Source organism: Porphyromonas sp. COT-108 OH1349 (assembly GCF_000768755.1).
GTDB classification, from domain to species: domain Bacteria; phylum Bacteroidota; class Bacteroidia; order Bacteroidales; family Porphyromonadaceae; genus Porphyromonas_A; species Porphyromonas_A canoris.
On sequence record NZ_JRAH01000003.1, the window covers coordinates 1 to 115,343 of the forward strand.

Consider the following 115,343-nt stretch of genomic DNA (forward strand, 5'->3'; position numbering starts at 1 on the left):
GGTACACACTCGCTGCACAGACCGTTACGGTGTATGGAAAGGTAAGCTACTTGAACTGCTATGGTCAGAAGATAACCTCCCTGGATGTGAGCAAGAACACGGCTTTGACAGGATTGGTCTGCTACTCTAACAGTCTCACCTCGCTGGATGTGAGCAAGAACACGGCTCTGACATCTCTGGACTGTGAGAAGAATAAAAACCTAAGCTCCGTAAAGATCAGTAACAGTATAAACAACTATTTGGACTGCAACGACTGCAAGCTGAGCGCGGAGACACTGAACGAGATATTCACCACGCTTCCCGATGTAAAAGAGCAGACAGAAGGGAAGAAAGAGCTATATATCAAAGGTAATCCGGGAGCGGCGGCGTGCAACAAGAAGATAGCCGAAGACAAAGGCTGGAGATTGGATGTCGGAGATACTCCTCCTCCGTCTGTTCCTAACCAAATGACGATGACGACAACGCTAGCCGTGGGCAAGAAGATAAAGCTTTGGATCTATGCCGAACCGGAAGACCAAGCGGATGTCTGGATAGACCTGAACAACAACAAGGTCAAAGATGCAGGCGAGAGCGTAACCGTATTTAACTCCGAAGAGTACACACTCGGTGCACAGACCATTACGGTGTATGGAAAGGTAGGCAGGTTCGACTGCGAAAAGAACTCCCTCACCTCGCTGGATGTGAGCAAGAACACGGCTTTGACAGAGTTGGTCTGCCTCTCTAACTCCCTCACCTCTCTGGATGTGAGCAAGAACACCGCTTTGACAGAGTTGAACTGCTCCTATAACTCCCTCACCTCGCTGGATGTGAGCAAGAACAAGGCTTTGACAGAGTTGATGTGCGTCTCTAACTCCCTCACCTCGCTGGATGTGAGCAAGAATACCGAGTTGGAACGGTTGGACTGCGACTCTAACAAGCTCACCTCGCTGGATGTGAGCAAGAACACCGCTTTGAGACTATTCTCCTGCGAAAAGAACCCGAATCTTAGCTCCTTGAAGATCTCAAGCAGCATAAATAATACGTTGTGGGTCAACGGCTGTAAGCTGAGCGCGGAGACACTGAACGAGATATTCCGCACACTTCCCGATGTAAAAGGGCAGACAGAAGGCGAGAAAGAGCTATATATCAAAGACAATCCGGGTACGGCAGCGTGCAACAAGAAGATAGCCAAGGACAAAGGCTGGAAATTGGATGTCGAAGATACTCCTCCTCCGCCTGNCGGCTGTAAGCTGAGTGCGGAGACGCTGAACGAGATATTCCGCACACTTCCCGATGTAAAAGGGCAGACAGAAGGCGAGAAAGAGCTATATATCAAAGACAATCCGGGTACGGCAGCGTGCAATAAGAAGATAGCCAAGGACAAAGGCTGGAAATTGGATGTCGAAGATACTCCTCCTCCGCCTGCCGGCAACAGCATGACGATGACGACAACGAAAGCCGTCGGCGAGAAGATAATGCTTAAGATCTATGCCAAACCGGCAGACCGTCCGAATATCTGGATAGACCTGAACAACAACAAGGTCAAAGATGCAGGCGAGAGCGTAACCGAATTTGGCATCAATAAAGGGTACACACTCGGTGCACAGACCGTTACGGTGTATGGAAAGGTAGGCGGGTTCGACTGCGAAAAGAACTCTCTCACCTCGCTGGATGTGAGCAAGAACACGGCTTTGGTACGGATGTTCTGCACCGAAAACTCTCTCACCTCGCTGGATGTGAGCAAGAACACGGCTTTGGTACTGTTGGGCTGCGCCTCTAACTCCCTCACCTCGCTGGATGTGAGCAAGAATATAGCTTTGAAAGTGTTGTCCTGCGGCTCTAACTCCCTCACCTCGCTGGATGTGAGCAAGAACACTGCTTTGACACAATTCTTTTGCTCGAAGAACCCGAATCTAAGCTCCTTGAAGATCTCGAGCAGCATAAATGATAGGTTGTGGGTCAACGGCTGTAAGCTGAGCGCGGAGACGCTGAACGAGATATTCCGCACACTTCCCGATGTAAAAGGGCAGACAGAAGGCGAGAAAGAGCTATATATCAAAGGTAATCCGGGTACGGCGGCGTGCAACAAGAAGATAGCCAAGGACAAAGGCTGGAAATTGGATGTCGGAGATACTCCTCCTCCTCCTCCTCCTGCCGGCAACAGCATGACGATGACGACAACGAAAGCCGTCGGCGAGAAGATAAAGATTTTGATCAATGCCGAGCCGGCAGACCGTCCGAATGTCTGGATAGACCTGAACAACAACAAGGTCAAAGATGCAGGCGAGAGCGTGACCAGCTTTAACTTCAATAAAGAGTACAAGCTCGGCTCTCAGACCATTACGGTGTATGGAAAGGTAACCGCGTTGGGCTGCTACTATGGCAGTCTCACCTCGCTGGATGTGAGCAAGAACACCGCTTTGACATCGTTGGGCTGCTACTCTAACAGTCTCACCTCGCTGGATGTGAGCAAGAACACGGCTTTGAAAACGTTGTCCTGCGAGTCTAACAAGCTCACCTCGCTGGATGTGAGCAAGAACACTGCCTTGACTTATTTGGACTGCGAAAAGAACTCCCTCACCTCGCTGGATGTGAGCAAGAACACCGCTTTGGAACATTTGTCCTGCAGCCATAACTCCCTCACCTCGCTGGATGTGAGCAAGAACACCGCTTTGAGAACGTTGTCCTGCTCCCATAACAAGTTCACCTCGCTGGATGTGAGCAAGAACACCAAGTTGGAACAGTTGGAGTGCTACTCTAACAGGCTCACCTCGCTGGATGTGAGCAAGAACACCGCTTTGAGACGATTCTCCTGTGAGGGTAACCGGAGTCTAAGCTCCTTGAAGATCTCAAGCAGCATAAATGATAAGTTGTGGGTCCGCTACTGTAAGCTGAGTGCGGAGACACTGAATACCATATTCCGCACGCTTCCCGATGTAAAAGGGCAGACCGAAGGCGAGAAGAAGATCTGGATAGTAGACAATCCGGGTACGGATGCGTGCAACAAGAAGATAGCCGAAGACAAAGGGTGGACGGTTAATATTGATTATGATTGAGGGGAATTTCCCTCACCCCGAAGTGGCGGGGCGTAAAATATTGTAGACAAATTCGGGCAGTGCCGGTGCGATAAGTGCCGGCACTGCTTTTTTTGTGCCGAGACGGAAAACCGGAATCGGGAAAAGAGAAAAGGTCGGTTTCGGAGAGCATGAAAATTTCGTACGTACAAAAAAAAATTTATGTGCGCACGAAAAAAAATTTACGTGCGCACGAAAAAAAATTTCCGTAGGTAAGAAAAAATATTTTCGTAGGTAAGAAAAAATATTTCCGTAGGTAAGAAAAAATATTTCCGTAGGTAAGAAAAAATATTTCCGTAGGTAAGAAAATAAATTTTTGTGGCCAAGAAAATAAATTTGTGTGGCCAAGAAAATAAATTTTCGTGGGCATAGAAAAAAATTTTCGTGGGCATAGAAAAAAATTTTCATGGGCATAGAAAAAAAATTTCATGGGTATAGAAAAAAAATTTCATGGGCATAGAAAAAAATTTTCATGCGGACGAAAAAATATCTGCGTGCGCAGAAAAAGTATTTTCTTTAGCATAAGAGTTGTGGCGATCCGGGCATAAANATTTTCATGCGGACGAAAAAATATCTGCGTGCGCAGAAAAAGTATTTTCTTTAGCATAAGAGTTGTGGCGATCCGGGCATAAAAATATATTTTCATAGGCAGGAAAATATATTTTTATACGAATGGGAGGTATTTTTTATGCTTGCGGACATATTTTTGTCTGCGTGCGGAAATGAATTTTCATGATGACGGGAGATGAAGGATCTCCTCTCTCTCCGAAACTTTTTCCCGTTTTTGGAAAAACTTTTTGGCTTGTTTTTTTGAGTTTTTTGGCTGAGAAGAGGTGCTTTTTGGGGGAGAAAAGTTGGTTCGTGTCGGTATTTATGACTAAAGTTTTGGTTCTGTTTTTGAATCTTTGTACCTTTAGGACATCACGATATGCGGGAGAAGCCACACCTGAACATATAACCTGCCGCGGGTGGCGATCCTTGAGACTTTATGCGTTGTAAGTACCGAATGAGAAACTAATAAAAACAAAAATCAGATGGAACGTATCTCTATTAAATTTTTACTATCGTTTTTTCTGCTGTCTGCCCTTCTGTTGGCAGGCTGTCAAAACGAACGCGAATCACTATTGCCGGGACAGAAAGAGCGGCAGCTGACCTTTACGGCATCCATGCCTCAGGACGGCATTTCAACACGAGTGGCATTGGAAAATGATGCTGTCAAGAACATCCTTTCGGCCCGCTGGGAGTCGGGAGATAAAGTAACGTTCGTCTTCGAGCAAGGAGCACGGCTTACGGAACCGGTGGAGGTGGTCGTAGGCAGCATCGGTCAGGAAGGCAAAAGTGCGAAGCTGGACATCGAAGTGCCCGAGATCATAGACACGGCGGAAGAGTACACCATTCACGCATTCTGCGGAGTGCCGGGAGAGGGAGTGAGTATTCGTAACAAAGAGATTCTTTTGGACATTCTGCCCTTGCGAGGCGATCGTCTGTCGGATATTGCCGTTCCCGTCCTTTCCAAGCTCAAAGTGGAGCCCGAAGATATGGCGGCTTCGGGCGAAATGCTTCTTCCGTTCGCACATCTCGGAAGTGTGGAGTATGTCGATCTCAAGAACAGCTCGGATGCGGAGCTGAAAGTGCTCAACTGTCATCTCTACGGCACCGATCCGGGAGCGGACGAGTGGCGCTATCTGCCCGGCAACGGGAAGCACTATCTCTACAAACCGATGACTGACGAGGTGGTGTCAGCAGACGGAGACAAGCCAAACCCTTTGGAAGCAGCGGGATCCGGCATCGGCATTGCACCGGGAGCGACTCACACGTTTGCCGTTTGGCATCGCCCTACGGGAAAGAACATTCCGGAGTTCGGCATATCCATGCAGACGGAGCATGGCACCAAACTCTCGGCCAACAAAAAGAGAGCCAAAGCGTTCTCGATGACTGCCGGCAAGGCTTATCGTGTGCAGGCGGAGTGGAAAGAGAACAGCCTGAGAATCCTGGGCGATGGCGTGGAAGAGGATCTGCCTTCGATCTCTTTGACCACGGAGAGGGCAGTTGGCGGGAAGATTTGGCTTTTGGTAGATGCAGATGACGCAGACCGTCCGGATGTCTGGATAGACCTGAACAACAACAATACCAAAGATGCAGGAGAGAGTGTAACCACGTTTGACGAAAAACAAGTATACACGCTCGGCTCTCAGACCATTACCGTGTACGGAAAGATAACTGTTTTTAACTGCTCCGCGGCAGGAATCAAAACGTTAGATCTTAGTAAAAGTCCGGCTTTGAAAGAATTGCTCTGTTTCGAGAATCCTCTCGCTTCGTTGGATGTGAGTAAGAACACGGAACTGGAAAAGCTGGAATGCTGCGATATAGATGAACTTACTGCTTTGGATGTCAGCAAAAACACAAAGCTGACTTATTTGGACTGCTCTGGCTCTTCGATCAGCTCTTTGGACGTGAGTGAAAATATACGGCTGACCAAGCTGGTCTGCCACTCTAATCCTCTCAATTCGTTGGATGTGAGTAAAAACACGGCTTTGTCCGAACTTTTATGTAACAAGATCGGGCTGAAATCTTTAGATGTGAGCAGTAACGCAGACTTGCAAGAGTTGTATTGCAACGGCAACAGCCTCACTTCGTTGGATGTGAGTAAGAACCCAGCATTGATTGTCTTGTCTTGCAGCGAAAATTTCCTCCCTTCTTTAGATGTGAGTGGTAATAAGAAGATGACTTATTTGGATTGCAGGGACAACAAAGAGTTGAGCTCTCTGAAGATTCCCAACAGTATAAATAATGCACTGTTCAGCCTCAATTGTAAGCTGGACGCAGAGACACTGGACGAAATATTCAAAACTCTTCCCGATGTAACAGGGCAAAGCATTGGCGATAAGAAGGTCTTTGTTGCAGGAAATCCCGGAGCGGACGCCTGTCATCCCGAAATAGCCACCCAAAAAGGATGGAAAGTGGATGTCGTGGGGCTTCCTCTTATCAATAGCATGGTGCTGACGACAGAGAAAGCGGTCGGAGAAAAGATCAATCTTAGCATAGATGCAGATGACGCGGACCGCCCGGAAGTCTGGATAGACCTGAACAACAACAAGAAAAAAGATGCGGGTGAGAGCGTAACCCAATTTGGCAAACACCAAGAGTACACGCTTGGAGCCAAGACCATTACCATATATGGAAAGGTAACCACGCTGCGGTGCGAGAAAAATGGCCTCACGGCACTGGATGCGAGCAAGAACATTGCTTTGAAAGACTTGAACTGTAGGGAGAATAAACTCTTGATATTGGATGTAAGTAAGAACCCGGCTCTCGTCCGGCTCTCTTGCAATAATAATCTTCTCAATGCACTGGATGTGAGCGAGAACGTTGCTTTGAAGTATCTGTATTGCGGTAACAATAAGATCTCCCGTTTAGACTTGAGCAACAATAAGAATCTGACCTATCTGGAGAGCCGTGATAACAAAGAGTTGACACATCTGGAAGTTCCCGGCACCCTAAACTATGGCTTGGTTCTTTCCAATTGTAAGCTGAGTGAAAGCGTATTGGACGAGATCTTCCGGACACTTCCCGATGTGAGAGGACTCACCGGCAACCAGCAGATCCTTATTGCAGGCAATCCCGGAGCGGCTGCTTGTCATCCCGATATTGCAACATATAAGGGATGGAAAGTGGATGTCGCGGGGCTTCCTTCTCCTTGGGAGATGGTTCTGACGACAGAGAAACCGGTCGGCTCCAAGATCACACTTCTGTTGGATGCGGATGCGCCGGATCGTCCGGATGTCTGGATAGACCTGAATGATAACGATGTTAAAGACGCAGGCGAGGCAGTAACCGTATTTGGAAGATTCCAAGAGTACACCCTCCGTTTCTCTGACTTCACCATATATGGAAAGGTAACCGCCCTCAACTGCAGTAATCAAGAAATCATCGACTTGGATGTGAGCGACAACCCGGCTTTGAGATATTTGGGCTGCTATAATAATAAGCTCACGGACTTGGATGTGAGCGACAACACGGGACTGAAGGAGTTGTACTGCCAGGGCAACCGGATAGAAACATTGGATGTGAGCCACAACACGGCTTTGGAAGGGTTGGGCTGCTATAATAATAAGCTCACCTCCTTGAATGTGAGCTACAATACGGCACTGAAGGGGTTGTACTGCCACGGCAACCGGATAGAAACATTGGATGTGAGCAAGAACACGGCTTTGGAAAGGTTGCAGTGCCACGACAATCTCCTCACCTCCTTGGATGTGAGCTACAACCCGGCTTTGGAAATATTGAAGTGCAACAATAATAAGCTCACCTCCTTGAATGTGAGAGACAATACGGCACTGAAGGAGTTGTACTGCTACGGCAACCGGATAGAAACATTGGATGTGAGCAAGAACACGGATTTGACGGATCTCCACTGCGACAGGAATAAGCTTACAACCTTGGATGTGAGCAAGAATATCATGTTGCTAGCGCTGATGTGCTACGAAAATCAGCTCACCTCTTTGGATGTGAGCAAAAACACGGATTTGATAGTGCTTTACTGCGACAGGAACAACCTCACCTCCCTGGATTTGAGCAATAACATCTTGTTGACGGAGTTGAACTGCTTCAAGAATCAGCTCGTCGCGCTGGATGTGAGCAAGAACACGGCTTTGGAACATCTGGACTGCTACGTAAACAACCTCACCTCCCTGGATTTGAGCAACAACAAGAATCTGACCGTCTTCGGCTGCGACAACAACAAGGATCTGAGCTCTTTGAAGATCTCCGGCAGCATAAACGATATGTTGTATTGCCGCAACTGTAAGCTGAGTGCCGAGACACTGAACGAGATATTCCGAACGCTTCCCGATGTAACCGGGGTGGTGGGAGGCGAGAAGACCATCTACATCCACGGCAATCCGGGCACGGATGAGTGCGACAAGAAGATAGCCACGGACAAGGGCTGGACGGTATCTCTTGACCCCGTTCCATAATCTCTGCTCCTGAGGAAACAGACAGACGCAGGCAGCGCCGGTACGATGATAAGTGCCGGCGCTGCTTTTTTATGTCGAAACGGAAGAGGAACAGCAGGGTAGAAGAGCAAGCGGAGCGGGATACTTTCCCGGGGGCTGTAAGTGCTTCATAATAAGTGTTTTCGGAGGCGGAAAGAATTCTTTGCGGAAAGCGTCAAAATTTCTTGGCCAAGAAAAATTTTTTTCTTGGCCAAGAAAATAATTTTTTGTGGCCAAGAAAAAATATTTTTGTGGCCAAGGAAAAAAAATTGCGTGGCCAAGGAAAAAAAATTGCGTGGCCAAGGGGAAAAATTTTCGTGGCCAAGGGGAAAAATTTTTGTGGCCAAGGGGAAAAATTTTTGTGGCCAAGGGGGAAATTTTTTGTGGCTAAGAGGAAAATTTTTTGTGGCCAAGGGGAAAAATTTTTGTGGCTAAGAGGAAAATTTTTTGTGGCCAAGGGGGAAATTTTTTGTGGCTAAGAGGAAAAATTTTTGTGAGTAAGGGGGGAATTTTTTGTGGCCAAGGGGGAAATATTACGTGGCCAAGGAAAAAAAATTGCGTGGCCAAGGGGGGAATTTTTTGTGGCCAAGGGGGAAATTTTTTGTGGCCAAGGGGAAAAATTTTTGTGGCCAAGGGGAAAAATTTTTGTGGCCAAGGGGAAAAATTTTTGTGGATAACCCTTAGGAGAGATGAAAATAAGGAGAGAAAAAGCTGAGGATGGAGGAGGAGAAGATGGACTTTAATCCGGCTTAATTCCCAATGGATAGCTGCTCCAAGATTTCCCGGTATCTATCGGAAGATATACGGGGAGTGGAGGGGATTGTCGGGGCGTCGATCCATCTTTTTTCTATCTCGAAGTAGTCCGGTGCTTCGGTTCGGATGCCTTCAGCTTGCCATACAGACCATTCTTCTCCCCAAAGTTGCTGACATTGCACCGGAGAAACGGAGTGTCTTCGTAGCCCTTTCTTCTCTCCCAATTGTCGGTGTTTTCCCCGAACAGCTCGATCACAAGCTCATGCCGTTTGTCAAGACCCTGCAAGAGCTTTGTGCCGGGATTCTCTCCCCACCTTTGCAGCACCCAACAGCTCTGCGGAAAGGCTTGCATCATCTCCTTTTGGATGGCGGACGAAGCAAGGGCAACATCTACTCCGGAGCTATTCCCTCCCTCATGGAATGGATCTCCTCCAAAGTGTCTGAGATCATTACCATACAGCCGCTTCATCTCCTGGTAATAGATCTGCGCCACTCTTTTGAAGTTCGGATCCGTGGGAAGTAAAAAGTCGGGGCGTTGAAATCCTCCTGCCCCTCTGCCTTGAGGGATGATGCCGGCAGAGAGTTTATCCTTGAGCGTCGTAGGCACCATGCCATAGAAGCCTTGCATGACCGGCTCGATACCCAACTCTCTCATCCGTTCGAGAATCTTCTGTTGCAACTCCTTCTGCTGCTCTATCAGAGTATCGCTTACGGGACCTCCCCAGCCCTCCAAGTTGCCCATCAGCCACCAGACACCAAACACAGGATGCGCAATGAAGTCTTTAATCTCCTCCTTATAGAGAATAAAGTTTATTTTTGCGGAGAAGATAAAAACGAAAGACTTATGAACAAGAAATATCTCGTTGGTTCGCTTTTTCTAAGCTTTCCCTTGGCGATGTGGGGACAGAGCAAAGATCGTCCCAATGTGCTGATCATATATGCCGATGACCTTGGCTACGGAGACCTGGGCTGTTATGGAGCTAAAGGCGTGGAGACGCCCAATATCGACAAGCTGGCAGAGGAAGGAGTCCGGTTCACCAACGCCTATGCCATGGCTGCGACGAGTACGCCGAGCCGATATGGTATGCTCACGGGAGAGTATGCGTGGCGGAAGCCCGGGACGGATGTTGCGGCGGGTGATGCAGGAATGATCATCAAGCCGGAGCAGTTTACCCTCTCCGATCTTTTCAAGCAGGCGGGCTATGCCACGGCAGCCATCGGGAAGTGGCACCTTGGTCTTGGGCCGGAGACAGGCAAGCAGGACTGGAACAAGCCTCTTACGATGGGACTGAAAGACTTGGGATTCGACTACCACTACATCATGGCTGCCACTGCAGACCGCACTCCTTGCGTCTTCATCGAACAAGACACCGTCGCCAACTACGATCCGTCTGCTCCCATCGAAGTGAGCTATCTGCGACCATTCCTGGGAGAATCTCTGGGACGGACACATCCGGAGCTCCTTCAACTGCGCTCTTCTCACGGGCACGACATGGCGATCGTGAACGGCATTGGCCGCATCGGTTACAGTCGGGGAGGAGGTCGTGCGTTGTGGAAAGATGAGAACATCGCGGACAGCATCACTGCGAAAGCCGTGCAGTTCATCCGCGAACACAAGGACCAACCCTTCTTCATGTACTATGCCACGAACGATGTCCACGTCCCCCGCTTTCCGCATCCTCGCTTCCGGGGAAAGAGCAGCATGGGACTGAGGGGAGACGCCATCGTACAGTTCGACTGGGCTGTGGGCGAACTCCTTCGCACCCTTGACGAGCTCGGCATCAGAGACAATACCATCATCCTCATCTCCAGCGACAACGGGGCTGTCGTTGATGACGGCTACGAGGACAGAGCCGAAGAGCTTCTTGGAGAACACCGCCCGTCGGGAGGTCTGCGCGGATTCAAGTACAGTGCATTCGAGGGCGGCACTCGCGTCCCGGCGATTCTCTCTTGGCGCAGAGGGCAGCAGGGCAAAGGCACCTCCGACCGTGTCGTGAGTCAGGCGGACTGGCTGGCGAGCTTTGCCCACCTCCTCGACATCACGCTCTCGTCCGGTGCCGCTTCCGATAGTCGCCCGGCGCTCTCCGCATGGCTTGGTCGGCACGATGCTCCGCACCGCTCTCATGTGATCGGGCAGGCTGCCAACAAGACCCTATCCGTCCGCACACCGGAGTGGAAATACATAGAGCCGTCCAACGGAGCACCCATGATCACGTGGGGACCGAAGATCGAGACCGGTTACCTCCCCCGTCCGCAGCTCTATCACCTCCCATCCGATCCGGAAGAACGACACAACGTTGCCGACAAGCACCCCGACATCGTCCGTCGGATGCAAGCAATCCTTCAGAAAGAACGCAATCCCTAAAGCCTCCGGCTGTTTGGAAAAAAGGGGAAGAGGCTCACCGATCATGGCGAGTCTCTTCCCCTTTTTTTGTTTAGAAGTAAATGAAAAATTAACTTCCGGAATTAGACATATTGCTTATTGATGGGGCAATTTTACCCCTAAATATCAAGCAGAGGATCGTATTGAAAATTCGGACATCGGAGTAGAAATGTACTACTTCTCCAAAGGTTCTGATGCTGTTATTTGATCTGTCCAAAAAGGTTTGTTGAGATAATGGATATTAGAAGACTGCCAAACCCATCCGAAAAGGACTATCTGCGTCTCGACAGATACAAGCAGAGGTACGTATATCTTAGACAAAGAGAGCCGTGATCTTATTTTTGTGCATAAAAAGGGAGTATATCGCATGAGTCGTGAATTGTCAAAATGATACTTCCGACACCTAAAAGCCGAACTCAAAAGTACTTGGGACAAAATTATCTTCCTTGCATGGAACAAACGAACTAACCTTCCGTTTTGCAATTAGCTATTTAAGCGCAAGATCTGCACCTAAAGATAATCATCTACCTTGCTTGATACGGATAGTAATGGGAATTACAGCTGAAAAATGAGCTATGCCCGATAGCCCATACACATATCGTCTTTGTTCTTTGGAGGGGCTTGCCTCCGTAGTAGTATTGCTGGGCTGCGAGCCGTGGCGAGCAAGGAAGAGCAATTCCTCTCCAGTCATCTGCCATACGGGCTTGCCCAAAAGTTCTTCTAAAATCATACTTCATTGCAGTTGAGTTGTGAATACTTTTGCCCTTGCGCATCGGGATATCAGTCAGCTCTGACACTGCAAAAGTATGGGCTAATTTACTGTTTGTAAAAGGGTAAGTGATTCTCGGTAAATGCAAGGAAAAAGTGGAAAGTCAAAATCTCTCATAGCCTCACCCACAACACTCATTTTCACACGAAAAGAGGCTCGCAGAGTATCACTACCCCGAGCCTCTCGCTCTATATCGCCCCCCCCTAGCCCTACTTTGGTTTTTTCAGTGTTAAATAGGGAAATCCCCTCGCTCCTCTGCTCGGTTATTCATATCCTTGTAAAATAAGTTTTGTTATTCAAATAAAGTATATGGCAAACAAAAACCTCAAAGAGGCTAAAGCTGCTAAGAATGATGAATTCTATACGCAGTATCACGATATAGAGGCTGAAATGAATGCCTACATAGAATATAGTGCGGAAGTATTCCGAGGCAGGACGGTATTGCTCCCCTGTGATGATCCCGAATGGAGCAACTTCACACGTTTCTTCGTGGCTAAGTTTGACGAATTGGGACTAAAGAAACTGATTAGTACGAGCTTAGCACAAGAGAGCAAGAACTATAAATCTGATTGGCAACCCTCCCTATTCGAGACAGAAGATCCTCGATACAATGCGGAGAAGTCGGCTATTTGTGGGAAAATTTTCACCCTCACTCATGACACTAATTATAACGGTAAGATTGATATAGATGACTTGGAATGGGAGTATCTCGAGGGTACAGGGGATTTCCGTAGTACAGAAGTAACAGCTCTGCGAGATGAAGCCGACATCATTGTGACGAATCCACCATTTTCGTTCTTTCGTGAGTTCTTAGCTTGGATTATGGAGGGAGGTAAACAGTTTGCTGTCATTGGTAATATGAATGCGATTACCTACAAGGAAGTATTCCCTCTAATTAAAGAGAATAAAATCTGGCTGGGGGCGACAGGGAATGGGAAAGATATGGTATTTGGAGTTCCTAAAGGTGCTAAAGTTGATGAAAAGGATAAGCAAAAGGCAGCTCGCTTAGGATATATTGGAGACTATACAAGATTAGGTAATTCTTGTTGGTATTCCAACCTTGAGCATGGTCGTCGTCACCAACCTTTGGCTCTTATGACAATGGAGGATAATCTGCGATACAACAAGAAAATGAAGAATAAGGAGGCTTACGATCGATACGACAACTATGATGCTATTGAGGTGCCTTTTACCGATACAATCCCTTCGGATTATGAAGGCGTTATGGGTGTTCCAATATCTTTTCTTGATAAGTACTGCCCGGAGCAATTTGAAATCTTAGGTATAGACCGATATATAGAGGACAATCCTATTCCAGGTAAACGATGTAGTATCAATAATAAAGAAGTCTATGCGCGAATACTCATTAAGTTCTTGCTCTAATAAAAATACGTTTGTATACTCTCTGAGCTTGAATAAGAGGCTGTGTTATACCGCTATTGCTATACCAAAGTCCGTTAGAAAGCCCTTTACCTTCGCTTTCACTACACCCTAAGATTTCAACTAAGTAGCATAAATGCAAATACAATAAATGAAAACAGAACTACATACCGAATGGACTGTAGCCGACATTTGCAAAGGCTTTGTTTACAATGAACTTGAGGGCAAAGGTCTTTTCGGCTTAGACGGCAAGCTTACGATACAGCCAGAGTATCAACGGCACTACATCTACAACGATGGCAAAAAAGATGTTGCAGTCATTAAGTCTATTCTAAGTAGCTACCCCTTGGGTTTGATTTACTTCAATCTTACGCCCGAGGGTCAGTATGAGGTGTTAGACGGACAGCAACGGATTACCTCTATCGGGCGTTTTGTTACGGGGAAGTTTGCTATTCAGGATTCCAATGGTAATGTTCAATACCTCTCTGGCTTACCTGCGGAGCAGCAACAGCTCATATTAAACTCAAAGCTTTTGGTGTATGTCTGTCAGGGTGAAGAACGAGAGGTTAAAGAATGGTTCAGAACCATCAATATCACAGGTGTACCGCTCAACGAACAGGAGCTACTCAATGCTATCTACTCAGGGGCATTTGTCAACGCAGCGAAACGAGTTTTTAGCAACTCGCAGAATGCTGAGGTACACAAGTGGAGCCACTATACAAGGGCAATGTCAAGCGACAAGATTATCTCAGGATAGCCCTCGAATGGGTGAGCACAAGCCTGCATAAAACTATCGATGCTTATATGAGTATGCACCGGCACGATGTAGAGATTACAGAGTTGGAGCATTACTTCCGCTCAGTAATCGATTGGGTTGCTACTACCTTCACGATGACAGACAAAGAGATGTGTGAGATAGAGTGGGGACGCCTCTACGAAACATACCACACGAAGCCCTATAGTATAGACCATATCACTGCACGCGTCATCGCACTCCGCCAAGACGAATCTATTAGATGTCCTCGCAATATCTATGAATATGTACTGGGCAGAGAGCAGCATACCCATCTCTTGGATGTACGCATCTTTGACGAAAAGGACAAGAAAGTGGCCTATAAGCGACAGACGGAACGAGCTGAGAAAGAGGAAAAAATAGAATTGTCCTCTGTGTGCCATTGGGGGGAATGCCAACAAAACACGTATTTACAAACTCACAGAGATGGATGCCGACCATGTGAGAGCATGGAGCAAAGGCGGCAGCACAACTCTTGCCAATTGCGAAATGCTCTGCAGGACGCACAACAGATCCAAAGGAAATAAATAAACAGTTTCTCATCTCGTACATATCTGGTAGATTATATAAACCTATCAACAATAAAAAATGTACAAGATGAAAACAACATTTGCAAGAGTGGCACAACTATGGAGTCAGGCGAAGCAGCCCATCGTGAAGTATTCTACTATGTGCGCCTATCGCCTTACCCTTCGTTCGCATTTGTTGCCCCGATTTGGGGCTATGACTCAGATTGCAGAGGCCGATGTCCAAGATTTTATTATTGATAAGATAAATAAAGGCCTCTCCAAGAAAACCGTTCGAGATATCATTGCCGTACTTAGGGCTATTATTAAGTATGGAGCAAGACAGAAACTATTTGAGTCGGAGAATTGGCAACTAAGCTACCCAACAATAGAGAAAGGTAGTAAGTTGCCTGTGATGTCAGTTAAGCATCAACGCAGGCTTATGACTTATCTCATTGAGCAGCCAGACTCCAAGAATATAGGGATACTGCTCTCGATTTGTACGGGTATGCGTATCGGGGAGGTGTGCGCATTAGAGTGGTCTTGTGTAGATTTGTCTCATCGAATCCTCCGTATACGGCAAACAGTGGCACGCGTATACGATTGCGAAAAAGGGGCTACCGAGCAAGTTTTTACACTCCGAAAACAAAGCATTCGTTTCGAGAGATCCCTATGAGCAGACATCTGTTTGAGGCTTTGTGTATCGTGAAGAAATCATCCGTTTCGCCCTTTGTTGTTGGTTCGTCTATCAAAGCAATAGACCCTCGCACCTATCGAGATTATTTTGCCCGAGTACTCAAGCACCTACAGATTCCACCGATTGTTTTTCATGGGCTCAGACATACATTTGCAACACGCTGCATAGAAAGTCTGTGCGACTATAAAACTGTCAGTACTATTCTCGGACACTCCAATGTATCAACGACACTTAATCTGTATGTACACCCCAACCTGCAACAAAAGAAATATTGCATTGAGAAGATGAGTCGGTTCCTTGAGCTGAAATAACAAATGATCTCAGCATAAGGAATGACAACTTACCAGTATTTCTTGTAAGTTGCTTTTACAGGTGCATATCGCATAACACTAAACAAAATCTCTACCCAAGATTTACAGTCTTGGGTGGAGATTTTTTACCTCTAAGTTTTTGGATGTGAAAAAGGGTGTAAACCGCATACTCTTGCTGATTTACACCCTTATTGCGGAGAGAGAGGTTTGTGAGCAAACACCTCTCAAATCGTTGTATATCAATTATCTACCAAGACATTATAGCATTTTTGTAGCAGTTATTTGACTGCTGGTTGACTAGCGCTCTGACAACCTAATGACCTTTTTTGAGCATCATTTTTCTGGGTGCGAAGTTATAGAAAAACGTACACACTTCCAAATCGTTGTTCCTTAAACAGTTAGATTTTTTATTGCTACATTGCCCAGTGCACGGTGCAAGTCCCTCTATATAAGGGGACTTGCACCGTGCACTGGAGTTCTTGGCAAAACCTCATATTTCTGATTTTAATCCTGATAAAACTATAACTTTATCCTTGGTGAAGGTCTTTTATGTATTCTGTTTACATCAAACCCAAGGAGAAAGGATTAGAACAGAGTTGCAGATAACCACTTTACAATCCAATCAACACACAAGATAATACGGTATTTTGGATATGCCCCGGTGCATACGCTACTAATATCAATTTGCATCTGATGCAAGACGATTTGCATTGGGTGCAAGAACTTGTATGTAGCGAGTTGTTCTTGCCAAGATGCCAGAATAACTTTAAGGATATGAAAAAGTTAGTAGATTTTCTTCGAGAAGCAAGACTAGAAAAGAACTACAAACAGGACTATGTAGCTGGAAAGTTGGGTGTTACAGGTAGTACTATTTCTCGTTGGGAGAGTGGTGAAACAGAGTTAACACTACAGCAAGTATCAGACTATGCTCAAGTTTTGAACATTAAGATCAAAGACCTGTTTGCATTCCTTGCAAATGAAGGGAACAAAGCCCCCATTGCAGAAGTTCATCTCATAGTTTTCACGAATGAATCCTATGAAGCTATTATGCGAGCTATAAGCGAACTGAGAACGGATGTCTCTATTACAAGTAAAGTAAACATTTGAACAAATGGATCTGATTGCCATAGAAAGTCAAGCCTTTCAGGACTTGGTAGATAAACTCAATAGAATTGAGCAGTATGTTGAAAGAACAAGTCATTTATTACAAGATATTGATGATGAGTTGGAGATGTCAACCGAGGATCTTGTCGAAACATTAATGATTTCCGAGTCGACCTTATATCGGTGGCGCAAGAAGCAACTCATACGCTACCGATATACTGAGAGCGGAGATGTTAGATATTTTTTTAAGTCTATTCTTATTGCTGTAAAGAGTAATCGATTACGTGTCTCGGGGATGCGTAATGAAGACCTGATAGGGCGTCTAAATCGCTTCAAAGACAATCTTATTAGAAACTCATGCTTAAACCGTAAGAATGACGATTGATAAAAACGAGATTCTCGCCCTAACACAGGGAGGTCTAAATGTGTTTGCTCATTATCTGGGCTTCGAGATAAATCTGCATCGTAACTTTCGTAGCCCTTTTTATGAGGATAAGCGAGCCTCCTGTCATATTTACTATGACAAAAAGAGTTACTCCTACAAGTTTTACGACCATGGAGATCCAACTTATTCGGGGGATTGTTTCTGGTTTGTTGCAACTTTACTGGGATTGAACCTTAAAAGCGATTTCCCAGAAGTGATTGATACCATCATACAAGGACTAGGGTTGCATTCCCTGTACAATGGTAAGCTTAGTAATACTTTTTCTGCTTATGGAAAGATGACACCAGAACCTCAAAACGGTAAAAAAGTTTCCCTTTTGAACACACGCCCTTATGACTTTGAGATACAAGTTTTCGATGATACCTTGCTAAACTTTTGGGCACATTATGGTATCTATGAAGATACGCTTCAACGTTTTCGGGTCAGAAGCCTCAAGCGTTATGAAAGTGTCTCGTCCGAAGGGAAAAGATTTGAACTTCATAGTTTTCCGACAGAGCCGATATTTGCCTATATCGGGAATGGCTATGTGAAAATCTATCGACCTCATAGTCCAAAAATTAGATTTTTGTATGGAGGACGAATGCCAAACATTTATTGTTTTGGTATGGAACAACTCCCATGAAAAGGAGATATGCTCTTTATCACGGGAGGGGAGAAGGATGTACTTGCATTGTCTGCCCATGGATTTCATGCCATCTGTTTTAACAGTGAGACGGCTCAAATTCCCGAAAATGTGATAGAGGGTTTGAGCCTGAGATTTCGTCATATCATACTGTTATATGATGACGATGAGACGGGGAATCGTGAAGCAGACCGTCAAGTAGAACAACTATCCAAATATAAAGTACTTCAACTCCGTCTTCCGCTTAGTGGAACAAAAACAGAGAAAGATATATCTGACTACTTTGCTTTGGGGAACGGACGTGATGAGTTTCGAGGGCTACTATCCAAAATGTTTTTGGATGTATATAGCCAAACAATAATGATGCTACGTTCCTGTGAAATAGATTATGAGAACCCTCCAGACGTTTCTAAATCTGTAGTTTCTGTTAATGGAGTACCTCTTGGATCTCAAGACAATCTTTTTTGTATTACAGGAGGAGAGGGCACTGGTAAAAGTAATTATATCTCAGCAATTCTATCGGGAACACTTGGGGTAGAACGTTTAGAAACTGAAAAAAACTCGGGGCTGGAGGTTACTCCCAATCCTAAGAGATTAGCTGTGTTACATTATGACACAGAGCAATCAGAAGCTCAACTGCATAAGAATTTAGGCAAGACCCTACGTCGAGCCTCTTTAGCTACTGTCCCCGAATTTTATCATTCATTGTATCTAGCCTCGCTCTCTCGTAAAGACCGTCTTAAATTAATCCGTGAGAGTATGGATCCATTTCATCATAAACATGCAGGGATTTATCTTGTCGTAATTGATGGAATTGCCGATCTGATACGCTCAGCCAATGATGAAAGCGAAAGTATTGCTATTATCGATGAACTCTACGGTTTAGCGGGGATTTATAACACCTGCATCATCTGTGTACTTCACTTTGTACCTAATGGGATTAAGCTTCGTGGACATATCGGTTCAGAATTGCAACGTAAAGCAGCCGGAATTCTGTCTATCGAGAGGAACGAAAATCCCGAATATTCAGTAGTAAAGGCGTTAAGAGTACGAGATAGAAGCCCATTGGATGTGCCAATGATGCTTTTGGGCTGGAGTAAAGAGTTGAATATGCACGTTTATCGAGGAGAGAAATCCAGGGAAGATAAGGATAAACGCAAGACCGAAGAGTTGGTAGCGGTTATCCGAGAAGCCTTCGGGCTAAACACTAGGCTCTCGTATCAAGAACTCTGTGAGGTGTTGATGCGGGAAATGGAGATCAAAGACCGCACGGCTAAGAAGTACATCGCCTATATGCGTGAGCAGGGTGTCTTGACACAGGACACTAACGGCAACTATCAAAAGGGGGAGAGATGTCGTACATAGAAGAGAATAAGTCAGAAAATCAGCAAGCGAATAGGGTTAAACTCCTTTTTGAGCATATGCTCTCTATGGAGGAGAAGATCGATGAACTACTCGTACTCAAAGACCAGCTGCTTGATACTACAGTTCGTCCACCACTCAATTCTGAATATCTCGACATCATTGAGGTGGCGAAGCTTTTGCGTGTGGAACAAAAGACCATCTACAACCGGGTTTGGGAGGGAAAAATTCCGTATCTCAAAGCCAACGGTCGATTGCTCTCTAAGCGAGATGAGATTGATGAGATGCTTGTAAAGGAGAAGTAGGGTAATGTCGATTGAGGTATAGAAAAGAGTTGGATTCTATTGTTGTTACAATATCGCTTTTGATGTATTGAATGCAAGGAATTCAACTTGAAACTACTTTTTTCGTTCAATCTGCACGATTTCCATATTTTGATTGCATAAACAATTCATATTTACTACCTTTGCATAGTAACAAAAGTGTAGTAAAATATGATCGCATCATTTACAGTTCGAAACTACCTCTCCTTCCGGCAGCCTGTAACATTTAGTTTTGAGCCTACGAGCGACAGTTTTATGTCGGATGAATATCTGATTGAAATTAAGGAGGGGGTACGCCTACTCAAAATCGGGATTATATATGGGGCAAATGCTTCTGGTAAAACAAATTTAATCTCAGCATTGGATACCTTGAGGGCCATAATGTGCCTACCCATAGAGGATAAAACTAAGGATGTTGGGGTTGTTCCCTTCTTGCTGGACGAGGAATCCCGACAGGGGAAAACAGAGTTTGAGTTATCCTTTTATATAAATAAGGAGAAATACCTGTTACAACTGACGGCTGATAGTAAGCGAATCTACCAAGAGAAGTTATTTTTCTATCCATCAAGTCGGGCTGCTGTTTTATACGAAAGGAATTACAATCCAGAGTTGGATTTAGTAGAAATCAATTGGGGTAGCTATCTAAAACTCAGCAAAAAAAGCTATATGGCAATTGAGGGTAACACCATCGCCAATATGTCTGTTATAGCAGCTTGGAGTAAGAGTAATGTAGAAACTTCACGTCTGAATGATGTATATCTTTTCTTCTCTGAACAAATGTTTTTACCTGTAACAGCTACATTATCATTAGCCGCATATGTAAGAGAAACTCTTAGGAATGATGTCAAAGGGACTGTGAAAGATTTTGCTAAGAAGTTTCTTCAGACCTCAGATTTTAATATCTCTGATATTGATATAGAAGATGAGGAAGTGCAACTTAATGAAGAGGTACGCACGCTTTTGTCCTCACTACCTGTTCCGGAGAATGCTAAGTTTGACTGGCTAAAAGATGGAATCATTCGCAAAGAGCAATTTGTCTTTACACATCAAACTTCCCAAGGTAAATATCGACTACCAGAAACTATGGAGTCTGCAGGAACCTTTCAGATATTAATGCTTTCAGTTCTTCTATATAAGGTACTCCACCAAGCTAGCATTATCATCATTGATGAGATAGAGGCTAGTTTGCATTATGAACTCTTGTCTTATTTTGTTAGGACATTCATTGCTAGCTGTGAGATGCCATCTCAGTTACTCTTTACTACTCATGATCTCAATCTTCTCAATGAGGAATTCGTTCGAAGAGATACGATTTGGTTTGCAGAAAAGGGTGCTGATGGGGGAAGTATGCTTACTCGCTTATCGGCATACGGTTTGCACAAGACGGCATCACCTTACAATGCTTATAGACAAAACAAGTTAGCATCATTGCCTTTTCTAGGTTCTCATTATATCGACATAAATGGTGACTAAGCTATGGAAAAGAAAAGTGTTGCAATTATAGGAGAGGGAGAAACAGAATGGTTCTACTTGGAGTCGCTTCGTATAGCAAAGCGTTACCCATTTCAAATGAAGCCAACTTTCCCTAAGCATTCAGATTGGCGATATATCTTTCAGCAGGCTCAATCCTGTTTGTCTGAAGGCTATGACATTGTGATCTGCCTTGTTGATATGGACGTCATATACAACAAACCAGCAGAAAAGCCTCTGTATGATAACAAGAAGGCTGATCTTCAGAAGGCTGGGATAATCGTTATTGAGACCAATCCTTGTACAGAGTTCTGGTTCCTACTTCATTTTTTACCTTCTCTATCGACTAAAGCCTATCAAACATACGAGGAGTTGGAGAAAGAGTTGAGGAAATATCTTGCTGGTTATGAAAAAACCAAGAAGTTTTTCAAAAAGAATCCACTATATCCTTACCTGATAAAGTATGGAGATTTGTCCCGAGCTACCAAATATGCAACACAGCTACTGAAAATAGCTCAACAGACTCCCGAGGATTTACACTCGTACACTCAGATTCATGAATTGCTAAGGTTATTAGAAAAATTGGGGTAAAGAAATAGCTTCAATAATGGAAATTTAGAAGCAAAAAAGCGTCAAGTAAACATATTTTACTTGACGCTTTTTCTATCTCCACTTGGGTTTAGGGATTACTACACTACTCATGATGCCTCGGGCTTCAGATTCGCTCTTAGGAGCGTGCTCAGAGGACTGCGGCGTTGTCATGTGTTGGAGCAAAGTGTGAGTGGGTTCTTGCGTTGCCCCTTGAGAGGGTCGCGTTTTGTACTCCTCCTTGTCCTTGCCCCTTCTTCTCTCCATCTTTAATTTCTTCCTCCTCAGGCTCGGGCGGAACAAGCTCTAAGGCAATTTTTCTCTCTAGTTCTGCCGCCTGCCCCTTAAGCGAGCGTAACTCGTCCTCTTTTTCCCACGATCCATTGGCAATCGTAGTGTACACCCCAATATCTGCCGTCGCCTTGGCAAGTTCTTTCTCATGTATTTCAATGACCTTAGGGATGCGCTCAAGGGCATTGACAAAGTTGGCACAAGCGAATTTGGGATCGCTAGCGAGCTTACCATTGTTATAGGTGTAGTAGATACCCTCCTGCTCTTTGACAAAAAATTGATTGGACGACATCTGAAAGAGGTCTTTCATGGAGCTTTCTGTTTTTACCGTGATAGAGAAACCGTAAGTCTCTCCGATTTTGTGGTGTTCACCATTGGTGCGGGCTTTCTCTTCAATTTCCTGCAATCGCGCCGCCATAACCTTAATATCTGCACTTTCATCTATCCCTTTAAGCATAAGCTTATTGATAGCCTTCCCCTCCGTATCCCGCTCTACCCGGCTTTCAAAGAGAGTAAGGTCTGCCTTAGCCTCTTGGATACGCCGACTGTGATATTCTACCGAGTGCTGTATTTTGGCGAGTTTTCCACCAGCTGCATCACGCTCTTTGAGGAAGGTTTTACGTTCCGACTCCAAGGCTGTAATCTTTTTATCAAGTTTTGCCTTTTCCAGCAGGTCTGTATTGCCGGAAAGTACAGCCACATATTCCGAGAAGTTCATACCGCTATCCTCGTCCATACTTTCTTCCTCGATTGTACGAGAGCCGAGCGTATTTGTCTTGAACTGTGGTGTACTGAAAAAAGTTGACAGTAGAGGAGGAGAAAAAACAAGAAACTATGTCCAAACATTTCAGTATTCTGGAACGCCTCCATATTTTGGAAGAGTACCTCGGTTCAGATCTCAGCAAGTACGCCATTGAAAAGAAATACGGTTTGAACAGGGGGAGTATTTACTATTGGCTTCGTAAATTTGGGTTATCAGACAAACCCAAAGCAGAAGTTATGAAAACCCCGACATCTGACAATCCGCTCAGTATGAGTGAACAAGAAGAGTTGAAGCGTCTTCGAAAGGAGAACCGTCAGCTCAAAGCAAGACTCAAACACGAGGAACTCGGTCATAAAGCCTACAAGTTACTCGTTGAATTCGCGGAAGAAACCTACGGCATCGAGATCAGAAAAAACTCCGAAGCCAAGTAGTTCAGCGTTTGTCAGAGGACAATCGACCTCATCATCCGGTCTCCCCCCCCTCTGCGAACTGCTTGGCTTCAGCCGTCAGGCCTACTATAAACGCAACTTCAACACGCCAAGTCTCTACGAAACAGACGTTCTGGAGACAAGTCTGGTCTTCTATTGTCGGTATCTGCGCAGGAGAGAACACCTCCCCAAGGCCGGCTTCAGGGAGTTGTACCTGTTGTGCAAACAACACTTCGGGGAAAAGTTCGTCATCAGCCGAGACCGCTTCTGCGACTTGCTCCGTGCCAACAACTTAATGTTACGTAAACGACGTTATCGCCCCCGTACCACCAACTCCAACCATCACTTCCATAAGTACGATGATTTATTCAACACAGAACCCAAATACGAGCCCAAGAAACCGGGCGATCTCCTCGTGGCAGACATCACCTACATCACCTATCGTGGAGGCTTCGCCTACCTATCCCTCCTTACAGACGCATACAGCCGTTGTATCGTGGGGGCACTGCCTGCACCCTACACTTGAAGTGGAGGGCTGTCTCACGGCGCTCGAACAAACCTTTGACTTCTACAAAAGGCATAAAGTAGACATCCTCCACACGATCCACCATCGCGATCGAGGCGTACAGTATGCCTCCACCCGGTACACGCAACTTCTTACCGAGCGGGGATGTCGCATCAGCATGACCCGTACGGGAGATCCGCTTCATAACGCTTTGGCTGAAAGGATAAACAACACACTGAAGAACTCATGGTACATCTCCTCCGAGGATCAAACATTCGAGGAAGCAGCACAAGCCATCCGGATGTACAACGAAGTCCGCCCCCATCAAGCCATCGGTGGACGCACGCCAATGCAACTGCTACAAAAAGGTGCTCAAAATCTCCTTGTGGCCTGCCAAGAAGACTCTTGGCGCATTTCTCCCAAGTTCTACGCAAGGATGAATTCCGAACAAAGAGCTAAATTTGCATCGTGTCAACGTTTATCCCCCTTACCTAAGGACAGTGTAAACCCACCTCATAAAATCTATTGTGTAAACCAAGTGTAAAACTATCCTCCTCTACTGTCAACTTTTTTCAGTACACCACAAGCTGATTGATGAAGAGCTGTTTGTTGTGTAACAGATTGAATTTGTAGCTGTCGAGTGAACGCTCGACGGCATAGATAATGACATCAACCTTATTGTCGGCAAACTCTTTGGCCACAAGGTTCCCCTTACGGATAGCCCGTCCGTTGTGCTGCTCAAGGTCTGAAGGACGATCGGGTAGGTCAAGGGCATTACTGCCCTCTTCCCCCCCTCAGAACCGTACGTGAGAGTTTCCCCTCATACGGCTCAAGCTTTTCTAAATCTCTATTCTTATATAGAGACCGGCTCATACTACTTCTTTCTGTTGTCATTGGATTTTCGGGTTAATTTGAAACATTCGTCATGAACCAATATATTGCACTTTCGTCCTTTTTGAACGGTTGGCAGTACATTCCATGCCTTGTGCGTATCTATCGGCTCTCCACATATTGGACATATTCTCCCTTGCTTTTCCCATAGGTGAAGCAAAGATTTACGTCCTTTTAGTGTTACAAGCATTTTCGACTTCATTCTCTTGTTGAAGTATAAACGACAATCCGTGTCAAATGGATTCATATCTCCTTTAATCTGCGTATATGGCAGGAAAGGGAATGCAGAGGAGAGCGTCAGCAATGTTAGCTGGTCATCTTTCCCATTTGACTTCCTGAACTTGGCAGCAAATGTCCAACTATTACCTCGGATGTTATACCAATAACGGTCTTTAATCCATCGCTTCCCTTTCTTGGAATGGCGACGTTTAGCCCATTGCCATAGGGAGAGGAATATCTGATGGTCAATTCTGTGAAAAGAATCACGCGTTGCACCATGCTGATAATAAGCCCCCCAACCTCGGATTTTAGCGTTCAACATTCTGATTAAGGACTCCTGCTTACAACCCTTATTGCCTTTTATCACCTTACGGATATTCTCCATAAAGCGTTTTTCGGCTTTCTTGGTCGGCTTGGTCAATATTTCATTGCCGTATTTGCGGATATTAAAACCAAGAAAATCGAACCCGTCACGAATGTTGGTTATCACCGTCTTTTCTTCAGACAGGGTAAGCCCTCTTTCCGCCATGAATTCGGCTACCAAAGGCTTGATTTCGTTTTCAAGCGTTTCTCTGTTCTCACAAGTGATAATAAAGTCATCGGCATAACGTACCAGATTCACCATTGGAGAATAATGTTCCCCTTTTATGGTTCTTCTTTTATATCTCTCTGCGAGAGCTTTCTGCAACCCATCCAATGTCATATTGGCAAGCGTTGGAGAGATGATACCACCTTGTGGAGTACCCTCCTCTGTCGGGAACATCTGTTTATTAAAGATATAGCCACATTTCAACCATTTTTGGAGCATTGCCTTGTTCATAGGGATGTTGGTAAGCAGCCACTTGTGGCTGATATGGTCAAAGCACCCTTTTATATCCCCCTCCAAAATCCATTTGGGAGAATAGCCTTTTCGAAGGATATTATGACATTGCGTTACTGCATCCATACAACGACGTTCCTTACGGAATCCGTATGAACGAGTATCGGCTGTCGTCTCAGCTACTGGTTCCAATGCCATGAGGTAGAGTGCTTGCATGGCTCTGTCTTTTAATGTAGGTATTCCCAATGGGCGCAGTTTGCCATTACTCTTTTTGATGTGAACTCTTCTCAAGGGCTTCGGCTGATAGCCTCTGCGTCTGAGGTCGTTTATTGCTTGCATTTTTGTTTCGGGTTTCTCCCATGTTTCCATGCCAACCCCATGGGTATTACCCCCTCCGTTAGAAGTAACCCTCTTTACGGCTAAGGCTTTTGCGTAAAAAGAGTGGGTCAGCGTCCACTGTAGGGATTTCACCTTGTCGTGTTTGCCGTCCTTTTGAGCCTTTACAATACGTGCTTGTAGCTTTCTAACAGACAGCTCTGCCTTAGTCCAGTCAATGCTGTCCCAAAGCGTTTGCTGATTGTCAGCAGGTGCAAACGATGTTTTGTTCTCGTTCATTTGCTTTCCTTCTTTTGAAAGTTCTAAAAGTTAATTGTAAAGAATCACCATTTGACAACACTCGACTTGCTTGCCTGACGAATGTCGTCACAGAAGTCTGCCCACTTTCGTGTCGGATGATGTTGTCCACACCAGCTCGTGATGTCGACTCAATCCGTATCCGTTCCATTACAGAACGGCATTCGCTTTTTCTGTTATCTTATACCTGCATACCATTCAGCGTTCATTACTGTCTGCTTACCTATCAAACTGTATGACAGGAGATATATAGGCTTACCATGTTCCACATAGATAACTAACGGATAGGTTAGGTTCTGTCTCATCCTCCGGCGGTGCTTGTGTCCGTGTAATCCTACCATGGAGAGGACTAGCCGACCGCTTCCCTTTTGGGGAGAGTGTATCAGTATCTTACACTCTTTCGTGACATTACGAAGTTTACTAACAGTTCGCTTACGCTAACCATACTATCCAGCCTCGCCACTCTACGGTATGATACTAACCGTACTTGACTTTCCCTCACGGTACTGTCTCGTCTTGCGAAAGTGTACTTTGTCCCGACCGCTTACAGCATTAAGGTGCATCGGTCGGTAGGCTACCGCTGACGGAACAGCGGGTTAAAGCTGATACTCGTAAGTATCATTCTAACAATTATCTATGCGACTTCATGTCGCACCCAAGGCGTATCGAGATGATGAATCGCTACCGCTCGCTGTTGGGCATTAACTCCCGTTCCAAGCATTTCGGTGGACCCGAACAGGATGCGTATACTTCCCTTATTCATACCCTCAATTACTGCTTTTTTAGCCTTCTCATTTTTGCATTCTTGAATGAAACGGATCTCTGATGAGGGTATGCCATAGTCTTTAGTGAGCTTACGCTTGATTTCGGAATAGACATTCCACTCTCCGGGCTTGTAAGTCCCGAGGTCAGAGAAGACAAATTGCGTCCCTTTTTGTGCATTATACTTTTGGTAGTAGTCGTTAAGCATTTTGGCGCAGTGAGAAGCCTTATTGTAGATGTGGTCTTCGTAGGCAGAATCAATCATGCGTAGGTCAAGACTCATCTTCCTCGCATAATCAGTCATTAAGAATTAAGGGAAATAGGGGGAAACGCAAGGAATGTAACTATTTGAAATAATATCATTTAGCATTTTCTTACTATTTTGAGGGTAAGCAAGAACGAGCATCAAACGGCAGGAGTTCCGTTACCAAATCGTAACCCATCAGGGAAAAAGCAAAAAGGGGTTACGAATTGAATGTAAACAACTGTGTCATAGGTTTTTATTCTTCATCTTTCATTTTTCTGCATCGCTCAGGAATACTTGTTCGTATGTACCTTTGCAAGCAAAGGAAATTTTGAAAAAACGACAGAAAAAATGAAAGAAAACAAGCTGAAAGTATCGTTCTTCGTTCAGGCGAAACGAACCGACAAGAAAGGACTTGTGCCTGTCATCGGGCGTATCTCCGTAGGCAGAACCCATTCGGGCTTCTCCACCAAGTGCAAGACTCCGCTCACTCATTGGGACAGTCGTAAGCAAAGGCTTATCGGCAAGAGTAGCATGGCTGTGTCCGTCAATCAAAAACTTGGTGAATGCACCGCACTTATTCACACACGCTTTCACGAACTCAGTGAAAGGAAAGAAACTTTCACAGCCACAGACGTGAGGGATGCCTATCAAGGACAAATCCACCGCCAAACCCTGCTCTTGGAGAGTTTCGGGGAGTATCTCACACAGACAAAGGAGCGCATAGGCATTGATAGAGCTTTAAAGACATTCAAACTCCGTACCTACCAGCTATCCCTGCTTCGTGAGTATGTGCAGAAGAAGCACAAAGTAAGCGACATTCCACTCTCACAGCTGGACAAAGCATTTATCGAGGGCTTCGAGTATTATCTCACCATTGACCGAAAGCTGAAACGCAGCAGCGTATCGAGTGCCTTATCCACCTTGCAGACCATCGTCCGCATGGCGATGGCGGTAAAGAAAGGTGTGCTGGACTTCTATCCTTTTTGGGGATACAGTTACGAGCGACCAAAGGGTGAACCAAGAAGCATTACGCAGGAAGAACTTGAGCGCATCATCGAGTTGAAGATTGAATGGGAGAACTATCGTATTGTCCGTGATTTGTTCGTCTTCTCCTGCTTTTCAGGGCTTGCCATCTCCGATGTCCGCAATCTGAGAGAGGAAAACATTGTCTTGGAAGAAGGCGAACTCTGCATCAAGGGCAGCCGAATGAAGACCAAAACTCCGTATCGTGTACAGGTACTTCCTCCTGCTTGGGCGATAATGGAGCGGTACAGAGGAAAGCGTGCAGGCTTTGTCTTTGACGTACCGACTACCGACATTATCCTCAATGGCATGCACCACATACAGAGAAACATCGGCATGGAAAGTCCGCTGACCTTCCATATGGCTCGGCACACCTTTGCGTCGCTTATCACACTCTCGGCAGGTGTACCTATCGAAACGGTGAGCCGTATGCTCGGACACACAAATTTGAGAACAACACAAATTTATGCAGTTGTTTCCTCCGAAAGAATCCATCGGGACATGCAGGAAGTGCAACAACGCATACAAGATACATTCACCTTAAAACTTTGACATCATGACACGTAGTACATTCAAGACACTCTTTTATATTAATCGCTCCAAAGAGAAAAAGAACGGCAAATGCCCGATTATGGGACGCATCACCATAGACGGTGAGCAGGTGCAATACAGCACGGGCAAGGAAATCGCTTCCGAACTTTGGGACAGTCGTAAGGGACGATGCAAGGGTATAGGCGAAGAGACAAAGGAAATCAACCGCTATTTACAAAGCAAAGAGGAACAAGCCAAAGCGAAGTATCAAGAATTAGTCTGGCAACGTGGCTATATTACCGCTGAGTTGCTGAAGCGTGAACTCATGGAAGAAGACAAGCCCAAAGGTTTTCTTATGGAGGAAGCACGACTTTTCATAGAGGAAAAGCGTCCTTGCGTAGGAATAACGGTAGCCAAGCCGACCTTTGCCAACTACATCTATGCCACACAACTCATTGAGGCTTATTTGCGTGAACGCTTGGGGCTGGAGGATATTCGCTACTCATCGCTTGACTATGGTTTCATCGAAGGGATGGACTTCTACCTTAAATCAGAGCGCAACCTTTCTCTTGCCACTATTCAGGTAGCGGTCATCTTCCTTAGAAAACTCATCGGCATAGGTCAGCAGAAGAAGTATATCCGCATCGATCCGTTTGCAGACTACAAAGCAGAACTTCCACACCGCACAAGGCGTTATCTCACTACGGAGGAACTGCAACGGGTATTGCAAACACCTATCATTGACAGACAATTCGAGCGAGCAAGACAACTCTTCCTTTTCTGTTCCTTCACTGGTTTGGCTCGTGTAGACATGCAACGGCTCAAACCAAAACACATCATCCATAATGCAGACGGCACAGAGGAAATCCGCATCAAAAGGCAGAAAACAGACGTGGAAGCCATCATTCCGCTTCTGCCCATTGCCAAACAAATACTTTCGCTCTATATCAAGGACAAGAAAGCAGACGAATTGATATTTCCCAATCTTACAATAAGGAAGGCATCCTTTGCGTGTGTGAACATCGGGCAGATATGCCGGATAGAGAAAGGCTTGACCTTTCACATGGCTCGCCACACATTCTCAACCACGATTTGCCTTTCCAACGGCATCTCAATGGAAACGCTCAGCAAGATGCTCGGACACAGCAATATAGGTACGACACAAATCTACGGAAAGATAACCGACCACAAGATACAAGAGGATATGACCGCACTCACCGATAGAGAGCATTCAGCCTTTGAAGGCTATTGTGAGTCAATCGCAAGGCAGAGTGCAGTGCAGCAACAAGCATAAAAAGGAAGTAATTACCAAACATTTATTATTCACGATTGAAAACCAAACGATTATGAAAGAGAACAACAAACAGGTACTTTCCTACTTTCGGTTGAAATTAAGAAGTTATATGAGTGAGCATCACCCCGAAAGATTGCACGACACAGAGTTTATCACCACACGAGCAGACATGGCTCTAACTGCTTACTGCGATGCAGTGGCACAAGGTTTTTCGCACCTCGAAGCAGAGAGCATAGCAAGTGAGGTATTGTATCAAGGTTTGCACTTTTCCAAGTACGACACGCTTGTTTCTGTCTTGGAGAACGAGTTTGAGAGGGAACTGCCTGCACCACTCCCTGAGAAGCTTGCACCCATATTGTTGTCGAACAAGGATGTTCAAGCCACATTCGACAAGTTCGGTTTGACAAACACATTTGCCGCAAGCGGACAATACGACCGTCTTTACACCGAACTCACAGGCACGATTGTGCTGCTCATCGAGAGCAACAACCTGCCAACGGTCAGACTGACGGAGGAAGCAAGCCCGAAGACGTTGTAAGCAAAGGCGCACGCAAAGCCCCTGGAGCCGTTTCTTATCGTGCAAAGGTACAATGGCAGCCTGTCTGCCCTGACAAGGTCGAGTCCTGCGGATGGAGAGAAGAATCTCCACCGCAGGACTTTTCTTTTTCAAGGTGATATTGCCATTTTCAATATTCGTGCGGTCGTATTCATCTCTCCCAACCTTGCAGGGCTGGGCTGCCGTAGAGAGTATAGGCACGACAAGAATACGGCATACTCAGGCTCTTTGGACGCAAGGCGTAACAACCAACAACAGATAGGACTGACGATAATACGGACAATCTGTTGTTTGTACAATTTGTTGTCATGACTATCTGTTGTCAAAACTATATATCGTCAAAATAATCTATCGATAAAACTATATATCGACACTTCGATATCTCGATTTGTCGAACTATCGAATTATCGATAAAACAACAAAATAATAAAAGGAACGAGCCGGCACCTCATCTCATTACCGCAATAACACAGACGGATTTCCTTTGGTCTTTTCTCTTGTTTTCTCTCTATTTCCCTGCTTATCCTCATTTCTTGCAGCGGTGGTTCCGAGGGTTTACTTTTGCACTTGATAAGTACGGCAATGGACTGCATAACAGTTTGTTTTCCGAGTAACAATAAAGTAATCAAAATAAAATTAAGGCAATGAAACTCATTATCATCGACCGCAAAGCGTGGGAGCGACACCGCTCCGAATTTGCAGACTTTATCCACAGTATCGAACAACTCATCGGCAATCCGCCCGAAACGGACGAATGGCTTGACAACGAAGCCGTGTGCAAGCGTTTGGGCATCAGCAAGCGTACCCTGCAATCATACAGAGATACGGGAAAAATCCCTTTCTCAATGATTGGACATAAGTGCTATTACAAGGAGAGCGACATCACGGAATTACTGAACGCAAACAATGAATGAATTATGTCGGAGAATGAAATCATTACGCAGGAAGACCCTCAGATGCAGATGTTTGCACAACTGATGGAGGGCATCTTAAAGAAACTGGAGCGTTATTGCGCTACCGCCCGTCCGATGCTGGGCGGAGAGGTTTACCTCACTGGCGAGGAGGTTTGTAGCCAATTACGGCTCAGCACACGCACGCTCCAAGAGTACAGAAACTTAGGAACGCTTCCTTTCTACAAAATCGGAGGGAAGATACTATACAAGCAGAGCGACATACAGACAATGCTTGAAAGGCATTATAATCCAATACCGCAAACAGGTAAGTTATGAGTTAAGTTAAGACATCAGTCGCGACTTAAGTCAAATGGTCAGTTATGACTTTGGTCAAGAAATTAGTTTCGACCTAAGTCAAAATTAACTTTAGTCAAAAATATGTCAGCTCATAAAGTCAGTAAGTCAAGAAATTAGTCTAAACTTATCTCTTGACTTACTTCTTGAACTTTGAACTCTCGTCTATTAAAAGCACCCCAGAAAGGTTACTTTATGGAACATAACAAACTATCTCTTTCTTTATACTGGCAAGGTGTGTCTTTGTACCACAAACCGCCGTTTGTCCCACAAAGACCCTTGCCCCGAAGGGGGGATTAAATCACTCCAAAGTCGTGATTAGAAAGCAATGAAAAAGCAGAAACAAAAGAAGCCAGACGGCAGATGTGCCACCTGCCCAAGATGGGACAGATGGCACATCAGGATACCTAATTCTGAAGACCAGCAGAAGCTTATCAGACTCTACCGCAAGTCGGGAGCAAAAACGAAAAGTGATTTTGTTCGAGCAAGACTTTTAGGTGAAGCCTTTAAGGTCATCACAGAAGACCCATCAAGGGAGTCTTACTTAGAGAAACTCTCAAAAATTGTAGCCTTGACACATAAGATAGGCGTGCTATACAATGAAGCCGTGAAAATCCTCAATGCGTATCATTCTGTCGCCACTGCTCAACGAATGCTGGATAAACTCGAAACCTATTCCCAAACTCTCATCAGATTGCAACAACAAGTCGTGCAATTGACAGAATTGTTTGAGAGAAGACAGAACTGAAGGCTGATAAATCATAATTTAGTGATGCCTGACCGTTCATTAAAAGCGGCAGGAGTTCGTCACGCTGCTTAGATAATTGTTGTATTTCTTCTTGTAGTTTGACCATCTGTGCAAAGATGGGAGATATTCGTTTCTCGAATTTGTCTACAATGTCTTTGTTATCAGGAATGGCGATTGTACTTTGCTGTAGATGGTCTTGCGTAATATGCCCCATCGTTGTTTTTCTCGCTTCTGCCATTTTCTTGAAGACATCCACGTAATTCAAAAGTTGAAAGTAGTAAAATGACTTTGGGAAGTCATTAGCAGATGTAACCTTAAAGATGTGCTGATTAAGTCCGCCAAGACCACAAGCCCAAAGCATAACTTCCAATGATGCTGACCATGAAAACAGCACATCGCCATTGTATACCTTTACCGATTCGGGTATATTAGGCGAGACTTCTTCTGTATCAGAAGATATGCCATCGTGCATTTCCCGTATTTTGATAACAGGCAATGGTACTTCGCCATCTTTCGGTCTGAACTTCTGGCAAGCTAAGCCATTGGTAAATGTTGCAATCTCAAAGAGATTTCCACAATGCCATTCCTCTGGTATTTCACGCTTCAACTTCTCATTCCACACCATCTTTTCACCGCTACTTTTGTACGGCTTGCCCTCAGTGTTGGGAAAGTCGAACTGCACAAACCAATAATCGTAAAGCTGCTTTGCTATCGCTTCTAAATTATGATTTAATCTTTCTATGTTCTCCGAAGTTTTCGTTATTATGGTATGTCTCCAAAATAATAATTAGATGAAAGAGAAAATAATAGAGAACATTCTTGCCGAGATGTCTAATATTTTGGATACAAGGCAACAAACAAGATTGCGAGAAGTATTGAAAACCACCTTTGAACAAGTGGTAATGATGCCAGCTGAAAGTGAAGAGCAACAACGAGAGCAAGCTAATGGAGAACTACTGCAAGCCTTTATTTCTGCTAAGAAAATAGAGGGTTGTTCAGATAAAACGTTGTGCTATTACCAATCGTCCATAGAAGCCTTGTTGAGAAGTGAACAAAAACGAATAGGTGAACTCGAAACAAACGACATTCGCTCCTATCTTGCTCGCTATCAAGAAGAACGCGGCTCAAGCAGAGTTACGATAGACAACCTGAGACGCATATTTTCCAGCTTCTTTGCGTGGATGGAGGATGAAGACTATATTGCTAAAAGCCCTGTACGCCGTATTCACAAAGTGCGTACTGAAAGCCTTGTCAAAGAAGTAATAAGCGATGAACACATGGAGGTGTTGCGTGATACCTGCCATGAAATCAGAGACTTGGCCATGATAGATTTGTTGGCGTCCACAGGTATGCGTGTAGGCGAATTGGTAAAGATGAACCGTGAAGATATAGACTTTCACGAACGGCAATGCGTTGTATTTGGCAAAGGCAACAAGGAACGGGAAGTTTATTTTAATGCACGAACAAAAATACATCTCAAACGGTATCTTGAAAGTCGAACGGACAAGAATCCTGCTCTGTTTGTATCTTTGTCCTTGCCCCACAATAGGCTGACAATAGGAGGAGTAGAAACACGTTTGCGGCAACTTGGTAAGCGATCAGGACTGAACAAGGTGCATCCGCACAAGTTTCGTCGTACCTTAGCAACTATGGCTATTGACAAAGGTATGCCCATTGAACAGGTACAACGGCTATTGGGGCATGTAAAGATTGATACCACATTGCATTACGCTATGGTAAATCAAGCAAATGTAAAAATGGCACACCGCAAGTATATAGGCTGATAATAGCCATTTTATCTTTGATTTCTTCGTCATTTTGCTTTGTGAACTGTATCTTTGCAGTAAAATAGGAGCAAAAATGAAGTTATCGGATATAGCAACATTCGTAGAAGATAAGATTAGTAGTAACAGCATTTCATTAGCAGATTATGTTACTACAGACTCTCTTTTGCCTAATAAAGAAGGAAAAACCTTTGCAACAAACCTTCCCCCCGTAGTATGTTCGCTAACACATTATCGAGAAGGTGATGTATTGGTGGCTAACATACGTCCCTATCTGAAGAAAGTATGGCTTGCGAATAAAGAAGGAGGAGCTTCGACTGATGTTCTTGTCTTCAGAGTGAAAGAAAGTAACAAGAGTTCTTTCTTATATGCCGTCTTGCTACAAGATAGATTTTTTGAATATGCGATGAAAGGTGTAAAAGGGAGCAAAATGCCACGTGGTGATAAAGAGCAGATAATGAGATATGAATTACCGACATTCTCTCCTCAAGAGCAAGAGAATATCGGTAATATCATTATTAGAATTACGAAAAAAATGCAGCTTAATCGTTCGCTAAATCATAATTTACCGACACTTGACCGTTCATCAGGAGTGGCAACAGATCGTTGCGCAGCTTAGTAAAGTTTTCTATCTTTTGCTCATTAGCTATATATTGTTGAATTATAGGTTTAACGGTCTTGTTGAAAAGAGATAAAGTCTCTCTTGAAGGATAAACTAATTCCATTTTACATAGGTCTATTGGGCTAAGATTTGCTTGTGCTGCTCCGTTTGCAAGATTTACACAATAATGATTTCCTTCATCCGATGCAAGAAATTGATAAAAGTATTCTGAGAATAGTCCATCGCAGCAAAAAACACCAACACGTTGATTAAGTAGGAGATCCTCACTTGTTACTCGGCAAACCCTTCCACAATTCCCAGTTAGGGATATTAGCCTATCCCCTTTTTGAAGAATACACCATTTCTTTATGTCCTTAGGTAGGGTCTCGATACACTCACAAGTACTGATGTTCAAATATCCATCTTGAACATTCTTTATTGTAATAATCTTGAACATTCCCTCAGAAGAGTATGATCCAGACTTAAAAGCGTACCCAGATTTTATTTCAAGCTCTCTATTCAGAGGAGCCACTTCCCAACCATCGGGTATATCTCGCTTGAACTTCTCATTCCACACCATCTTGCTACCACTACTTTTGTAGGGCTGGCCATTCTCATCTGGAAAGTCGAACTGCACAAACCAATAGTCGTAGAGTTGCTTTGCCATCGCCTCTAAATTATGATTTAGCGAACGATTGATTTCGATTTTGCAGTCAATATCAAATAAGAATTTTCCTATTTTCTTTTGCTCCGCCAAAGAAGGTATCCATACGGTGCAATCTTTTATTTTATCAGGTGAGGTATGTCTAATTTTGGTTTGTTGGGCGGCTGCACTTAGTTGTCGTTTCACCATATCAGAAGATATGAGATAATAGGCAAACCTTTTATCAAGGAGTTCTTCTTTGCAGGTAATTTTGGCTATATCCTGACTTTGAATATATTTCCCGCTTTCAGGAATCCATGCGGTAGAACCAAGCAAACCTATAGCTTGTTCGGTTAGTGGAGTTATCAAATCTCCCTTTTCAAGTAGAAATTCCTCCTTGAACTCTCCTGTATAAAAAAGATTGCCCTTAGAGGTGTTCTCCTTAAAACAGTTGTTGTGGTAGTCAAAGTTACCACATGTCAGGCGAATGTATTTGCCAGATGCTGTGTAGAAATCACCGCAAAGACTCGCCCCTCTCGACACCTCTATCAATTCTCCGAGTTTATATTTCTTCATTGTCGTTTAGATTAAAAGGGAAGCCCGTCATCAGAAATCGCCATAGGCATATTATTAACTGGTGGATAATTGGATTTATAGAAATTAAGGAGAAATAAACCAACAGTGGTTGTTGCATTGACGACAAAGTAAGCATACACTGCATCTTCAATCATTAAATCTCCATCTGTTTTTCCATGAAATTCCGTCTTATCGCTACGTAAATCCTCTATTGCTTTCCCTGCATTTATTAGAGAACTAGCTAAAGTCTTTATCTCTTTTGGGAAGTTTCCATTACTTTGCAATCCGAATGCCTTGCATATATTCCCAATGAGTTTTGTCAGGGTCTCTTTTTCGCTCCATGTTACATTTATTCTTGAATCCTTTAGAATTTCCTTAATAATGCTTTCAAGGGCAGAATTTGCTAATCCGATAGCGAGGCTTGGATCTATCTCTACATTTCTAAATGCTTTTTCAAATGTTAGGCTTGCTGTTTCATAACTAGACTTTAATTCATTTTTGAAAGTTGGTATGCTTGGGATATAATCAGGAGTTTCTATCCCCAAATCAATTGCAATCTTCAGTAATGTTTCGCCATCGATATTATGGAGTGTTTTTGCTGCATCTATTTTCTTTTTTGCCTCATCTCTATAATAAAACTGGAAGTTCTCCCAGAAATTATTCCAACCCCGTTCTTCTTGATGCCATTTGCTTAAATACGTTTCAACATTTTCATAACTTCTGAATTGCTCAAATAAACAGGTACTTATCTTTTGAACTATATCCATTTGATATTTTGGAGAGATACTTTGGTTCATAGCAATTTCTTTAATTCATCAATACTTGGTAAGGCTCTACGCAGTTTCTCAGGCATTTCTGCTGATGTCTTATAGGTTGCCACTCCCATAGGCTTGTCATATTGGCGCACCATGTATTCAGCGTAGTTCTTGTTAGCACTTCGACAAAGCACAATGCCAATAGTAGGATTTTCGTGTGGTTTGCGTATCTTGTCATCGGCAATGGCAAGATAGGCATTGAGCTGTCCAAGATAGGAGGTTTTGAACTCTCCTGTTTTCAATTCGATTACAACCAAAGCATTGAGTTCTCGATTAAAGAATACGAGGTCGGGGAAATGCTCCACGCCATATATCTCCATACGATATTGATTGCCTACAAACGCAAAGTCGTACCCAAAGGTCATAATAAACTTCTTGATATTGTGGATGATTTGCTGTTCCACCACACGCTCGTCTATATCCGCTACATCACGTTCTCCTATTTCCTCAATATTGATGAAGTTTAGCAGATACTCATCCTTAAACGCCATAACCGCCTTACGTGCCAAATCTCCTTTACTGATAGTGGCTGTAAAGTTGTTAGGTATGTCGGACTGATGGTGGTAGTCGTCGTTAGCCATCGCCTTCTTCAGAGTTTCCACAGACATGTGTTCCTCGGCACAGCGATGGATATAGTACGAACGTTCATCAAACGACTTAACTTTGGCAAGAATACGTGAGTGATGGGTGAATGGAACCTTGAAAAAATCATCTATTGGAAAACCTGCCGAATTTGTGAATTGCAATTCACGAATTGGCAACTGGAAATCTTCGGTATTATCTAAATCGTGAATCGCAATTAACGATTTATCCTTTTCTTTTTCGGCTTCCACTGATGTAGCATCCAATTCTTTCCATTCTTCATAGAAGATACGCATCAGTTTAAGACTATCTGCTGAATATCCTCGCAGTCCTGGCAGTAATTGGCGCAATCGGGTACTTATAGCCTCCAATGCACCGGTCCCCCAAACTCCTTGTCGTGTGTTAGCCGAAACATATTTGCCCACACTGAAATAGGTTGCTAACTGAATGCGATTAACACCTTTGGCTGCTTCATACTGTCCTTGCAGAATAGCGTTCTTTATGGTTTCAGCCGCAATTTCGTATGCTTGTGATATATGATGTTGCTCCATAAGCTAATTTACTCGTTAAATTTCAAGCTATCAAGCTGGCGCATGATTTCTGTTTCAAGTCTGTGGCTTTCGGCAAACTGCTCGGTAAGCGTCTGACGGAAAGAAGCCATACGAGCTTTGAATTCTTCTTCGGTAATATCCACATAGTCAATCTTGATGTCAAAATACTGACCTGCGGAGAAACTATATCCTTTTTCTCTAATCTCGTCAAATGAAGGTGTAACAGAGAAATCCTCCACAGCTTCTTTGTTACGGAAAGTTTCTACAATTTTCTCTATTTCCTCGGCACGTAATCTTGTTTTCTGTATGCCATTGTCCTTGATGGTCTCTCCCAGTTTGCTTGCATCTATCAATACGGGCTTATCCACACCTGATTTGTCGATGAAGACAACACTTACATTTGTACCAGTATTGGCAAAAATATTGCTTGGCATACTCACGACACCACGCAAAATAGATTTTTCTCCATCTACCAAATGCTTGCGAATCTTGTGAGCAATACCACTCTTGGCAGTGACGAAACCTGTAGGAACGACAATAGCCGCCTTGCCATCATCTTCCAGGCTGAAAAGCAAGTGCTGGAAGAAACAGAGATAAATCTCCATGCCTGCCTTGTTTTTATTTGGAATATTAGGAATCCCTGCAAAGAAACGGCCCTTGTAGATGTCGTTCTTCAAGTCGCTGTGATAGTCGGAGAAATCCAGCTTGAAAGGAGGATTGCTGACAATATAGTTAAACTTGCGCAAAGAGCCATCCTCTTTCTTGTGAAACGGATGCTTTAATGTGTTGCCCTGTATGACATGTGTGAGCGAGTGGCTCATGCTGTTAAGTATCAGGTTCAGCATCATCATCGTAGAAGACTTGTCGCTGATGTCCTGTGTGTAAACCGTACAGTTCTGCTCGCCAATAGCATGAGCCAAGGCAATAACCAGTGTACCCGTACCTGCCGAGGGGTCATAGCAGGTAACGCTCTTCACATCTTCAGATGGGTCAACAAGCAGTTTTGCCATGATGGCGGCAATGGCATGGGGCGTGTAGTATTCTGCATAGTTGCCTCCGCCATTGGCATTGTAATCCTTGATGAGATACTCGAATATGGTGGAGAAGAAATCATATCCTGCCTCAAAAGCATTTTCAAAGGAGAAACTTGCCACATCACCTATCAGCGAACGGCAGAAAGCATTTTTCTTGATGGTTCCACCAGATACCACGTCTGAGATGGGCTTCATGATGGATATTCTTGTTTCATCCTCATTGAGAATATAGAATATCTCCTTATTCTCATTTGCAATACTTTCCAAGGTAGAATCAAACAGTTCCGCGAACTTGTCCTCATTCTGTCTTTTGGCGAGGAATGGTATCAAATGCTCTTTCTTCAGAATGATAGTATCCAACATGCTGTCGCACATTTCCTCGTATTCATCTTCGGTCATAGCATCCAAAGCCGCAAAGAAATCATCAGCCGTTGCCAAATCAGGCTTTTCTTTCTTTGCCTCGTAAATAAACTTGTCGTTGAGGAACTTATAAAGGAACGTTTCTACGATGACTACATACTCGTTGCCACTTCCTGCCAAGCCGTTATTGGTTGTAGTACTCTTCAATCCGTCAATAAGAGCATACGTTTGCTGTTTTATTTCTTCTATATTGCCCATGTTTTTATCTTGTTACTTGGTATTCTCTGTTGATGACCTCACTTACATATTTCCGCACTTCACGATCGGTGTTGATTTGCCCTTCTTTGAAATGGCGTGTAACGTATGTAAGTATGTTTCTCTTGAAGTAAGCGGGTACTTCAAGTATTGCCTGATTATGGAAATACACATCATCCACATCCTCCTTGATGGCAAGGAGGATAACGGTCATTTTCTCTTTTTCTTCTGTCCAAGCATAATTACGAGGCGATGTCTTATGCTCAATCTCTTCCTTGTCTTTTTCTTTCAGGCGTTTCTCTACTCGCACGAACTTTGTATCACCATTATATTTAATGGCTTCCAAAGCATCACGCTCGTTCAATCGCTTGATGCGCTTCAGAATATCATTGACATTCTGAACTTTATCGTGCATATTGAACTCTTCTTGTGATTCCATTTCCTTCCTGCGGAAAAGTCGGAGAAACTCTTCCAAAATGGAGCGGTATTCAGGGTCTTCGGTATCCATACATGCTTGCAACTGCCTACGTGCATGCTCTACCGACTGCCTGTATTGCTCCTGTATCTCCAACTCTCCCTCTCCCCGTTTCTCAAAGGAGAACTCGATGTTCTCTAAAGCCACGTTAAGAAGTTGGCGAGTATTGGATTTCTCGTCAGCATTATCAATAAAGCCCAGCAAGTCGAAACGATTTCGGGCAGCTTTTATTAAGTTATGGATGTCACTAATTTCAACGACTGCCTCTGCCTCAGAACCTTGTGCGGTAAGCATATTCTGCAAGCTGCGCATATCTTCAAGTGAACGCACAATGCTGCGGACCACTTCTCGGTCGTCCTCCATGTTGAGTTGTCGGGAGAATATCTCAGGATTCCCTAACTCATAGGGGGCAAGCACTTTTCTTGCCGCATCAACTCTTGATTTGGCTTCCTCCATAGTTACAAGAAGCCGATCGGTATGCTTGAGGTTGTCTTTCCCTACTTCATGCTCAAGCTCCTCTTGGTATTCTCGGTTGGTCTTGCTGTATTCCTCCTCTATGTTGGCAAAGTCCACCACATAGCCATACTTCATTTCTTTGTAAGGTCGATTGACACGGGTCAGCGTCTGGAGCAGGTTGTGCTCCTTAACCATACGGTGCAGGTAGAGCTTCTTTAGACGAGGTGCATCAAAACCCGTTTGAAGCATTTGAAACACGATAAGCAAATCTATCTTACCGTCTTTGAAAAGTTCTATCCACTTTGCTCTTGTTTCCTTGTCAAAGCTGTCATAGGTTATCAGTGCCGCACGATAGCAGCCTTTTCTGCAAGGGGTCTTCTTGGCCTCCATCTCTCCTGCGCTAATACTGCGATATACCGTTGCTCCATCCTCGTCCCTTTCATTGTCAAGTTCGGTTTCATCAGCATACTTTTCAAGGAAAAGCCTGTACATCATTTGCGCTTGCTCCTTGCTGTTGCATACCACCATACCACCCAAAGTGTTGTCTTCGTTTTTGACACGAAACTGCTGCAAATCATTTATCACATAGTCAAGGAGTGGCTGAACGTATGTTCTGTGTGCATACACATCGCTTTCTTTCACGCTATGTGACTTTACGCGGATGCTGTTCAAAGCCTCTTGCAACCTGATTTTATAATTGGAGCCTATATCTTCACGTATCAGGCGACGCGTATAGCCGTCCGCAATGGAGGCATTGTAGAAATAAGTGTGTATGTAATCTCCAAAAATGTCCTTCGTGTTGTATTCCTTGCTGATGATGGGTGTACCCGTCAAAGCTATTTTCACAGCATTGCTGTCGCTGGATATAAGATTTTTCAGAAAACATCCATCAGGACTGTAATTGCGGTGCGCCTCATCAATGAAGTAAATGCGCTGCACAGGGACATTATAGGCGTTCTTTGGCAAAGCCTTTGAGTCGTTGGAAAACTTTTGTATATTCACGACGGTTATCTCTGGCTTGCCCTCTCTGTTCTGTGTGGTCAGTCCACTGCTGATAATCTTTGCGAAATCATCTTTTGTTTGCACCGAATTGACTTTGAGCCCCCTATATGAAAACTCTCTTTGGGCTTGTATCATCAAGTCCAAACGGTCAACAATGAAAAAGAATTGGGGAACAATCCTTTTCGAGGAATAATAGTCCGTCAGATACTTTACGTTGTAAAAAGACAAGGCAGTCTTGCCACTTCCTTGCGTGTGCCAAATAATACCCTTTGTCTTTCCAACTTCCAAATGGCGTTCAATGGCTTTGGTCGCAAACAGTTGCGGATAGCGCATAATATGCTTTTGGAGTCCATTTGTATAATCCACATAGGCTATGCCGTATTTCAGTAGAAAGTGGAAGCGATTGAAAGAGAACAGACTGTCGCACATACGCTTGGTTGGGGTATTGGCAAGGCAATTTGTTTTGTACTCACTGCTGTTCTTGTATTGAGGCACATTGCTATCACGCAACAGGATTTCCTCCTCTTGCAGGGTCACTTGCCGAATATGCCGTTCTATGGGGAAACTATCCTGTCCTTCCTCACGGAAACAGTTGTATTTGGTGTTTTTCTTACCGATTGTGGCATAAAAAGCACCGATAGTTGGAGTTACCTCGTTGTTGTCGTATTCCATATCGTTGCTGAATACCATAATTTGGGTAAGGTTAAGAAAACGCCTGTATTTGGGATTTACGAAGCGTTGTTTCATACGGTCGGTTTCCGCCAGTATTCCTTTGTGATTGTTTTCTTTCTTTACTTCGATAAAAGCCAAAGGTAACCCATTAACAAAAAGCGTAATGTCTGGGCGATAGTTGTCATTATCCTTATCGCCACATGTCATTTCAGTAGTTACTTGGAAAGTATTGTTCTTGTAGAAATTTGCAGGTGAGGACAAATCTATGATTCTCTCGCCTGTATTAAGCAGGATTTCATTATAGAATTGTCGTCCCAAATCGTCATTCATTAGTGAAGACTGTATCTTTGCAAGTAGCTTTCCTGCCGCTTCGTTTTCTACATTTGGATTGAGCTTATTATAGGCTTCCGTGAAATAGCCTGTCAGAATATTCGTGAGAGGGTCAAACTCCGTCTTAGGAGCAATGACATACTTTGTTTTCAGGCCTTTAAGAGAAACATACTTGAATCCCATACCCATAAGGTGCATAAGAGTTGGAAATTTTACTCTGCTGTCTTCGCAGAAAGCTGACTTTGATATTTTTTCTTCCATACCTGCTTACTTATTATCGACAATTAAGTCCTTGATATTCACGGATAGATATTCTGCTATTTTATTCAGCAAGTCCAAGGAGGGCTGTTTGCGATTGCTACAATACGCATTGATTGTGCTGAAACTTTTACCCAAATCCTTTGCCAATTGCGTTTGGGAAACTTCTTTTTCCACAAGCACGAGTTTTATTCTGTTCAGTTTCATCTTCCGAGCCTTTGATTAACAATTATCAAGTGCAAAGATAACAATTCTATTTCACTAAACCGCTCGTTTTGTGCTATATTTATGGCTGTATGCTATCTTTTTAACCGTTTGTAGTTATTGGAAAGTAAAAAATATGGAGCAAAAAGTTTTTTTCTTCAATTCTTATAGCTTTTCATAGGAAAATGATTATCTCTGCATCAGAAGATTAAGTGTTCTTTGAAGCATTGCAGAATAAAGAGAGGGAAAGAAACTCGCTCGTTTCCAACTCGTAACCCATTTACCCTTTATTCATTCTTATTTTGTTGATTATCTGAAAGATACAAATTTATTGAATCTTTTCCTCGCATAGTCAGTTGCGATAAGCATTTTCGCCTTTTCCTCTCGTTCGCTCAGCGGTTCGCGTCCTAAGACCGTGGCATTGCCCGTCTTGGCAAACTCCATCAATCGTTTGATGAAGTCCTCCTGTTCAGGCGTTGGCGGAATGTTATGTAGTATCTCGTTTTTCTCTGGTCGGTCGATACCGATATCCTTAGCTGTACGAAAATCGCAAATCTCCGCATAAAATCGGATTGATGAGAGTTAATGATTTGGTATTGAGTAGATAAAATATATCTACTCGGCTAAGGGGAACGGATAAGAAACGAGCGAGGTACTTCCTGCTTCCTGATTTTGCAACTTTACAAATATCCCTTAATTCTTACTCACAAAGGCACTGATTATCCGATGAAAAATGACTGAAATCAAAGAAAATCGTTGCTTCAGTCAAATATTCATCTCAATCTTTCGTTATTAGCCTTTTGATTATTGTACCTTCGTACATATGAGCTTAGAACTAAGAACAAACACAGAGGAATTATTTCTTAAAATAGCACGACTTATAGAAGAAAGTCGGGTGCGTATTGTCACGTCAATAAACCTCCCAGAAGTATATGCAAAGTATCGCATTAGACAATATAGGCGAAGGAAGGGCTCAATGTGAGAGGCAAGCATTACAGTCCCTCTCAGTCAGACTAACTGAGCATTTTGGTATAGGGTGGAGCTATTCAAACTTGCGGCAAATCCGACATTTCACTTAGCCTATAGCAATTTGACAGCCAGTGGCTGTCAAATTGAAGGCGACACTCCTAATTTCGCCCTATCTTGGTCGCATTATTTGACAACATACAAATCAAATTGACAGAAAACACTTTAGAAATATGATTACAATTGACAAAATAGATTTCACAAAACTTAAACCATATGATGGAAGAACAACCAAATGCTTTGAGTAGTTATGCTATCAATTAGCAAAACAAGAATATGGTCATCTTGGGACGTTTACACCAATTGACGGCAGTGGTGGTGATGGTGGGGTTGAATTTTATTTAAAACTTGATACAGGTGAAAAATGGGGTTGGCAGTGCAAATTTTTTGGTGATACAGGACGCCTTAATATAGGTTCAAGAGATGTAGCAATTGTAAACTCTCTTGAGACCGCTATTAGAAATCATAGCGATTTGACGAGGTGGTTTCTCTGCACTAAAACAGATTTAACCACGGATAGTTTGTCAAAAAAAGGTAATTTTAGTCGTGGGGAAAGAAGTTGGTTTGAAAATGAACTAACTAAGAAAATTCCAAAAGGAAAAAAATTACTCTTGAGCATTGGGGAGAAACCTCGTTTATTTCATTTCTCAATGATTCTAAGCATATTGGGATTCGGAGTTTCTTTTTTGGAGAACTGGAATTTGAACAAGAATGGTTTGAGAAAAGATTTAGGGAGAATTTCGAGAAAGTAAAAGACAAATACGATCCAGAATTACATACCATTGACAAATACGTTCAGTCTAAGATTGATTTCCTATTATTTGATTCAAACTACATTAAGCTAACTGGAGAACTAAAAGATGTACTACTTGAAAAATCAAATGAAATTGAAGAAAAATTGTCTAAATTTTGTAATGAAAGAATGCTTACGACTTTAGAGCATACTCAAAGGGAGAGTTTTTTCTTAGTTTGTCAAGAGTTAAAAAAACACATCTCTTACACTTTTGAAAAAATTGATCTCATTGAGTCTTGTTTAAAAAAAATAAGCCAGAACTTCTATCAAACTTTGATTTAGAAGAGCTCAACAAGAATTTTTACGACTATTATAACAAGATAGATTATAGTGTTTTTACCGAAAAAACAGGGGCATATAAGAATGCCTCAACTATTTCATATCTTATTTCGGAGTTTGCGGAGACTTATAATCGTTTTTTGGGGAATTATTTTCATGAAAAACAAAGAGTAATTCACTTTATTGCTGATGCAGCAAAAGGAAAAACTCACATTTCCTGCGATATAGCCTACAGAAAAATAATAAACTCAAAACCTGCAATTTTTCTTACAGGAGATAAATTTACTGATGAAACAAGTATCACAGATGCATTAAGGAAAATCCTTGATGTTCCACAAGAATTTTCCTTTGAAGAATTCCTTCAAGCACTTGATATTTATGCATCAATCACAAACACTCACATACCATTAGTCATAGATGGGTTAAATGAAACTATTTCAAACCGTTTGTTTTCCCCAATATGGAAGAATCATTTGCCGGCATTTATTTCAAAGGTATTGCAGACAAAAAAACTAGTAGTAATAACTACTTGTAGAAAATCATATGCTGAAAGGGTTTGGGAAAAAATCAGTACAAATGAATTTCACTATTTATATGGATTTGACGACTACGAGACAATACACGATGCCGTAGAAAAGTATTTTTCTAAATATCAATTGAAGGCCGATTTGTTTTTCGCGTCACTTGAAAAATTCAGAGATCCAATATTCCTGAAAATATTTTGTGAAATAAAAAATCCAGATTGGAAAACATCAAATGAAGTCGCAGTCAATATTGAAGAGGAGTCAACATATGATGTATTCACAGAATATTTAAGCCAAATCAATAAAAGAGTTACGAGCAATAGTCCGATTTTAAGAACAAATGAACAATTTATTTCAAATGCTCTTGATAAACTTTCAACTTATTTGTGGAGTAACGACGTAAGAGAAATCCCTATAAATGAATTCTGTGAGCTGATTGACAACAATATCAATTACGAGAAGGATAAATCTAAGGCAGACATTCTTATTAACGAGGGCTTAGTTTTAACTCGTGACATGAGGGATAATAGTGAATATGTAAGTTTTACTTATGATATTCTAGCTGGATTTATGATAGCTGAAAGTTTAATCAATAATCATCCGAATTCGTTCTTCACAAGTAAAAGGTTTATTCAAAAAATCATATGTAAGAGAAAGCAACACCCACTCTTTGAGGATGTAATATCAGCCCTTTGTTTGCTTTTGCCACAGATAAAGCAAACAACATTTCATGAATTAATAGGCAGAGATAAGCTATTACGTTTTGCCCACTCTAAGTATTTTAAATATCTCCCCCAATTTGTTACAAATATATTTTCTGAGCGAATTAAGTTTTCTAATTATGCGTCAGGAAAATCTATTTCATCGCTTTTTGTTTTGCCTGCAAATTTGGTAAAAGAAAAAGATAAACACTTGGTTTCTAAACTATTTTTTGCTACAGACAAAAACAAAAAAGTATTCTATGACCTTTCATTTAAAACGCTTGGAGATGTAAAACACCCATTGAATGCTGTATTCATGTCGAAATTGTTGGTCGATTTAAAAATGAATGAACGAGATATTTCTTGGACTGAATACATTAGGAAGAAAAGCTATGAGCTTGAAAAATTTGTTTTAGAATTTGAAACACAATGTCGTTCATTAAGTAGTGAGTCTAAACTTGTTTCGGAGAAGCAGCATACAGTGTCAAGATTTATAGTTTGGTTTCTCACAAGCACGAATAGAAATTTAAGAGATAAAACAACAAGAGCTCTTTACTATTATGGAAAAAAATTTCCAAAGGAGTTTTGTTTGTTGGTTTATGATTCGCTAAAGTTTAATGATCCATATGTTTGGGAACGAACATTATCGTCAATGTATGGAGTTGTTATGGCGGAGCATAACTCAACAACATCAGACTATTTTAGGAATGAAATTCTCCCTAAAACTTCAAAAACAATTTATGACCTGATTTTCAAAGAAAACGCACCTCATTCAACAACACATATTTTAGCAAGGGATTATGCAAGACGAATTATTGAAATCGGTTTAATCCATAATTCAAGTTTGCTTTCTGAGCAAGAAATAATAAACATAAGACCACCTTATTCATTTGGCGGTCTTAGAAAATTAGGTGAATTTGACTACGGAGGCGAAGAATATAGTTATGATGGACCAATCCGTATGGATTTTAGCAACTATACAATAGGAAGAATAGTAAAAGATGGTACTTCATATTCTAATCCTCCAGAGAAAATAAAGGTTAGAAGACAAATCTATTGGAGAATTTATGATTTAGGTTGGAGTCCGGATTTATTTAGAGAAGCAGAAAAGGAACTTGGAAATGATATTTATAGCAACAGGGGAAGAACAGAACAAGCGACTGTTGAACGCTATGGGAAAAAGTATTCTTGGATAGCGTATTTTGAAAATGCGGGACTAAGGGATGACCAAGGTTTACTAGACAAGGAGTGGGATAAATTTAGATTGTCTGATGCAGATATTGACCCGAGTTTCCCTGATGCACCCAAAAACGAATTGTTTCTCACTCATAATTTATTAGGCGAGAAAACAACAACATTAGAGGAATGGTATAAAAATGGGGGAATGCCATTTGTTGAAGAGTATTTAACCGTAAATAATTTGAAAGGGAATAATAGCGATTGGATTTGTTTAGATTCGTACATTGGACAAGAGGATAGGTCTCTAGAAAGAAATCGTTTTACCTTTATTCGTGGTCTTATAATTAAAGAGAATGATTATGATGAGGTCGTCAAATTGTTACAGGGGCAAAATATGGGTGGCAGGTGGTTACCTGAGAAAAAAGAAAACTATTATACCTATGCAGGTGAATTATATGTCTTTGATGATGCTACTTATGACAACCATGCCATTTTAGAATTTCAAACCAACAAGAAAAAAGTGAAAATAAAGAAAGGAGATCCAGGATACTACCCGAATGTTTTTTTGATTTGGAAGATAACAAATTTAGGACTAGAGAAGAGTTTCCAGGGGAAATAGAACGGGAAATTTGTGAAACCAAGAAGTTTAGTGCTTTAATGCCTGTTATGGAATACAATTGGGAGGACTATCATAGTTCTACCAATAATGCTGGACATATTACAATTCTTGCGAAAGAAATAGTAAATCAATTGAACTTGGTAAACCAACCTCAAACGTTTGACTTACTTGACAGCGACGGAAACATTGCCAGTTTAAGTCTTAAATACCACAGAGATTATAATAACAGCCATAACTTTGTTTACATAAGAAAAGACCTGCTTGATAAGTATCTAATAGAGACCAAAAGTAAGTATATATGGATAATTTGGGGCGAGCGCGAAGTTCGGTTCAAAACAGTAGAAAGGCAAAAAGATTTTTTCAAAGCAAATCCTTTCGAAGAGTATCAGGTTTTTCAAAAGGTAATAGAATATGGAAAATAGCCAACGTGTAAGTGTTAGTACATTTTCAATCCGCATAAATCTAAACATACATAAGGACTTATGGGAGACATTAACAACAATAGCTCACAGATACAATGAATTTATATGCTAGTTGACAACATACAGGTTTTGTTGATTGGAATCTTCTGTCTGTCGAAGAGCAAGCAACAATTGAACAAACCACCCTACTAGTTGGCTTGCTTTACGCAATGTGTAAGGTTTGCATTGTTGAGCGACGAAAAGATCAGCTTAACAAAGTAAACTACGATCCAATCCGAGCAGCTCAAGAGAAAGCGTATAAAACACTTCCAGCCCTAGCTTAGGCAATTTAGAACCGTCAAAAACAGCCTTCGATAAATAGTAGGATAAATCATAGTGTATCTATCTATATGACATTTAATTACGTATCAAAATTCATCGTCAGCTGTATCGCCTGCACCTGTAACTTGATGATTGCCTCGGAGTAAATTTCGAGTTGGCGAATCATTCTCTGGGCAGCGGCGACCGTGTGGTAGCTGTTGAGTGTCTTGACGGCTTCGTTGTAACTCACTCCGATGACCCTCAATTTAGTAATGATGCTGTCTAACTGTCTTAGATACGGCTCTGCGGACTCGTCTTGTGTGATGACCTTAAAGGATTCATTTAGTAGCCGTGCTCTGAGGTAGTGACTCTTGGTCTTCGCTCCCGATTTTTGGTATAGCTCGATGAGCTTTTTCTGGTCTTCGAGGTTGGGTATTCTGATGTGCCATCTGTCCCATCGTGGGCAGGTGGCATATCTGCCGTCTGGCTTGTCTGTATTCTTTCTTTTCATTGGTTTCGTTGTTCTTTAATCACGACTTTGGAGTGATTGATACCCCTATTGGGGCAAGGGTCTTTGTGCGACAAATGGTAATTTGTGGGACAAAGACACACCTTGCCGGTATCAAGAGATGATGCTGATGAAGCATCCACCCTCTTCGGGGTGTCTACTTCGATGAAGATAGTTCTCCATTTTCTATCCCTCTGCAAAGTTAGAGGCTTGTTGTAACAGTCTCATCATAAGGGATATTCTGAGAATATCCTGCTGTTTCCCGATGCTTCCCGAGGGGTTGAAGGCGACTGATTTACCAACTTATTTTGCAGTGGATTTAGGTCAGAACCGACTGACCGACCTAACTCAGAATAGACCAACCGACCTCCGTTTGTAAGTCGGTTCAAAAGTAGGAAAGTCACGATGTAGAGCAGTTATTGAATCCGTCAGTTAATCAAGATTTCAGTCGCTTAGTTTAGACAGAGTCATCTATTCACTAACGAATCAACCTCAGAGCATCGGTCGGTCACTAAATCCAAGAATCAGTTATTTCCGTAAACAGTTATCTGACATGAAAACGCTCCCTATGCAAGCTCCCATTTATTTGGGCTTCGCCTCACAAAAAGGCGGTGTTGGCAAGAGCTCTCTTGCCGAAATCCTTGCCTCCATACTTTACTATGAGAAGCATCTCCCTCTCGTAGTGGTTGATTGTGACGGTACGCAGGAATCGTTCTATAAACTTCGAGAGCGAGAACGCAATCTCATCCAAGCTTCCAAGGAGCTGAGCGAACAGCTCAAAGTCCATTTTACCAAGTTTGGACATCCGGCTTATCCCATTTTACGCTCCACCCCTGATGTGGCATTGAAAGATGTCCAAAAGTATCTGGAAAGCTCGGAACGAAAGGAACGGTTGGTCATCTTTGACTTTCCGGGGCATGCCGGTACAGAAGCCCTTTTACAGCTCTCCATAGAGATGGATTATATCATCTCCCCCATAGAAGCCGATCCTCAGTCCCTGGTATCCGGTTTTGCCTATGCTCAAACTGTTCGGGACTTGGGTCTCAGTTTTGAAGACGCACGCATTCGAGACCTCCTGCTTCTTTGGAATAAAATCAATCGCAGTGCCAGTCCTGTGGTTGTTGACCACTATACGAAATATGCCCAAGAGGAGGAGATCAACCTTTTTGATACCCGTATCTACCATTCGGTGAAGTTTTCTCGAGAATTAGGTCAGGGAGGCGTCAAAGGCGTTTTCCGCAGTTCTTATTTACCACCCGTACCTGCCCTTCGTCCATCCACAGGGGTAGATGAATGGGTAGAAGAAGTTCTCCAACGTTTTCACCTTATCCATGAATAAATCATGCCTTCCATCCAAGAAAAACGACAAAAGATATTGAGTGCCAAACTCCAAGAGATGGGCGATATCGGGGTTACGAAGCGTAGTGCAGAGGAGTCCCCCTTTTTCGACCAACCCGTTGAGTTAGAGCCACAAGAGGCTCCGATACCGACAGAGGAGACATCCGAGGATGCTATACCTACGATTAGTGAGACAGAGAACGAACTCCATGTCGCTTATACCATGGACACCGTTGATGAGGATGAGGTCTTGAGAGAGGAACTGATGTTCACTCCCGATCCGACTCCGGAGGTTTCTCCATCGGCAATTCTTGCCCGTGACCTTGTGCGCATGGGATGCTGGAGCAAACATGACGATACCCTCGATGAAGAGGATGAAGCAGAAGTTCAGGCAACCCTCAGTAAAGTGCAAGGCACTGACTTGATCGAGAAGTACAAAGAAAACCTCAAGGCACAAGAATCGAAGCATACCAAGTTCTTGGAAGCCATGCGTCGTGCAGAGGAAGCTCAAATACAAAGCGATATGGTAAAAACTGAACACCTCCCAAGACAAGAACTTCAAGGAGGCAACGAAAGAACCTTAGACTATTACCTCTAAAACACAAGCGGAGTAATGGATGGGGTAGCACATGAAGGTTACACGCAAGTAGTACCATGAAAACGAGCTACAGAGGTGCTCCCCATCCTGACCTCCCCACACAACAGAGAACAACCTATTCATAATCAATAACAATAAATCCAACAACATGAACAGAAAGAAAATCGCATTGATGTTGCTCCTTATCGCCACTGCGACCGCAGGAGCTTATGCACAGGGCAACGGTATGGCCGGTATCAACGAAGCCACCAAAATGGTCACGAGCTATTTCGATCCCGGTACCAAATTGATTTATGCCGTTGGAGCCGTGGTCGGCTTGATTGGGGGAATCAAGGTATACAATAAGTTCAGCTCGGGAGACCCTGATACAAGCAAGACAGCAGCCTCTTGGTTTGGGGCATGTATCTTCCTTATCGTGGCTGCCACCATCCTTAGAAGTTTCTTCCTCTAATGGCATCTTGGGAAATCAATAAAGGTGTAGGACACACAGTGGAGTTCAAGGGCTTGAAAGCTCAGTACCTCTTTCTCTTTGCGGGAGGGCTTCTAGGGACTTTCATCATGGTGATCGTATTGTACCTCTTGGGCATTAGTCAGCTCGTTTGCCTTGGCATAGGCGTATTGGGTGCCACGCTGGTGGTGTGGCAAACATTCGCTATGAACCGCAAGTATGGTGAACATGGGCTGATGAAGCTCGGAGCAGTACGCTCCCTCCCTCGTTACCTTTTGAACCGGCGTATCGTTTACCACCTCTTTCGTAACCTCAAATCACAAACGACAAGATGAGAAACAGCAGTAAGATGAGCACTCTGGAGGCGAAGTTCCCCCTGCTCGCTATTGAACAGGGATGTATCATCAGCAAGGAAGCCGACATAGCGGTGGCTTTTCGGGTGGAATTGCCCGAACTCTTCACGGTGACTTCGGCCGAATACGAAGCGATGCACTCGGCTTGGCATAAGGCGGTTAAGGTGCTGCCTAACTTCAGCATCGTGCATAAGCAGGATTGGTTTATTGTGGAGGAGTACCAAGGAAAACTCTCGGAGGGAGGATTGAGTTTTCTCGCTCGCTCTTCGGAGCGACACTTTAATGAGCGTCCTTATCTGCACCACTCGGTCTATCTCTTCCTTACCAAAAGCAATAAGAAGCGTATGGCACAGCAGAGCAATTTCTCTACTCTCTGCCGTGGGCATCTTGTCCCCAAAGAGATTGAGGACAAAGAAGCCGTCATCAAGTTTATGGAAGCCGTCGATCAGTTCGAGCGCATCATCAACGACACGATGCTCATTCGTTTAGAGCGTATGACGGAAGAGGAGCTTGTGGGGACAAAGGAGAAAAGCGGTTTACTTGACCGTTATTTCTCTCTTTCCGATGAGCATCATGCTTCGCTGGAGGACATCCGATTGGGTGCCGACCTTGTACGTGTAGGCGACAATAGGCTTTGCTTGCACACTCTCAGCGACACGGACGACCTGCCAACGACTGTCAGCACGGATAGCCGTTACGAGCGACTATCCACCGACCGCAGTGACTGCCGCCTCTCCTTTGCTTCGCCCATAGGGCTGATGCTTCCATGTAATCACATCTACAACCAATACCTCTTCATTGAGGATAGCGATGCCAACCTGCACGCTTCGAGAAGCAGGCAAGAAATATGCACTCCTTGGCTCGCTACAGCCGTAGCAACCAGATCAACGAGGAGTGGCTACAAGAGTACCTTAATGTCGCCCATTCTCAGGGTCTCTGCTCCATCCGTGCCCACTTCAATGTACTGGCATGGAGTAGTGACAGCGAGGAACTGCGACAAATCAAGAACGATGTGGAAAGTGCCTTGGCTCTTATGGAGTGCAAGCCCCGACACAACACTATTGATGTGGCTACGCTCTACTGGGCAGGCATCCCCGGCAATGCTGCCGACTTCCCCTCGGAAGAGAGTTTCTATACTTTCATCGAGCCTGCGCTCTGCTTTTTCACAGCCGAGACAAACTACAAGGACTCACTTTCTCCCTTTGGTATCAAGATGGCAGACCGCCTGTCGGGTAAGCCCATACACCTGGACATCTCTGACCTCCCGATGAAAAAGGGCATCATCACCAACCGCAATAAGTTCATTCTTGGTCCGTCGGGCAGTGGCAAAAGTTTCTTTACAAATCACATGGTGCGCCAGTACTACGAGCAGGGGGCACACGTCCTGCTTGTCGATACGGGTAACTCCTATCAAGGTTTGTGCGAACTCATCCATGGCAAGACGAAGGGCGAGGATGGAGTCTACTTCACCTATACGGATGAGAATCCCATCTCTTTCAACCCCTTCTATACGGATGATTATCTCTTTGATGTAGAGAAACGAGAGAGTATCTGCACCCTGCTTTTGACTCTTTGGAAGAGTGCGGAGGAACAGATTACCAAGACCGAGGCGGGGGAGCTTGGTTCGGCTGTCAATGCCTATATCGAACTCATTCGTTCGGATAGAAGCATTACTCCCTGCTTCAATACCTTCTACGAGTATCTGCGTGATGTGTACCGAGAGGATATGGGTAAGCGAGAGATTGAGGTTACCCTCTCCGACTTCAACATCAACAACCTCTTAACGACCCTCAAGCAGTACTACCGAGGCGGTCGCTACGACTTTTTGCTGAACTCGGATAAGAACATCGACCTCCTAAGTAAACGCTTCATCGTCTTTGAGATTGATGCGGTGAAGGATAATAAAGACCTCTTCCCTGTGGTGACCATCATCATCATGGAAGCTTTCATCAACAAGATGCGTCGTCTCAAGGGCATCCGCAAGATGATTCTCATCGAGGAGGTATGGAAAGCGATTGCTTCGGCCAATATGGCGGACTATATCAAGTATTTGTATAAGACCGTCCGAAAGTTCTTTGGTGAGGCAATTGTCGTCACGCAGGAGGTGGACGACATCATTCAGTCGCCCATCGTCAAGGAGAGTATCATCAACAATTCCGATTGCAAGATCCTGCTCGACCAGCGTAAGTATATGACCAAGTTCGACGGCATACAGGCGATGTTGGGCTTATCGGAGAAGGAGAAGAACCAAATCCTCTCCATCAATCAGAACAACGACCCGAATCGCCTCTATAAGGAAGTATGGATAGGCTTGGGCGGTATGCAGTCTGCGGTTTATGCTACGGAGGTGTCGCTGGAGGAATACCTCACCTACACGACCGAAGAGACTGAAAAGCTCGAAGTGATGCGCCTCTCGGAAGAGTTAGGCGGAGACATCGAAACAGCTATCCGTCGCTTGGCTATGGAGAAACGACAGAAGTAAAACCCTTAAACAACAGAACCCATGAAAAAGTACATCCTTATGGCTCTCCTTGGATTGAGCCTCTTTACTACACAAGCCCACGCTCAGTGGGTCGTAAGTGACCCTATGAACTTTGCGGGGAATATTGCCAATACGGTCAAAGAGATTGCCACAGCCTCCAAGACCGTCAAGAACACCTTGAACGGTTTCAAGGAGGTGGAGAAACTCTATAATGACACCAAGAAATATTACGATGCTCTCAAGAAGGTGAATAACCTCATCGGCGATGCCTACAAAGTGAAGGAGACCATCTTGATGGTGGGTGACATTTCAGAGATTTATGTCTCCTCCTATAAAAAGATGCTCAGTGATACGAATTTCCGTCCTACTGAGCTGGCTGCCATGGCTTCGGGCTACAGTAAACTTCTGGAACTGAGCGGAGAGAGTCTGAAGGAGTTGAAATCCGTAGCTAAGAGCAATGTCTTCTCCATGAACGACAGCGAGCGGATGCAAATGATAGACCGCATCTATAACACCGTTCGAGAGTATCGCTCTTTGGTATCGTACTACACCCGAAAGAATATCTCTGTGAGCTACGTGAGGGCACGACAAAAGGGAGAGCTCGAGCAGGTACGCTCCCTATATGGAAGTTCAGACATACGTTACTGGTAAGCCATGGATTTTTCAAGTTTACACGAACTGCTTCGTTCCACCTATCAGGAGATGATGCCCTTGGCCTCGGAGATGACAGGTATTGCCAAGGGGATAGCCGGCTTGGGAGCCCTGTTTTACATTGCCATACGTGTTTGGTCGTCACTGGCCAGAGCAGAGCCGATAGATGTCTATCCTTTGCTTCGCCCCTTTGTTTTGGGCTTCTGTATCATGTTTTTCCCTACGGTGGTACTTGGTACGATGAATGCTGTTCTCTCTCCCGTGGTGAAAGGCACAGAACAGATGGTACACAAGCAGGAGGGAACACTTGACAAACTGACTGCAGAACGTAACAAACTGCAGGAGGAGGCCTACCTGCGTAATCCCGAAACCGCTTATCTCGTCTCGAATGAGAAGTTTGACCAAAAGATAGAAGAGATGGGGATTATCGGCCCCGAAGATGCCGTAACTATTGCAGGAATGTATGCCGAACGTGCCGCCTACCAAACCAAGCGATGGTTCATGAAAAAGGTGCAAGACCTTTTGGAGCTTATCTTTCATGCTGCCGGTCTTGTCATCGATACGCTCCGAACCTTCATTTTGATTGTCCTCTCCATCCTCGGTCCTGTGGTCTTTGGCATTGCCGTATGGGATGGTCTTTCGGGGTCACTGACCGCATGGTTTTCACGCTACATCTCAGTCTATCTCTGGTTACCTGTCAGCTCCATCTTGACAGCCCTTCTGACAAAGATTCAAATCTTGATGATTCAGAAAGACATCGCCCTGTTAAGTGACCTCAACTACATTCCCGAAGTGGGCAGTTGGTACTATATGGTCTTTTTCCTTATCGGTATCATCGGCTACTTCTCTGTTCCGACCGTTTCGGGATGGATTATCGAAGCAGGAGGAGGTATCGGTTCTTATGGACGTAATGTGAATCAGACGGCTCAACGAGGAGCTCAGGGAGCTTATCTCGGAGGAAAAGCCGCTGCTGCAGGCGCAGGAGCCTCTATCGGTAACATCGGAGGTCGTATCAAAGGAGCTCTACTGAGAGGGAAAGGAAACTAATAAGGAAGAACAAACAGCATTTTTATGGAATTCAAATCACTCACCAATATCGAAACCTCATTCAAGCAGATACGGCTTTATGCGCTGCTTTTTGTACTGCTCTGCATTGCCGTCTGTAGCTATGCGCTCTATGCCTCCTACTCTTTTGCCTCTCAGCAGAGGGAGAAGATCTATGTTTTGGACGAAGGGAAATCACTCATTTTGGCACTCAGTCAGGATGCCGCAATGAATCGCCCTGTCGAGGCACGTGAGCATGTCAGACGATTTCATGAGCTCTTCTTTACGATTGCACCCGACAAGGCAGCCATCGAAGGGAATATGGAGCGAGCCTTTCTGCTCTGTGACAAATCCGCATTCAACTATTACAAAGACTTGGCAGAAAAAGGCTACTACAATCGAGCCATCTCTGGAAATGTCAACCAACGGATAGAGATCGACTCTATCCACTGCAATTTTAACAGCTACCCCTATGAGGTAACAACCTATGCTCGCCAGTTCATCCTGCGTCAGAGTAACGTTACGGAGCGTAGTCTCATTACGACCTGCACGCTTCAGAACTCCGTCCGCTCGGATAATAACCCACAGGGCTTCTTAATGGAGCATTTTCTTGTGCGTGAAAACCGAGATCTACAAACCTATAAACGCTAAGCCTATGTCCACTCGCTTTTCATTCTGCCGCCACTACTTACGTCTGCACTACCGGTTGAGGGAGCAGTGCGATAGGCTCAGTCCAAAGGCTCGCAAACGTTTGGTCTATGGCATTAGTGCCGCCTACCTATTTTGTTCGCTGGCGATGATAGTACAGTTCTTCCTCCCTCATCGGGAAGAGGCACTGCCCATCCACACGAATCAATACATCGATGCTCCGATACCTACAAACTCTGTAGATAGCATCGGAAGTCGTCTGACTAAAATCTCTCAACAAATGATTGAACATTATGGATAAAAAACAGAAAGAACAACTGAAAAAAGGCTTGGTCTTCGGTGGGCTTGGACTCCTTTGTGCCCTCTCGATGTGGTTCATCTTTGCTCCTTCGGACAAGGATAAGACCAAAGAACAGGAGGGACTTAACAAAGATATTCCCCAAGCCACGGTCGAGCAACTTACAGATAACAAACTCAAAGCCTATGAACTGGGCGATCAGTCTGCCCAAGAAGAGCAAACTCAAGCTGAGATAGGAAAACTATCCGACTATTTCGCCGAAGCAGCTACTTTGTCCGAGGATGAAGTTCAGCGACAGACATCTTCCACGAAGATCGAGGGCTCGCTCCAACGTTACGAGGAGAACAACCGACTGGTAAGTTCCTTTTACGATCACGATCCATACCAAGAGGAACGTGAAGCCTTGCATGCGGAGATTGAAGCCCTCAAAGAGGAGTTGGCTCAGCGAGATGAGGGGGAAAAAGACGAGGAGGAGAAACAGCTTGCTCTTATGGAGAAGAGCTATCAGATGGCATCGAAGTATCTTCCCAAGGGAACGGCTCCCCTCGGCAATGCCAATGCCAGAGCGACAGAGCGACCTGTTGCTGAAGGTCATATGACAACGACTTCTCCGGAACCCGTGATGACGGTCTTGACTGAGCGTAAGCCAATTGTCTCCTCTCTCAGTCAGCCGATGACGGACTCTGCCTTTATACAGGAATATGGCATGAAGGAGCGCCACATTGACTTTCATTCTCTCTCGAATCAGAGTCCTTCCCCACAGTGTAACACCCTGCGAGTGGTAGTCGATCGCACGACCACACTCCAAGAGGGCGAGTATGTAGCCCTCCGACTACTCGAAACGGCTCGCATCAAGGACTTGCGTATCCCTCGTGGGGGCAAGCTCATCGCCCAAGCCAAGATTGAGGGTAACCGTATGCAACTGCTCATCAAGAGCATAGAAGTAGGCGGACAGATTATCCCCGTCAAGCTCTCTGCCTACGACACAGACGGACAGGAGGGTATCCATATTCCAGGCTCTGAGAACGTGTCTGCCCTCAAGGAGATGGGAGCGAATATCGGTGGCTCGATGGGGACGTCCTTCACCTTTGCCAGTTCAGCCAAAGACCAAATCATCTCCGAGGCTGCTCGTGGTGTAATGCAGGGAGCAAGCCAGCTTTTGCAAAAGAAGCTTCGCACCATCAAGGTCACCCTCAAAGGAGGGTATCGCCTATTCTTAGTACAAACCAAGTGACGACTTTGCATAATAGCTGCATTACCGCGTTACCTGCGAGTTTAGGGTTCAGTCACTTACCTCAGTAAGCTCCCTTCGCCCTCGCTCTTGGTGCCTTGTACTGCACCCATTCTGCAAGCCCGTAATCAATAAATTAAACCAATAAGACAATGAAAAGAATGTTTCTATCTGCCCTTATGCTTGTGGCAGGCATCACAACAACCTTTGCCCAAAATAATGAGGGGTATCGCCCTCTCAACTCGGGTGACCTTTATCGAGGAATGACCAAAGCGATCCCCTCGGGGCGTGTCGTTTTGCCTTATGGGCTTGAGGTTACTTTCGAGAAGACCTCACACCTAATCTTTCCTGCACCGATTCGCTATGTAGACCTTGGGAGTAACAACCTCATTGCTGGCAAGGCGGAAGATGCCGAGAACGTCTTGCGTGTCAAGGCTGCCGTGCGTGACTTTGAGACCGAGACCAATATGAGCGTCATCTGTGAGGACGGCTCCTACTATGCTTTCAACGTGAAGTATGCCGACGAACCCGAAAAGCTCAGCATCGAGATGAAGGACTTTCTGTCCAGCACAGAGGGGAGACTACCCAGCAATCGTGCCGACATCTACTTTAAGGAACTCGGCAACGAATCGCCTATTCTGGTCAAGCTGATGATGGAGACCATTCATCAGAACAACAAGCGAACGATCAAGCATATCGGCGTACAGCAGTTTGGCATCAAGTTTCTGCTTCGTGGCTTGTATGCCCACAATGGGCTTCTGTATTTGCATACCCGTATCGACAACGAAACGAATATGCCGTACTCGGTGGACTTCATCACCTTTAAGGTCGTGGATAAGAAGGTCGCTGGGCGTACCGCCATCCAAGAGCGAGTATTGCAGCCCTTGCGTGCCTACCATCAGGTGATGCAGGTGCGTGCCGAGGATAGCGAGCGTACAGTCTTTGCCCTTGAGCAGTTGGCTCTTTCTGAGGACAAACAGCTCGAAGTAACGCTCTACGAACGAAACGGCGGTCGTACGCTTTCCTTCTACCTCGAGCAGGAGGACCTGCTACTTGCCCGAAAGATTGATAAGCTCAAACTCAAATGGTAAGCCCTATGAAGAAGCACCTATTCTTATCAGCCTGTGTAGCGGTGGCAATGGCTTTTGCTTTGCCCTCGCACGCACAGCGACTTATCCCGAAGCAAAAGGGGATTGAGGTGGTGGCATCCGTGCCAGTGATTAAGGGCGAGAAGCTCTTTGCTGAGAAAAAAATTGGCATGGGGGTTTCGCTCACGAAATACCTCAAGCGAGAGAACTATGCCTTTCTCTCGGCAGAGTACGAAGACCAGAGCCTGCCATATCGCACCTACCAAGTGCCGATGCGTGATATGCTCCTGCAAGTAGGCTATATGCAACCTATCCTCTCGGATAGAGGCAAGAACATCTTTGGCTACCTCGGTATCTCTGCCCTCGGAGGTTATGAGGAACTCAATGAAGAAAAGTCTTTGCTACCCGATGGGGCAACCCTGCTTGACCGCTCTCGCTTCGTCTATGGCGGTGCGGTGCATAGTAGCATTGAGTGCTTCCTCTCAGATAGGTTGCTCCTCGTCCTCAAAGCTCAGGGGCGGCTACTTCTCGGTTCAGATGTGCATCGTTTTCGTCCTGCACTCTCGGCAGGCATTAAGTTCAACCTTTAAGCAACAAGAGAACAATGAAAAAGAAAATCTTTAATACACTGTGGGTCGTGGGGGTACTCACTTTTGCTGGGGTTTGTTTACCTGCTTGTAATCGGGAGTTGGATGTGCAGCAGTCTTACGACTTCGCTTTGCAAACGATGCCTGTTCAAAAGGACATCAAGAAAGGCGAAACAGCCGAAATCCGTTGCTCCCTTAGACGAGGGGGCAACTTTGCCGACACCCGATACACCCTCCGTTACTTTCAACCCGAGGGCAAGGGTATCCTAAGAATGGACGATGGCTTAGTCTTCAAGCCCAACGACCGCTATCCCTTGACGAGGGAGGAGTTCCGTTTGTACTACACCTCTCAGTCGGCAGACCGCCAAACGATAGATGTGTATATCGAGGATAACTTCGGCAAAGTACAACAACTGACCTTTGCCTTCAACAATAAGAAGGCAGAGGAGGAGAAAAAGAAAGATGGCTAACTGGATACTTGCACTCTGTCTACTGTGCTTGGGGGCTTTGCCCTCTATGGCACGGAGGCGAGTGCGTTGGGTAGACTTACCGCCTTTTGAGCGAGCTGTGCTTTTCGTCAAACACTTTGAGGGCTGGCACGGCAAGAAGCATCATCCCTATGTCGGCTATGGTCACGAGCTTAAAAAGGGCGAGAAGTTTACGGCAGAGATGACGGAGCGACAAGCCGACTCCCTTTTGCGTGCCGACCTTTGGGAATGCTTTGAGGTGTTTAGGGACTATGGCAAAGACGCTTTGCTCTTGACGCTGCTCTCTTACAATATCGGTGTGGGGCGCCTGCTCGGCTACGGCAAACAAGGCAAAAGCCAGCTGCTTCGCAAGATTGAGCAAGGGGATAGGAATTTCTACAAGGAATACCTATCCTTTTGCCACTACAAAGGCAAGGTCTTGCGAGGGTTACTCAAACGTAGAAAAGTGGAGTTTGCTCTGTTTTATATCCCATAATAGTTTGCCCCAATTATAAGAAATTTGGATGTTCTCGAAAAAAAGAGTGTACCGCATCTTTCATCCTATTGTAATATGCTTCCTCCCCTCCAGAAAGAGGACATGATGGATGATACGAGTTCACTATAATGAGGCGATATTTTTCCGAAAAATAGATCCACTCATCATTCCCTTCACCAAAAGCCTTTATGTCTGGATACAGCTCTCTCAAGAGTTCCGTTCCATAAAGACGAGTGCAATCTAAGTAAATAGTAGCTCGCTTGTATATTTCTAATTGCTTCAAAAGCAACGGACGAAAATTTTGAATGTATTGGGCTAATGTTTGATTAGCAATTGAACTTTTCCCAGGAACTTTTTTGAGATTTATCCTTACCCAAGGCTCAGTTTCAAAACATTCTTGAGCGTCCTCTGTAGATGGGAATTCTGGCATTAGACCATTGTTGTTCATATTTAGTAATCCATATATCCAACGACGAAGATTACGATAAAACGCATACCGGACGGATGCAGTTGGCTCCTCAGTCCCGTTTTTGCGCCCCTGATCCTCTCTAATATCCCAAGCTACACTATCATTAAGGTCTTTGGTGAGAACTACTAAACCTCGTTTTCGATTGCAATAGCGTTCCCACTCGACTTCCTCGTTGCCAGGGTATCTTCCCCAGTAGCCGTTTTTATAGTAAAACTCTCCCAGATAATGTAAACCATCTGGAGACACTTCTTCGTCATTAGCCAAAAGCTTTTGATAGTCTTCGAAGATAAGTTCTTCTTGTGTATGTATAGTTTCCATTTGTTCTGAAAATAAAACATTTACAAATATACAATTTTTAGGGTCGAATCAGGAGTTTCTCAGCGACTTTCTTTTGCTTCTTTTCTTTTGGTCGCCTGCTCGTTTCAAAGACAAAGAAAAGAAGCCCCGAAGTGATTTGTTTAATCGCTTCGGGGCTTTTTGATTTATTCGTGTTCCGTTATTGGGAGTCCTTGTATCGGCTCTGTAAGGTTGCCACAAATAAGTGGCAAAAGTTTCGGGCTTCTTCTTCGGTGAGAAAGTAGTTCCCACACGCATACAAACTAATACCAGGGGCATCTTCTCGGGTAGGGTCTTCCCACTCATAGGTATCTGCACTGCGTGGAATGCCCGTGTCTACAAAGTAGTATAAACCTTTACTCCCTGCCCGATGTGAACATCTGTCTTGCATTAGGGTATTACGAAAAAGATAGATGCGTAATACGCGGCTTCCTCCTCAGTTGAGAAATAGTTGCCACTCTCGTTTCTCAGTTCATCAATGGTCTTAAAAGGAAGTCCTTCTTTTCCTCTATCCCACGTTCTTACTACTTACATATCTCGGTCTATATACCAATAGCCTTCGTCGGCTTTGGCTCTCCATCGTGGAGCGATGTCAAATGTCAAACTGCTCATATTGTATTCTTATTTAGGCTATTGCTTTCATTCTATCTCTAAACACTTGTTGGTTGGCATTAACCAAGTCAATGATGCGGTCGTGGTACTCTGTGTTCTTGTTCTGCAAGCCACGACACTGAATGACCTTTATCGTTTCAAGCGATACCTCAATGGTTTCTATTCGCTTGCCCTCAATGCTTGCCGATAGGATAAGGCTCTGCTCTTTGAGGTAGTACTCGTTGGTAAACACACAATGGTGTAAGGCTTTGCCTTCTTCCATATACTCCGCTACACTCTCTAAGACACGCACCTCAATCGTGCCGTCTGTAAAGGCGATGCCAAAGAATGGTGCTTTGAGGGCTTGAAAACGCTCCTCATTCTCTATGGCTTTTTGTCGTCTTTGGGCTTCGGCTTCCTTATCTCGCTGTGCCTGCAACTGCCTTAGTCTTGGGATAGAGGGGGCAATGAGCAATAAAGCGATAGGCTTCATTCTCGTTGCGAATAGTAGGCAAAGGTATTGGGTCGCTGTTGGTGCTTGCCTTGGCTTTCACTCGCTTCGGCTCTTGCAACTTGCGAAGCTCTTCAGCTTGGTACTGCTGTATCGCCTGCTTGCGTGCTTCGGCTTTCTCTTCTTCGGTGAGGACTATGGTGTGATTGACTACCACATTGCAGGCGACACGGCTACCCACTTCTAAATCGTCCTCATCATAGTAGTGTACCGCCATAGAGTAGATTTCATCGTCCTCCTCAAAGCCGTTGCAACCGCTCTGCTGTACCTGCTGTAAGATGTAGGTGATGGCAGTCCTCAATGTTCTTGTGGGGCTTTGCCAAGTTAGGAGCAAACAGAGGGTCTGTGGCTGCTCTCCCATTGAGATACTCGGCTATGGTGCGTGTGAATTGTGCTGTTCCGTTCATTGTTTTATCGCTTGACTAAGGCTGATTGATACGCAGGAGCGAGGGTGTTTGAATGCCCTTGCCCTCTAATTTCAAGAGCTAATTTTCAGGTTAATCAATCATAAGGTATAGCATTATCCGAATGCAAGGTATACGTCTTGTGAGCAAAACGTATACGTTTTGGGACAGTAGGGTTTGGGCTTCCCTCGGAAAGGGTATTTGGCGAAGCCACAAAACGAACCGCCTTGCCTTATTCTAAGCCTTACGAAGGCTTCCTCGTAAGTGCCTGCCTGCACATTAAAGTGTGTGCGTTCGGGGCAGGTAACCTTGCGGTCTTGATAGAATGCGTAATTTGCCATAGTCTTCTTAGTATTTAGGGATTTCTACTATTTGGTTGATGCGTCCCGAGAGGTACTTGCGTAGGCTGGTGCGGTCGGGTGCATAGTACTCAGCCCATTGTCCGTATTGATTGACCAAGTACTTTTTCAGCACATCCAAGAAGTCAAAGCGATAACCCATCACGGGTACGGCGGTGCGGAAATAGGTGTTGCTGTTCACGGCTTCGCATAGCCAATCCTTATCCTCACGGCTCATCCCTTCGCCACGATTGAGTTTCACACGCAAGAGGTAGGCTTTACTTGCACTCAGAGTCTCCAAGGGTTGTACCTCCCACTGCACGAACTTGGTCGCCACGGCACACTCGCATTCCTCAAGTCCTGAATTTATGCGGTAATGAGAGGAGGAGCTATATCCTTTTCTGTTCATCGGAGATGTTGTTTTTACGTTCTGCTTATCCATAGTGACATTTTTTTTGCGTCCAAAGATCGGAGTATGCTGATTCCTTTTTTCGAGCGAAACAGAGGTAGGGGGCGAGGAGCGACACAAAGTTTGGGCGGAAAATACTACCTGGAGCGAAGCCAAGCGAAACGCAAGTGTGGAGATTTTCCAGCCCAACCGTAGGCTTGACCTTGGGGCAGCCCAAGCCCCACACTACCTTTGCAAGGAAAAAGAAACAGCATCCATCTGCTACGCAATAAGTGGAACGGAGGATGAAGAAGCAGAAGTGCAACGCTAAAGAGTTGGAAACAAAAAAGGTGGCAAGCTCCGAAGAGCCCGCCACCCGTTAAGATGATTATCTCAGATTAGAAGATGTAAATCAGTATTGCCGCCAAGATGGCTAACCAGAAGAGATAGCCGAGAATGGTGAAAGTGATTTGCAGAATGGTCCTTACCACGAACCGCAGTACCAGGAAACCCACGAAGATGCCAATGACGGTTACGACTTGAGGAGTAACGAGCTTGGCGATGAAATAGACAGCTGCGACCACGACAGAGAGAAGGAGCGTCAGCTCGATGAACCGTCGCCAGTCGATGCTACGGACAGGCTTGGCTGTCTGTGGTTTATCGTTAGTAGACTTTGCCCGAATGAAGATGGGGCTGTGTACATCGTGATTCATAACTGAAGTATTCATATCTGGGAGCATTTTAGAGTTTCAAGAGCGAGCCCAAGATACTCCGACCTCCAAAGACAAGGGCTTGCGCCTTGGCGTGTGGGACGGAGTGTATATCTTGGCTCTTGATGCTCCAATGCTCCCGATAGGATTAAGTTACTTCGATGCTTCAGCCTTCTCCATCGTAGGCAAGTTGTTATTCTCAATAAGCTCGACAATCGTGCCTGTGAGTTCGGTGTAGAGAGCCTCGTACTCAGTGCTTCCGTCGAAGTCGTCTGTGAGGTCATACTTCGCGAAGACTGCTTGAATGAATTGATTGCCAAGTAGAATGGGAGCAAGTTTTTCTGGTAGTGGTTCGGGCAATTCTTCGCTGAACTCATTCTCTAAAATAGACACAAGGGTATTGTGCTTAGAGAAGTGTAATCCTTGGTAAAGGACTTCGCTCGACATCGCCTCAGCTTCGAGGTGGGAGAAGCCCTGCGATATGGCATCGCAGTAAGCGGTGAGTGTTGCATCGACACGAGCTGAAATAAAGGCTGTGTCTGTCATTAACTCGGAGTGATAATCATTGAGGTAAGTTTCCAACTTCAAACGGAAGTAAGAAAGCTCTTTCTTAGTCTGATTCATAATATCATTCTGATTTTAGATGAAACAAGTCTTTGTTAGATGCCCATGGCGGTATTGAATTTATCAAGTTTTTCGGCGAGTTGCTCCATATCATGCTCTATTTTTTTGTTAGTGATACGGGCATAGATTTGCGTGGTCTTTATGTTGGTATGCCCTAGCATCTTCGATACGCTTTCGATAGGTACACCTTTAGAGAGCGACATCGTTGCAAAGGTGTGGCGAGCTAAGTGGAAGGTCAGATTCTTCTTGATTCCACAGATGTCGGCAATCTCTTTGAGGTAGGCATTGGTCTTCTGGTTAGAGAGCATCGGGAAGAGTTTCCCCTCTCGATAAGTTTGGTCGCCATATTTGGCGATGATACTTTTAGGTATGTCCAGGAGGAGAACATTGGTCGAAACACTAGTCTTCTGACGCTGCGTCATAATCCACCGCTTGTCGCCTATAGTGACGATGTGGTCGGGTGTGAGGTTGGCCACATCAATATAAGCCAGCCCTGTGAAGCAGGAGAAGATAAAAATATCCCGAACGAGTTCGAGACGTTGTAGTCCGAGTTGCTTGTTCGCTATTTTGAGAATCTCCTCATCGGTCAAGAAACCTCGATTGACAGGTTCCAAGTGGAAGCGATGATTGAGGAAGGGATCATGATGAATAACACCCATCTTACCCCCAAGGATAACAATCGTCTTGAATGTTTTCATAGTCTTTGTCGCCGTGTTGGGATTTTGCCCAACAATGGTACGCAGATAGATGTCAAACTCACGAATGACCGTAAAGGTCAATTCTGATAGTTTGAGGTCGGAGCGTTTGTAGTTCTGCTGTAAGAACTCAGCAAAGCGACGCTTACATACATTATACTTCTGGAGTGTGGCAGGAGCGATAGATAGTCCGACTTGCTGTGCGATGTCTGCGTTGTGCTTATCGAAAAGTTGCATTATCGTGTCAATGTCAACTTTCTTCCCTAAGAATTCGGTTTTGATACGCTCCAAGCATAAGTCGTCGCTATCCTCCAGTTTGCGATAAATGTTTTGCAAGCCATTGCGGATATTGTCCAGCTCCAAGTTAATACTGAGGGCTTCGGTAGTACGTCCCTTTATTTTCTCGTTTACACAGTCCCACTGTGTTTTCACGACAGCGATGCCCGTAGATCCAAGGGATAGACGCTCGTTGTTGAGGTAAATTCTCAACATCACAGGAGTCTTGCCATCCTTGTTGACATAGTTGCTTCTAAGATAGAAGGCTGTTCTAAAAATAGACTTCATACACATCTGTTTTTAAGAGTTGTAGCCAAGGCGAGAAAAATTGTAGCCACGGTGACCATAAATTGTAGCCAAAACGTGAAAACTAAACCTCTGTAACCACGCTACAAAGTTCTACATAATACTTTGAATAACAGCAATGTATGAGTACTCTAAACGAACTCCCTACGTACTCTTGGCTACAATTTTCAATCGGCTCGAAAAAGTGTAGCCAGATTGTAGCCATTTGAGAGTATTTTGGGAGTATTTGCGACCTCTGTACGTACTCTGAGAAGATGTGTAGGTATAAAAGAAAAGTATCGTAACTCATTGAAGTTACGATACTTACTGATTTTGTTGGTGTTTTCTGAACTCTTGTTCAGAGTACCTCAAGCGGAGAGAGAGGTCGGTGAACCTTCCCCCTTATGTGCTTAAAAGTCAATGCTTTTGTTTTTCCAAACTTATAATCGGTAACGAAATAGGCACAAATTAAATAGCCTTATTTGTCCACCTTTGACCTATGCTCTTCTGCATATATCGTGGGTTCAAAGATACATATAAATTTCATATTTGCAAATTATTTAGTCCTCAATACTTTAGCGTTAGTGCAAGGTGCAAGCTTATCTATATAGATACTTGCACCTTGCACTAAAAAATGCAGAAAAATTTGTTTGTTTGAAATATTGTTCGTAGTTTTGCGAACAACAAATAAAGGAGATAGAATTGTGAAGATTAAGAATGACATTGAAGAACAGGAATTAATTGCCCGCTTTGCAAAAGCAATGGGACATCCTACCCGGATTGCGATACTACTGTTTTTGGCATCGCAAGAAAGTTGTTTCTTTGGGGATATTCACGATGAACTTCCGATAGCTAAAGCGACCGTATCACAGCACTTAAAAGAACTCAAAGATGCGGGCTTAATTCAGGGAGAAATCGAAACCCCGAAAGTGAGGTATTGTATCAATAAGGAGAACTGGGAAATAGCCCGAAAGTTATTTGCAGACCTTTTTAATGTATATGTAAAAGATGTATGCTGTTAATCAGCATATATTTTTTCCGACAGACGTTCGTTGTTTGGCGAACTACATTCATTTGGTATGTTCAGATAAATAAAGTGATATGAAAATTAGAAAAGTAAAATTAGAAGACGCCCGTAGGATTTGTGAAATATATAACTATTACATTGAGAATACGGCTGTAACATTTGAAACTGCTCCTGTTTCAGTAGAAGAAATGAAAGGACGTATCAGTGAGATTATTGATTCCGGATTTTCCTATTATGTCGGAGAAATCAATGGTAATATAGTAGGATACTATTACATCCACAAATGGAATGGCAGGTGTGCTTATTCATCTACAAAAGAGGTTACAATTTATTTAGATAAAGACCATACCGGAAAAGGATTTGGAACAGTGTTATACAACCATCTATTCCAAAACTTAGATAAAAAAAATATCCATGTGTTAATTGCTGGAATTTGTATTCCAAATGAAGGCAGTGTAAAGTTGCACGAGAAATTTGGATTCAAGCAAGCTTCACACATGAAAGAAATAGGATGGAAATTTAATCAATGGCAGGATGTCGGTCATTGGTTGCTTAACATAAATAATTGAAGCTATGAAAATACTTATTCTATGTACTGGTAACAGTTGTCGTAGCCAAATGGCACATGGGTTCTTGCATTCTTTTGACCCATCACTAAAAGTATATTCCGCAGGGACAAAAGCGAGTGGAAAATTAAATCCTCAAGCAGTGGAAGTTATGAAAGATGCCGGAATAGATATTTCACACCATACATCCGACAATGTAGATAAATACTTGAATGAAGAATGGGACTATGTTATTACGGTTTGCGGTGGTGCAAATGAAAGTTGTCCTACCTTTTCCGGTAATGTAAAGAATCGTTTGCACATAGGATTTGAAGACCCATCAGAAGCAACGGGTTCGCCTGAATTTATCCACTCTGAATTTATTCGGGTAAGGGACGAAATTAAAGAAGCATTTTATAAACTATATATCGAAAAAATAAAAAGCAATGAGTAAAAAGAAAATGAGTTTTTTAGATAAGAATCTCACTCTTTGGATATTTTTGGCTATGGCTATTGGCGTTGGGCTGGGTTACTTTTTCCCATCATTCAGCAGTACAATAGATTCATTATCCAGTGGAACTACAAACATCCCTTTAGCTATCGGTTTAATCTTAATGATGTACCCACCATTGGCAAAGGTCGATTACAAACAATTACCGAAGGTTTTCAAAAACGTAAAAATATTATCAGTCTCGTTAATCCTGAACTGGATTATCGGGCCAGTATTAATGTTTTTACTTGCCATCTTCTTCTTACACGATTACCCGGAATATATGGTAGGAGTAATTCTTATCGGATTAGCACGATGTATAGCGATGGTTCTTGTATGGAACGACTTAGCAGAAGGAAATACGGAATACGGTGCAGGATTAGTAGCCTTAAACAGTATCTTTCAAGTGTTCTTTTATAGCTTTTACGCTTGGTTGTTTGTTACAAAACTTCCTCCCCTATTCGGGTTTGAAGGGGCTATCGTTGATATTTCTATCGGTACGATTGCCGAAACGGTTGCTATCTACTTAGGTATTCCTTTCTTGATGGGAATATTAAGCCGATTTATATTGGTAAAATTAAAAGGAGAACAATGGTATAAAGAAAAGTTCATCCCTAAAATATCCCCTATAACTTTAATAGCACTGCTGTTTACTATCATCCTTATGTTCAGCCTGAAAGGTGAACTGATTGTGCAAATACCACTGGATGTAGTTCGCATAGCTATACCGTTACTTATCTACTTTGTGGTGATGTTCTTGCTTAGCTTCTTCGCAGGTAAGCTTATGGGGGCTTCTTATGATAAAAATGCTTCGATTGCCTTTACTGCAACCGGAAACAATTTTGAACTGGCTATCGCAGTGGCAATCGGTGTATTCGGATTACATAGCGGGCAAGCCTTCGCCGGAGTAGTCGGACCTTTGGTCGAAGTCCCGGTATTAATCCTGTTGGTAAACTTAGCATTTTGGCTTCGGAAGAAATATTATAAATAAACATAGTACAAACCAATAAAAAGAAAATGTATGAAGAAATGTATTTTAATCGGACTTTTTGCTGTATTGCTGGTTGCTTGTGGTGGTAATACACAAAAGAAAAACGGACAAGCTGCTGAATCTGAAACGGCAGCTAAAGAACAAGTTGCAGATGCTTCTGTGGTGAACGTGTATTATTTTCACGGAAAGCAACGCTGTAAAACCTGTGTGGCAGTTGAGAAAGTAACAAAAGAAACTATCGAAAAGGCTTTTGCTGATAACAAGAAAGTCCGTTTTGTAGAAATAAACACGGAAGATAAAGCAAATGCTAAACTGGTAGAGAAGTATGAGATTACTTGGAATGCCCTTATCATTGAAAAAGGCGATAATTATATCGACCTGACAAAAGAAGGTTTCGCCAATGCTGTCAATACTCCTGACGTGCTTACAGAACTGATTAAGAAAGAAGTAAACGCAAGGCTATAATACCTATGATGGAGTTTTTACAAAATCTTGTCGATGGGTCTAATTTCCCACTACTGACGGCATTCTTGCTCGGCTTAATGACTGCAATAAGTCCTTGTCCGTTGGCTACCAACATTACGGCTACGGCTTATTTAAGCAAGGATATTGCCGACAAAAGGCGGGTACTACTTAACGGGGTTTTCTATACTCTTGGCAGGATGTTTTCTTATACGGCTCTTGGAACTATCTTCTATTTCGGAGCAAGTCAGTTTCAGATAGCAAGGTTTCTTCAAAATATCGGTGGATTTTGGCTGGGGATAGCATTAGTTATAGTAGGAATCTTAATGCTCGATGTAATAAAATTCAAGTTTAATGGAATGAATAAACTTACATCAGGATTGGAAAATAAGCCAAATAAACGGAATTACTGGAATGCCTTTTTGATGGGAGTTGTGTTTGCTTTGGCTTTTTGTCCATATAGCGGAGTTCTTTACTTCGGGGTGCTTATACCTATGACGATAGCCAGCCCGTCAGGATTATTACTTCCTCCGGTATTTGCTATTGCCACCGGGTTACCTGTAATAATCATCGCCTGGTTATTGGCATATAGTATCGGGAATGTCGGAAAGTTCTACAATAATATGAAAACCTTTCAGGTATGGTTTAAGCGGATAGTAGCTGCCATCTTTATCATCGTAGGAGTTTATTATATCATTACAAATATTTAAAGAGAACGAAAATGGAAATTATAGTATTAGGCACTGGATGTGCAAATTGCAAAACCACGTATAACAGGGTTGCCAAAGTAATTGCCGACACGAACAGTAAAGCAACTTTGAAGAAAGAAGAAGATATACTGGAGATAGTGAAGTATAACATTATGTCGTTACCCGCTATCGTTGTGGATGGTGAAGTGAAAATAAAGGGCTATGTACCATCCGAAGAAGAGATAAAGAAATTAGTAACAGAATAAATAAAAATGATATGGTTGATTTAAAGTTAGATACCCGGAAAGCCGTAAAGATATACGACCCGGCATTGTGTTGTCCTACCGGACTATGTGGGGTAAATATAGACCCTGAATTAATGCGGATAGCAGTTGTTATCGAAAGCCTGAAAAAGAAAGGCGTTATCATCGAACGCTTTAATTTGCGTGACCATCCACAGGTTTATGTTGATAACAAGAAAATCAACGAATACCTGATGAAAGAATCGGCAGAAGTGCTTCCTATCACAACACTGGACGGTGAAGTCGTTCTGACAAAGCAATACCCCTCAAATAAGCAGATTGCAGAATGGTTAAATGTCCCCGAAGAGGACTTGACCGTTAAGAAATAACAGTAACAATAATCAGGTTTACAACAATTTATTCTATCTGTAAAAATAGGTAGAACAGGATGTTTACATCCCAGATTGTAACCATAAAACAGATATAGATATGAAAAAGTATAATCCGGCAAACGAAAAACTTACCCAGTATATATTCTTCACGGGTAAAGGTGGCGTTGGGAAAACATCCATCGCCTGTGCTACGGCAGTGAATCTCGCTGATAACAGTAATAAGGTACTTTTGATAAGTACCGACCCTGCATCCAATTTACAGGATGTATTTGATATGCCGTTAGACAATAAGGGAACAGCTATTAAAGAAGTTCCAAACCTTACAGTAGTCAATCTTGACCCGGAACAGGCAGCAGCCGAATACCGGGAATCAGTTATCGCCCCTTATCGCGGGAAATTACCCGAAAGCGTTATTACCAATATGGAAGAACAGCTTTCAGGTTCGTGTACCGTTGAAATTGCAGCTTTTAATGAGTTCTCCGACTTTATTACCAACGAAGAAAAGCGCAGGGGATTCGACTATATCATCTTTGATACTGCACCTACCGGACATACCCTGCGAATGCTTCAACTGCCATCGGCATGGAACACTTTTATTGCCGAAAATACAACCGGAGCATCTTGTTTAGGACAGCTTTCGGGACTGGAAGACCGTAAAGAAGTATATAAGAATGCTGTTGCTACCCTGACAGATAAAACCCAAACTACACTTTTCCTTGTCAGCAGACCGGAAGAAAGTCCTTTGAAAGAGGTCGAACGTTCATCTAATGAGCTGCTGGATTTAGGCATTGAAACACAGTATCTAATTATAAATGGAGTTTTAGAAAACTACGATGCAAACGACAGTATTTCCAAACAGATTTACGAACGCCAGCAAAATGCACTCAATAACCGTTCGTCAGCCTTGTTAAAACTGAATACATACATAGTTCCGCTTCGTTCTTATAATATGACAGGTATTGATAATATCCGTAATATGCTGAATGCAGATGTAACCATAAAGAACGATGTGGCGCATATTGAAAAAGATGATTTCAATACGATTGACAGCGTTATTGAAGACCTCTACCAATCGGGTAAGCGTGTAATTTTTACGATGGGTAAAGGTGGTGTCGGCAAAACTACTATTGCTGGGAATATTGCTCGTGGGTTGGCTAAAAAAGGCGTAAAAGTGCATTTGACTACAACTGACCCAGCCAATCACCTGTCCTTCATCGAAACGAAATTAGATGGTATTACAGTAAGTCATATAGACGAAAAAGCGGTGCTTGCCGCTTATCAGAAAAACGTATTGGATAAAGCAAGGGAAACAATGGGTGATGCCGATTTAAGCTATATCGAAGAAGACCTGCGTTCGCCCTGTACACAGGAAATCGCTGTTTTTAATTCCTTTGCCGAAATTGTTGCCAAAGCGGATAATGAAGTGGTAGTGATAGATACTGCCCCTACCGGACACACGTTGCTATTATTGGATTCAACTCAAAGTTATCATAAAGAAGTGGAACGGACACAGGGAAATATTACTCCTGCGGTTCAAAACCTGCTGCCTCGTTTACGGAATGAGAAGGAAACAGAGGTGGTTATTGTAACTCTGCCCGAAACAACGCCTGTATTTGAAGCACAAAGGCTGCAACAGGATTTACAACGTGCCGGAATTAAAAACAAATGGTGGGTAGTTAATTCCAGTCTGCTGCTTACTTCAACGAATAGTCCTTTCCTTAAAGCCAAAGCACTAAGCGAAGTACAATGGATTAATAAAGTAAAGGAAATTTCAGAGGGAAACTTTGCAGTTATAGAATGGAAAGAAAAGGTGTAATGCTACAAAACAGGAAGGAATAGGAATTTTCTTATTCTCTATGTAAGTTATCCTTTTTGAGATAAGAACCTGAAACTGTTTTTTAGCGGATTCAGGTTCTTACTGTTTTATCACAGATAAAAATATATGAAAATGAGAAAATAAATATATCATCAGGAATCAAAACGATAACTACGATGGGAGAAATAACAATAAAAGACTATTTCAGCAATCTATTACAGGAAGTGGATTCGGAAATTCAAACAATAGAATTAAACGAATCCGACTTTCTCCATGTGTGTAAAAAAGTAATTAATTACTTACAGGATATAATTTCTGATTTAAAGTCGTTCGTATTGAATTATAAATTTCAGGATAATTCAGAAGAAATATTGTTTTTCAAACACTTGAAACCTCAAATTAGCAGTAAATTAATCTATTACAATAGCATTTACAATATTGAGTTAAAACGTCCTACCGGAAGCGATGATGTTCAAACGCAATATTATGTATCAGAATTAGATTCTCTCACTACTTTTTTCAATCAAAATCTCACTTTTTATCAATACTACCGAACAAATGCCTGTTATCTTGACGATAAATACTTTCTTCGTGGAAAGCCGGATATACATTTGATTATAGATAATTCTTTTTTCGATTCAGACCCACAGTTCTCCACCAGTTATGATTTCAAGGTCGCAAAAATTTTAGCCAACGAGTTAATTAAAATTTACCTCACGAACAGGATAAAAGAACTAACAAATGAAGGTCTTCGGAAAAGGAATCAGGGTTCTTGTTGTCAAATGACTTGGACAGGCTCAAAACGTGGGCTTGTTGAACTGATTTACGCCTTTGATACTTGCGGTGCATTTGATAAGGGAAATACTGATATAAAAACAATAGCTGTGAATTTTGAAAAGATGTTCAATATAGATTTGGGGGACTTCTATCACATATACATGGAGATAAAGGGGCGTAAAATTAACAGAACAAGGTATTTAGATATTCTACAAAAGAATCTTCTTCGGCGGATGGAAGAAGAGGATTAATTACTGTCAATCCGATACGAGGTACTGGCAAGTTACCAAAGGCGAAGCTATCAATGTTTCGCCTTTTTTATTGAATAAAAATTTCACCACAGGTGGGTAAAGCTGTGGTTTTTATTTGATTTTATCCCTTCATCTTTGCAGCAAATCAATTAGTTACAATTATGGATGTCATAACGATAGAATCAAAAGCATTTAAGGAATTGGAAGCAAAGATTAACGCCATTGCAGATTATATCCTTAACAAACAGGAATCGGAAGATATAAACGAAGATGAAATATGGGTGGATAGTTACGAAGTCTGCACATTCTTAAAAATCAGCGACAAAACATTACAAAGGCTTCGGGTATCAGGCACAATCGCCTATTCCAATATTCGGGGTCGATATTTCTACAAAATCGGAGAAATAAAACGGATGTTGGAAGAACGACTGATTAAGAGCAATTCAGAATGTTTAAACGATTTAGTAACAAACCATAAGCTATATGTTAAGGAAAGAAGAAATCTTAGAAAGAACAAGTAACGGACTGAACGTTTTTAGATATTACATTGCTTGTCAATGGCGTGTAGGACGTAATTTCTTCAACCCATTATATAAAGACAATAAGGCTTCATGTAATATTTATTTTGACCGAAAAGCCGGAGTATATAAGCTGAAAGACTTTGGGAATGACGAGTATAGTGGGGATTGTTTCTATCTTGTAGGAAAACTGAAAGGTTTGAACTGTAACAATGCTAATGATTTTGTCGAGATATTGAAAACCATTAATCAGGATTTATCACTTGGATTATCAGAGAATACAGATACCTCTGTACCATATTGTCCGAAGGAATCTATACTTGTCATTCCTGAAAAGAAAGCTAAACCATATAGCTTTCAAGAACAGAAATTCACCCGGAATGAATTGGAATATTGGGAAACGTTCGGCATCACTTCTGAAATATTGGCACAGTACAAGGTCTGTTGCATTCGGGAGTTCAAAAGTGAAAATTCAGAGGGAAAACCATACTCCATAACTTCATCATTGGGAGAACCTATATTTGGTTATAAGAGCAAACGATATATCAAACTATACCGTCCATTTTCCAAAATGCGATTCTTATATGGTGGTGATATGGGGGAAAATTATAGCTTCGGATTGGAACAGTTACCAGCCAAAGGTGATACAGTATTTATCACTGGTGGTGAAAAAGATGTCCTTTCCCTCGCAGTGAAGGGATTTCATGCAATATGCTTTAACAGCGAAACCGTAAATATTCCAGCAACTATCATTCACAAACTGTCTTTCCGGTTCAAACATATCATCCTGCTTTATGATATGGATAAAACCGGGCTTGAGAGTTCTTCCAAACATGAAAAACAGTTAGCAGAATATGGTGTAAAACGTCTTCTATTACCGCTTTCAGGAACAAAAGAAGAGAAAGATATATCCGATTATTTCAGGCTTGGAAATAGCCGTGAATCGTTCCTGAAACTCTTCCTTGATTTTTTAGATACTCTATACAGCGATACTATGACTATGCTGAAATCGTGCGAAATAGATTTTAATAACCCTCCGGCAAAAGCACAGGAAATCATATCTGCCGGGGATGTACCACTGGGAACACAGGGAAATATCCTTTGCATCACAGGGGGTGAAGGTACAGGGAAAAGCAACTATGTTGCTGCGTTGGTTGCCGGGTCAATCAGACCAGAAAATATTTGTATTGATACATTGGGAATCAATGTACACGAAAACAGCCAAAATAAAGCTGTCCTATTGTATGATACAGAACAGTCCGAAGTACAACTGTTTAAGAATGTTTCTAACCTATTAAAGCGGGCAAAACAACCGGAAAAGCCGGAAGAGTTGAAAGCCTTCTGTCTGACCGGGATGTCCCGTAAAGAACGTTTACAGGCTATTGTTCAAAGTATGGATAAGTTTCATTATCAATATGGCGGTATCCAGTTAGTTGTCATAGATGGTATTGCAGATTTGGTACATTCCGCCAATGATGAAGCCGAAAGTTTGCGCGTTGTCGATGAACTCTACCGATTGGCTGGAATATATCAAACCTGTATTGTTTGTGTATTGCACTATGTTCCGAACGGATTAAAGCTTCGTGGACACTTGGGGTCGGAACTGCAACGAAAATCGGCAGCCATTCTCTCCATCGAGCTGGATAATGAACCGACTGTATCAGTAGTGAAAGCCTTGAAGGTACGGGAAGGCAGTCCGTTGGATGTTCCATTAATGCTTTTTTCTTGGGATAAGGAAACCGGGATGCACCTATATCGTGGTGAAAAGCCCCGTGAAGAAAAAGAGAAGCGGAAAGAAAAAGAACTGGTAAGCGTAGCCCGTGAAGTGTTCGACCAGCAAACATTTATCACTTATATAGACCTGTGCGAACAGATACAGCAGATTATGGATGTAAAGGAACGCACAGCGAAAAGTTATATACGCTTTATGCGGGAGAAGGAAATTATTATTAAAGACCCTTCAAATCAGAGTTATTTTATTAAAGGTCATTTTTAATCGGTTATTGTTATGAATATAGATAGGGAAACATTCATCGCTTGGATGGAACGTATAATGGACAGGTTCGATATGACCGAAAAGAAAATCGACCGATTGGCAACCCAGCGTAATTGTTTGGATGGTGAACAGCTTTTGGATAATCAGGATTTGATGTTTCTTTTAAAAGTTAGCCTTCGCACACTCCAACGTTATCGAAAAAAAGGTATCCTTCCGTATATAAAACTGGATGATGGTCGATGCTATTATAAAGCTACCGATGTACATAAATTGATTCGGGAGAAACTGTAAAAAATAATAGCTTATATCACCGACTTTCAGTATCTTTGCAGAAGAAAATTTGAGATAAAAAGCTGAAAGTTAATCTTTCAGAATTTATATATAACATAACGTTCGCAGAACGTCTCGATACGAAAACTGGCAATTTTCAAAAGAATAGGGACTACTGTGCAATGTCTATGCTATCGTTGTATAGCGTGGGCTTGCCTGTCTTCTATTCTTAGGTATGCCAGTACCTCGTATCGGAGCAGTGTGAGTTCCACGCTTCTTTTTGATGGGCTGGCGAACAGTTTTATAACTGTTTAATACCTATTGACATGGGAATCTTAAAAGCGCAAGTAGCTATATCTCTTGATGGGTTTATCGCCCGTAAAGATGGTGAAATAGACTGGATTACAAAAGAAGTAAAAGAATCTATCAGCAAAGTATATAGTTCCGCAGAAACGCTGATTTCCGGCACAAATACCTATAATTTTATTTTTGAACGGTGGGGTGGTTGGCCATACAAAAGTAAAAAGACTTTTGTTGTCGCAAATACCCCAATAAATACGATTCAGGAAGAATATTTATCTTTCATAACCGACAATCCTTTCGATGTTATTCAAGGATTGAAAAAAGAAAGGGAATCCGATTTGGTAGTTATTGGGGGCGGTAAACTTATCACATCTTTAATCAATACCGAACTGCTGGATGAATTGACAATTTACACTATTCCTATCATGCTGGGAGAAGGAATACCTTTTATTGGAAGGACTATTGGTTCAGAATGGGTAATTTTAGGGAATCAATTAATTAGCAACAATGTAATGAGTATTATATATCGGCACAAAAAGTAAGGCTGTTTCATTTTTCATACTCAATTTGCACATGAGAAAGTTCTGCCGGAATTGATTCAATCAGATTTTCAACACTTTCTTGAGGCATATTCTTTCCTATGATTATTTTAGTAATCGCTTCAGGTGGTAATTTTATAGTTCTATCTTGTATAGTTAAGGGGTCGGGTCTAAATATATGTGTCCTATATTCTTCTTCAAAACTCCATTTAGAAAGTTTTGCGAAAATTTGATAGTTATGTTGTTCTTCAAATGAATGCCATGGACGAGGTAATATAATAGGCAGTTCGTCATAATATGATACAGCACCACCGCCACCTAAATATGGGAACATTATCAATGGATTAAAGCCTATCACAAAACCATTATGGTTATTTGCATACTTCTCCCACATAGCTTTATTTGTTGGATTGGCGGTTAAGCTCAAAACTCCAAATCGTTCATCATACTCTTTGAAATCTTGCTCAACTCTCTCTTTTACATACTTTTTATCATTCATAGGAGTTTTCTTACTCCATTCTCTTGCATAAGCCCGATGTTGCTGTCTTGTTCGCTCTGGATATTTTTCTTTTGAATCCATTAAAAAATAGCTATAAATATCTTCATCTGTAAGTAAATCATAGCGAATTAAGTTCTTACAGTCTAATGGGTCTTCAAAAGAAGTGGGAGCAGCAAAAAAAACTTCTTGCTTAGTTATTATTGTTTTATGAAAAGGATTGTCCCAAACACGGTATTTATAGACTGTTTCGGGAAGTTCCATTTCTTCAAATGTTTTCTCTGATACTATTATCTTTTTTGTTTCCATAAAATTATTTTATGAAAAGCACCCGATGTCCCCACCGGGTGCTAACCACAAAAATCCTCAATTATGATAGCATAAAATCTATTCATAATGGAATTTTCTGTGGTAAAGATACGGAATTTCAGATTATTTCCTTGATTTCCCTTTCTTTTCAGGGAAAACGAATACCACATTGAACTGGTCGTCAAAAGCCAGTGAAGCATCAAAGGGCTTTCCGGCTTTACTCTTAAAACCTTTTATCACTCCTGTTTTCTTCGCTGTTACCAGTTCCGTAACCTGCTTATCCGTTAATTGCTTATCGCTTTTGTTTCGGAAGATAACCAGCCCACAATCAGTATTATCACACTTTGCTACTTTCGGATACAGCAGGATCCGACCTGTCCCGCATTTCGGGCAGGTTAAATCCTGCTGCGTTGATAAGGTGAGCTGCACCCCTAAAAGTTCGCTGGTTATCTGTGAAGCATGAACTTCTGTACTTTTATGGAAGGTGTCGGGATTCATTTCCCCGCTTTCAATCTTGGATAATGCGTTTTCCCACATACCAGTCATTTCCACATCAGCGATTTTCTTGTCCCGGACTATATCGTAAACCGCCAGTCCTTTTTCGGTCGGTACAAGGGCTTTCTTCTCCCTGACAATATACTGGCGGGTAAAGAGAGTTTCAATAATCGCTGCCCGTGTTGCTGGCGTACCGATACCGGAATCCTTCATACTGGCTTTCAGTTCGGCATCTTCCAGTTCCTTTCCTGCATTTTCCATAGCCGATAGCAACGAACTTTCCGTATGTAACGGTTTGGGCTTGGTCTGCTTTTCCAGCAACTCAATATCGGAGAGAGGTAAATTCTCTTCTTCTTTTAGTGCTGGCAAAACGGTATTTTCTTCGCCTTCTTCTTGGGTGTTGAAAACAGCCCGCCATCCGGCAGACTTTATTACTGTTCCTTTCACTGCAAAAATACTCTCGCCACTGGTGAGAGAAATTGAAGTAACTTCCTTGACGCACTTTTCCGAAAAAGCTTCCAGCATCCTTCCTGCAACCAGTTCATATATTGCCTGTTCATCCGCCTGTAAACTGCCGGGCTTATTTTCGGTAATAATCAGGGCATGGTGGTCGGTAACTTTCTTATCGTCCACCGAACGCCGATTCAGATTGCTACCATTCATTGATTTTGCGTAGCCGACAAATCGGTCGTAAGTTTCCAGCAGGGAAATACGTTCCGGTATTTCTTCGAAAACGTCTTGTGATATATAACGGCTTCCGGTACGGGGGTATGAAATCAGCTTGCCTTCATACAGTTTTTGTGCAATGGACAGCGTTTTATTTGCTGAAAAATTAAGTTTCGTATTGGCTTCCTTTTGCAATGTGGTAAGGTCGTACAAGAGTGGTGGTTCTTGTATCACTTCCTTACATTCTACCGATTTAACCTGCACCTGACCGCTATCCTTTATTATTTGCAGCTTGTCGATGGCAGGTTGCTGATTATCGAATTTTTCTTCTGAAAGGGCTGAAAAATCGATATTGTCTTTCCCTGTTTGTAATTTCAGTTGCCAATACTTCTGTGGAACGAAGTTCTTATTCTCAAGGTAACGGGAACATATCATCGCCAACGTGGGTGTCTGTACCCGTCCCAAAGAATATGTCCCTCTTCCGGCAGCTATACTTAATGCTTGGGAAGCATTAATGCCGATAAGCCAGTCTGCTTCGCTTCTTGCCTTTGCCGACCGGAAAAGGTTGTCGTACATTGTTCCGTCCTTGAGATTCTGTAATCCGTCCCGGATGGCTTTATCCGTCAGGCTGCTAATCCATAAGCGAACGAAAGGTTTCCGGCACTCAAGATATTGGTAGATATACCTAAATATCAGTTCACCTTCTCTTCCGGCATCAGTCGCAACGATAATCTTATCGCATTGGTCGAATACTTCTTTAATAATCTTGAGTTGCTTAACCGTCCCAGTATCGGGCTTATATCCTTTGTCGGTTTTTACCTGACGGGGAATAAGCTGGAACAACTGCGGTAGTATGGGTAAATTTTCCCGCCTGAAGTTTTCGATTCCGTAGGCATCAGGCATGGCAAGTCCTACCAAATGACCGAACGCCCAGGTAACGATATATCCGTTACCTGAAATGTTCCCGTCATTCTTTTGTGTTGCTCCCAGTATGGTGGCTATATCCCTTGCCACACTGGGTTTTTCTGCTATTACTGCTATCATTATATAATTGGATTTTTGTGGTTAATAATTATTTCATTTTGCGACCTTGCGACTTTTTAGGTTTGTCGGGCTTCTGTTCTTCTTTCTTTTCTTCCCGCTTTTTCTTCTGTTCCCCAGTAGGTGTAGCTTGTCCGGGCTTCAAAGGTTCTTTCGTATGCTTGGTCGCTTCGTTCGTTTTGCCTTCGGAATTGACGGCTACCTGTGTTTTGTATTCGTTAGTAGGGGTTATTTCTTTGGCTTTCTCTTTCGCTTTATCAGGATTGAATTTGTAAAAATCCAGCTTTCCTTTTTCATGGTTTACCTTTACATAGGCGTTATATTCCTGACCTTCTTTATCTTTCAACCCTTTTACATAGATGGTTTTATCCGCCCGCAAATCAGCCTGCTGTTTGTCGGATAATTCCACTCCTGCAAGGGATTTGGGAATACGCACCCCTTCGGGCTGGTCGTTCCTCTGCTGTTGTCCCTGTTGCTGGGTCTGCTTTTGCTCTTTCTCGGGAAAGATAAATTCAAGGCTGCGTTTTTCCGCATTGACCTGAACGAAGGCAGAAAACGGTTTATTCTTGGCGGAAATCATATTTTCAAGGAATACCGCTTTACCTTCCATCAGGGCAGCTTTCTGTTTTTCATCCAGCTTAACACCTTTTATTTCATCAGGGAGTTTGAGGGACGAAGCCTTCATGGATACCAGTTCATTGGTCTGTTTGTCGATACTGATAAAAGAAGGTACAAGTTCGCCTGTCCGATAGTTCTTTACATCAACAATTCTACCCATGTTTCCGGTTTCCTGGAGATTCTTTTTGTCTTCATCGGTAAACTGGTGTCCAAAGAACGGACGGTCAAGTTCCGGTTCTTTGCGGATACCATGAATTGCCAAAACCACATTTCCTTCACTGTCCGGACGGAACGAAAGACGGGCATCCGTTTTCATTACCATTGAGCCGAAGTTGGCTTCAATCGGAAAAGTGGAAGGCGACTTATACCCCCGCAGCATAGGTTCTAAAGCCTTTGACTTTTCAAGCTGCTCTTTGGTGATACCCAGATTTTTCAGGTCGTCCCAGTTGATTTTGTTAGGGTCGATGAAATACTTATTCGTATCGGGCTTCTGTTCCTGTGTTGTGGATTCTTTCGGATTTTCCACTTTCAGGTCTTTAGGCTCGATACGGATTTTATCAAGCATTTCATCGGCAGCAGGTGTTGGGTTCTTGATATTCTCCTGAATGATTTTGACTGTCCGTTCGGTGTCTTCGGGGGCTACTTTGAAGAAACTGAAACGGGTCGGGTCTTTTAGCTGGCTGAAAAAGTTCTTCAAAAAATTTTCAAGAGCGTTACCCTGCTTATCCACTTTCAGGAAATCGTTGTTATGTTCCTGCTTTGGCGGAACAGTTTGCAGTTCCCCGTTTTCATCAATACCTTTTACGGCATTAATCGTTTTCTTTTCCTTGTCAAAGACAAGAAGAATGTCCATCATCTGTTCATCAGAGCCGGACTTGTTGTTTGAATTTACATCCATAACTTTAATTTTTAATGGTTAATAAAAAACTTATCGAATTAAAAGTACGGATGAAATAGAGTATATATTAGGATGTGGCGTTAGGTGTCGTAGGTTGGCTTTATTTGTCGTAAATATCAGTCCCTAAATAGAATAAGAATAGTATCTTTGTCATTATAAAATAAACCAGTATGGATGAACTGAATATTAAGATAGAATCTGAATTGTTCTCAATAAATGGGGTTGAGATACGAAATAGCATTACAGAAAATAAACTTATAAAAACAATCGGTACTCCTGATAGAGAAGTCAATTATAGGCAAGGCTATTTACTATATAATGGTACTTATATTTATGATAGATATGGAATGACCATAGAATTTTTTCATGGGAAGGGTTCTTATATGGGGTTAATATTAACTCCAAAGCCATCGTTTGTTCATCCTGAAAGCACACCTTATAGTATTTTTAAAGGTTCTCTTATTATTAATGGAGTAGAAATACCTCGTGTGGAAAAGAATAAAGAAAGTCTATCAAAAGATTATATAAAGAAACTTTATCAAACATTCAAGGTGTTAGATGGTGGAAATCTACAATCAACGAGAGCGGATTGGCATTATTGTGTTGTAAATAATGTAAGGATTGGATTTCAGTTTGACTATCAAAAAACAAATGGACTCGAAGCAATATTCATATCATTTGAAACTCGCAAAAAGAAAACTACAAAAAATAAATTATGAGTTATACACCTGAATATTTTTGGAAAAACTTTCGGCTTGGAACGGAGTTACAGGTTTCCGGGTCATTTATTTATAATGCACTCTATTTTTTTGACCAAATGGAGTGTTTCAATAATGAAGAAGAGATATTTGAGTTTTTATACAATCTATCTGTTGGTGTAGAAAGGTTAGAGAAAATAGCTATCATACTATTAGAACATGATACTTCAACAAATCAAGAAGATTTTGAAAAAACTCTTATAACCCATAGTCATTCTGACTTGATTGATAGAATCAAGAAAAAGAAGAACTTGAATTTGAGTAAATGCCATAATAAGCTGATTCAGTTGTTATCCAATTTTTACAAATCAATGCGATATGGCAGGTTTAATCTTTCTTCTGTTTATCAACCAAATCAAGATGCTTTAAAATTCATAGAATTTGTTCAGAGTGAACTAAATATTGAGATAAAAACCGATATGATATTGGCAACGGCTAATGATGATAGAATTAAAAAAATTATTGGAAAAACAGTTGGTCGCATTGTTAGTCAATTATATTCGATAGTGAAAGATGAAGCCCAAAGGTTAGGAATGTACACATATGAACTCCGATATGGGTCTAAACCTTATAAAATATTTATGTGTGAAGAATTTACATTTCAAAAAGAAAATTCATTAAAAAAGGAAATTATAGTTAGTCTTATAAATGCGGATGAAGATGATGAATTTATCAAGTTCGTAAAACAAATAGAACCTCTTCCTTTCGATGATGTACCACACGAGTATGTGAAATATTTAATTAATCCTCAAAGTAATCTTTCTTTAACAGAAGAATTAGAAAGTATATATGAAGATAATTTCGATAAAGAAAGAATGTCTATGGTGGAAATTATTGGCAATAGTAATGTTTCTTTTGGGGAAGAAGACGATAACGAGGATTTATTTTAACATATTAAGCATTAATAATTCAATCATATAAATGGCAAATCTCACATTCAGCGAAAAACAATTAATCGAATCCGTTTTTGGTATGAGTTCGGGATATCTTCTTGATTTCTCAAATAGAGAGTTTGAGGAATTTATGAAGGACGTAGTACAATACAATATATATACGAAATATCCGGGGTTATCAAAGGCGAAAATGTTTCGGGAATTTCTCAAAGACGAAACAGAGCCTTATGTTGGGAAGTCTATCGTTATGCTCTTAAACCATATGAAAGACAATGGTATGATTACCGAAGATATAAAAGACAAAGCAGATAGATTGTATGAATTTGGAACGAAGTTATTAGGAAAGAATCAGGCTCAATCTAAATCGAAGCAACAAAATCCTGTCCCTGAAAATAAATTAGATATTGATTTTGATAGCTTAAATGCTACACTGCTGGCAATAGAAAGCATATCCAGTCCTCAAGCTAAAGGTTATGCTTTTGAAAAATACCTTAACAGCTTATTCAAAGCTTTTAATTTAGACCCACACGCTTCGTATCGTACCGAGTACGACCAAATAGATGGCAGTTTTGTTCTTGAGGGAAATACAGTATTGATTGAAGCAAAATACCGAACAAATGCAATACCCAAAGATGATTTAATCCTATTCTCACGAAAAATTGAAACTAAATCTCACTTTCCGAAAGGTCTTTTCATTACTTATTCACCTGTGGATTCCAAAGCAATAGATTTCTTTACAGATAGAAGTGCGAGAATTATAGTTCTAACCGTAGAAGAGTTATTTATTATGTGTGAAAACAAATATTCTTTACCGGAACTATTAAAGGCAAAATTCAGAACACTTGACGAAAAGGGAATAATATACAGGCATATAATGACAATCATGTAATTTTAAGCACCTGTAAAAAACAGGTGCTATCCCTTGTTAGCTGGCTGTAATCCTGAAAACCCAAACAGACTGCCACTTTATTAGAACGGGCGGTAGCTATCAGATTATCTAACCCCCTAAAGTAAATCGTGGGCAATTCGTCAATTATAACCGAACTTTTAAGCTGTCCCTTCTTGTTAATCAACTTCACTATACGGCTGTTGTACAGTCCCAAAGCGGCGGAATAAATATTCTGCCTATCGGGATTGTTACCCACACAAAGTATCTTTGGTTCGTCTGGGTTGTTTATATCCAGTGTAAAATCATCACCTGTCATTACCCAGTATAATGCCGGGCTTATCATTCTCGATAGCGGTATCTTAGCCGATGCGATTTGCCCCTGTAACTGGTCTTGGGCTTGAGATTCCCACGCATCCATGAAGGGGCTTAAATAATTCTCAAGTTCCGGGTAGGAAGTCAGGATAACAAATGTGTCTGCATACTTCCGATTCAGGAACTCGATGGCGTGCGGGAACGTGCAATACTTTCCATCCTTATATATCTTGAGAAACCAAATAATCGCAGCCAGTAGGATAATCGGAGATTCCACAAAGAAGTCGCCTTGCTTCTGAATCCAGCTTCGGTTCAGGTTCAGCATAATGGTGTATGCCGATTCATAAGCATCCGATATATCTGTCATAAAAGCCGGATTGATAGGGTTACATCGGTGGCTTCGGCGTGGGTCGTCAAAATTTATCACATAGAATGTGGGCTTTACCTTATAAGCATCCGAATGGTTCATCAGATGATTGTAAGCGATTTCCGATAAATCCGGGAACTTATAATCATAACAGTAAAGTGCAAAACCCTTCTCTATCTGCTGTTTAATGTAATTATTCACCACTGCATAGGATTTACCACTACCGGGAGTTCCCAGTACAATGGTAGCCCGGAACGGGTTCACCACGTTTATCCATCCTTTGTGCTGCTTTTTCTTATACCAAAAACGAGATGGAAGATTCACCGAATATTCATTCTCCATCAGGCGGGTTTCCTGCATGAAGCTTTCGTTCTCCAAATTGAAAACATCGTCCATCATATTATTTTTGAGTAGCCGGGACATCCAGACCCCAGCAACCAGTAAACATAAATATCCGCCAGCCATTGACAGGATATAAAAGGTAGCGTTCGCCGAAAGTGGTAATGGCAAATACAGCATCCACCAGTTCAGGAAAAACAGGATAAAACCAATAGCAAGGAAAACGTAAATCTTTGTCCATGTTACCTTTTCTTCCTTCACTCCTTTTGTTCCCAAACAACTCAAAGCAAGGAATATCACTGCAAATACTTTCGTTATCAGGATATGACTGAACAGCCCTGCGGTTCGCTGGAAGTTTAATAATATCTTATCGAGTACACCGATATTGATACCCCAGTTTACTATCGACTGGTAACAAAACCAGTAGATGTTGATTACCACAAATAAAATACTGATTGCCCGCATAAAGTCCATGACTTTGGCAAGTCCTCTTAAATCATCTTCATTTTGCATAATTGATTCTTTTTTAGATTGTTATTACATCTGCCGTCCGTAACGGCGTTTTTTCTTTTTCTTAGGAGTTGGCGGGGCTTTATCATTCCCAGCCGATGAATCGCTGCCACCGGGCAGGATACTGAAAAGGCTTCCGATTGTAGATTCTCTGCTTTCGGATTGCCGTTCTGACGGCACGAAAGGTTCTGCCGAAGGTGTGAACGGTTCTTTTGGAACAGCCTGTTTTGTGTGTCCCTCGTTTACATGGGATTCTCTAAACAGGTCATTAAATACATTGGCTGAAAATTCTTTTCCTAAACGAGAGCCGTTCAGGACGGCTTTGTTTTCGTGGTCGATAAATGTTGCACCATAGATACGCCCTTCCGGGTTCTGTCGGAATACGACTTCAATACCTTTTTCTTTCAGTTTTTTTTCAAATTGTTCCTTTGAGCCGGAAGCTTTCAATGCTTCGCTTACCCGACCTTTGATATTGGCTTTCAGTTTACCGTCTTTCCATTTGATTGCTGATTGTCCTATCCTGCGTTCCAATGCTTCATAACCGACCGACTTACCCAGCCGGGAAGACTTGATAGGATTACCCAGCTTTTCGCCTTTATCATCGGTTGCGGAATAAACTATACCGTTATACGCCTTGCCACGGATTTCACCTTTAACTTCTTCCGCACGTACATTATAAATTGATAACAGAGTATTCAGTTCCCCGATACTTTGGAACTGGTAAGTGTTTACTACGCCTTTAACCGTATTGGAAAGCTGGTGCTTTACATCACCCGCAGCATAATCGACCTTTCGGAACTGGTGGTGTTCCTGCTGTTGTTTCTTTTCGGCAGGATGCAGACCATATTTTGCTTCCAGTTCCCGTGTAATATCCTTGCTCCGGCGATGTTCAAACTTATCATTCAGTTTTTTGCCGTTCTCGTCCACCCGCAGGGATACGATATGCAGGTGGTGACGGTCGATGTCTTCATGCTTGTAAACCATGTAGGGCTGATTCCCATAGCCCAGCTTCTCCATATATTCCTGTGCAATCTCCGATAGCTGTTCATCCGAAAGTTTATCGTCCGGGTGCGGATTCAGGGATATATGGATTATGGGCTTTTCGGTTTTGATGTCTTGGGGCAGGTGCATTTCAAAACTTTCCATGCAACGCTGGATGTTGAAATTACCATCTTCACTTTCAAACATCCGGTTGCTGAAAAGTACCTTGCCTTGTTCTTCATCAACCTTATTCTGATTGTATGCCAGCGCACCGAAAAGCGAACTTCCCACATTTATTTTTGCAACCATCGCTGTTCAAATTCCTGTGTGAGTTCGATAATTTTCCGGCTTAATACCACCAGTTCTTCGGTCGCCTTTTCCAATTTATAGAGAAAAGAAAGGGCTTTCTTTTCGGTAAAATTGGTATTCAGAGCCTTCACAATCTGATTATAGTTCACGCCTATTGCCCGGAATTGAGCGTAAAAAGTTGTCAGGCGTGTGTAATAATCGACTGCTGCCTTATCAATTTTTATCACTTTGAATGAACCGCCAAAGATTCTTTCTGTGATAAAATGCGCTTTCGTCCGCATACCGGACTGTTCAAAAAGAGCCAAAAAACGGGCATGGTCAGTTGCATTGAAGCTGACCGAATACCGGAAAACTGCCGGGTCTGCCTTTGGCTTTCGTCCTTTGCCACCGGATTGTGGCACATTCGTTTTTTCTTTTCCCATACCATTATTTTTTTAAGGGTTTACGACTTCGGAGTACAACCCATCCCGGCTTGTCCGGGCAAGGGGTTCTAAGCTGCTGAAAGAATTTCAAGCTGCGCAGAACACACCTTGCTATTTGCACGGCGCAAATAAAATCCGTCATGGGACGGATTAGCAGTTAGCCATAAGATAAATGAACTCCGGGAAGCTATTGAACGGATGCCTTTTTATCGGTTCAAATAAGATTCCGGTGCAAAGTAACAGGGATTAATTATGCTGTGCCATAGCACATTATAGGACAAGCGAAGCCATCTAAAGCCATACGAAGCCACTTTCAAAAACGGACGGTTTTTCTCCATTTATTTGCGGTCAGAATCAGTATTGAAATAGATAAGTAAAGCGGTAAATACCGATAGAAATATTGGAATGAACCGGGCAATATGGAAAGACTGGTTTACTGATTTCAAGAAAGCAAGAAATACTGAAATCAATATTTCAAGCAATCAATAAAACAATATGTCTGCAAGTCGATAAAGACAGATTGAATTACAGATAACAATATGGAAATCAATACTGCACAGAATGAAGCAGTCAATCAATAATGAAGTAAAACAATAAAGAATTAAAGACATGAAGAAAGAAACATTATTCGTAGCCTTCTCCACCCAAAAGGGCGGGGTCGGTAAAACCACTTTCACGGTATTGGTGGCAAGCTATCTCTATTACCTGAAAGGCTACAATGTAGCGGTTGTCGATTGCGACTACCCGCAGCACAGTATCAGTGCCATGCGTAAACGGGACGGTGAACAGGTAAACAATGATACCAATTACAAGGTGCTTGCCTTTAATCAGTTCAAAGCATTGGGAAAGAAAGCCTATCCGGTCTTGTGCAGCACTCCCGAAGCTGCCATCAGTACAGCCGAAGAGTTCCTGAAAACAGAGCCGATGGAAATGGATGTGGTCTTTTTCGACCTGCCGGGAACGGTGAACAGCGAAGGTATTATCAGTTCGCTGGCTTCTATGGACTACATCTTTACACCGATTACCGCCGACCGGGTGGTACTGGAAAGCAGTCTTTCATTCGCTATGACGGTAAACAACCTGCTGGTACAGAATGAAGCTTACCGGATACAAGGTTTGCACCTATTTTGGAATCAGGTCGATGGCAGGGAGAAAACCGACTTGTATAGAATTTATGAAAATACTATCGGCGAACTGAAATTACCCCTTATGAAAACCTTTATCCCGGATACCAAACGCTACAAAAAGGAACTGTCCGGTGATAAAACTTCTGTCTTCCGTTCCACTCTGTTCCCTGCGGATAAGCGAATGATAAAAGGCAGCAACCTTGAAGAGTTGGTGGCTGAAATAGGATACATTATAAAACTATACTAATATGGCAAAACAGGAAAAAGTACAGGTGGATGAAGATTTTATGAAAGAAATCATTTCACAGGGTTTACCCATGAAACAGGAAATTTCACCTAAAACAGTAAGTAAAGAACCGGATACGCCGGAAGTAAGACAGGAAACTGTGGTAGAACCTGTCCGGCAACCGGAAGCAAAAACCATCCGGGAAACTACCCGCCGGAAGAAAAGTACCCCTGCCGATTACCGGGAAACCTATTTTCAGAAAATGGAACTTCCCGACCGCCAGCCGATATATGTAAGTCGTTCCACCCATGAAAAGCTTATGAAAATAGTAATGGTTATCGGTGAACGAAAAGCGACTGTAAGCAGCTATGTGGAAACAATTATCCTGAATCACTTCGACCAGTATCAGGACGAAATCAACGAACTGTATAAGAAAACTTTTGAAAGCCCGATATGATACTAAAATTAATGATAGCTGGGGTTGTCCTTTATTACCTCGTCCTGTTTTTTCGGTTCAGGAAGGAAGCAAACAGTTCCTCTTCCGAAAGCCCCGGCAACCGTAAAAACGAAAAGGCTGTCGTAGGTAAAACAACTTTCCGGTTAAGACAAGTAACGCCATACGAAGACACTGAAAGCCAGTTTTCTAAAGGGGTTGATAATGCTTCTATATTTGCCCCGGATGACACGGAAGACACCCCGCAGCCGATGGATGTTGAATTTGAAATGAAGTATGAAGATGAACTGGAAGCAGAAGAAATCGCACTTATCACTGGCGGTGAAGGTCAGTCGGCACGGGGTATCTCCTTTGAAGAAATGGCACAAGCGGTACAGGTCGTCAGGGAGCAGGAAGCCCCGGAAGAAGAGGAACGGAAAGCCCTGCAAACCTTGTCGGTTATGCAACAAACCAGCCTGTACGACACAATGATGGAACAGATAAACGGGGGCATGGTACGGGTGGCGGAAATGCTGGGTAAATACGATGCTGTATTTATCGCCCCGCCAAACGAAGCCAGCCCCGAAGATTTACAGGCGTTCGATATGAACGACTATATGTAGAACCTTTAAAACGAATCAGGTATGAAAGAAAAAGATTACGGTTAGCTGGGCTTAACCATTCAAAAAAGGTCAGAAGACCAACCACAAAAATTCTCAATTATTAATCCCGCCGGAATAGCGGACTATCCACCCGCTTTCCGGCATCATAAAATCAAGTTTATAATGAAAAAGAAAATATTTCTTTCCGCAGCCATCGTCTTGGCTGCAACTTCCGCATTTGCACAGGGCAACGGCGTAGGTGGTATTACAGAAGCTACAAACATGGTTACCAGCTATTTTGACCCGGCGACAAAGTTGGTGTATGCCATCGGTGCTGTCGTTGGTTTGATTGGGGGTGTAAAGGTGTATAACAAGTTCAGTTCAGGCGACCCGGATACAAGTAAAACCGCAGCTTCGTGGTTCGGGGCTTGTATCTTCCTGATTGTGGCTGCTACCATCCTTCGTTCATTCTTCCTGTAATCATAGGTGTTATGATTAGCTATTCAATTAACAGGGGGATTGGAAAACCTGCGGAGTTCAAAGGGCTTCGCAGCCAATACCTTTTCATTTTTGCAGGCGGGCTACTTGCCGTCTTCGTATTGTTCATCATTCTTTACATGATAGGTATAAACCAGTGGGTCTGCATCGGGTTCGGGGTCGTAGCGGCTTCGGCTCTTGTGTACTTCACTTTTATGCTGAATGACAAATACGGCACACACGGTCTTATGAAAGTAACCGCCCGCAGAAGCCATCCCCGGTACATTATCAACCGGAAAGCCATCCCCCGATTATTCACCTATAAAAGACAGAAGAACGCATGAGGAATATATTAAAAGCAGCCACATTGGAAAGCAAATTTCCCCTGCTGGCAGCCGAACACGATTGTATCATCAGTAAGGATGCCGATGTTACGGTGGCGTTCCGGGTAGAACTGCCCGAACTGTTCACTGTTACCGGGGTCGAATACGAAGCGATACATTCCGCTTGGCATAAGGCAATCAAGGTATTACCCGATTATAGTATTGTACATAAACAGGACTGGTTTATCAAAGAAAACTATACCCCTGAAATCCAAAAGGATGGGTTAAGTTTCTTGTCCCGTAGTTTTGAACGGCATTTCAATGAAAGACCTTTCCTGAATCATACCTGTTACCTGTTCCTGACAAAAACCACAAAGGAAAGAAGCCGTACCCAAAGTAATTTTAATACGCTTTGCCGTGGCTTCATCATTCCAAAGGAAATTCAGGATAAGGAAACAGTAACGAAGTTTTTGGAATCGGTCGGTCAGTTTGAACGGATAATGAACGATTCGGGATTTATCACCCTTACCCGTCTGACTTCGGATGATATTACCGGAACGCCGGAAAAAGCTGGGATTATTGAAAAATACTTTTCCCTGTCGCAAAGTGATACGACTACACTACTGGATATGCAACTGAACCCCGAAGATATGCGTATCGGCGATAATATTTTATGCTTGCATACGCTTTCGGATGTGGAAGACCTGCCGGGTGCGGTTACTACTGATTCCCGTTACGAAAAGCTGTCCACCGACCGTAGCGACTGCCGTTTGTCGTTCGCTTCGCCTGTGGGTGTATTGCTTTCCTGTAACCATATCTATAACCAGTATATCTTTATAGACGACCATGCGGAGAACCTAAAACGCTTTGAGAAGCAAGCCCGTAATATGCACTCGCTGTCCAAATACAGCCGTTCCAATCAGGTGAACAAAGAGTGGATAGAGGAATACCTGAACGAAGCGCACAGTCAGGGTTTGACCTCTGTTCGCTGCCATTGCAATGTAATGGCATGGGCGGATGATAAGGAAGAATTAAAGCATATCAAAAATGATGTGGGAAGCCAGCTTGCCTTGATGGAGTGCAAGCCTCGCCACAATACAACGGATACCCCGACCCTTTACTGGGCGGGTATCCCCGGCAATGAAGCCGACTTTCCGGCGGAAGAATCCTTCTTTACATTTATTGAACAGGCTTTGTGCTTCTTCACGGAAGAAACGAACTACCAATCATCACCCAGCCCGTTCGGGATTAAGATGGTGGACAGGCTTACCGGAAAACCGCTTCATATTGATATTTCCGATTTGCCCATGAAAAAAGGAATTATTACGAATCGTAATAAATTCATTCTTGGGCCGAGCGGAAGTGGAAAATCCTTTTTTACCAACCACATGGTACGCCAGTATTACGAACAGGGAACACACGTCCTGTTAGTGGATACCGGAAATTCCTATCAGGGATTATGCGAATTAATCCACCGGAAAACTGGCGGGAAAGACGGCGTGTATTTTACATATACCGAAGATAACCCGATTTCATTTAATCCATTCTATACCGAAGATAATGTCTTCGATATTGAGAAGCGGGAATCCATCAAAACGCTTATCCTGACCTTGTGGAAACAGGAGCATGAAAAACCCACCGGGGCGGAAAGCGTTGCCTTGTCCAATGCTGTAAGCGATTTTATTAACCGGATTACACAGGATAAGTCCATCGTACCCAGTTTTAATTCCTTTTACGAATTTATCAAAAATGAATACCGGAATAATCTGAACGAACAGAATGTCAGGGAAAAGGATTTCGATATTGATAATTTCCTATTCGTGTTGCAACCTTTCTATAAAGGTGGCGAATACGATTACCTGTTGAACTCGGATAAGGAACTGGACTTGTTGAACAAACGCTTCATCGTTTTTGAGGTAGATGCCATCAAAGATAACCCCGTACTTTTCCCTGTGGTTACAATCATTTTGATGGAAGTTTTCATTAACAAAATGAGGCGGTTAAAGGGTATCCGTAAGATGCTGCTTTTGGAAGAAGCGTGGAAGGCTATCGCCAAAGATAGCATGGCACATTACCTGAAATACCTGTTCAAAACGGTGCGTAAATACTTCGGCGAAGCGGTGGTGGTAACGCAGGAAGTGGACGATATTGTCCATTCTCCCATTGTGAAAGAATCCATCATAACGAACTCCGACTGTAAAATCCTGCTCGACCAGCGCAAATACATGAACAAGTTCGATAGCATACAAGCGATGCTGGGTTTGACCGACAAAGAAAAAGCGCAAATACTTTCCATCAACATGGCGAACCATCCGGGACGGAAGTACAAAGAAGTATGGATAGGACTGGGTGGCGTACAGTCGGCTGTATATGCCACAGAAGTGAGTTTGGAAGAGTATTACGCATTTACAACGGAAGAAACTGAAAAACTCGAACTGTTCCAACTTGCCGATAGGCTGGATGGCGACCTTGAGTTAGCTATTAAACAGCTTGCCGAAAGCAAGCGTAATCCTAATTAAAATCAAATCAATATGAAACAAATAAAAATCATCTTCCCGGTGCTTCTCTGTGCTATTCTACTGGCTTTGTCTTCCTGCAAAGAAACAAACGCCGACCGACTGAAAGCCATGTGCGGTCATTGGGAAAGCGTTACAAACCGACCATCATTCACGGTCTTTGAAAGTGCGGATGGCTATAAAGTAACCATGCAACGAAGAACCCGCAGGGGTGAAACCCGTGCGGAAACCTATCAAATCATAGAAAAGGACGGATACCTGTTTATCGAAACAGGATTTTCCATACTGGTAAGCTATGATAGTGAAACCGACCGGATACTATTATCCTCCGGCGGTGAATATGTAAGAAGTAAAAAACAATCAAAAAATTAAAGCGATGAAAACAAAAATAATGATGTTAGTCGTGGCACTCTGCCTGTTTGCAGGTAACGCCAGCGCACAATGGGCGGTCATTGACCCGACAAATTTGGCTCAGGGTATTGTCAATACTACCAAAGAAATTGCACAGACTTCAAAAATTGTAGGCAATACGGTAGATACTTTCAAGGAAACCAAGAAATTGTACGACCAAGGCAAGCAATATTATGATGCCTTGAAATCGGTAAACAATTTAGTGAAAGATGCCCGCAAAGTACAGAAAACCGTGCTTTTGCTGGGTGAGATTACTGATATATACGTTACCAACTTCCAGCTAATGTTATCGGATAAGAACTTCCGACCGGAAGAACTCAACGCCATTGCTTTCGGATATTCCAAACTGCTGGAAGAAAGTTCGGATGTATTGACCGAACTTAAAAATGTGGTAAATATCAACGGGCTTTCCATGACCGATGCCGAACGTATGGAACGGATAGACAAAGCATATAATTCCGTATTGAATTACCGGAATTTGGTTTCCTACTATACCCGTAAAAATATATCCGTGTCTTATCTGCGGGCAAAGAAAATCAGCGACACCGACCGTGTGATAGCCTTGTATGGAACTGCTAACGATAGATACTGGTAATTATGACGTTGTTAGCCGTTGATTGGGGAAACCTGCATGAGATTCTGAAAAATCTCTATGTGGATATGATGCCCCTGTGCAGTAATATGACTGGGGTAGCCAAAGGTGTGGCGGGATTGGGTGCATTGTTCTATGTGGCAGCGAAGGTATGGCAAGCCTTATCGAGAGCTGAACCGATAGACGTGTACCCGCTTTTGCGACCGTTCGCCATTGGTCTGTGCATTATGTTCTTTCCGACTATCGTACTGGGAACGATAAACAGTGTATTATCCCCGGTAGTAAAAGGAACGAATCAAATACTGGAAGGACAGACCTTTGATATGAATAAATACCGGGAACTGAAAGATAAAAAGGAGTATGAAGCCATGCTTCGGAATCCTGAAACCGCTTATCTCGTTTCCGATGAAGAGTTCGACAAGCAACTGGATGAACTTGGATGGTCGCCTTCGGATTTGATTACGACAATGGGGATGTATATGGAACGGGCTTCTTACAATATAAAGAAAGCCGTCCGGGACTGGTTCAGGGAACTGTTGGAAATACTCTTTCAAGCTGCTGCCCTTGTCATAGATACGATACGGACGTTTTATTTGATTGTATTAGCCATACTTGGTCCGATTGCTTTTGCAATATCGGTCTATGATGGCTTCCAATCAACCTTAACACAATGGATAACACGTTATGTAAGCGTGTACCTGTGGCTTCCCGTATCGGATTTATTCAGTTCCATCCTTGCCCGGATTCAGGTCTTAATGCTGGAACGTGATTTACAGTTATTGGACGACCCCAGTTTTATTCCCGACAGTTCCAATACGGTTTACATCATTTTTATGATTATAGGAATTGTGGGATACTTCACCATCCCGACAGTATCCAACTGGATTATTCAGGCTGGCGGATTAGGTGGTATGAACCGGAATCTTTCTAAAACAGCAAGTGGTGGCGGAAACCTTGCGGGTGCAGCAGCCGGGGCAGTAGGTGGGAACATCGCCGGAAAATTAATTAAAAAATAAACAGTAAAAATATGGAGTTTAAAAGTTTAAAAAATATAGAAACCAGTTTTAAGCAAATACGCCTGTTCGGGATTGTATTTGTATGCCTGTGTGCCGGGATTGTGGGTTATGCCCTTTGGAACTCGTATAGTTTTGCAGAAAAACAGCGTGAAAAGATTTACGTTCTCGATGGGGGTAAATCCCTTATGCTGGCACTTTCGCAGGACTTATCACAGAACCGTCCCGTGGAAGCAAAGGAACACGTTAAGCGTTTCCATGAACTCTTTTTTACCCTGTCGCCGGATAAGAACGCCATTGAATCGAACATACAGCGTTCCTTATACTTGGCGGATAAAAGTGCTTTCAATTACTATAAGGACTTATCCGAAAAGGGGTATTATAACCGTATCATTTCCGGGAACATCAACCAGTCGGTACAGGTGGACAGTGTAATATGCAACTTTGACCACTATCCCTATCAGGTGGCGACCTATGCCCGGCAAATGATTATCCGGGAAAGCAGTGTTACCGAAAGAAGCCTTGTTACCCGATGCCGGTTGCTGAACTCCGTAAGGAGTGATAACAACCCGCATGGATTTACCATTGAAGCTTTCGAGATTACGGAGAATAAGGATTTACAAGTATTAAAACGGTAGGGCTATGGTAAAGAAATCATTAACAAACCTGCGGGACTGGGTAGATGATAAGTTGCGATACGCTTGTGGAAGCCTGTCGAAAGATGCCCGGATAATCATTATCATAACTTTTATTCTCGGCGGTAGCATCCTATCTATTTACTGGACGGTTTCTTCCATATATAATATAGGAAAGAAAAGTGCAGAGAAAGAATTTATGGAGATAAGGCACATTGAACGCTTGGAACTGGAACGAAAAGACAGTATAAACCATTATCAATTACAAAAATATGGAACAGAATCAGAATTTGAATCAGGAAACGAGTAACAACAAAGAAAGGAAAGAGAAAAAACAGCTTTCCCCGCAGGAATTACAGAAACGGAAGAAACTAATCATCTTCCCATTGATGTTCCTTGCCTTTGCCGGATGTATGTGGCTGATATTTGCCCCGTCCTCAAAAGACGAAGTAAAGCCGGACGAAATCGGCGGTTTTAATGCCGATATTCCATTACCCAAAGAAGACAGGATATATAGCGATAAAAAGACGGCTTACGAACAGGAATCCATGAAATCCAAACAGGAAGACCGGATGCGTTCTTTACAGGACTTCGGGTTTACATTGGGTGAAGAAAATAAGGTTACGGATAATTTGAGCCTGACCGCCGACCTGCCGGAAGAACAACCAGCAAATAACAGCCGGAGTTATTACGGCGGTTCTTCCCGTAATAGTTCTTATGTGCAATCTTCGGCTTACGCCTATCAGGATATAAACCGCCAGTTGGGAAGTTTCTACGAAACACCCAAAGAAGACCCGGAAAAAGAAGAACTGGCACGGAAGATTGAAGAACTGGAATCCCGGCTGTACGAACGGGAGAATACCCAAAGTACGGCGGACGAACAACTGGCACTACTTGAAAAATCCTATGAATTGGCAGCCAAATACATGAACGGCGGGCAGGAACAGGCAGTGAAACAGGTTACACCTACTGCATCCAGACAGGGAAAGGTTCAGGCGTTGCCTGTACAAGCGGTAACGGAACAAACCGTTTCGGGATTACAAGTACCTATGAGTGATGCGGAGTTTATCGCAGCATATAGCCAGCCCCGGAACTTTGGATTTAATACGGCGGTCGGAACTGGGTCGTTAATGGGAAAGAATACTATTCTTGCCTGTATCCATGAAGACCAGTCGGTAATGGACGGGCAAAATGTCCGGCTTCGCCTGTTAGAGCCGTTACAGGCAGGTCATATCCGTATGCCGAAAAACAGCCTGTTATCAGGAACGGCACGGGTTCAGGGTGAGCGCATGGATATTAATATATCTTCATTGGAATATGAAGGTAATATCATTCCGGTTGAATTGGTGGTCTATGATTCGGACGGGCAAAAAGGTTTATCCGTTCCGTCTTCGCTGGAAATGCAAGCCCTGAACGAAGGTATGGCAAATATCGGGGCTGGGCTTGGCTCAAGTTTTACTGTCAATCAAAATGCGGGGGCTGCCATCGTGTCGGATTTGACAAGGGGTGTTCTGCAAGGCGGTTCGCAATACCTCTCAAAAAAGTTCAGGACGGTAAAAGTAAACCTGAAAGCCGATTATAAAGTAATGCTATACACAAAACAATAATAATAACCACAAAAATTTCTCAATTATTAATCCGCCGGAAAGCGGGCAATCCACCCGCCAACGGCAACTAAAAATCAATTTGTAATGAAAAAGTTAATTATCATGTTCGCACTGGTTATCGGTGCGGTAACGGTCAAAGCGCAAAGCAATGATTTGTTTCAGGGTATTACCCAAAAATTTCCTTACGGGCAGATGGTTACGCCTTATGGCGTTCAGGTAACTTTTGCCAAAACAGTACACATTATCTTCCCTTCCACTGTCAAATATGTGGATTTGGGTTCTAACCATCTTATCGCAGGAAAAGCGGATGGGGCAGAAAATGTTATCCGTGTTAAAGCTGCTACCGAAGGTTTTCCGGGAGAAACCAACTTTTCGGTTATCTGTGAGGACGGCAGTTTTTATTCCTTCAATGCCAAATACGCCAATGAGCCGGAAATGCTGAATATAGAAATGAAAGATTTCCTTGAGAATGAAAGTATAACCGACTATTCCCATACCCGGATGAACATTTACTTCCGTGAACTGGGTAATGAATCGCCGTTGCTGGTAAAGCTGATAATGCAGTCTATTTATAAAAATAACGATAGAGAAATACGCCACTTGGGATGCAAGCGTTTCGGGATACAATTTTTAATCAAGGGAATTTACGTGCATAACGGAATGTTCTATTTCCATACACAGGTGAAGAACTCTTCCAATGTTCCGTTCGATACCGACTTCATTAAATTTAAGGTGGTCGATAAGAAGGTGGCAAAGCGCACTGCCATTCAGGAATCGGTACTTTATCCCGTCCGCAGTTTTAACGAAGTGATTACCATAGGTGGAAAATCCACTGTTCGCACGGTCTATACCTTACCAAAGTTCACCATCCCGGACGATAAGATACTGGTGGTAGAGCTGGTCGAAAAGAACGGTGGCCGTCACCAAAATATCCGTATCGAAAGTTCGGATATTGTGAACGCCAGAGTGATTAACGAACTTAAAATCAAGTAAGATGAAGAAATTAATCTGTGTTATAGCAGTGTTGTGTTTGTGCCAGACTTTTAACCTGGCACACGCACAACGTTACCTGCCCGGACAAAAGGGATTCCAACTTACGGGCGGAATGGCGGATGGTTTTAAGAAGCCCGGTGAACCGGAATCGGCATACTATTTCGGTGCTGCGCTTGCCACTTATACCAAAAACGGAAACCGTTGGGTGGTCGGTGCGGAATATCTCAATAAAGAGTACGAATATAGGAATATAACCGTGCCTGTAAGCCAGTTTACAGGCGAAGGCGGGTATTATATCAAAATACTTTCCGACCATAGGAAAACGTTCTTTTTGTCCTTCGGGTTGTCGGCTCTTGCCGGATATGAAACAAGCAACTGGGGAGATAAGGAACTATACGATGGTTCTACACTCACGAACAAAGATGCCTTTGTTTATGGTGGGGCTGCTACACTGGAACTGGAAACCTACCTGACGGACAGGGTGGTTTTTCTTATCAATGCCCGTGAACGGATGCTGTTCGGTTCTTCCATCGGAAAGTTCCACACACAATTCGGGGTCGGTTTTAAATTCATAATAAATTAGTGCGATATGAAAAAGATAATCAGAAACATATTAATGGGGGTGTACTTGCTGGGAGCAATGCTGCTGGTGTTTTCTTGTGATGATAAGCTGGATGTTCAGCAGGTTTACCCGTTTACGGTAACAACGATGCCCGTGCAAAAACGTATTAAGATGGGTGAAACGGCAGAAATACGTTTTCAACTTCAAAGGGAAGGCTATTACCAAGAAACGAAATATTTCATCAGGTATTTCCAGCCGGATGGTAAAGGTACGCTCCAGATGGCGGACGGAACATTATTTCTTCCAAATGATTTGTACCCGCTTCCGGGCGAAACGTTCCGTCTATACTATACTTCCGCTTCCACCGACCAACAACAAATTGATGTGTATATCGAAGACAGCTTCGGGCAGGTGGTACAGCTAACGTTTGCTTTCAATAATGAGAATGAGAAAGAAGAATCAAAAGAGTAACGGAGTTTAGACAACTTATTGAAAACCATCTGATATATAATTTGTCAGGTGGTTTTTTATGGATATTTTTGTTCTTTAAACTTTGAAATATGGTTGGTAATATTAGACATATAGTAGTTTTTGAGAGTTTGCCTAATGGTGAGAAAAAGACAGGGGAAGAACTTTATAAAGATTGTATAAGTAGGCGAATAGACCTTCTTCAAAATGATAGTATAAAGATGTCGCATAAATATTACAATGTCCGCAATAAAGGAGAGTTAATAGAATTAATAAAATACTATCAAGTAAATGCGGAATTTTTGAATAATGGACTTTTATTCCATTTTGAGATGCATGGAGATTCTGATTTAAAAGGATTAGTTTTAGCCGATGGCTCTTTAATCACATGGAAAGAACTCGTTGAGTTATTTAGACCAATCAATGTTACAACGAAAGACAAGTTATTTATAACTATGGCTACTTGTAATGGGCGGTATCTATATCAAGGTGTAAATGCCTATGAAAAATCACCTTATTCTGGCTATATTTCTGCGAGTAAAGAGGTTTTAGTTAATGAAATTTTAGAAGATTTTGCTATATTGTTTGAAGAACTGATAGATAATGGAAATATTGTAGCAGCATATCTGGAGCTTGAAAAAAAAGGGTCAAACTTCTATTATAAAGATTCTGAAAGGACTTTTGAAGAAGCTTTTCTATCTACCATTCAAAAACAGAGAAATGACCCACAATTCAAGGAAGAGATTCTTCAAGATACCGAAAAAGCAACGGGTAAAAGACCAACAGAAGATGAATATAAAATCATTTTAGAAAAAGTTATAAATGATTTGTACACAAAGCAAAAGGATGCATTTAATTTCAACTGACACATGAAAAAATCCACCGGGTTAGCGGTGGATCCTTTCATCAATAAAAAATTAAAAGTTCTGAAAGCGGTTTCTTTGCTACTTTCTTTTTCAGCACACTTCACGAAAGAAAGTAGTTTTTATTTGCACTGTGCAAATAGCAAGGTGTGTTCAGCGCAGCTTGAAATTCTTTCCGCAGCACTGAACTCCTTGTAAAATATTATTCTTCCGAAGTCGAATTGTTCTTATTAGAAAGCCATTCATCCCGCCGTTTCCGGCACTCTTCCAGCGTTTTCGCTACCGTAGAGAAAAGTTCTCCATTCGTATGGCGATAATCATACTGGAAATATTCTGTTCCTCTGAACGCTCCCGCAATGAACGTTACATATTTTTCTTGTCCCGGCTCTTGGGTCGTGGACACTCCATTTTTATTTAGTGATTCCATATATTTACATTAATAAAGTGAGTAATAAGGCGATGAAAACCGCAGCTACCAAAAGGCTATACAATACAGATACAAATAACCGCAGGATAAAGCGGATAACAAAAAATGCAATTATCAGGAATAACCATGTTTCCGCCGATATGGACAAAAAGTAAGTTACTGAAGCTAATAGTCCCACCCGGAACAATAACCTGAATAAACCGCTTATTTTCATTATAATTTGTTTTATGGGCGGGTTTCCCCGCCCGGTGAATAATCAGGAAGCCCGGAAAACAAAACTATCTTCAAACCAGTAATCACCCATAAACAGGTCGCGGGCAAACTTTTCGTAATCAAAGTATGTTTTTGCGAACTCCGGCAGTTCGTAGCACTGTTCTACAATTTCATAGGCATAATCTTCTTCATCGTTATATTTGCCCTGAAAATCATCCCTGAAAGAAGAAATAAGGTCGTGTGCATCTTCGGTCGATAGGTCGTGTGAGACATGATTACACCACACCATAAACGCTTGCTGCTCGTCTTCGCTTAAATCGTCCATCGCATCCCGGATGTCGAAAAAGTTGTCAGATAGCCAGCTTTCGCCGATTAATTCATCCGGTATATTTTCCCAGTCCTGAAACATATATTCCGGGTCTTCTTCGTCTGCGTGTAACTCCTTACAAGCTTCGTAAAACTCGTCTTTGTCCGAAAAGTCGGAAAGGTCAAACCACTTGCCCTCGATTGAGCCATCGTTGTACTTTGCGTATGTACCTACATAAATCCTTGCTTCGCTTAAACTTGTTGCTTCCATAACTTCTGATTTTTTTAGATATATGCGGATTCTTGAGGTGAGGGAGTTGAGTTTCATAACCTTTTTTCCTGCTTCTCGTAAATCCGACTTTTTTTATATGCGTCTTTCCGTCGGGTCGGTCGTTTTCGTTTCATATATGCCGGAAAGTGTAGGCTTTAGTCTTTGCAAGTTTTTGTGGAAAAATACTCTCAAGCGAAGCGCAGCAGGAAGATTTTTACATCAAACCCATTAGGGCTTGAACTTTCAAAGACGTTAAGAAGCCGTAAATACTTTTGCATATAGAAATGGAAATGATTAACCGCCCCGATGGAATGACTGCCTATGGGAGTGGTTTACGGTTAAAGAAGCTGGCAAAAAAGCATTACTTTTGTATCATATAATAAAGGTTTTAATTATGTATAAATCAATATTTCATATTCCAAAAATGGATTGCCCCTGTGAAGAAAGCCTTATTCGCATGAAATTACAGGATACTAAATCTATCAAGCATCTTGATTTCGACCTTGCAAAACGGATATTAGTTGTAACACATAGTGGCGACAGCAGTAATTTTATTACAGAACTTGAATCACTTAATCTTGGTGCAAAGCTTCAAGAAACAGTGGCAACAGATGGTAATGATTCTACCGATAATCCAGCCCGACAGCGAAGAGTTCTATGGATTGTACTCGCAATCAATTTCGCTTTCTTTTTGATTGAAATTACAACAGGGCTTATTTCAGGTTCAATGGGATTAGTAGCAGATAGCCTTGATATGTTGGCGGATGCTCTTGTTTATGGTATGAGCCTTATGGCTGTGGGGGCTGTTATTGCAAAGAAAAAGCGAGTGGCACTTATAAGCGGCTACCTACAAATTTTACTTGCAGCATTAGGGCTGTCAGAGGTTATAAGGCGTTTCTTAGGATTTGAGATTATGCCCGAATTTAAAACCATGATTGTCATTAGCTTACTTGCCTTACTTGCTAACTCCATCTGTCTATGGTTGCTTCAACGTACTAAAAGTAAGGATGCACATATTAGAGCAAGCGTAATATTTTCGGCAAACGATGTTATTATAAATATTGGAGTTATTATAGCAGCCTTATTTGTTTGGTGGCTTGAAAGCAATATCCCTGATTTGATAATAGGTATAGTAGTTTTTCTTGTTGTTATTCGTGGTGCAATCCGAATTTTGAAACTGGCTAAATAAAAAATGGCGGGCTTTATCGGCTCGCCATCATTAGATTATCACAATTTGTGATAAGTTACTTTTCTTCATCAGGTATTCTGTACCCTATGGGTTTTCTTGGTTTGGGGTCAGGTTTACTTAATAACTGGGTTAAAGCTTGGTATATCTCACTGAACTGTGCATCTGTACTTTCTTCCAGTTCCTCGATACGTTTAAGAAGTTCATCATATCCGATAACCATTTGTCGCATCAGGACAAATGCCCGCATAATAGATATATTTACATCTATTGCTGTTTGACTTCTTAATACCGTAGAAAGCATTGCTACACCCTGTTCCGTGAAAACCATTGGGCTGACAGAACTGTGTTTTAGGGTTTCGGGGAACTGGTCACAAATTGTGACCAGTTGGTGAAACTCTTCTTTATCCAGTTCAAACATAAAGTCAGAAGGAAAGCGCTGAATGTTACGTTTGACAGCCTGTTTGAGAACCTTTGTCTTTACATTATATAACTCTGCTAAATGGAAGTCCAGCATTACCCTGTATCCCCGGACTTCAAAGATTTTGTTTTGAATGACTTGCAATTCCATATCTATTTATATTTTAATGTTTTAGAATAAAAATCGTTACCTAATTCGTTACCCATTGGTTACCTACTGAAAATAGGTAACTATTGAGCCACTTTTTTATAGATTTTTTCAATACCCGTAAATTGCTCGGAAAGTCCTTTCATATCATCACTAATCTTATTATTAGTAATGCGGGCGTAGATTTGGGTCGTTTCAATATTGGTATGCCCCAGCATTTTAGAAACGGTTTCAATGGGAACTCCTTTACCCAGTGTCGTTGTGGTGGCAAAGGTATGACGGGCAAGGTGAAACGTAAGGTTTTTCTTGATTCCGGCAAGGTCGGCAATCTCCTTCAAATAGGAATTAAGTTTTTGATTACTGATTACAGGAAGGATTTTACCGTTAGGAAGCTTATCCTTATACTTATCCAAAATCATCTTTGGAATGTCCAGTAACGGTACATTTACATCTATTCCAGTTTTCACCCGCTTAGTCATAATCCAAAGGTTGCCGTCAAACGACTTGCGGATATGCTCTTTTCTAAGTCCTGCTACATCTATATAAGCCAAACCGCAAAAACAAGAAAAAAGAAATAAATCCCGAACGTGTTCCAGCCTTTCGGAAACAAGGTTGAGTTCAAGGATTTTCTTGATTTCATCTTCCGTAAGGTATCCTCTATCAACCCTTTGTAAGCGTATTTTATAGTTGGCAAAAGGGTCGCCGACTATCAGCCCGTTGTTCCGGGCAATCAAGACTATACGTTTGAAGAACTGCATAAACTTGGCAGTCGTGTTATGGTTACATCTGCCAACTGTCATAAGATAGACCTCAAAGTCATTTATAAACATATTGTTTATAGACTTCAAAGCTATATCGGAAAGATTGTACTTAGCTTGGATAAAACTCGCAAGATGCTTGCGGGTTACTTCATACTTTTGATAGGTAGATGCAGATTTAGATAGACCTATAAGCTGCTTCACATCATCATTGTGCTTCTGAAATAAATTCAGCAACGTTTCGTGGTTCTCCGTATGCCCTAAAAATTCATTCTTGATTTGCTCGGCAGTAACATAGTTTTCTCGCCGTTGCTGTTCATGGTAGATTTGGTGTAATGATGCTTTAATGTCTTCCAGTAACTTATTGAGTTGTGCGCAGGACTTCCCGGTTGCTTTACCAGCTTTCACACTCCAATTATCGGGATGGATGCTTTGTTTGGTACTAAACTGGCAAATTTTTCCATCAACGGTAATTCTTGCCATAATTGTTACCTCTCCATTACGTTTTTCTGACCCTTTTTTCAGGTAGAAAAGGACTTTGAATGTACTCTTCATAATCTCACTTTTTAATGTTACAAAATTACTTTTAATGTATTAATTGTGAGATATATACAGGCTGTACAAATTCGGACAGCGAGAGGTCATTTTTGGACAAATCGTTACCGTTTTTGTCCGGTATGGAATCGGTAACGATTTAGGCACAAATTTGTGTCTTTTGAGGTCTTTTTGGTGTCTTTTATGCTGGACAAAATACAAACAAAAAAGCCTACAAATCATTGACTTGTAGGCTTTTGTCCGTTTATTGTCTGTTTTTGTCCAGACCTTCCAGCGGAGAGAGAGGCTCTTTCTCTTGAACTCTCATAAACTGCCATAGGTGTTCAATATTTTGTTTTTCAGTAGTTTGTATGTTGGTTCGATAAAGTAAGATTTCATAGAAAATCTTTGGTGATATCGATTTTTGGGTGTAATTTTGGGTGCAGAAATTACACACCCAGATAATATGAATATCAAACGCAATATCATCTTTGCTCTTGAGAGTCGCAAGAAGGCAGGTGTTCCCATCGTGGAGAATGTGCCTATTCGCATGCGTGTGAACTTCGCCTCTCAGCGCATCGAGTTTACTACAGGCTATCGCATTGATGCTGCTAAATGGGATGCCGACAAACAGCGGGTCAAGAATGGCTGCATCAACAAGCTCAAGCAATCGGCTGCCGAAATCAATGCTTCGCTCCTCGGCTATTATACCGAGATACAAGAGATCTTCAAGAAGTTTGAGGTCGATGAAGTGATGCCTACGCCCGAGCAGATTAAGGAGGCATTCAACGCACTGCACAGACCAGCGGAGGAAGAAGCGAAGCCCTCCTCATGGAAAAAAGCCACGAGGGGCAATGATTTTTACAAGGTCTTTGATGAGTTTGTGCGTGATTGTGGGCGACAGAATGATTGGACACACTCTACCTATGAGAAGTTTGCAGCCGTGAAGAATCACCTTGCGAACTTTCGGGAGGGGCTCAACTTTGAGTTTTTCGATGAGAAGGGGCTGAACGACTATGTCGCTTATCTTCGTGAGGTCAAGGAGATGCGTAATAGCACTGTCGGCAAGCAGCTGGCATTCCTCAAATGGTTTTTGCGTTGGGCTTTCAAGCAGGGAGTGCATCAGAACAATGCCTACGACACTTATAAACCCAAACTCAAGAATACGCAGAAGAAAATCATCTTCCTGACGTGGGATGAACTGACGAAGCTCCGAGAGTTCGAAATACCTGCCAACAAGCAGGCTCTCGAACGAGTGCGTGATGTCTTTCTCTTTCAATGCTTCACAGGCTTGCGATATTCCGATGTATTCAACCTCCGCCGAAGCGATATCAAAGGCGAACATATCGAGGTGACCACGGTCAAAACCTCGGACAGCCTGATCATCGAACTGAACAATCATAGCAAGGCGATTTTGGATAAATACAAGGATGTGGTATTTGAGGACGATAAGGTCTTGCCTGTGATTACTAATCAAAAGATGAACGACTACCTCAAGGAGCTGGCAGAGCTGGCAGGCATAGATGAGCCTGTGCGTCAGACGTACTACCGAGGCAATGAGCGCATAGACGAGGTCACACCCAAGTATGCTCTTCTCGGCACGCATGCAGGTCGTCGCACCTTTATTTGTAATGCCCTTGCCCTCGGCATCCCTCCGCAGGTGGTTATGAAGTGGACAGGACACAGCGACTACAAGGCAATGAAGCCTTACATCGACATTGCAGACGACATCAAGGCGAATGCGATGAGTAAATTCAATCAGTTATAGCCCTATGAAACAAGAAATACAAGCCATAGACCGCAAGGATTTCGCCCCTATCGTACACGCTATTGGGGCAGACATCGAGCAAACTCAGGTGCGCATCGTGGCATCAGCCAATGCCGATATGCTCTTTCACTATTGGAAAGTGGGGCATTTCATTCTCTACCTCCAAGAGAAAGAGGGCTGGGGTGCTAAGGTCATCGACAAGCTCTCGGAGGCTATCCGCTCACAATATCCGGATAAGAAAGGATATTCTCGCAGAAACATCTTCTATATGTGTCGCTTTGCCAGTGCCTACCCTCTGAATGTGCTACAACAAATGTGTGAGGTAGACAGCGTGTTAAGTAATCCATCTGTGGATGCGGTGAAAGCTCTTGCAACTCAACTCAATCAATTAGTGCAAGAACCTCTTGCACTAATTCAAAACGCAGAAAACCAACCTATTGAAGTTTCGCAACAACCTGTTGCACAATTAGGAGAGGTGGCACAAACACTTTCTTCTGTCTATTGCACAGACATTCAGAAAATAGAGGAACTCTTCAAGCGTTCTGCGGTCGTTCGTACAAATTGGGCAAGCCATATAATACTCCTCAACAGCAAGCTCCCTCTTGGCGAACGCTATTGGTACATTACGCAAGCCGTGGCGAATGGCTGGAGTAGTAATGTGCTGAAAACACAGCTAGACACTAACCTCTTCGCTCGTCAGATTGAGGCGAAGAAGGTAAACAACTTTGCCGTGCGTTTGCCCGAACCACAGAGCGACCTCGCCAACTATCTGATGAAAGACCCCTACATTTTCGACATTATGGGACAGACAGAACAGATGGCGGAGCGAGACATCGAGTGTCAGTTGGTGTCGCACATCACGAAGTATTTGCTCGAGATGGGGAGTGGCTTTGCCTTTGTGGCACAGCAAAAGCATTTTCAGGTGGGCGAACAAGACTTCTATGCCGACCTCGTCCTCTACAACATCCAGCTGCACGCCTATGTGGTCATTGAGCTGAAGGCAACGCCTTTCAAGCCCGAATACATGGGGCAACTGAATTTCTACATCAATGTGATAGACGACACGCTGCGAGGCGAACACGACAACAAAACCATCGGCTTGCTGCTCTGCAATGGGGGCGATAAGGTTGTGGCACAATATGCCCTCTCGGGTTACGAGCAGCCAATAGGCATCAGTGACTATCAGCTCACGAAGGCTATCCCAGACAACCTTCGTTCCACCCTCCCCAGCATCGAAGAGGTCGAGGAGGAGCTTAATAAGATTGTGGATAAAAATTAAGAACGATAATAATGAGCAACGAGAATAAATGGGTTGAGGCTGTTGCGAAAGTAGCCAAACGTTTACACGAAGGACAACAAGACAAAGCTGGAGTCGATTACTTTGAGGGTCATTTGGGGTTTGTGGCATCCCTGGGTAATACTTGGCAAGAAAAGGTTGTTGGCTATCTGCACGATGTAAGCGAAGATACTCCTCATACGGTAGAACAGGTGTTAGATTTGTTGGAGGAAGAGGCAGGAGGAAGCATGGGTCTTGCCGAGAAAGAAAAAATAGGGAAAGCTCTCCGATTGCTAAATCACCATCACTCCAGCGACCGAGAAACCTATATTCACAAAATAGGAACTGACGCTTTAGCCCGAGCAGTTAAGATGAACGACCTAAGGCACAATATGGACATTCAGCGGTTGCCTCATCCCACCGCAAAGGATTACCTTCGATTAGAAAGATACAAACAGGAGTACGCCTACCTTAGCCAAATCGATTGACAACATTTTGTTGTGTAAATACCTGCATTTACATAACAAAACAGAAGGCTGTAAGATATTAGTTTATCAGCAATAATTCTCATTTATTGCCGATAAACTAATTCTTTTCTGGACGAGTTTTGTCGCAAAAATGCATCTTTTTTGCGACAAAATCTCATCAAGGAGCATATATAAGCGTTTCAATTATATGTGATTAGGGGATTGTTTGAGTGCGGAAGGGGGCTATTCCTTCTTACAATCTCTTCCCTCGATTGCGTTTGATAAGCTGTTGCCACTTGTGTTCGCACCAGTCGAGGACGGATAAGCCGTTGATGGAGAGGAAGGGCTTTTGCTTTTGGTCTTTCTCAATGCAGAGCATCGTGTCGTCCTCCTCGAAGTAGCGTTTGTACATTGAGGAATAAACCTTGGCTTTGGCTCGTACGACTTCACCAGTGCGATACATTTGTGTTATCTGCTCGTCCGAGAAGCCCATAAACGCTAAAAGCCTGCGTACATTAAGAAGGGCAAAGAATGGAGGCATAAATCGCTGAATAAAACTCCGCTCCTCCTCGTAGGCTTTCAGCTCCTTCCGCTGTTGCTCCAGCTCTCTGTCCTTATCCTTGAGCCTGTCTTGCAGAACGACAACCTCCTTGCGGATGTCGTTCTTTTCTTTTTCGCTGAGGTATTGGGCTTGTTCCGCCTCCTTCTCGAGGGCTTCGATACGCTGCTCGGCTTTGTCAAGTTCAGAGTTGCCAAAGAAAGAATAGAGCGTGTCCTTGATGCGGAGCTTACCTGCTTTCTTTTCCAGTTGGGCAACACGCTCTTTGAGCTGAGCTTCCTCTACTTTCTTGTTTTCGGTTGCTTTGACCAGCTCTTTGTAATATGCCATGTTCGTGCGGTGCTTGGCTTCCGATCCGTGAAGACCTCGCTCTAAGCCGAATTGTTTTACTGCTTGGGCATAGGTCGTTTGATACTCTTCAAGCTTCTTGGGGGTAAGCACATCATCGGCACAGAGACGCACCTTGTTTCGCTTGGTCTTGTATTTGCGTTTGCCGTTGTCGGCTTCGTCCTTGGCTTTGCGTCGCTCGCCTTGCACGATTGGCACAACGGTGGCGTGAATGTGGGGCGTCTCTTCGTCTGCGTGGAGCGTGGCTGCTACGACATTCTCCGCTCCGAAGGTCTGTCGTAACCAATCCATCGAAGCCTCGCACCATTCGGAGAGGCGTCCTTCCTTTTCGATGCGAAGCATATCCTCGTGCGAGCCTGAGAGGATAAATCGCAAGGCTCGCACTTGGTTGTCAGAAACCTTGCGGTAAATACCTGCGGTCGCTATTCTGTGCTCGATAGCCTGTGTTCGGCTCGTGACATTTTCGGGGAATTGCACCAGTTCTCGATTGAGGTGCGTGCGAGAGGCATCGACATTATTCGGGGTGTATGTCCGCTCAATATGAGCGGTCACGCCCGAGTCGTTGCCTTTCGCCTTATCTATATGTAATACGGCATAGCCCATAGTTGAAGATTGGTTCTAGGGGTATCCAAAGGGGCGAAGTCCCTTGGCTCAGGAGGGCTTTTTTAGCGGTAACGGAGTGGAGTGTGAAGAAAAAGCCCTAATGAGCTATGGCATTTCTCGAAATGTCCGCTCCGCCTGCTACCTCTGAATTCAGTGTGTCTAAGCATTCGATGAATGCTTGCCAGCTTTGTTTCTAAGTTCTCTCTTTGAGAACTTGCAGGCGATCAGCCCTGCCATAGTCCCGAAACAAAGCCGAGTCATTGCTTCGCCACCTTTGGATTACCCGATGAATACTCGATTTGAATTGCGTGCATTTGCTCTATCTGCGAAGCCCTCGCTTGCGAGGCGTCTGAGTCTGCTTTTGCGACTTGCGCTCAGCACAGAGCCACTCGTTGAGGTCTTTGTGCGGGGCATAGAGATGGCTCATATCCTTGACCTCGATGCCTGCCTCTCGAAGGTGCTGCAAAGCCTTTCTTCCTGCCTCGTCATTGTCGAGGAAACATTCCACACAGGGATATGCTTGCAGTTGTGGCAAAGCTCGAGGCAGGAGAACCAAGGAGTTTAACACCAGGCTGTCGCTTGGCTCATTGGGGTTCAGTGTCCGCCAAGAGAGGAAGTCCATAAAGCCCTCGAAGACCTGCACACTCTTTGCTCCTGCTCCCAACCTACTCATAGCTTTCGGGGCGATGCAACCCTTGAAGTAGGGATTGCGTAGCTCCCAGCCCCCTGCATCGTTTTGGAAACCGAGGGCATAATAGGTTCGTTCGCCTGAACGATAACGCACCTCGGAGCAATACTTTTCTAACTGGGAGGGCGAAATGCCGCGCTCCGAGCCGTAGCGTTGTAGCTGCGAGTTAGAAATGGATTGCACCGAAAGAATTTCGAGTCCTTGCTGAGCGGAGGTTTTTGTTCCGCCAAAAGAAAAATCAGTCTTGGGTAGTCCTGTCTCTCCTCGGAGACGTTGCAGTGCCTCTGCTGTTGAGCAGCGGTATAAAGCACAAACAAGGTCGATAATGTCGCCATGCTCGCCAGTGGCGAAGTCGTACCACTGATTGCGTTCGGTGTTCACTTTGAAAGAGGGCGTGCGCTCCTGCCTTAGTGGCGAGCAGTACCAATAGGCATTGCCCTTGATTTGTTTGGGTTTGTGTCCAGCCTGCTGGAGGTAGTCTACGATAGATAGTTGCTTGATTTCTTGTATCGTTTTCATGTCTTTTTTTCTTGGAGGGTTATTGTTGGGAATTGGTCAGTCGGTCGAAATCTATAGGCACACAGACCGTCCGACCCAATGTTGTTTCTTCTTTGGTCGGTTAGTTCAGGTATATATAACCTGCGTCCGACCGACCGATGACACGCATCTGATTAGTAGTGGTACTCTGGATTGAAGCGATATTTGCCACGCTCTTCTTTGATGACCATGCGCTTGTTCAGAAGGAAGCGGAGCAATTCTTTGAGCTTCGTCTGCCCATATTCGTGAGCGGTGACACCCTTATAGGCAGCCCGCAGTCGGGGGATTAGGTCGCCATAGCTTTGGGTACTACCCTGAGGGAAGGCGTCCTTTAATGCTTCTCGGTGCTGCTCATCCGTCAGCTCTTGATAGGAGAAATGCTTGACGGTCTTCGTGTCCTCTACATAGGTTGCATCGACCTCGGGCAGGCAGATGCCATCGGCTTGCTCCGTGAGGCGAAAGGCAAACTTGTCAAAGGGCTTGGAACGAATAATCGCAGGAGCAACCACGCTGCGGTCGGCATCGACGCTATCTTTTGTGACCTGCAAGACGCACTCCGCCTTGTTGTTCAACTCCGTGCCTATATGCCCTCGGGCGTTGTCGTCGCCCTTGTTGAGGTGTAGCACAGTGTGCAGATGGATGTTTCGCTCGCCTGTCCACTTCATCAAGTCGCCCACAAGGCGTGTCGCCTCCGTGGAGTTGTTGATGTCCAGCATCAGGTCACGGATACCATCGATGACGACCAAGCCCACATCGGGTGTATTGTAGATGGCATGGCGGATAATCTCTCTGCGTTGGTTGGGGTCGGCGATGGCTCTGAGGTGGCTGAATTTCAATCGCTCGGGTTCTCGGTCGAGCGGCAACCCTGCCAGCCTTAGAATGCGCTGCATCACCAGCTGGCAGTGGTAAGGGCTTTGCTCGGTGTCGAAGTAAAGGATATTGCGCTTGCTCTCGGGAAAGCACGCCCGATATTCCAATACCTGTCCATCAACGAGGGCAGAGGCGACTAAGGCACTCACATTGAACGTCTTCTTTGCCTTGGCTTTTCCTGTCGAAACGCTGAAGTTTCCCAGCGTGCCGATGATGGCATCGTCCACACGCAGCACGATGGGCGGTAGGCTAAACTTGTCCGTCACCCGAATGAGCGACTGCTGCCAAATGCTTTCGTAGTCTGGCGTATTCATCTGCGTCCTCCTGTTTTGCGACCAGCCAACTCGAGGGCGAGGTCAGCGTCCACGATAATTTTACGCCCTACCTGCGTGATCGCTCGGTCTATCTTGCCACTCTGTTTGATGCGGTTGGCGGTGGGGAGGCTACATCCGAAAAGTCGAGCTATGCCCGATAGTCCATACACATAGCGTCTTTGTTCTTTGGAGGGGCTCGCCTCTGTGGTAGTATTGCTGGGCTGCGATCCGTGGCGAGCAAGGAAGAGCAATTCCTCGCCAGTCATCTGCCATACGGGCTTGCCCAAAAGTTCTTCTAAAATCATACTTCATTGCAGTTTTATGGTGAATACTTTTGCCCTTGCGCTTCGGGCTATTCGTCAGCTCTGACACTGCAAAAGTATGGGCTAATTTGTTGTATATGAAATGGTAAGGAGGTCGCAGGAAATGCAAGGAAAAGGCAGGAAATCACAACCCATTACTTCACCATCCTCAACGCACATTTTCACACAAAAAGAGGCTCGCAGAGCATCACTCCCCCGAGTCTCTCGCGACGTTTCGCCCTCTCCGAGCCCCATCTCCTGCTTTTCTGTGTTAAATAGGGAAATCCCCTCGCCCCTCTGCTCATAACTTTGTACCTTTGTAACAGCTTTGAAGTGTATAACGAGTGGCTTGGTTACTTTGCGAGCTACTCTAGAACGAATAAGATAGAATGATAAGAATAGATAATCTCCGAGATCTACTCGGATATATAGGTTATAAGAAGTCTGCTGGCAAAAAAGAAGAGATTTGGAGTATTGATTTCCCTCATGTCAATAGCTCGATTTCTGTTGATTTTTCAGCAAAACACATTATCTATCCATCTGGATTGAAAGCATACCGAGAAACGACTACAAACTTTTCATCTCCCGAAAACTTTGTAGTCTTAGAATGTATCACCAGATTGCTTTCTTTGGGCTATACTCCTCATCAGATAGAGCTAGAAAAGCCAATGCCTGGGGGACACTCCGACACAGGTGGCTATTGTGACATTCTCATTAAAGACAATGACGGCAATGAGTTTCTTCTGATTGAGTGTAAAACAGCTGATGATGGTAGTTCTAAAGAATTTTCAAAGGCTTGGCATCGTATGAAAGAAGATGGTGGACAGCTTTTTAATTATTTCAATAGCTATCGCAAAGCCAAAGCACTTTGTTTGTATGCTTCAGATTGGCAAGGTGAAGAGTGTATCTATCAGAGTTATATTGTCTCAATGGAAGATAATGAAGAATATCTGCGAGCAGACAACAAACTCAAGGGGTACAGTAAGGTTGCAGAGGAGAGAGGAGGAAAGGAAGAGTATTTCAAGGTTTGGAAGAATACCTACGACAAAGATTATAGCACGGTAGGAATTTTTGAGGTCGGGATTTCTCCTTTTACAATAGGTAAACGACAGCTTTCTGTTGCCGATTTGAGGGATGCCGATGATGTAGAAATTCAGAGGAAATACCACGAGTATGCTAACATTATGCGTAAGCACAATGTTTCGGGAAGAGAAAACGCTTTTGACAAACTCGTTAATCTCTTTTTGGCAAAGATTGTAGACGAAGCACAACATGCTGACAGCTTACAGTTCTATTGGCGTGGCGCAGCTCATGACGACTATTACAACCTACAAGACCGCTTACAACTGATGTATAGCCGTGGCATGAAGGAGTTTTTGGGCGAAGAGGTGACTTATATTGACAACAAAACCATTGCTGATAGTTTTTCTTTATTCAAGAATGACCCCGATGCTACAAAAGAGAAGATTTTGGACTACTTTCAGCAACTAAAGTTTTATACAAACAATGATTTTGCCTTTCTAGATGTCCATAATCAAATACTCTTTCGGCAGAATGCAGAGATACTCAAAGAAGTGGTACGCATGCTTCAAGATATGCGTTTGCGTACAGACAAGCCCAATCAATTCTTAGGTGATCTTTTTGAGGGATTCTTGGATCAGGGTGTCAAGCAAAGTGAAGGACAGTTCTTCACCCCAATGCCTATTGTACGCTTTGTCATATCTTCTTTGCCTTTGGAGGCTATCAATGATTCTAATCAAGTTCCTCGGGTTATTGACTACGCTTGTGGGGCAGGACATTTCCTAAATGAATATGCCGAGCAAGTCAAGAATGTTGTGACTAAATCGGGGAAAGAAGCCAAGCCTTATTATTGTGAGATTTATGGGGTAGAAAAGGAGTATCGACTATCTAAGGTCGCTAAAGTCTCAGCGTTCATGTATGGGCAAGATGAAATTAATATCGTTTATCAGGACGCCCTACGCCCACACCCAGAGGTAAAAGAAGGGTCTTTTTCTGTCTTGGTAGCCAATCCTCCGTATAGTGTCAAGGGATTTTTAGAAACGCTCAGTGAGG

At 43.1% G+C, this 115,343-nt stretch carries 111 protein-coding genes, 9 pseudogenes and 2 CRISPR repeat arrays (1 of these 122 running past the window's edge); of the genes and pseudogenes, 80 read left to right on the forward strand and 40 right to left on the reverse strand.

The genetic code is table 11. The annotated features are described in order from the left end of the window. Positions 1-665: 665 nt before the first annotated feature. A CRISPR array of direct repeats spans positions 666-943; the repeat unit is 26 nt; unit sequence CTCACCTCGCTGGATGTGAGCAAGAA. Between the two features lie 1,424 nt (positions 944-2,367). Then, a CRISPR array of direct repeats spans positions 2,368-2,773; the repeat unit is 28 nt; unit sequence TCACCTCGCTGGATGTGAGCAAGAACAC. 1,314 nt (positions 2,774-4,087) lie between these two features. Both JT26_RS00145 and JT26_RS00155 read left to right on the forward strand, forming a co-directional pair. Continuing rightward, positions 4,088-8,029 (forward strand): leucine-rich repeat domain-containing protein, encoded by a 3,942-nt coding sequence (locus tag JT26_RS00145; RefSeq protein WP_036844440.1) that lies wholly within the window; start codon positions 4,088-4,090, stop codon positions 8,027-8,029. A gap of 203 nt (positions 8,030-8,232) precedes the next feature. Then, positions 8,233-8,526, forward strand: a complete 294-nt coding sequence (locus tag JT26_RS00155; protein WP_152566946.1) for a hypothetical protein — start codon at positions 8,233-8,235, stop codon at positions 8,524-8,526. A 368-nt stretch (positions 8,527-8,894) separates the two neighbouring features. Here the strand turns inward: JT26_RS00155 and JT26_RS00165 are convergent, their stop codons facing one another. After that, complete coding sequence (locus tag JT26_RS00165; protein ID WP_081966341.1) at positions 8,895-9,659, reverse strand: alpha-N-acetylglucosaminidase TIM-barrel domain-containing protein; 765 nt, start codon at positions 9,657-9,659, stop codon at positions 8,895-8,897. Between the two features lie 36 nt (positions 9,660-9,695). Here JT26_RS00165 and JT26_RS00170 point away from each other — a divergent pair, with 36 nt between their 5' ends. After that, complete coding sequence (locus JT26_RS00170; RefSeq protein WP_235299997.1) at positions 9,696-11,165, forward strand: arylsulfatase; 1,470 nt, start codon at positions 9,696-9,698, stop codon at positions 11,163-11,165. 547 nt (positions 11,166-11,712) lie between these two features. On the opposite strand, the pseudogene JT26_RS00175 reads toward JT26_RS00170, so the two are convergent. Beyond that, positions 11,713-11,913: pseudogene (locus JT26_RS00175) on the reverse strand (DUF3853 family protein); the annotation flags it as partial. A 348-nt stretch (positions 11,914-12,261) separates the two neighbouring features. Here JT26_RS00175 and JT26_RS00180 point away from each other — a divergent pair. Beyond that, positions 12,262-13,335 (forward strand): adenine-specific methyltransferase EcoRI family protein, encoded by a 1,074-nt coding sequence (locus JT26_RS00180; RefSeq protein ID WP_081966342.1) that lies wholly within the window; start codon positions 12,262-12,264, stop codon positions 13,333-13,335. Between the two features lie 148 nt (positions 13,336-13,483). Then, positions 13,484-14,089, forward strand: coding sequence for a DUF262 domain-containing protein (locus JT26_RS10940; RefSeq protein WP_235299988.1), 606 nt, complete (start codon positions 13,484-13,486; stop codon positions 14,087-14,089). Between the two features lie 101 nt (positions 14,090-14,190). Here the strand turns inward: JT26_RS10940 and JT26_RS10945 are convergent, their stop codons facing one another. After that, entirely contained in the window at positions 14,191-14,508 is a 318-nt protein-coding gene (locus JT26_RS10945; RefSeq protein ID WP_235299989.1) for a hypothetical protein, read from the reverse strand. A gap of 43 nt (positions 14,509-14,551) precedes the next feature. On the opposite strand from JT26_RS10945, the gene JT26_RS10950 reads away from it, so the two are divergent. The 9 genes and pseudogenes from JT26_RS10950 (at position 14,552) to JT26_RS00220 (ending at position 21,556) form a co-directional block, all read left to right on the forward strand. Further along, positions 14,552-14,656, forward strand: coding sequence for an HNH endonuclease (locus JT26_RS10950; RefSeq protein ID WP_235299990.1), 105 nt, complete (start codon positions 14,552-14,554; stop codon positions 14,654-14,656). A 66-nt stretch (positions 14,657-14,722) separates the two neighbouring features. Then, positions 14,723-15,307: a tyrosine-type recombinase/integrase gene (locus JT26_RS11075; RefSeq protein WP_255359376.1), complete on the forward strand. Its 585-nt coding sequence runs from the start codon at positions 14,723-14,725 to the stop codon at positions 15,305-15,307. After that, positions 15,304-15,639 carry a tyrosine-type recombinase/integrase gene (locus JT26_RS11080; RefSeq protein ID WP_255359377.1) on the forward strand — a complete coding sequence of 112 codons (336 nt, stop codon included), beginning with the start codon at positions 15,304-15,306 and terminating at the stop codon, positions 15,637-15,639. Before JT26_RS11075 ends, JT26_RS11080 begins: the two co-directional genes overlap by 4 nt. Before the next feature lie 774 nt (positions 15,640-16,413). Beyond that, positions 16,414-16,746, forward strand: a complete 333-nt coding sequence (locus JT26_RS00195; RefSeq protein ID WP_036793040.1) for a helix-turn-helix domain-containing protein — start codon at positions 16,414-16,416, stop codon at positions 16,744-16,746. 4 nt (positions 16,747-16,750) lie between these two features. Beyond that, positions 16,751-17,128, forward strand: coding sequence for a MerR family transcriptional regulator (locus JT26_RS00200; RefSeq protein WP_036844456.1), 378 nt, complete (start codon positions 16,751-16,753; stop codon positions 17,126-17,128). Beyond that, a pseudogene (locus JT26_RS00205) lies at positions 17,118-19,175 on the forward strand (bifunctional DNA primase/helicase). Before JT26_RS00200 ends, JT26_RS00205 begins: the two are co-directional and overlap by 11 nt. Next, complete coding sequence (locus tag JT26_RS00210) at positions 19,163-19,477, forward strand: helix-turn-helix domain-containing protein (protein WP_036844459.1); 315 nt, start codon at positions 19,163-19,165, stop codon at positions 19,475-19,477. Before JT26_RS00205 ends, JT26_RS00210 begins: the two are co-directional and overlap by 13 nt. Before the next feature lie 189 nt (positions 19,478-19,666). Beyond that, positions 19,667-20,968 carry an ATP/GTP-binding protein gene (locus JT26_RS00215; RefSeq protein WP_036793015.1) on the forward strand — a complete coding sequence of 434 codons (1,302 nt, stop codon included), beginning with the start codon at positions 19,667-19,669 and terminating at the stop codon, positions 20,966-20,968. Between the two features lie 3 nt (positions 20,969-20,971). Beyond that, a complete protein-coding gene (locus JT26_RS00220; RefSeq protein WP_036844462.1) occupies positions 20,972-21,556 on the forward strand; it encodes an RloB family protein in 585 nt (194 codons plus the stop codon). A 148-nt stretch (positions 21,557-21,704) separates the two neighbouring features. Here JT26_RS00220 and JT26_RS00225 read toward each other — a convergent pair whose 3' ends face one another. Next, on the reverse strand, positions 21,705-22,580 hold the full coding sequence (locus tag JT26_RS00225; RefSeq protein WP_369793994.1) for a hypothetical protein: 876 nt from the start codon (positions 22,578-22,580) through the stop codon (positions 21,705-21,707). Between the two features lie 98 nt (positions 22,581-22,678). Here JT26_RS00225 and JT26_RS10335 point away from each other — a divergent pair. Continuing rightward, positions 22,679-24,018, forward strand: a pseudogene (locus JT26_RS10335) (IS3 family transposase); the annotation flags it as partial. A gap of 106 nt (positions 24,019-24,124) precedes the next feature. On the opposite strand, the pseudogene JT26_RS10340 reads toward JT26_RS10335, so the two are convergent. From JT26_RS10340 to JT26_RS00250, 4 genes and pseudogenes are all read right to left on the reverse strand, one after another. Next, positions 24,125-24,413: pseudogene (locus JT26_RS10340) on the reverse strand (hypothetical protein); the annotation flags it as partial. Between the two features lies 1 nt (position 24,414). After that, positions 24,415-26,085, reverse strand: coding sequence for a group II intron reverse transcriptase/maturase (gene ltrA / locus JT26_RS00245; protein WP_036844477.1), 1,671 nt, complete (start codon positions 26,083-26,085; stop codon positions 24,415-24,417). Between the two features lie 194 nt (positions 26,086-26,279). Then, a complete protein-coding gene (locus JT26_RS10955; protein WP_235299991.1) occupies positions 26,280-26,444 on the reverse strand; it encodes a hypothetical protein in 165 nt (54 codons plus the stop codon). A gap of 293 nt (positions 26,445-26,737) precedes the next feature. After that, complete coding sequence (locus JT26_RS00250; RefSeq protein WP_235299998.1) at positions 26,738-27,127, reverse strand: hypothetical protein; 390 nt, start codon at positions 27,125-27,127, stop codon at positions 26,738-26,740. A gap of 333 nt (positions 27,128-27,460) precedes the next feature. Here JT26_RS00250 and JT26_RS00255 point away from each other — a divergent pair, with 333 nt between their 5' ends. The 7 genes from JT26_RS00255 to JT26_RS00280 all read left to right on the forward strand — a co-directional run bounded on the left by JT26_RS00255 (position 27,461) and on the right by JT26_RS00280 (position 32,511). Then, positions 27,461-28,687 (forward strand): site-specific integrase, encoded by a 1,227-nt coding sequence (locus JT26_RS00255; protein WP_036844489.1) that lies wholly within the window; start codon positions 27,461-27,463, stop codon positions 28,685-28,687. A 4-nt stretch (positions 28,688-28,691) separates the two neighbouring features. Next, the gene (locus tag JT26_RS00260) at positions 28,692-29,960 is read left to right on the forward strand and encodes a site-specific integrase (RefSeq protein WP_004352919.1); all 1,269 of its coding nucleotides are present in this window, start codon (positions 28,692-28,694) and stop codon (positions 29,958-29,960) included. 52 nt (positions 29,961-30,012) lie between these two features. Beyond that, complete coding sequence (locus JT26_RS00265; protein ID WP_036844501.1) at positions 30,013-30,498, forward strand: DUF1896 domain-containing protein; 486 nt, start codon at positions 30,013-30,015, stop codon at positions 30,496-30,498. 39 nt (positions 30,499-30,537) lie between these two features. Continuing rightward, the gene (locus JT26_RS10560) at positions 30,538-30,828 is read left to right on the forward strand and encodes a hypothetical protein (protein WP_152566948.1); all 291 of its coding nucleotides are present in this window, start codon (positions 30,538-30,540) and stop codon (positions 30,826-30,828) included. 332 nt (positions 30,829-31,160) lie between these two features. Beyond that, positions 31,161-31,430: a helix-turn-helix domain-containing protein gene (locus JT26_RS00270; RefSeq protein ID WP_004351356.1), complete on the forward strand. Its 270-nt coding sequence runs from the start codon at positions 31,161-31,163 to the stop codon at positions 31,428-31,430. A gap of 3 nt (positions 31,431-31,433) precedes the next feature. Next, entirely contained in the window at positions 31,434-31,745 is a 312-nt protein-coding gene (locus JT26_RS00275; RefSeq protein WP_036844509.1) for a helix-turn-helix domain-containing protein, read from the forward strand. Between the two features lie 346 nt (positions 31,746-32,091). Continuing rightward, positions 32,092-32,511: a hypothetical protein gene (locus tag JT26_RS00280; protein WP_036844512.1), complete on the forward strand. Its 420-nt coding sequence runs from the start codon at positions 32,092-32,094 to the stop codon at positions 32,509-32,511. Here JT26_RS00280 and JT26_RS00285 read toward each other — a convergent pair. Then, positions 32,453-33,136 carry a restriction endonuclease subunit S gene (locus tag JT26_RS00285; RefSeq protein WP_235299992.1) on the reverse strand — a complete coding sequence of 228 codons (684 nt, stop codon included), beginning with the start codon at positions 33,134-33,136 and terminating at the stop codon, positions 32,453-32,455. The two genes, JT26_RS00280 and JT26_RS00285, sit on opposite strands and share 59 nt — an antisense overlap. A gap of 166 nt (positions 33,137-33,302) precedes the next feature. On the opposite strand from JT26_RS00285, the gene xerA reads away from it, so the two are divergent. Together xerA and JT26_RS00295 are read left to right on the forward strand one after the other, a co-directional pair. Continuing rightward, complete coding sequence (xerA, locus tag JT26_RS00290) at positions 33,303-34,295, forward strand: site-specific tyrosine recombinase/integron integrase (protein WP_036844516.1); 993 nt, start codon at positions 33,303-33,305, stop codon at positions 34,293-34,295. Between the two features lie 76 nt (positions 34,296-34,371). Beyond that, positions 34,372-34,914, forward strand: a complete 543-nt coding sequence (locus JT26_RS00295) for a restriction endonuclease subunit S (protein ID WP_036844519.1) — start codon at positions 34,372-34,374, stop codon at positions 34,912-34,914. Here the strand turns inward: JT26_RS00295 and JT26_RS00300 are convergent. The 7 genes and pseudogenes from JT26_RS00300 to JT26_RS10960 all read right to left on the reverse strand — a co-directional run. Beyond that, positions 34,838-36,115: a restriction endonuclease subunit S gene (locus JT26_RS00300; RefSeq protein WP_036844522.1), complete on the reverse strand. Its 1,278-nt coding sequence runs from the start codon at positions 36,113-36,115 to the stop codon at positions 34,838-34,840. The genes JT26_RS00295 and JT26_RS00300 overlap by 77 nt on opposite strands. 11 nt (positions 36,116-36,126) lie before the next feature. Then, the gene (locus JT26_RS00305) at positions 36,127-36,912 is read right to left on the reverse strand and encodes an abortive infection family protein (protein ID WP_036844525.1); all 786 of its coding nucleotides are present in this window, start codon (positions 36,910-36,912) and stop codon (positions 36,127-36,129) included. Further along, positions 36,909-38,063 (reverse strand): YhcG family protein, encoded by a 1,155-nt coding sequence (locus JT26_RS00310; protein ID WP_036844527.1) that lies wholly within the window; start codon positions 38,061-38,063, stop codon positions 36,909-36,911. Before JT26_RS00310 ends, JT26_RS00305 begins: the two co-directional genes overlap by 4 nt. 8 nt (positions 38,064-38,071) lie before the next feature. Further along, on the reverse strand, positions 38,072-39,715 hold the full coding sequence (locus tag JT26_RS00315) for an N-6 DNA methylase (RefSeq protein ID WP_081966343.1): 1,644 nt from the start codon (positions 39,713-39,715) through the stop codon (positions 38,072-38,074). Positions 39,716-39,719: 4 nt separating this feature from the next. After that, entirely contained in the window at positions 39,720-42,908 is a 3,189-nt protein-coding gene (locus tag JT26_RS00320; protein WP_036844530.1) for a DEAD/DEAH box helicase family protein, read from the reverse strand. A gap of 6 nt (positions 42,909-42,914) precedes the next feature. Beyond that, positions 42,915-43,112, reverse strand: a complete 198-nt coding sequence (locus JT26_RS00325; RefSeq protein ID WP_028900462.1) for a helix-turn-helix transcriptional regulator — start codon at positions 43,110-43,112, stop codon at positions 42,915-42,917. A gap of 306 nt (positions 43,113-43,418) precedes the next feature. Then, positions 43,419-43,676: pseudogene (locus JT26_RS10960) on the reverse strand (helicase); the annotation flags it as partial. 1,488 nt (positions 43,677-45,164) lie between these two features. On the opposite strand from JT26_RS10960, the gene JT26_RS00340 reads away from it, so the two are divergent. Next, the gene (locus JT26_RS00340) at positions 45,165-48,230 is read left to right on the forward strand and encodes a hypothetical protein (protein WP_036844544.1); all 3,066 of its coding nucleotides are present in this window, start codon (positions 45,165-45,167) and stop codon (positions 48,228-48,230) included. Beyond that, positions 48,182-48,652, forward strand: coding sequence for a hypothetical protein (locus JT26_RS00345; RefSeq protein ID WP_152566950.1), 471 nt, complete (start codon positions 48,182-48,184; stop codon positions 48,650-48,652). The genes JT26_RS00340 and JT26_RS00345 overlap by 49 nt, the downstream gene beginning before the upstream one ends. A 400-nt stretch (positions 48,653-49,052) precedes the next feature. Here the strand turns inward: JT26_RS00345 and JT26_RS00350 are convergent, their stop codons facing one another. Continuing rightward, the gene (locus JT26_RS00350; protein WP_036844550.1) at positions 49,053-49,463 is read right to left on the reverse strand and encodes a hypothetical protein; all 411 of its coding nucleotides are present in this window, start codon (positions 49,461-49,463) and stop codon (positions 49,053-49,055) included. Between the two features lie 550 nt (positions 49,464-50,013). Between JT26_RS00350 and JT26_RS00355 the strand changes: the two genes are divergently transcribed. The 14 genes and pseudogenes from JT26_RS00355 to JT26_RS00415 all read left to right on the forward strand — a co-directional run bounded on the left by JT26_RS00355 (position 50,014) and on the right by JT26_RS00415 (position 61,189). Then, positions 50,014-50,799, forward strand: coding sequence for a ParA family protein (locus JT26_RS00355; RefSeq protein ID WP_036844553.1), 786 nt, complete (start codon positions 50,014-50,016; stop codon positions 50,797-50,799). 3 nt (positions 50,800-50,802) lie between these two features. Beyond that, a complete protein-coding gene (locus JT26_RS10885; protein ID WP_200879735.1) occupies positions 50,803-51,396 on the forward strand; it encodes a hypothetical protein in 594 nt (197 codons plus the stop codon). Positions 51,397-51,544: 148 nt separating this feature from the next. Beyond that, positions 51,545-51,847: a DUF4134 domain-containing protein gene (locus tag JT26_RS00365; RefSeq protein WP_018964948.1), complete on the forward strand. Its 303-nt coding sequence runs from the start codon at positions 51,545-51,547 to the stop codon at positions 51,845-51,847. Beyond that, the gene (locus JT26_RS00370; RefSeq protein ID WP_036844573.1) at positions 51,847-52,179 is read left to right on the forward strand and encodes a DUF4133 domain-containing protein; all 333 of its coding nucleotides are present in this window, start codon (positions 51,847-51,849) and stop codon (positions 52,177-52,179) included. Before JT26_RS00365 ends, JT26_RS00370 begins: the two co-directional genes overlap by 1 nt. Next, a pseudogene (locus JT26_RS00375) lies at positions 52,176-54,679 on the forward strand (TraG family conjugative transposon ATPase). Before JT26_RS00370 ends, JT26_RS00375 begins: the two are co-directional and overlap by 4 nt. A 21-nt stretch (positions 54,680-54,700) precedes the next feature. Then, positions 54,701-55,330 (forward strand): DUF4141 domain-containing protein, encoded by a 630-nt coding sequence (locus tag JT26_RS00380; protein WP_036844577.1) that lies wholly within the window; start codon positions 54,701-54,703, stop codon positions 55,328-55,330. A gap of 3 nt (positions 55,331-55,333) precedes the next feature. Beyond that, positions 55,334-56,377 (forward strand): conjugative transposon protein TraJ, encoded by a 1,044-nt coding sequence (gene traJ, locus JT26_RS00385; protein ID WP_036844580.1) that lies wholly within the window; start codon positions 55,334-55,336, stop codon positions 56,375-56,377. 24 nt (positions 56,378-56,401) lie between these two features. Beyond that, a complete protein-coding gene (gene traK, locus JT26_RS00390) occupies positions 56,402-57,025 on the forward strand; it encodes a conjugative transposon protein TraK (protein ID WP_036844583.1) in 624 nt (207 codons plus the stop codon). A 4-nt stretch (positions 57,026-57,029) separates the two neighbouring features. Continuing rightward, positions 57,030-57,323: a hypothetical protein gene (locus JT26_RS10360; protein ID WP_081966345.1), complete on the forward strand. Its 294-nt coding sequence runs from the start codon at positions 57,030-57,032 to the stop codon at positions 57,321-57,323. Continuing rightward, a complete protein-coding gene (traM, locus tag JT26_RS00395; RefSeq protein WP_036844586.1) occupies positions 57,316-58,554 on the forward strand; it encodes a conjugative transposon protein TraM in 1,239 nt (412 codons plus the stop codon). The genes JT26_RS10360 and traM (JT26_RS00395) overlap by 8 nt, the downstream gene beginning before the upstream one ends. A gap of 149 nt (positions 58,555-58,703) precedes the next feature. Further along, positions 58,704-59,642: a conjugative transposon protein TraN gene (gene traN, locus JT26_RS00400; protein WP_036844589.1), complete on the forward strand. Its 939-nt coding sequence runs from the start codon at positions 58,704-58,706 to the stop codon at positions 59,640-59,642. A 5-nt stretch (positions 59,643-59,647) separates the two neighbouring features. Further along, positions 59,648-60,229, forward strand: a complete 582-nt coding sequence (locus tag JT26_RS00405) for a conjugal transfer protein TraO (RefSeq protein ID WP_036844950.1) — start codon at positions 59,648-59,650, stop codon at positions 60,227-60,229. A 14-nt stretch (positions 60,230-60,243) separates the two neighbouring features. Continuing rightward, positions 60,244-60,696 (forward strand): DUF3872 domain-containing protein, encoded by a 453-nt coding sequence (locus tag JT26_RS00410; RefSeq protein WP_036844592.1) that lies wholly within the window; start codon positions 60,244-60,246, stop codon positions 60,694-60,696. Beyond that, the gene (locus JT26_RS00415; protein ID WP_036844594.1) at positions 60,689-61,189 is read left to right on the forward strand and encodes a lysozyme; all 501 of its coding nucleotides are present in this window, start codon (positions 60,689-60,691) and stop codon (positions 61,187-61,189) included. The genes JT26_RS00410 and JT26_RS00415 overlap by 8 nt, the downstream gene beginning before the upstream one ends. A 13-nt stretch (positions 61,190-61,202) precedes the next feature. On the opposite strand, the gene JT26_RS00420 is transcribed toward JT26_RS00415, so the two are convergent. The 6 genes and pseudogenes from JT26_RS00420 to JT26_RS00440 form a co-directional block, all read right to left on the reverse strand. Further along, positions 61,203-61,976, reverse strand: a complete 774-nt coding sequence (locus JT26_RS00420) for a hypothetical protein (protein WP_036844608.1) — start codon at positions 61,974-61,976, stop codon at positions 61,203-61,205. A gap of 178 nt (positions 61,977-62,154) precedes the next feature. Next, entirely contained in the window at positions 62,155-62,385 is a 231-nt protein-coding gene (locus JT26_RS10750) for a hypothetical protein (RefSeq protein ID WP_160217616.1), read from the reverse strand. Between the two features lie 234 nt (positions 62,386-62,619). Next, positions 62,620-63,024: pseudogene (locus JT26_RS00430) on the reverse strand (PcfJ domain-containing protein); the annotation flags it as partial. Positions 63,025-63,088: 64 nt separating this feature from the next. After that, a pseudogene (locus tag JT26_RS00435) lies at positions 63,089-63,503 on the reverse strand (PcfK-like family protein); the annotation flags it as partial. A gap of 113 nt (positions 63,504-63,616) precedes the next feature. Continuing rightward, complete coding sequence (locus JT26_RS10565) at positions 63,617-63,841, reverse strand: hypothetical protein (RefSeq protein ID WP_152566951.1); 225 nt, start codon at positions 63,839-63,841, stop codon at positions 63,617-63,619. Between the two features lie 7 nt (positions 63,842-63,848). Next, positions 63,849-64,280 carry a hypothetical protein gene (locus JT26_RS00440; protein ID WP_036844617.1) on the reverse strand — a complete coding sequence of 144 codons (432 nt, stop codon included), beginning with the start codon at positions 64,278-64,280 and terminating at the stop codon, positions 63,849-63,851. A gap of 136 nt (positions 64,281-64,416) precedes the next feature. Here JT26_RS00440 and JT26_RS10755 point away from each other — a divergent pair, with 136 nt between their 5' ends. Continuing rightward, complete coding sequence (locus JT26_RS10755) at positions 64,417-64,557, forward strand: hypothetical protein (RefSeq protein WP_160217617.1); 141 nt, start codon at positions 64,417-64,419, stop codon at positions 64,555-64,557. Positions 64,558-64,624: 67 nt separating this feature from the next. Here the strand turns inward: JT26_RS10755 and JT26_RS00445 are convergent, their stop codons facing one another. The 3 genes from JT26_RS00445 to JT26_RS00455 all read right to left on the reverse strand — a co-directional run bounded on the left by JT26_RS00445 (position 64,625) and on the right by JT26_RS00455 (position 66,819). Continuing rightward, on the reverse strand, positions 64,625-64,954 hold the full coding sequence (locus tag JT26_RS00445) for a hypothetical protein (protein WP_036844620.1): 330 nt from the start codon (positions 64,952-64,954) through the stop codon (positions 64,625-64,627). Positions 64,955-65,089: 135 nt separating this feature from the next. Further along, the gene (locus JT26_RS00450) at positions 65,090-65,560 is read right to left on the reverse strand and encodes a DUF1896 domain-containing protein (RefSeq protein ID WP_036844623.1); all 471 of its coding nucleotides are present in this window, start codon (positions 65,558-65,560) and stop codon (positions 65,090-65,092) included. Positions 65,561-65,595: 35 nt separating this feature from the next. Next, positions 65,596-66,819 carry a site-specific integrase gene (locus JT26_RS00455; protein WP_036844626.1) on the reverse strand — a complete coding sequence of 408 codons (1,224 nt, stop codon included), beginning with the start codon at positions 66,817-66,819 and terminating at the stop codon, positions 65,596-65,598. Between the two features lie 701 nt (positions 66,820-67,520). Here JT26_RS00455 and JT26_RS00460 point away from each other — a divergent pair. The 14 genes from JT26_RS00460 to JT26_RS00525 all read left to right on the forward strand — a co-directional run bounded on the left by JT26_RS00460 (position 67,521) and on the right by JT26_RS00525 (position 78,127). Further along, positions 67,521-67,838 (forward strand): helix-turn-helix transcriptional regulator, encoded by a 318-nt coding sequence (locus tag JT26_RS00460; protein WP_034542507.1) that lies wholly within the window; start codon positions 67,521-67,523, stop codon positions 67,836-67,838. A gap of 79 nt (positions 67,839-67,917) precedes the next feature. Beyond that, on the forward strand, positions 67,918-68,412 hold the full coding sequence (locus JT26_RS00465) for a GNAT family N-acetyltransferase (RefSeq protein WP_025836647.1): 495 nt from the start codon (positions 67,918-67,920) through the stop codon (positions 68,410-68,412). A 4-nt stretch (positions 68,413-68,416) separates the two neighbouring features. Then, entirely contained in the window at positions 68,417-68,842 is a 426-nt protein-coding gene (locus JT26_RS00470) for an arsenate reductase ArsC (protein WP_025836648.1), read from the forward strand. Continuing rightward, complete coding sequence (gene arsB, locus JT26_RS00475) at positions 68,835-69,869, forward strand: ACR3 family arsenite efflux transporter (protein WP_034542509.1); 1,035 nt, start codon at positions 68,835-68,837, stop codon at positions 69,867-69,869. Before JT26_RS00470 ends, arsB begins: the two co-directional genes overlap by 8 nt. A 30-nt stretch (positions 69,870-69,899) precedes the next feature. Continuing rightward, the gene (locus JT26_RS00480) at positions 69,900-70,334 is read left to right on the forward strand and encodes a nitrophenyl compound nitroreductase subunit ArsF family protein (RefSeq protein ID WP_025836651.1); all 435 of its coding nucleotides are present in this window, start codon (positions 69,900-69,902) and stop codon (positions 70,332-70,334) included. Positions 70,335-70,342: 8 nt separating this feature from the next. Beyond that, positions 70,343-71,041 carry an aromatic aminobenezylarsenical efflux permease ArsG family transporter gene (locus tag JT26_RS00485; RefSeq protein WP_025836653.1) on the forward strand — a complete coding sequence of 233 codons (699 nt, stop codon included), beginning with the start codon at positions 70,343-70,345 and terminating at the stop codon, positions 71,039-71,041. Positions 71,042-71,052: 11 nt separating this feature from the next. Next, positions 71,053-71,286, forward strand: a complete 234-nt coding sequence (locus tag JT26_RS00490; protein WP_025003744.1) for a thioredoxin family protein — start codon at positions 71,053-71,055, stop codon at positions 71,284-71,286. 11 nt (positions 71,287-71,297) lie between these two features. After that, positions 71,298-71,651 carry an arsenite efflux transporter metallochaperone ArsD gene (gene arsD, locus JT26_RS00495; RefSeq protein WP_025003743.1) on the forward strand — a complete coding sequence of 118 codons (354 nt, stop codon included), beginning with the start codon at positions 71,298-71,300 and terminating at the stop codon, positions 71,649-71,651. Between the two features lie 100 nt (positions 71,652-71,751). Beyond that, positions 71,752-73,470 (forward strand): arsenical pump-driving ATPase, encoded by a 1,719-nt coding sequence (gene arsA / locus JT26_RS00500; protein WP_036844643.1) that lies wholly within the window; start codon positions 71,752-71,754, stop codon positions 73,468-73,470. A gap of 176 nt (positions 73,471-73,646) precedes the next feature. After that, positions 73,647-74,498 carry an RteC domain-containing protein gene (locus tag JT26_RS00505; RefSeq protein ID WP_041993577.1) on the forward strand — a complete coding sequence of 284 codons (852 nt, stop codon included), beginning with the start codon at positions 73,647-73,649 and terminating at the stop codon, positions 74,496-74,498. Positions 74,499-74,659: 161 nt separating this feature from the next. Continuing rightward, positions 74,660-75,019, forward strand: coding sequence for a helix-turn-helix domain-containing protein (locus tag JT26_RS00510; protein ID WP_025003740.1), 360 nt, complete (start codon positions 74,660-74,662; stop codon positions 75,017-75,019). Next, the gene (locus tag JT26_RS00515; protein WP_036844646.1) at positions 74,982-77,012 is read left to right on the forward strand and encodes a bifunctional DNA primase/helicase; all 2,031 of its coding nucleotides are present in this window, start codon (positions 74,982-74,984) and stop codon (positions 77,010-77,012) included. Before JT26_RS00510 ends, JT26_RS00515 begins: the two co-directional genes overlap by 38 nt. A gap of 12 nt (positions 77,013-77,024) precedes the next feature. After that, entirely contained in the window at positions 77,025-77,303 is a 279-nt protein-coding gene (locus JT26_RS00520) for a helix-turn-helix domain-containing protein (protein ID WP_025003738.1), read from the forward strand. A gap of 305 nt (positions 77,304-77,608) precedes the next feature. Then, positions 77,609-78,127, forward strand: coding sequence for a dihydrofolate reductase family protein (locus JT26_RS00525; protein WP_025836661.1), 519 nt, complete (start codon positions 77,609-77,611; stop codon positions 78,125-78,127). 7 nt (positions 78,128-78,134) lie between these two features. On the opposite strand, the gene JT26_RS00530 is transcribed toward JT26_RS00525, so the two are convergent. The 3 genes from JT26_RS00530 to JT26_RS00540 all read right to left on the reverse strand — a co-directional run bounded on the left by JT26_RS00530 (position 78,135) and on the right by JT26_RS00540 (position 82,647). Continuing rightward, the gene (locus JT26_RS00530; RefSeq protein WP_025836662.1) at positions 78,135-78,929 is read right to left on the reverse strand and encodes a DUF2971 domain-containing protein; all 795 of its coding nucleotides are present in this window, start codon (positions 78,927-78,929) and stop codon (positions 78,135-78,137) included. A gap of 123 nt (positions 78,930-79,052) precedes the next feature. Then, positions 79,053-81,134 (reverse strand): type IA DNA topoisomerase, encoded by a 2,082-nt coding sequence (locus tag JT26_RS00535; protein ID WP_036844649.1) that lies wholly within the window; start codon positions 81,132-81,134, stop codon positions 79,053-79,055. A 28-nt stretch (positions 81,135-81,162) separates the two neighbouring features. Further along, the gene (locus JT26_RS00540) at positions 81,163-82,647 is read right to left on the reverse strand and encodes a DUF3945 domain-containing protein (protein WP_036844651.1); all 1,485 of its coding nucleotides are present in this window, start codon (positions 82,645-82,647) and stop codon (positions 81,163-81,165) included. Between the two features lie 170 nt (positions 82,648-82,817). Here JT26_RS00540 and JT26_RS00545 point away from each other — a divergent pair, with 170 nt between their 5' ends. From JT26_RS00545 to JT26_RS10035, 3 genes are read left to right on the forward strand one after another with little or no spacing between them, the layout of a single operon-like run. Continuing rightward, positions 82,818-83,366: a hypothetical protein gene (locus tag JT26_RS00545; protein WP_036844654.1), complete on the forward strand. Its 549-nt coding sequence runs from the start codon at positions 82,818-82,820 to the stop codon at positions 83,364-83,366. Then, positions 83,363-84,295, forward strand: coding sequence for a hypothetical protein (locus JT26_RS00550; RefSeq protein WP_036844656.1), 933 nt, complete (start codon positions 83,363-83,365; stop codon positions 84,293-84,295). Before JT26_RS00545 ends, JT26_RS00550 begins: the two co-directional genes overlap by 4 nt. A 31-nt stretch (positions 84,296-84,326) precedes the next feature. Then, on the forward strand, positions 84,327-85,187 hold the full coding sequence (locus JT26_RS10035; RefSeq protein ID WP_052110260.1) for a restriction endonuclease: 861 nt from the start codon (positions 84,327-84,329) through the stop codon (positions 85,185-85,187). Between the two features lie 28 nt (positions 85,188-85,215). On the opposite strand, the pseudogene JT26_RS00555 reads toward JT26_RS10035, so the two are convergent. The 3 genes and pseudogenes from JT26_RS00555 to mobA form a co-directional block, all read right to left on the reverse strand. Next, positions 85,216-86,718, reverse strand: a pseudogene (locus tag JT26_RS00555) (YWFCY domain-containing protein); the annotation flags it as partial. A 24-nt stretch (positions 86,719-86,742) separates the two neighbouring features. Further along, entirely contained in the window at positions 86,743-88,005 is a 1,263-nt protein-coding gene (mobB, locus tag JT26_RS00560; RefSeq protein ID WP_036844659.1) for a conjugal transfer protein MobB, read from the reverse strand. Next, positions 87,990-88,427 carry a conjugal transfer protein MobA gene (gene mobA / locus JT26_RS00565; RefSeq protein ID WP_034542528.1) on the reverse strand — a complete coding sequence of 146 codons (438 nt, stop codon included), beginning with the start codon at positions 88,425-88,427 and terminating at the stop codon, positions 87,990-87,992. The genes mobB and mobA overlap by 16 nt, the downstream gene beginning before the upstream one ends. A gap of 609 nt (positions 88,428-89,036) precedes the next feature. Between mobA and JT26_RS00570 the strand changes: the two genes are divergently transcribed. The 17 genes from JT26_RS00570 to JT26_RS10570 all read left to right on the forward strand — a co-directional run bounded on the left by JT26_RS00570 (position 89,037) and on the right by JT26_RS10570 (position 101,473). Beyond that, complete coding sequence (locus JT26_RS00570) at positions 89,037-89,801, forward strand: ParA family protein (RefSeq protein ID WP_034542530.1); 765 nt, start codon at positions 89,037-89,039, stop codon at positions 89,799-89,801. Between the two features lies 1 nt (position 89,802). Beyond that, positions 89,803-90,237, forward strand: a complete 435-nt coding sequence (locus JT26_RS00575) for a DUF3408 domain-containing protein (protein WP_034542532.1) — start codon at positions 89,803-89,805, stop codon at positions 90,235-90,237. Beyond that, entirely contained in the window at positions 90,234-90,836 is a 603-nt protein-coding gene (locus JT26_RS00580; RefSeq protein WP_197068400.1) for a hypothetical protein, read from the forward strand. Before JT26_RS00575 ends, JT26_RS00580 begins: the two co-directional genes overlap by 4 nt. A gap of 162 nt (positions 90,837-90,998) precedes the next feature. After that, a complete protein-coding gene (locus JT26_RS00585) occupies positions 90,999-91,295 on the forward strand; it encodes a DUF4134 domain-containing protein (RefSeq protein ID WP_025003727.1) in 297 nt (98 codons plus the stop codon). Positions 91,296-91,306: 11 nt separating this feature from the next. Next, positions 91,307-91,636, forward strand: a complete 330-nt coding sequence (locus JT26_RS00590) for a DUF4133 domain-containing protein (RefSeq protein WP_036844663.1) — start codon at positions 91,307-91,309, stop codon at positions 91,634-91,636. Then, a complete protein-coding gene (locus JT26_RS00595; RefSeq protein ID WP_036844665.1) occupies positions 91,633-94,134 on the forward strand; it encodes a TraG family conjugative transposon ATPase in 2,502 nt (833 codons plus the stop codon). The genes JT26_RS00590 and JT26_RS00595 overlap by 4 nt, the downstream gene beginning before the upstream one ends. Positions 94,135-94,146: 12 nt before the next feature. After that, positions 94,147-94,503: a DUF3876 domain-containing protein gene (locus JT26_RS00600; RefSeq protein WP_036844667.1), complete on the forward strand. Its 357-nt coding sequence runs from the start codon at positions 94,147-94,149 to the stop codon at positions 94,501-94,503. Between the two features lie 4 nt (positions 94,504-94,507). Continuing rightward, the gene (locus JT26_RS00605; protein ID WP_025003725.1) at positions 94,508-95,137 is read left to right on the forward strand and encodes a DUF4141 domain-containing protein; all 630 of its coding nucleotides are present in this window, start codon (positions 94,508-94,510) and stop codon (positions 95,135-95,137) included. Between the two features lie 2 nt (positions 95,138-95,139). Further along, on the forward strand, positions 95,140-96,150 hold the full coding sequence (traJ, locus tag JT26_RS00610) for a conjugative transposon protein TraJ (RefSeq protein WP_036844670.1): 1,011 nt from the start codon (positions 95,140-95,142) through the stop codon (positions 96,148-96,150). Between the two features lie 11 nt (positions 96,151-96,161). After that, positions 96,162-96,785 (forward strand): conjugative transposon protein TraK, encoded by a 624-nt coding sequence (traK, locus tag JT26_RS00615; protein WP_036844672.1) that lies wholly within the window; start codon positions 96,162-96,164, stop codon positions 96,783-96,785. Positions 96,786-96,789: 4 nt separating this feature from the next. Beyond that, positions 96,790-97,092, forward strand: a complete 303-nt coding sequence (locus JT26_RS00620) for a TraL conjugative transposon family protein (protein ID WP_034542538.1) — start codon at positions 96,790-96,792, stop codon at positions 97,090-97,092. Continuing rightward, a complete protein-coding gene (gene traM, locus JT26_RS00625; RefSeq protein ID WP_036844674.1) occupies positions 97,055-98,389 on the forward strand; it encodes a conjugative transposon protein TraM in 1,335 nt (444 codons plus the stop codon). Before JT26_RS00620 ends, traM (JT26_RS00625) begins: the two co-directional genes overlap by 38 nt. Positions 98,390-98,473: 84 nt before the next feature. Continuing rightward, complete coding sequence (gene traN, locus JT26_RS00630; RefSeq protein WP_036844677.1) at positions 98,474-99,382, forward strand: conjugative transposon protein TraN; 909 nt, start codon at positions 98,474-98,476, stop codon at positions 99,380-99,382. A 1-nt stretch (position 99,383) separates the two neighbouring features. Continuing rightward, on the forward strand, positions 99,384-99,965 hold the full coding sequence (locus JT26_RS00635) for a conjugal transfer protein TraO (protein WP_036844680.1): 582 nt from the start codon (positions 99,384-99,386) through the stop codon (positions 99,963-99,965). A 6-nt stretch (positions 99,966-99,971) separates the two neighbouring features. Next, positions 99,972-100,415, forward strand: coding sequence for a DUF3872 domain-containing protein (locus JT26_RS00640; protein WP_036844683.1), 444 nt, complete (start codon positions 99,972-99,974; stop codon positions 100,413-100,415). 89 nt (positions 100,416-100,504) lie between these two features. Further along, positions 100,505-101,278, forward strand: a complete 774-nt coding sequence (locus tag JT26_RS00645; RefSeq protein WP_036844686.1) for a hypothetical protein — start codon at positions 100,505-100,507, stop codon at positions 101,276-101,278. A 3-nt stretch (positions 101,279-101,281) separates the two neighbouring features. Next, positions 101,282-101,473: a hypothetical protein gene (locus JT26_RS10570; RefSeq protein WP_152566952.1), complete on the forward strand. Its 192-nt coding sequence runs from the start codon at positions 101,282-101,284 to the stop codon at positions 101,471-101,473. A gap of 4 nt (positions 101,474-101,477) precedes the next feature. On the opposite strand, the gene JT26_RS10365 is transcribed toward JT26_RS10570, so the two are convergent. Continuing rightward, complete coding sequence (locus tag JT26_RS10365; RefSeq protein ID WP_081966347.1) at positions 101,478-101,702, reverse strand: DUF3873 domain-containing protein; 225 nt, start codon at positions 101,700-101,702, stop codon at positions 101,478-101,480. Between the two features lie 256 nt (positions 101,703-101,958). Further along, a complete protein-coding gene (locus JT26_RS00650) occupies positions 101,959-102,492 on the reverse strand; it encodes an antirestriction protein ArdA (protein WP_036844955.1) in 534 nt (177 codons plus the stop codon). A gap of 394 nt (positions 102,493-102,886) precedes the next feature. On the opposite strand from JT26_RS00650, the gene JT26_RS00655 reads away from it, so the two are divergent. Next, the gene (locus JT26_RS00655) at positions 102,887-103,681 is read left to right on the forward strand and encodes a cation transporter (protein WP_034542544.1); all 795 of its coding nucleotides are present in this window, start codon (positions 102,887-102,889) and stop codon (positions 103,679-103,681) included. Between the two features lie 55 nt (positions 103,682-103,736). Here JT26_RS00655 and JT26_RS00660 read toward each other — a convergent pair whose 3' ends face one another. Beyond that, complete coding sequence (locus JT26_RS00660) at positions 103,737-104,249, reverse strand: ORF6N domain-containing protein (protein ID WP_025003714.1); 513 nt, start codon at positions 104,247-104,249, stop codon at positions 103,737-103,739. A gap of 80 nt (positions 104,250-104,329) precedes the next feature. Then, positions 104,330-105,559, reverse strand: a complete 1,230-nt coding sequence (locus JT26_RS00665; protein ID WP_036844689.1) for a site-specific integrase — start codon at positions 105,557-105,559, stop codon at positions 104,330-104,332. Positions 105,560-106,004: 445 nt separating this feature from the next. On the opposite strand from JT26_RS00665, the gene JT26_RS00670 reads away from it, so the two are divergent. The 3 genes from JT26_RS00670 to JT26_RS00680 are packed head-to-tail and all read left to right on the forward strand — an operon-like array spanning position 106,005 to position 109,070. Continuing rightward, positions 106,005-107,306 (forward strand): site-specific integrase, encoded by a 1,302-nt coding sequence (locus tag JT26_RS00670; RefSeq protein ID WP_036844692.1) that lies wholly within the window; start codon positions 106,005-106,007, stop codon positions 107,304-107,306. Positions 107,307-107,310: 4 nt separating this feature from the next. Further along, positions 107,311-108,585, forward strand: a complete 1,275-nt coding sequence (locus tag JT26_RS00675) for a YhcG family protein (RefSeq protein ID WP_036844695.1) — start codon at positions 107,311-107,313, stop codon at positions 108,583-108,585. Positions 108,586-108,596: 11 nt separating this feature from the next. Continuing rightward, a complete protein-coding gene (locus JT26_RS00680; protein WP_200879736.1) occupies positions 108,597-109,070 on the forward strand; it encodes a phosphohydrolase in 474 nt (157 codons plus the stop codon). Positions 109,071-109,302: 232 nt separating this feature from the next. Here the strand turns inward: JT26_RS00680 and mobV are convergent, their stop codons facing one another. From mobV to JT26_RS00700, 4 genes are all read right to left on the reverse strand, one after another. Beyond that, positions 109,303-110,559, reverse strand: coding sequence for a MobV family relaxase (mobV, locus tag JT26_RS00685; RefSeq protein ID WP_036844699.1), 1,257 nt, complete (start codon positions 110,557-110,559; stop codon positions 109,303-109,305). A gap of 319 nt (positions 110,560-110,878) precedes the next feature. Continuing rightward, positions 110,879-111,766 (reverse strand): toprim domain-containing protein, encoded by an 888-nt coding sequence (locus JT26_RS00690; RefSeq protein WP_036844702.1) that lies wholly within the window; start codon positions 111,764-111,766, stop codon positions 110,879-110,881. Between the two features lie 152 nt (positions 111,767-111,918). Beyond that, the gene (locus JT26_RS00695; RefSeq protein WP_036844705.1) at positions 111,919-112,968 is read right to left on the reverse strand and encodes an AAA family ATPase; all 1,050 of its coding nucleotides are present in this window, start codon (positions 112,966-112,968) and stop codon (positions 111,919-111,921) included. Continuing rightward, complete coding sequence (locus JT26_RS00700) at positions 112,965-113,273, reverse strand: DUF3853 family protein (RefSeq protein ID WP_036844708.1); 309 nt, start codon at positions 113,271-113,273, stop codon at positions 112,965-112,967. The genes JT26_RS00695 and JT26_RS00700 overlap by 4 nt, the downstream gene beginning before the upstream one ends. A gap of 386 nt (positions 113,274-113,659) precedes the next feature. On the opposite strand from JT26_RS00700, the gene JT26_RS00705 reads away from it, so the two are divergent. After that, positions 113,660-115,343, forward strand: partial view of a restriction endonuclease subunit S gene (locus tag JT26_RS00705; protein ID WP_036844710.1) — the beginning only. It continues 2,111 nt past the right edge of the window; 1,684 of the gene's 3,795 nt are visible here — the first part of the coding sequence; the start codon lies at positions 113,660-113,662; the stop codon falls past the right edge of the window.

What these genes read in the sequence shown, in the direction of transcription:
- JT26_RS00145 (WP_036844440.1), top strand. Translation starts at nt 4,088, where the DNA reads ATGGAACGTATCTCTATTAAATTTTTACTATCGTTTTTTCTGCTGTCT.
- JT26_RS00170 (WP_235299997.1), top strand. Translation starts at nt 9,696, where the DNA reads ATGTGGGGACAGAGCAAAGATCGTCCCAATGTGCTGATCATATATGCC.
- JT26_RS00180 (WP_081966342.1), top strand. Translation starts at nt 12,262, where the DNA reads ATGGCAAACAAAAACCTCAAAGAGGCTAAAGCTGCTAAGAATGATGAA.
- JT26_RS10940 (WP_235299988.1), top strand. Translation starts at nt 13,484, where the DNA reads ATGAAAACAGAACTACATACCGAATGGACTGTAGCCGACATTTGCAAA.
- JT26_RS10945 (WP_235299989.1), bottom strand. Translation starts at nt 14,508, where the DNA reads ATGGCACACAGAGGACAATTCTATTTTTTCCTCTTTCTCAGCTCGTTC.
- JT26_RS10950 (WP_235299990.1), top strand. Translation starts at nt 14,552, where the DNA reads ATGGATGCCGACCATGTGAGAGCATGGAGCAAAGGCGGCAGCACAACT.
- JT26_RS11075 (WP_255359376.1), top strand. Translation starts at nt 14,723, where the DNA reads ATGAAAACAACATTTGCAAGAGTGGCACAACTATGGAGTCAGGCGAAG.
- JT26_RS11080 (WP_255359377.1), top strand. Translation starts at nt 15,304, where the DNA reads ATGAGCAGACATCTGTTTGAGGCTTTGTGTATCGTGAAGAAATCATCC.
- JT26_RS00195 (WP_036793040.1), top strand. Translation starts at nt 16,414, where the DNA reads ATGAAAAAGTTAGTAGATTTTCTTCGAGAAGCAAGACTAGAAAAGAAC.
- JT26_RS00200 (WP_036844456.1), top strand. Translation starts at nt 16,751, where the DNA reads ATGGATCTGATTGCCATAGAAAGTCAAGCCTTTCAGGACTTGGTAGAT.
- JT26_RS00210 (WP_036844459.1), top strand. Translation starts at nt 19,163, where the DNA reads ATGTCGTACATAGAAGAGAATAAGTCAGAAAATCAGCAAGCGAATAGG.
- JT26_RS00215 (WP_036793015.1), top strand. Translation starts at nt 19,667, where the DNA reads ATGATCGCATCATTTACAGTTCGAAACTACCTCTCCTTCCGGCAGCCT.
- JT26_RS00220 (WP_036844462.1), top strand. Translation starts at nt 20,972, where the DNA reads ATGGAAAAGAAAAGTGTTGCAATTATAGGAGAGGGAGAAACAGAATGG.
- JT26_RS00225 (WP_369793994.1), bottom strand. Translation starts at nt 22,580, where the DNA reads ATGGACGAGGATAGCGGTATGAACTTCTCGGAATATGTGGCTGTACTT.
- ltrA (WP_036844477.1), bottom strand. Translation starts at nt 26,085, where the DNA reads ATGAACGAGAACAAAACATCGTTTGCACCTGCTGACAATCAGCAAACG.
- JT26_RS10955 (WP_235299991.1), bottom strand. Translation starts at nt 26,444, where the DNA reads ATGGTAGGATTACACGGACACAAGCACCGCCGGAGGATGAGACAGAAC.
- JT26_RS00255 (WP_036844489.1), top strand. Translation starts at nt 27,461, where the DNA reads ATGAAAGAAAACAAGCTGAAAGTATCGTTCTTCGTTCAGGCGAAACGA.
- JT26_RS00260 (WP_004352919.1), top strand. Translation starts at nt 28,692, where the DNA reads ATGACACGTAGTACATTCAAGACACTCTTTTATATTAATCGCTCCAAA.
- JT26_RS00265 (WP_036844501.1), top strand. Translation starts at nt 30,013, where the DNA reads ATGAAAGAGAACAACAAACAGGTACTTTCCTACTTTCGGTTGAAATTA.
- JT26_RS00270 (WP_004351356.1), top strand. Translation starts at nt 31,161, where the DNA reads ATGAAACTCATTATCATCGACCGCAAAGCGTGGGAGCGACACCGCTCC.
- JT26_RS00275 (WP_036844509.1), top strand. Translation starts at nt 31,434, where the DNA reads ATGTCGGAGAATGAAATCATTACGCAGGAAGACCCTCAGATGCAGATG.
- JT26_RS00280 (WP_036844512.1), top strand. Translation starts at nt 32,092, where the DNA reads ATGAAAAAGCAGAAACAAAAGAAGCCAGACGGCAGATGTGCCACCTGC.
- JT26_RS00285 (WP_235299992.1), bottom strand. Translation starts at nt 33,136, where the DNA reads ATGGTGTGGAATGAGAAGTTGAAGCGTGAAATACCAGAGGAATGGCAT.
- xerA (WP_036844516.1), top strand. Translation starts at nt 33,303, where the DNA reads ATGAAAGAGAAAATAATAGAGAACATTCTTGCCGAGATGTCTAATATT.
- JT26_RS00295 (WP_036844519.1), top strand. Translation starts at nt 34,372, where the DNA reads ATGAAGTTATCGGATATAGCAACATTCGTAGAAGATAAGATTAGTAGT.
- JT26_RS00300 (WP_036844522.1), bottom strand. Translation starts at nt 36,115, where the DNA reads ATGAAGAAATATAAACTCGGAGAATTGATAGAGGTGTCGAGAGGGGCG.
- JT26_RS00305 (WP_036844525.1), bottom strand. Translation starts at nt 36,912, where the DNA reads ATGAACCAAAGTATCTCTCCAAAATATCAAATGGATATAGTTCAAAAG.
- JT26_RS00310 (WP_036844527.1), bottom strand. Translation starts at nt 38,063, where the DNA reads ATGGAGCAACATCATATATCACAAGCATACGAAATTGCGGCTGAAACC.
- JT26_RS00315 (WP_081966343.1), bottom strand. Translation starts at nt 39,715, where the DNA reads ATGGGCAATATAGAAGAAATAAAACAGCAAACGTATGCTCTTATTGAC.
- JT26_RS00320 (WP_036844530.1), bottom strand. Translation starts at nt 42,908, where the DNA reads ATGGAAGAAAAAATATCAAAGTCAGCTTTCTGCGAAGACAGCAGAGTA.
- JT26_RS00325 (WP_028900462.1), bottom strand. Translation starts at nt 43,112, where the DNA reads ATGAAACTGAACAGAATAAAACTCGTGCTTGTGGAAAAAGAAGTTTCC.
- JT26_RS00350 (WP_036844550.1), bottom strand. Translation starts at nt 49,463, where the DNA reads ATGAAAAGAAAGAATACAGACAAGCCAGACGGCAGATATGCCACCTGC.
- JT26_RS00355 (WP_036844553.1), top strand. Translation starts at nt 50,014, where the DNA reads ATGAAAACGCTCCCTATGCAAGCTCCCATTTATTTGGGCTTCGCCTCA.
- JT26_RS10885 (WP_200879735.1), top strand. Translation starts at nt 50,803, where the DNA reads ATGCCTTCCATCCAAGAAAAACGACAAAAGATATTGAGTGCCAAACTC.
- JT26_RS00365 (WP_018964948.1), top strand. Translation starts at nt 51,545, where the DNA reads ATGAACAGAAAGAAAATCGCATTGATGTTGCTCCTTATCGCCACTGCG.
- JT26_RS00370 (WP_036844573.1), top strand. Translation starts at nt 51,847, where the DNA reads ATGGCATCTTGGGAAATCAATAAAGGTGTAGGACACACAGTGGAGTTC.
- JT26_RS00380 (WP_036844577.1), top strand. Translation starts at nt 54,701, where the DNA reads ATGAAAAAGTACATCCTTATGGCTCTCCTTGGATTGAGCCTCTTTACT.
- traJ (WP_036844580.1), top strand. Translation starts at nt 55,334, where the DNA reads ATGGATTTTTCAAGTTTACACGAACTGCTTCGTTCCACCTATCAGGAG.
- traK (WP_036844583.1), top strand. Translation starts at nt 56,402, where the DNA reads ATGGAATTCAAATCACTCACCAATATCGAAACCTCATTCAAGCAGATA.
- JT26_RS10360 (WP_081966345.1), top strand. Translation starts at nt 57,030, where the DNA reads ATGTCCACTCGCTTTTCATTCTGCCGCCACTACTTACGTCTGCACTAC.
- traM (WP_036844586.1), top strand. Translation starts at nt 57,316, where the DNA reads ATGGATAAAAAACAGAAAGAACAACTGAAAAAAGGCTTGGTCTTCGGT.
- traN (WP_036844589.1), top strand. Translation starts at nt 58,704, where the DNA reads ATGAAAAGAATGTTTCTATCTGCCCTTATGCTTGTGGCAGGCATCACA.
- JT26_RS00405 (WP_036844950.1), top strand. Translation starts at nt 59,648, where the DNA reads ATGAAGAAGCACCTATTCTTATCAGCCTGTGTAGCGGTGGCAATGGCT.
- JT26_RS00410 (WP_036844592.1), top strand. Translation starts at nt 60,244, where the DNA reads ATGAAAAAGAAAATCTTTAATACACTGTGGGTCGTGGGGGTACTCACT.
- JT26_RS00415 (WP_036844594.1), top strand. Translation starts at nt 60,689, where the DNA reads ATGGCTAACTGGATACTTGCACTCTGTCTACTGTGCTTGGGGGCTTTG.
- JT26_RS00420 (WP_036844608.1), bottom strand. Translation starts at nt 61,976, where the DNA reads ATGGAAACTATACATACACAAGAAGAACTTATCTTCGAAGACTATCAA.
- JT26_RS10750 (WP_160217616.1), bottom strand. Translation starts at nt 62,385, where the DNA reads ATGCAAGACAGATGTTCACATCGGGCAGGGAGTAAAGGTTTATACTAC.
- JT26_RS10565 (WP_152566951.1), bottom strand. Translation starts at nt 63,841, where the DNA reads ATGGCAAATTACGCATTCTATCAAGACCGCAAGGTTACCTGCCCCGAA.
- JT26_RS00440 (WP_036844617.1), bottom strand. Translation starts at nt 64,280, where the DNA reads ATGGATAAGCAGAACGTAAAAACAACATCTCCGATGAACAGAAAAGGA.
- JT26_RS00445 (WP_036844620.1), bottom strand. Translation starts at nt 64,954, where the DNA reads ATGAATACTTCAGTTATGAATCACGATGTACACAGCCCCATCTTCATT.
- JT26_RS00450 (WP_036844623.1), bottom strand. Translation starts at nt 65,560, where the DNA reads ATGAATCAGACTAAGAAAGAGCTTTCTTACTTCCGTTTGAAGTTGGAA.
- JT26_RS00455 (WP_036844626.1), bottom strand. Translation starts at nt 66,819, where the DNA reads ATGAAGTCTATTTTTAGAACAGCCTTCTATCTTAGAAGCAACTATGTC.
- JT26_RS00465 (WP_025836647.1), top strand. Translation starts at nt 67,918, where the DNA reads ATGAAAATTAGAAAAGTAAAATTAGAAGACGCCCGTAGGATTTGTGAA.
- JT26_RS00470 (WP_025836648.1), top strand. Translation starts at nt 68,417, where the DNA reads ATGAAAATACTTATTCTATGTACTGGTAACAGTTGTCGTAGCCAAATG.
- arsB (WP_034542509.1), top strand. Translation starts at nt 68,835, where the DNA reads ATGAGTAAAAAGAAAATGAGTTTTTTAGATAAGAATCTCACTCTTTGG.
- JT26_RS00480 (WP_025836651.1), top strand. Translation starts at nt 69,900, where the DNA reads ATGAAGAAATGTATTTTAATCGGACTTTTTGCTGTATTGCTGGTTGCT.
- JT26_RS00485 (WP_025836653.1), top strand. Translation starts at nt 70,343, where the DNA reads ATGGAGTTTTTACAAAATCTTGTCGATGGGTCTAATTTCCCACTACTG.
- JT26_RS00490 (WP_025003744.1), top strand. Translation starts at nt 71,053, where the DNA reads ATGGAAATTATAGTATTAGGCACTGGATGTGCAAATTGCAAAACCACG.
- arsD (WP_025003743.1), top strand. Translation starts at nt 71,298, where the DNA reads ATGGTTGATTTAAAGTTAGATACCCGGAAAGCCGTAAAGATATACGAC.
- arsA (WP_036844643.1), top strand. Translation starts at nt 71,752, where the DNA reads ATGAAAAAGTATAATCCGGCAAACGAAAAACTTACCCAGTATATATTC.
- JT26_RS00505 (WP_041993577.1), top strand. Translation starts at nt 73,647, where the DNA reads ATGGGAGAAATAACAATAAAAGACTATTTCAGCAATCTATTACAGGAA.
- JT26_RS00510 (WP_025003740.1), top strand. Translation starts at nt 74,660, where the DNA reads ATGGATGTCATAACGATAGAATCAAAAGCATTTAAGGAATTGGAAGCA.
- JT26_RS00515 (WP_036844646.1), top strand. Translation starts at nt 74,982, where the DNA reads ATGTTAAGGAAAGAAGAAATCTTAGAAAGAACAAGTAACGGACTGAAC.
- JT26_RS00520 (WP_025003738.1), top strand. Translation starts at nt 77,025, where the DNA reads ATGAATATAGATAGGGAAACATTCATCGCTTGGATGGAACGTATAATG.
- JT26_RS00525 (WP_025836661.1), top strand. Translation starts at nt 77,609, where the DNA reads ATGGGAATCTTAAAAGCGCAAGTAGCTATATCTCTTGATGGGTTTATC.
- JT26_RS00530 (WP_025836662.1), bottom strand. Translation starts at nt 78,929, where the DNA reads ATGGAAACAAAAAAGATAATAGTATCAGAGAAAACATTTGAAGAAATG.
- JT26_RS00535 (WP_036844649.1), bottom strand. Translation starts at nt 81,134, where the DNA reads ATGATAGCAGTAATAGCAGAAAAACCCAGTGTGGCAAGGGATATAGCC.
- JT26_RS00540 (WP_036844651.1), bottom strand. Translation starts at nt 82,647, where the DNA reads ATGGATGTAAATTCAAACAACAAGTCCGGCTCTGATGAACAGATGATG.
- JT26_RS00545 (WP_036844654.1), top strand. Translation starts at nt 82,818, where the DNA reads ATGGATGAACTGAATATTAAGATAGAATCTGAATTGTTCTCAATAAAT.
- JT26_RS00550 (WP_036844656.1), top strand. Translation starts at nt 83,363, where the DNA reads ATGAGTTATACACCTGAATATTTTTGGAAAAACTTTCGGCTTGGAACG.
- JT26_RS10035 (WP_052110260.1), top strand. Translation starts at nt 84,327, where the DNA reads ATGGCAAATCTCACATTCAGCGAAAAACAATTAATCGAATCCGTTTTT.
- mobB (WP_036844659.1), bottom strand. Translation starts at nt 88,005, where the DNA reads ATGGTTGCAAAAATAAATGTGGGAAGTTCGCTTTTCGGTGCGCTGGCA.
- mobA (WP_034542528.1), bottom strand. Translation starts at nt 88,427, where the DNA reads ATGGGAAAAGAAAAAACGAATGTGCCACAATCCGGTGGCAAAGGACGA.
- JT26_RS00570 (WP_034542530.1), top strand. Translation starts at nt 89,037, where the DNA reads ATGAAGAAAGAAACATTATTCGTAGCCTTCTCCACCCAAAAGGGCGGG.
- JT26_RS00575 (WP_034542532.1), top strand. Translation starts at nt 89,803, where the DNA reads ATGGCAAAACAGGAAAAAGTACAGGTGGATGAAGATTTTATGAAAGAA.
- JT26_RS00580 (WP_197068400.1), top strand. Translation starts at nt 90,234, where the DNA reads ATGATACTAAAATTAATGATAGCTGGGGTTGTCCTTTATTACCTCGTC.
- JT26_RS00585 (WP_025003727.1), top strand. Translation starts at nt 90,999, where the DNA reads ATGAAAAAGAAAATATTTCTTTCCGCAGCCATCGTCTTGGCTGCAACT.
- JT26_RS00590 (WP_036844663.1), top strand. Translation starts at nt 91,307, where the DNA reads ATGATTAGCTATTCAATTAACAGGGGGATTGGAAAACCTGCGGAGTTC.
- JT26_RS00595 (WP_036844665.1), top strand. Translation starts at nt 91,633, where the DNA reads ATGAGGAATATATTAAAAGCAGCCACATTGGAAAGCAAATTTCCCCTG.
- JT26_RS00600 (WP_036844667.1), top strand. Translation starts at nt 94,147, where the DNA reads ATGAAACAAATAAAAATCATCTTCCCGGTGCTTCTCTGTGCTATTCTA.
- JT26_RS00605 (WP_025003725.1), top strand. Translation starts at nt 94,508, where the DNA reads ATGAAAACAAAAATAATGATGTTAGTCGTGGCACTCTGCCTGTTTGCA.
- traJ (WP_036844670.1), top strand. Translation starts at nt 95,140, where the DNA reads ATGACGTTGTTAGCCGTTGATTGGGGAAACCTGCATGAGATTCTGAAA.
- traK (WP_036844672.1), top strand. Translation starts at nt 96,162, where the DNA reads ATGGAGTTTAAAAGTTTAAAAAATATAGAAACCAGTTTTAAGCAAATA.
- JT26_RS00620 (WP_034542538.1), top strand. Translation starts at nt 96,790, where the DNA reads ATGGTAAAGAAATCATTAACAAACCTGCGGGACTGGGTAGATGATAAG.
- traM (WP_036844674.1), top strand. Translation starts at nt 97,055, where the DNA reads ATGGAACAGAATCAGAATTTGAATCAGGAAACGAGTAACAACAAAGAA.
- traN (WP_036844677.1), top strand. Translation starts at nt 98,474, where the DNA reads ATGAAAAAGTTAATTATCATGTTCGCACTGGTTATCGGTGCGGTAACG.
- JT26_RS00635 (WP_036844680.1), top strand. Translation starts at nt 99,384, where the DNA reads ATGAAGAAATTAATCTGTGTTATAGCAGTGTTGTGTTTGTGCCAGACT.
- JT26_RS00640 (WP_036844683.1), top strand. Translation starts at nt 99,972, where the DNA reads ATGAAAAAGATAATCAGAAACATATTAATGGGGGTGTACTTGCTGGGA.
- JT26_RS00645 (WP_036844686.1), top strand. Translation starts at nt 100,505, where the DNA reads ATGGTTGGTAATATTAGACATATAGTAGTTTTTGAGAGTTTGCCTAAT.
- JT26_RS10570 (WP_152566952.1), top strand. Translation starts at nt 101,282, where the DNA reads ATGAAAAAATCCACCGGGTTAGCGGTGGATCCTTTCATCAATAAAAAA.
- JT26_RS10365 (WP_081966347.1), bottom strand. Translation starts at nt 101,702, where the DNA reads ATGGAATCACTAAATAAAAATGGAGTGTCCACGACCCAAGAGCCGGGA.
- JT26_RS00650 (WP_036844955.1), bottom strand. Translation starts at nt 102,492, where the DNA reads ATGGAAGCAACAAGTTTAAGCGAAGCAAGGATTTATGTAGGTACATAC.
- JT26_RS00655 (WP_034542544.1), top strand. Translation starts at nt 102,887, where the DNA reads ATGTATAAATCAATATTTCATATTCCAAAAATGGATTGCCCCTGTGAA.
- JT26_RS00660 (WP_025003714.1), bottom strand. Translation starts at nt 104,249, where the DNA reads ATGGAATTGCAAGTCATTCAAAACAAAATCTTTGAAGTCCGGGGATAC.
- JT26_RS00665 (WP_036844689.1), bottom strand. Translation starts at nt 105,559, where the DNA reads ATGAAGAGTACATTCAAAGTCCTTTTCTACCTGAAAAAAGGGTCAGAA.
- JT26_RS00670 (WP_036844692.1), top strand. Translation starts at nt 106,005, where the DNA reads ATGAATATCAAACGCAATATCATCTTTGCTCTTGAGAGTCGCAAGAAG.
- JT26_RS00675 (WP_036844695.1), top strand. Translation starts at nt 107,311, where the DNA reads ATGAAACAAGAAATACAAGCCATAGACCGCAAGGATTTCGCCCCTATC.
- JT26_RS00680 (WP_200879736.1), top strand. Translation starts at nt 108,597, where the DNA reads ATGAGCAACGAGAATAAATGGGTTGAGGCTGTTGCGAAAGTAGCCAAA.
- mobV (WP_036844699.1), bottom strand. Translation starts at nt 110,559, where the DNA reads ATGGGCTATGCCGTATTACATATAGATAAGGCGAAAGGCAACGACTCG.
- JT26_RS00690 (WP_036844702.1), bottom strand. Translation starts at nt 111,766, where the DNA reads ATGAAAACGATACAAGAAATCAAGCAACTATCTATCGTAGACTACCTC.
- JT26_RS00695 (WP_036844705.1), bottom strand. Translation starts at nt 112,968, where the DNA reads ATGAATACGCCAGACTACGAAAGCATTTGGCAGCAGTCGCTCATTCGG.
- JT26_RS00700 (WP_036844708.1), bottom strand. Translation starts at nt 113,273, where the DNA reads ATGATTTTAGAAGAACTTTTGGGCAAGCCCGTATGGCAGATGACTGGC.